The 115343-nt window shown below is 36.7% G+C and carries 122 protein-coding genes, 2 tRNA genes, 1 rRNA gene and 1 pseudogene (1 of these 126 running past the window's edge); 62 read left to right on the plus strand and 64 right to left on the minus strand.

The window, feature by feature from the left end; all coding sequences use genetic code 11:
- The 6 genes from J2T59_RS03790 to J2T59_RS03815 all read left to right on the plus strand — a co-directional run.
- On the plus strand, positions 1-219 hold a 219-nt coding region (locus J2T59_RS03790; RefSeq protein WP_259134103.1), incomplete at its 5' end, for a hypothetical protein.
- Positions 220-530: 311 nt separating this feature from the next.
- The gene (locus J2T59_RS03795) at positions 531-983 is read left to right on the plus strand and encodes a hypothetical protein (RefSeq protein ID WP_259134106.1); all 453 of its coding nucleotides are present in this window, start codon (positions 531-533) and stop codon (positions 981-983) included.
- A gap of 262 nt (positions 984-1245) precedes the next feature.
- Positions 1246-3822, plus strand: a complete 2577-nt coding sequence (locus tag J2T59_RS03800; RefSeq protein ID WP_259134109.1) for an oligosaccharyl transferase, archaeosortase A system-associated — start codon at positions 1246-1248, stop codon at positions 3820-3822.
- Positions 3823-3925: 103 nt separating this feature from the next.
- Positions 3926-4408: a homoaconitase small subunit gene (gene hacB, locus J2T59_RS03805; protein WP_310572652.1), complete on the plus strand. Its 483-nt coding sequence runs from the start codon at positions 3926-3928 to the stop codon at positions 4406-4408.
- Positions 4405-5241, plus strand: a complete 837-nt coding sequence (locus tag J2T59_RS03810) for a DUF7714 family protein (RefSeq protein WP_259134111.1) — start codon at positions 4405-4407, stop codon at positions 5239-5241. Before hacB ends, J2T59_RS03810 begins: the two co-directional genes overlap by 4 nt.
- Entirely contained in the window at positions 5238-6251 is a 1014-nt protein-coding gene (locus J2T59_RS03815) for an isocitrate/isopropylmalate dehydrogenase family protein (protein ID WP_259134114.1), read from the plus strand. Before J2T59_RS03810 ends, J2T59_RS03815 begins: the two co-directional genes overlap by 4 nt.
- Here the strand turns inward: J2T59_RS03815 and arlJ are convergent.
- Genes arlJ through J2T59_RS03840 form a run of 5 tightly spaced genes read right to left on the minus strand, consistent with a single transcriptional unit; the run spans position 6234 to position 13001 of the window.
- A complete protein-coding gene (gene arlJ / locus J2T59_RS03820) occupies positions 6234-7892 on the minus strand; it encodes an archaellar assembly protein ArlJ/FlaJ (RefSeq protein ID WP_259134117.1) in 1659 nt (552 codons plus the stop codon). The two genes, J2T59_RS03815 and arlJ, sit on opposite strands and share 18 nt — an antisense overlap.
- A 46-nt stretch (positions 7893-7938) precedes the next feature.
- On the minus strand, positions 7939-11319 hold the full coding sequence (locus J2T59_RS03825; protein WP_259134120.1) for a type II/IV secretion system ATPase subunit: 3381 nt from the start codon (positions 11317-11319) through the stop codon (positions 7939-7941).
- A gap of 19 nt (positions 11320-11338) precedes the next feature.
- A complete protein-coding gene (arlH, locus tag J2T59_RS03830) occupies positions 11339-12034 on the minus strand; it encodes an archaellum protein ArlH (RefSeq protein ID WP_259134123.1) in 696 nt (231 codons plus the stop codon).
- 11 nt (positions 12035-12045) lie between these two features.
- The gene (locus J2T59_RS03835) at positions 12046-12573 is read right to left on the minus strand and encodes an archaellin family protein (protein WP_259134126.1); all 528 of its coding nucleotides are present in this window, start codon (positions 12571-12573) and stop codon (positions 12046-12048) included.
- A gap of 11 nt (positions 12574-12584) precedes the next feature.
- On the minus strand, positions 12585-13001 hold the full coding sequence (locus tag J2T59_RS03840) for a hypothetical protein (RefSeq protein WP_259134128.1): 417 nt from the start codon (positions 12999-13001) through the stop codon (positions 12585-12587).
- Positions 13002-13225: 224 nt separating this feature from the next.
- Here J2T59_RS03840 and J2T59_RS03845 point away from each other — a divergent pair, with 224 nt between their 5' ends.
- On the plus strand, positions 13226-14266 hold the full coding sequence (locus J2T59_RS03845; protein ID WP_259134130.1) for a methyltransferase domain-containing protein: 1041 nt from the start codon (positions 13226-13228) through the stop codon (positions 14264-14266).
- A gap of 32 nt (positions 14267-14298) precedes the next feature.
- Here J2T59_RS03845 and alaS read toward each other — a convergent pair whose 3' ends face one another.
- Complete coding sequence (gene alaS / locus J2T59_RS03850) at positions 14299-17088, minus strand: alanine--tRNA ligase (RefSeq protein ID WP_259134132.1); 2790 nt, start codon at positions 17086-17088, stop codon at positions 14299-14301.
- A gap of 222 nt (positions 17089-17310) precedes the next feature.
- On the opposite strand from alaS, the gene surE reads away from it, so the two are divergent.
- The gene (gene surE, locus J2T59_RS03855; RefSeq protein WP_259134134.1) at positions 17311-18102 is read left to right on the plus strand and encodes a 5'/3'-nucleotidase SurE; all 792 of its coding nucleotides are present in this window, start codon (positions 17311-17313) and stop codon (positions 18100-18102) included.
- Between the two features lie 41 nt (positions 18103-18143).
- Here surE and J2T59_RS03860 read toward each other — a convergent pair whose 3' ends face one another.
- Both J2T59_RS03860 and moaA read right to left on the minus strand, forming a co-directional pair.
- On the minus strand, positions 18144-18299 hold the full coding sequence (locus tag J2T59_RS03860) for a hypothetical protein (protein ID WP_259134371.1): 156 nt from the start codon (positions 18297-18299) through the stop codon (positions 18144-18146).
- A gap of 52 nt (positions 18300-18351) precedes the next feature.
- Complete coding sequence (gene moaA / locus J2T59_RS03865; RefSeq protein WP_259134136.1) at positions 18352-19284, minus strand: GTP 3',8-cyclase MoaA; 933 nt, start codon at positions 19282-19284, stop codon at positions 18352-18354.
- A gap of 85 nt (positions 19285-19369) precedes the next feature.
- Here moaA and J2T59_RS03870 point away from each other — a divergent pair, with 85 nt between their 5' ends.
- Positions 19370-20689: a cobyrinic acid a,c-diamide synthase CobB gene (locus tag J2T59_RS03870; protein WP_259134138.1), complete on the plus strand. Its 1320-nt coding sequence runs from the start codon at positions 19370-19372 to the stop codon at positions 20687-20689.
- A 19-nt stretch (positions 20690-20708) separates the two neighbouring features.
- Here the strand turns inward: J2T59_RS03870 and priL are convergent, their stop codons facing one another.
- From priL to J2T59_RS03890, 4 genes are all read right to left on the minus strand, one after another.
- On the minus strand, positions 20709-21794 hold the full coding sequence (gene priL / locus J2T59_RS03875; protein ID WP_259134140.1) for a DNA primase regulatory subunit PriL: 1086 nt from the start codon (positions 21792-21794) through the stop codon (positions 20709-20711).
- A gap of 16 nt (positions 21795-21810) precedes the next feature.
- Positions 21811-22548 carry a proliferating cell nuclear antigen (pcna) gene (gene pcn, locus J2T59_RS03880; protein WP_259134142.1) on the minus strand — a complete coding sequence of 246 codons (738 nt, stop codon included), beginning with the start codon at positions 22546-22548 and terminating at the stop codon, positions 21811-21813.
- A gap of 94 nt (positions 22549-22642) precedes the next feature.
- Positions 22643-22957: a transcription factor S gene (locus J2T59_RS03885; RefSeq protein ID WP_259134144.1), complete on the minus strand. Its 315-nt coding sequence runs from the start codon at positions 22955-22957 to the stop codon at positions 22643-22645.
- The gene (locus J2T59_RS03890; RefSeq protein ID WP_259134145.1) at positions 22935-23351 is read right to left on the minus strand and encodes an NUDIX domain-containing protein; all 417 of its coding nucleotides are present in this window, start codon (positions 23349-23351) and stop codon (positions 22935-22937) included. The genes J2T59_RS03885 and J2T59_RS03890 overlap by 23 nt, the downstream gene beginning before the upstream one ends.
- Positions 23352-23413: 62 nt before the next feature.
- Between J2T59_RS03890 and artA the strand changes: the two genes are divergently transcribed.
- Genes artA through J2T59_RS03915 form a run of 5 tightly spaced genes read left to right on the plus strand, consistent with a single transcriptional unit; the run spans position 23414 to position 26732 of the window.
- Entirely contained in the window at positions 23414-24241 is an 828-nt protein-coding gene (gene artA / locus J2T59_RS03895) for an archaeosortase A (protein WP_259134147.1), read from the plus strand.
- A gap of 6 nt (positions 24242-24247) precedes the next feature.
- On the plus strand, positions 24248-24868 hold the full coding sequence (locus J2T59_RS03900; protein ID WP_259134149.1) for a phosphatidylserine decarboxylase: 621 nt from the start codon (positions 24248-24250) through the stop codon (positions 24866-24868).
- Between the two features lie 21 nt (positions 24869-24889).
- Positions 24890-25573 carry an archaetidylserine synthase gene (locus tag J2T59_RS03905; RefSeq protein ID WP_259134151.1) on the plus strand — a complete coding sequence of 228 codons (684 nt, stop codon included), beginning with the start codon at positions 24890-24892 and terminating at the stop codon, positions 25571-25573.
- A gap of 16 nt (positions 25574-25589) precedes the next feature.
- On the plus strand, positions 25590-26324 hold the full coding sequence (locus J2T59_RS03910) for a HesA/MoeB/ThiF family protein (protein ID WP_259134152.1): 735 nt from the start codon (positions 25590-25592) through the stop codon (positions 26322-26324).
- Positions 26325-26372: 48 nt separating this feature from the next.
- Positions 26373-26732 carry a dihydroneopterin aldolase family protein gene (locus tag J2T59_RS03915; protein ID WP_259134154.1) on the plus strand — a complete coding sequence of 120 codons (360 nt, stop codon included), beginning with the start codon at positions 26373-26375 and terminating at the stop codon, positions 26730-26732.
- Positions 26733-26755: 23 nt separating this feature from the next.
- Here the strand turns inward: J2T59_RS03915 and hisC are convergent, their stop codons facing one another.
- The 8 genes from hisC to J2T59_RS03955 all read right to left on the minus strand — a co-directional run bounded on the left by hisC (position 26756) and on the right by J2T59_RS03955 (position 34102).
- Positions 26756-27856 (minus strand): histidinol-phosphate transaminase, encoded by a 1101-nt coding sequence (gene hisC, locus J2T59_RS03920; protein WP_374761076.1) that lies wholly within the window; start codon positions 27854-27856, stop codon positions 26756-26758.
- Entirely contained in the window at positions 27837-28943 is a 1107-nt protein-coding gene (locus tag J2T59_RS03925) for an acetylornithine transaminase (protein ID WP_259134339.1), read from the minus strand. The genes hisC and J2T59_RS03925 overlap by 20 nt, the downstream gene beginning before the upstream one ends.
- Positions 28944-29050: 107 nt before the next feature.
- Positions 29051-29953: a polymer-forming cytoskeletal protein gene (locus tag J2T59_RS03930; RefSeq protein WP_310572653.1), complete on the minus strand. Its 903-nt coding sequence runs from the start codon at positions 29951-29953 to the stop codon at positions 29051-29053.
- 73 nt (positions 29954-30026) lie between these two features.
- Positions 30027-30455, minus strand: coding sequence for a PUA domain-containing protein (locus tag J2T59_RS03935; protein WP_374761072.1), 429 nt, complete (start codon positions 30453-30455; stop codon positions 30027-30029).
- A 310-nt stretch (positions 30456-30765) separates the two neighbouring features.
- The gene (locus J2T59_RS03940) at positions 30766-32235 is read right to left on the minus strand and encodes an RtcB family protein (protein WP_310572654.1); all 1470 of its coding nucleotides are present in this window, start codon (positions 32233-32235) and stop codon (positions 30766-30768) included.
- A 108-nt stretch (positions 32236-32343) separates the two neighbouring features.
- On the minus strand, positions 32344-32793 hold the full coding sequence (locus J2T59_RS03945) for an archease (protein ID WP_374761073.1): 450 nt from the start codon (positions 32791-32793) through the stop codon (positions 32344-32346).
- 46 nt (positions 32794-32839) lie between these two features.
- Positions 32840-33448 carry an archaetidylinositol phosphate synthase gene (pgsA, locus tag J2T59_RS03950; protein ID WP_259134158.1) on the minus strand — a complete coding sequence of 203 codons (609 nt, stop codon included), beginning with the start codon at positions 33446-33448 and terminating at the stop codon, positions 32840-32842.
- A gap of 102 nt (positions 33449-33550) precedes the next feature.
- The gene (locus J2T59_RS03955; protein WP_259134160.1) at positions 33551-34102 is read right to left on the minus strand and encodes an aldolase; all 552 of its coding nucleotides are present in this window, start codon (positions 34100-34102) and stop codon (positions 33551-33553) included.
- A 76-nt stretch (positions 34103-34178) separates the two neighbouring features.
- Between J2T59_RS03955 and J2T59_RS03960 the strand changes: the two genes are divergently transcribed.
- Together J2T59_RS03960 and J2T59_RS03965 are read left to right on the plus strand one after the other, a co-directional pair.
- A tRNA-Thr gene (locus tag J2T59_RS03960) sits at positions 34179-34252 on the plus strand.
- A 400-nt stretch (positions 34253-34652) separates the two neighbouring features.
- On the plus strand, positions 34653-35609 hold the full coding sequence (locus J2T59_RS03965) for an alpha/beta hydrolase (RefSeq protein ID WP_259134162.1): 957 nt from the start codon (positions 34653-34655) through the stop codon (positions 35607-35609).
- 269 nt (positions 35610-35878) lie between these two features.
- On the opposite strand, the pseudogene J2T59_RS03970 reads toward J2T59_RS03965, so the two are convergent.
- The 3 genes and pseudogenes from J2T59_RS03970 to J2T59_RS03980 form a co-directional block, all read right to left on the minus strand.
- A pseudogene (locus tag J2T59_RS03970) lies at positions 35879-36223 on the minus strand (IS1634 family transposase); the annotation flags it as partial.
- A 360-nt stretch (positions 36224-36583) separates the two neighbouring features.
- Positions 36584-37486, minus strand: a complete 903-nt coding sequence (locus tag J2T59_RS03975) for a sensor histidine kinase (RefSeq protein WP_310572658.1) — start codon at positions 37484-37486, stop codon at positions 36584-36586.
- Positions 37483-37977: a PAS domain-containing protein gene (locus tag J2T59_RS03980; RefSeq protein WP_259134164.1), complete on the minus strand. Its 495-nt coding sequence runs from the start codon at positions 37975-37977 to the stop codon at positions 37483-37485. The genes J2T59_RS03975 and J2T59_RS03980 overlap by 4 nt, the downstream gene beginning before the upstream one ends.
- Positions 37978-38139: 162 nt before the next feature.
- Between J2T59_RS03980 and J2T59_RS03985 the strand changes: the two genes are divergently transcribed.
- The 3 genes from J2T59_RS03985 (at position 38140) to J2T59_RS03995 (ending at position 39226) form a co-directional block, all read left to right on the plus strand.
- Positions 38140-38367 carry a PLDc N-terminal domain-containing protein gene (locus J2T59_RS03985; protein WP_259134166.1) on the plus strand — a complete coding sequence of 76 codons (228 nt, stop codon included), beginning with the start codon at positions 38140-38142 and terminating at the stop codon, positions 38365-38367.
- Positions 38357-38848 (plus strand): hypothetical protein, encoded by a 492-nt coding sequence (locus J2T59_RS03990; protein WP_259134169.1) that lies wholly within the window; start codon positions 38357-38359, stop codon positions 38846-38848. Before J2T59_RS03985 ends, J2T59_RS03990 begins: the two co-directional genes overlap by 11 nt.
- A 75-nt stretch (positions 38849-38923) precedes the next feature.
- Positions 38924-39226 (plus strand): hypothetical protein, encoded by a 303-nt coding sequence (locus tag J2T59_RS03995; protein WP_259134171.1) that lies wholly within the window; start codon positions 38924-38926, stop codon positions 39224-39226.
- Positions 39227-39287: 61 nt separating this feature from the next.
- On the opposite strand, the gene J2T59_RS04000 is transcribed toward J2T59_RS03995, so the two are convergent.
- Entirely contained in the window at positions 39288-40709 is a 1422-nt protein-coding gene (locus J2T59_RS04000; protein ID WP_259134173.1) for an ethylbenzene dehydrogenase-related protein, read from the minus strand.
- Between the two features lie 283 nt (positions 40710-40992).
- On the opposite strand from J2T59_RS04000, the gene J2T59_RS04005 reads away from it, so the two are divergent.
- The 3 genes from J2T59_RS04005 (at position 40993) to J2T59_RS04015 (ending at position 43365) form a co-directional block, all read left to right on the plus strand.
- Positions 40993-42033, plus strand: coding sequence for a permease (locus J2T59_RS04005; RefSeq protein WP_310572655.1), 1041 nt, complete (start codon positions 40993-40995; stop codon positions 42031-42033).
- A 107-nt stretch (positions 42034-42140) separates the two neighbouring features.
- The gene (locus tag J2T59_RS04010; RefSeq protein WP_259134177.1) at positions 42141-42374 is read left to right on the plus strand and encodes a thioredoxin family protein; all 234 of its coding nucleotides are present in this window, start codon (positions 42141-42143) and stop codon (positions 42372-42374) included.
- A gap of 184 nt (positions 42375-42558) precedes the next feature.
- Positions 42559-43365: a TspO-related membrane protein gene (locus J2T59_RS04015; RefSeq protein WP_259134180.1), complete on the plus strand. Its 807-nt coding sequence runs from the start codon at positions 42559-42561 to the stop codon at positions 43363-43365.
- A 114-nt stretch (positions 43366-43479) separates the two neighbouring features.
- Here the strand turns inward: J2T59_RS04015 and J2T59_RS04020 are convergent, their stop codons facing one another.
- From J2T59_RS04020 to J2T59_RS04035, 4 genes are all read right to left on the minus strand, one after another.
- Positions 43480-44895 (minus strand): sodium/glutamate symporter, encoded by a 1416-nt coding sequence (locus tag J2T59_RS04020; protein WP_259134182.1) that lies wholly within the window; start codon positions 44893-44895, stop codon positions 43480-43482.
- A gap of 68 nt (positions 44896-44963) precedes the next feature.
- Complete coding sequence (locus J2T59_RS04025; RefSeq protein WP_259134184.1) at positions 44964-45734, minus strand: anaerobic ribonucleoside-triphosphate reductase activating protein; 771 nt, start codon at positions 45732-45734, stop codon at positions 44964-44966.
- Positions 45735-45742: 8 nt separating this feature from the next.
- A complete protein-coding gene (nrdD, locus tag J2T59_RS04030; protein WP_374761077.1) occupies positions 45743-48010 on the minus strand; it encodes an anaerobic ribonucleoside-triphosphate reductase in 2268 nt (755 codons plus the stop codon).
- Positions 48011-48148: 138 nt separating this feature from the next.
- Positions 48149-48406, minus strand: coding sequence for a glutaredoxin family protein (locus J2T59_RS04035; RefSeq protein ID WP_259134186.1), 258 nt, complete (start codon positions 48404-48406; stop codon positions 48149-48151).
- 407 nt (positions 48407-48813) lie between these two features.
- On the opposite strand from J2T59_RS04035, the gene radB reads away from it, so the two are divergent.
- On the plus strand, positions 48814-49482 hold the full coding sequence (radB, locus tag J2T59_RS04040; protein ID WP_259134352.1) for a DNA repair and recombination protein RadB: 669 nt from the start codon (positions 48814-48816) through the stop codon (positions 49480-49482).
- Between the two features lie 280 nt (positions 49483-49762).
- Here the strand turns inward: radB and J2T59_RS04045 are convergent, their stop codons facing one another.
- Both J2T59_RS04045 and J2T59_RS04050 read right to left on the minus strand, forming a co-directional pair.
- A complete protein-coding gene (locus tag J2T59_RS04045; RefSeq protein ID WP_259134188.1) occupies positions 49763-50518 on the minus strand; it encodes a tRNA (adenine-N1)-methyltransferase in 756 nt (251 codons plus the stop codon).
- 8 nt (positions 50519-50526) lie between these two features.
- Positions 50527-52356 carry an HD domain-containing protein gene (locus tag J2T59_RS04050; protein ID WP_259134189.1) on the minus strand — a complete coding sequence of 610 codons (1830 nt, stop codon included), beginning with the start codon at positions 52354-52356 and terminating at the stop codon, positions 50527-50529.
- Between the two features lie 96 nt (positions 52357-52452).
- Here J2T59_RS04050 and J2T59_RS04055 point away from each other — a divergent pair, with 96 nt between their 5' ends.
- Together J2T59_RS04055 and J2T59_RS04060 are read left to right on the plus strand one after the other, a co-directional pair.
- The gene (locus J2T59_RS04055) at positions 52453-53472 is read left to right on the plus strand and encodes an S-methyl-5-thioribose-1-phosphate isomerase (RefSeq protein WP_259134191.1); all 1020 of its coding nucleotides are present in this window, start codon (positions 52453-52455) and stop codon (positions 53470-53472) included.
- An 80-nt stretch (positions 53473-53552) separates the two neighbouring features.
- Positions 53553-53726, plus strand: coding sequence for a preprotein translocase subunit Sec61beta (locus J2T59_RS04060; RefSeq protein WP_259134194.1), 174 nt, complete (start codon positions 53553-53555; stop codon positions 53724-53726).
- A 368-nt stretch (positions 53727-54094) separates the two neighbouring features.
- Here the strand turns inward: J2T59_RS04060 and J2T59_RS04065 are convergent, their stop codons facing one another.
- The 5 genes from J2T59_RS04065 to J2T59_RS04085 all read right to left on the minus strand — a co-directional run bounded on the left by J2T59_RS04065 (position 54095) and on the right by J2T59_RS04085 (position 57861).
- Positions 54095-54970: a glycine betaine ABC transporter substrate-binding protein gene (locus J2T59_RS04065; RefSeq protein WP_259134196.1), complete on the minus strand. Its 876-nt coding sequence runs from the start codon at positions 54968-54970 to the stop codon at positions 54095-54097.
- A 130-nt stretch (positions 54971-55100) separates the two neighbouring features.
- Positions 55101-55946: an ABC transporter permease gene (locus tag J2T59_RS04070; RefSeq protein ID WP_259134199.1), complete on the minus strand. Its 846-nt coding sequence runs from the start codon at positions 55944-55946 to the stop codon at positions 55101-55103.
- Positions 55947-55948: 2 nt separating this feature from the next.
- On the minus strand, positions 55949-57133 hold the full coding sequence (locus J2T59_RS04075; RefSeq protein WP_259134200.1) for a quaternary amine ABC transporter ATP-binding protein: 1185 nt from the start codon (positions 57131-57133) through the stop codon (positions 55949-55951).
- Positions 57134-57306: 173 nt separating this feature from the next.
- Positions 57307-57519, minus strand: coding sequence for a heavy-metal-associated domain-containing protein (locus J2T59_RS04080; protein WP_259134202.1), 213 nt, complete (start codon positions 57517-57519; stop codon positions 57307-57309).
- A gap of 51 nt (positions 57520-57570) precedes the next feature.
- Positions 57571-57861 carry a signal recognition particle protein Srp19 gene (locus J2T59_RS04085; protein WP_259134205.1) on the minus strand — a complete coding sequence of 97 codons (291 nt, stop codon included), beginning with the start codon at positions 57859-57861 and terminating at the stop codon, positions 57571-57573.
- A 105-nt stretch (positions 57862-57966) separates the two neighbouring features.
- Between J2T59_RS04085 and J2T59_RS04090 the strand changes: the two genes are divergently transcribed.
- Positions 57967-58215 carry a hypothetical protein gene (locus J2T59_RS04090; RefSeq protein WP_259134208.1) on the plus strand — a complete coding sequence of 83 codons (249 nt, stop codon included), beginning with the start codon at positions 57967-57969 and terminating at the stop codon, positions 58213-58215.
- Positions 58216-58224: 9 nt separating this feature from the next.
- Here the strand turns inward: J2T59_RS04090 and J2T59_RS04095 are convergent, their stop codons facing one another.
- Positions 58225-58701 carry a DUF5806 family protein gene (locus J2T59_RS04095; RefSeq protein ID WP_259134210.1) on the minus strand — a complete coding sequence of 159 codons (477 nt, stop codon included), beginning with the start codon at positions 58699-58701 and terminating at the stop codon, positions 58225-58227.
- Positions 58702-59056: 355 nt separating this feature from the next.
- On the opposite strand from J2T59_RS04095, the gene mtrE reads away from it, so the two are divergent.
- From mtrE to J2T59_RS04140, 9 genes are all read left to right on the plus strand, one after another.
- Entirely contained in the window at positions 59057-59968 is a 912-nt protein-coding gene (gene mtrE / locus J2T59_RS04100) for a tetrahydromethanopterin S-methyltransferase subunit E (protein WP_259134213.1), read from the plus strand.
- Positions 59965-60684 carry a tetrahydromethanopterin S-methyltransferase subunit D gene (mtrD, locus tag J2T59_RS04105; protein ID WP_259134216.1) on the plus strand — a complete coding sequence of 240 codons (720 nt, stop codon included), beginning with the start codon at positions 59965-59967 and terminating at the stop codon, positions 60682-60684. Before mtrE ends, mtrD begins: the two co-directional genes overlap by 4 nt.
- Before the next feature lies 1 nt (position 60685).
- Complete coding sequence (gene mtrC, locus J2T59_RS04110) at positions 60686-61498, plus strand: tetrahydromethanopterin S-methyltransferase subunit MtrC (protein ID WP_259134218.1); 813 nt, start codon at positions 60686-60688, stop codon at positions 61496-61498.
- A gap of 2 nt (positions 61499-61500) precedes the next feature.
- Positions 61501-61821 carry a tetrahydromethanopterin S-methyltransferase subunit B gene (locus J2T59_RS04115; protein ID WP_374761074.1) on the plus strand — a complete coding sequence of 107 codons (321 nt, stop codon included), beginning with the start codon at positions 61501-61503 and terminating at the stop codon, positions 61819-61821.
- A 1-nt stretch (position 61822) separates the two neighbouring features.
- Positions 61823-62545, plus strand: coding sequence for a tetrahydromethanopterin S-methyltransferase subunit A (gene mtrA / locus J2T59_RS04120; RefSeq protein ID WP_259134222.1), 723 nt, complete (start codon positions 61823-61825; stop codon positions 62543-62545).
- Positions 62546-62550: 5 nt separating this feature from the next.
- Positions 62551-62778, plus strand: a complete 228-nt coding sequence (locus J2T59_RS04125) for a tetrahydromethanopterin S-methyltransferase subunit F (RefSeq protein ID WP_259134223.1) — start codon at positions 62551-62553, stop codon at positions 62776-62778.
- A gap of 1 nt (position 62779) precedes the next feature.
- Positions 62780-63007, plus strand: coding sequence for a tetrahydromethanopterin S-methyltransferase subunit MtrG (gene mtrG, locus J2T59_RS04130; RefSeq protein ID WP_259134224.1), 228 nt, complete (start codon positions 62780-62782; stop codon positions 63005-63007).
- 13 nt (positions 63008-63020) lie between these two features.
- Positions 63021-63977 carry a tetrahydromethanopterin S-methyltransferase subunit H gene (gene mtrH / locus J2T59_RS04135; protein WP_259134225.1) on the plus strand — a complete coding sequence of 319 codons (957 nt, stop codon included), beginning with the start codon at positions 63021-63023 and terminating at the stop codon, positions 63975-63977.
- A gap of 96 nt (positions 63978-64073) precedes the next feature.
- Positions 64074-64649, plus strand: a complete 576-nt coding sequence (locus tag J2T59_RS04140; RefSeq protein ID WP_259134227.1) for a hypothetical protein — start codon at positions 64074-64076, stop codon at positions 64647-64649.
- An 18-nt stretch (positions 64650-64667) separates the two neighbouring features.
- Here J2T59_RS04140 and J2T59_RS04145 read toward each other — a convergent pair whose 3' ends face one another.
- The 4 genes from J2T59_RS04145 to J2T59_RS04160 all read right to left on the minus strand — a co-directional run bounded on the left by J2T59_RS04145 (position 64668) and on the right by J2T59_RS04160 (position 68799).
- Positions 64668-64961, minus strand: a complete 294-nt coding sequence (locus J2T59_RS04145; RefSeq protein WP_259134229.1) for a DUF1894 domain-containing protein — start codon at positions 64959-64961, stop codon at positions 64668-64670.
- Positions 64962-65008: 47 nt separating this feature from the next.
- Complete coding sequence (purM, locus tag J2T59_RS04150) at positions 65009-66010, minus strand: phosphoribosylformylglycinamidine cyclo-ligase (protein ID WP_259134232.1); 1002 nt, start codon at positions 66008-66010, stop codon at positions 65009-65011.
- Complete coding sequence (locus J2T59_RS04155) at positions 66007-67419, minus strand: aspartate kinase (protein ID WP_259134233.1); 1413 nt, start codon at positions 67417-67419, stop codon at positions 66007-66009. The genes purM and J2T59_RS04155 overlap by 4 nt, the downstream gene beginning before the upstream one ends.
- Before the next feature lie 123 nt (positions 67420-67542).
- Positions 67543-68799, minus strand: coding sequence for an S-layer protein domain-containing protein (locus J2T59_RS04160; RefSeq protein WP_259134236.1), 1257 nt, complete (start codon positions 68797-68799; stop codon positions 67543-67545).
- Between the two features lie 115 nt (positions 68800-68914).
- Between J2T59_RS04160 and J2T59_RS04165 the strand changes: the two genes are divergently transcribed.
- A complete protein-coding gene (locus tag J2T59_RS04165) occupies positions 68915-70117 on the plus strand; it encodes a cofactor-independent phosphoglycerate mutase (RefSeq protein WP_259134239.1) in 1203 nt (400 codons plus the stop codon).
- Between the two features lie 119 nt (positions 70118-70236).
- The gene (locus tag J2T59_RS04170) at positions 70237-70701 is read left to right on the plus strand and encodes an Hsp20/alpha crystallin family protein (RefSeq protein WP_259134242.1); all 465 of its coding nucleotides are present in this window, start codon (positions 70237-70239) and stop codon (positions 70699-70701) included.
- A gap of 188 nt (positions 70702-70889) precedes the next feature.
- On the opposite strand, the gene tnpA (J2T59_RS04175) is transcribed toward J2T59_RS04170, so the two are convergent.
- Positions 70890-71306, minus strand: a complete 417-nt coding sequence (gene tnpA, locus J2T59_RS04175; RefSeq protein ID WP_259134245.1) for an IS200/IS605 family transposase — start codon at positions 71304-71306, stop codon at positions 70890-70892.
- A gap of 53 nt (positions 71307-71359) precedes the next feature.
- Here tnpA (J2T59_RS04175) and J2T59_RS04180 point away from each other — a divergent pair, with 53 nt between their 5' ends.
- From J2T59_RS04180 to J2T59_RS04190, 3 genes are all read left to right on the plus strand, one after another.
- The gene (locus tag J2T59_RS04180; protein WP_259134248.1) at positions 71360-72508 is read left to right on the plus strand and encodes an RNA-guided endonuclease InsQ/TnpB family protein; all 1149 of its coding nucleotides are present in this window, start codon (positions 71360-71362) and stop codon (positions 72506-72508) included.
- 65 nt (positions 72509-72573) lie between these two features.
- On the plus strand, positions 72574-73083 hold the full coding sequence (locus J2T59_RS04185; protein ID WP_259134355.1) for a deoxyuridine 5'-triphosphate nucleotidohydrolase: 510 nt from the start codon (positions 72574-72576) through the stop codon (positions 73081-73083).
- 44 nt (positions 73084-73127) lie between these two features.
- A complete protein-coding gene (locus tag J2T59_RS04190; protein ID WP_374761075.1) occupies positions 73128-73892 on the plus strand; it encodes a coenzyme F420-0:L-glutamate ligase in 765 nt (254 codons plus the stop codon).
- 24 nt (positions 73893-73916) lie between these two features.
- Here J2T59_RS04190 and J2T59_RS04195 read toward each other — a convergent pair whose 3' ends face one another.
- Entirely contained in the window at positions 73917-74375 is a 459-nt protein-coding gene (locus J2T59_RS04195; protein ID WP_259134251.1) for a deoxycytidylate deaminase, read from the minus strand.
- Positions 74376-74611: 236 nt separating this feature from the next.
- Between J2T59_RS04195 and J2T59_RS04200 the strand changes: the two genes are divergently transcribed.
- From J2T59_RS04200 to J2T59_RS04225, 6 genes are all read left to right on the plus strand, one after another.
- Entirely contained in the window at positions 74612-75511 is a 900-nt protein-coding gene (locus J2T59_RS04200; protein ID WP_259134254.1) for a protein translocase subunit SecF, read from the plus strand.
- Entirely contained in the window at positions 75508-77226 is a 1719-nt protein-coding gene (locus J2T59_RS04205) for a preprotein translocase subunit SecD (protein ID WP_259134256.1), read from the plus strand. Before J2T59_RS04200 ends, J2T59_RS04205 begins: the two co-directional genes overlap by 4 nt.
- 24 nt (positions 77227-77250) lie before the next feature.
- Positions 77251-78285, plus strand: coding sequence for a DNA polymerase III delta subunit-related protein (locus tag J2T59_RS04210; RefSeq protein WP_259134258.1), 1035 nt, complete (start codon positions 77251-77253; stop codon positions 78283-78285).
- 40 nt (positions 78286-78325) lie between these two features.
- On the plus strand, positions 78326-79972 hold the full coding sequence (locus J2T59_RS04215) for a tRNA uridine(34) 5-carboxymethylaminomethyl modification radical SAM/GNAT enzyme Elp3 (RefSeq protein WP_259134261.1): 1647 nt from the start codon (positions 78326-78328) through the stop codon (positions 79970-79972).
- An 88-nt stretch (positions 79973-80060) separates the two neighbouring features.
- Positions 80061-80423 carry a helix-turn-helix domain-containing protein gene (locus J2T59_RS04220; protein ID WP_259134262.1) on the plus strand — a complete coding sequence of 121 codons (363 nt, stop codon included), beginning with the start codon at positions 80061-80063 and terminating at the stop codon, positions 80421-80423.
- Positions 80424-80531: 108 nt separating this feature from the next.
- Positions 80532-81296 (plus strand): ParA family protein, encoded by a 765-nt coding sequence (locus J2T59_RS04225; RefSeq protein WP_259134263.1) that lies wholly within the window; start codon positions 80532-80534, stop codon positions 81294-81296.
- Between the two features lie 2 nt (positions 81297-81298).
- On the opposite strand, the gene J2T59_RS04230 is transcribed toward J2T59_RS04225, so the two are convergent.
- Positions 81299-82117, minus strand: coding sequence for a hypothetical protein (locus J2T59_RS04230; RefSeq protein ID WP_259134265.1), 819 nt, complete (start codon positions 82115-82117; stop codon positions 81299-81301).
- A gap of 224 nt (positions 82118-82341) precedes the next feature.
- Between J2T59_RS04230 and J2T59_RS04235 the strand changes: the two genes are divergently transcribed.
- Entirely contained in the window at positions 82342-82740 is a 399-nt protein-coding gene (locus J2T59_RS04235; RefSeq protein WP_259134268.1) for a DUF1699 family protein, read from the plus strand.
- A gap of 68 nt (positions 82741-82808) precedes the next feature.
- Here J2T59_RS04235 and tnpA (J2T59_RS04240) read toward each other — a convergent pair whose 3' ends face one another.
- Positions 82809-83225, minus strand: coding sequence for an IS200/IS605 family transposase (tnpA, locus tag J2T59_RS04240; protein WP_259134269.1), 417 nt, complete (start codon positions 83223-83225; stop codon positions 82809-82811).
- Positions 83226-83278: 53 nt separating this feature from the next.
- Between tnpA (J2T59_RS04240) and J2T59_RS04245 the strand changes: the two genes are divergently transcribed.
- Both J2T59_RS04245 and J2T59_RS04250 read left to right on the plus strand, forming a co-directional pair.
- A complete protein-coding gene (locus tag J2T59_RS04245) occupies positions 83279-83548 on the plus strand; it encodes a helix-turn-helix domain-containing protein (protein ID WP_259134271.1) in 270 nt (89 codons plus the stop codon).
- Positions 83526-84428 carry an RNA-guided endonuclease InsQ/TnpB family protein gene (locus tag J2T59_RS04250; RefSeq protein ID WP_259134273.1) on the plus strand — a complete coding sequence of 301 codons (903 nt, stop codon included), beginning with the start codon at positions 83526-83528 and terminating at the stop codon, positions 84426-84428. Before J2T59_RS04245 ends, J2T59_RS04250 begins: the two co-directional genes overlap by 23 nt.
- Here J2T59_RS04250 and J2T59_RS04255 read toward each other — a convergent pair.
- Both J2T59_RS04255 and J2T59_RS04260 read right to left on the minus strand, forming a co-directional pair.
- Positions 84359-84619, minus strand: coding sequence for a YjbQ family protein (locus J2T59_RS04255; protein ID WP_259134275.1), 261 nt, complete (start codon positions 84617-84619; stop codon positions 84359-84361). The two genes, J2T59_RS04250 and J2T59_RS04255, sit on opposite strands and share 70 nt — an antisense overlap.
- 12 nt (positions 84620-84631) lie before the next feature.
- Complete coding sequence (locus J2T59_RS04260) at positions 84632-84814, minus strand: hypothetical protein (protein ID WP_259134278.1); 183 nt, start codon at positions 84812-84814, stop codon at positions 84632-84634.
- Between the two features lie 164 nt (positions 84815-84978).
- On the opposite strand from J2T59_RS04260, the gene J2T59_RS04265 reads away from it, so the two are divergent.
- The gene (locus J2T59_RS04265; RefSeq protein WP_259134281.1) at positions 84979-85479 is read left to right on the plus strand and encodes a hypothetical protein; all 501 of its coding nucleotides are present in this window, start codon (positions 84979-84981) and stop codon (positions 85477-85479) included.
- 52 nt (positions 85480-85531) lie between these two features.
- On the plus strand, positions 85532-86899 hold the full coding sequence (gene recJ / locus J2T59_RS04270) for a RecJ family nuclease (RefSeq protein ID WP_259134361.1): 1368 nt from the start codon (positions 85532-85534) through the stop codon (positions 86897-86899).
- A 76-nt stretch (positions 86900-86975) separates the two neighbouring features.
- On the opposite strand, the gene J2T59_RS04275 is transcribed toward recJ, so the two are convergent.
- The 5 genes from J2T59_RS04275 to J2T59_RS04295 form a co-directional block, all read right to left on the minus strand.
- Positions 86976-87737 (minus strand): DUF128 domain-containing protein, encoded by a 762-nt coding sequence (locus J2T59_RS04275; RefSeq protein WP_310572656.1) that lies wholly within the window; start codon positions 87735-87737, stop codon positions 86976-86978.
- Positions 87738-87843: 106 nt separating this feature from the next.
- On the minus strand, positions 87844-88584 hold the full coding sequence (locus J2T59_RS04280; RefSeq protein WP_310572657.1) for a glucose-6-phosphate isomerase family protein: 741 nt from the start codon (positions 88582-88584) through the stop codon (positions 87844-87846).
- Positions 88585-88698: 114 nt separating this feature from the next.
- Positions 88699-90510 (minus strand): excinuclease ABC subunit UvrC, encoded by a 1812-nt coding sequence (gene uvrC, locus J2T59_RS04285; protein ID WP_259134285.1) that lies wholly within the window; start codon positions 90508-90510, stop codon positions 88699-88701.
- Positions 90511-90522: 12 nt separating this feature from the next.
- Entirely contained in the window at positions 90523-91284 is a 762-nt protein-coding gene (locus J2T59_RS04290) for a ribonuclease H-like domain-containing protein (RefSeq protein WP_259134287.1), read from the minus strand.
- A 108-nt stretch (positions 91285-91392) separates the two neighbouring features.
- Positions 91393-92019, minus strand: a complete 627-nt coding sequence (locus tag J2T59_RS04295) for a GNAT family N-acetyltransferase (protein ID WP_259134290.1) — start codon at positions 92017-92019, stop codon at positions 91393-91395.
- A gap of 109 nt (positions 92020-92128) precedes the next feature.
- Between J2T59_RS04295 and J2T59_RS04300 the strand changes: the two genes are divergently transcribed.
- Positions 92129-93304, plus strand: a complete 1176-nt coding sequence (locus J2T59_RS04300) for an AAA family ATPase (RefSeq protein WP_259134292.1) — start codon at positions 92129-92131, stop codon at positions 93302-93304.
- Between the two features lie 16 nt (positions 93305-93320).
- Here J2T59_RS04300 and J2T59_RS04305 read toward each other — a convergent pair whose 3' ends face one another.
- Together J2T59_RS04305 and J2T59_RS04310 are read right to left on the minus strand one after the other, a co-directional pair.
- The gene (locus J2T59_RS04305) at positions 93321-94754 is read right to left on the minus strand and encodes a ribulose-bisphosphate carboxylase (RefSeq protein WP_259134293.1); all 1434 of its coding nucleotides are present in this window, start codon (positions 94752-94754) and stop codon (positions 93321-93323) included.
- A gap of 183 nt (positions 94755-94937) precedes the next feature.
- Positions 94938-95528 (minus strand): YkgJ family cysteine cluster protein, encoded by a 591-nt coding sequence (locus tag J2T59_RS04310; protein ID WP_259134295.1) that lies wholly within the window; start codon positions 95526-95528, stop codon positions 94938-94940.
- Positions 95529-95647: 119 nt separating this feature from the next.
- Between J2T59_RS04310 and J2T59_RS04315 the strand changes: the two genes are divergently transcribed.
- The gene (locus tag J2T59_RS04315) at positions 95648-96439 is read left to right on the plus strand and encodes a 2-amino-3,7-dideoxy-D-threo-hept-6-ulosonate synthase (RefSeq protein ID WP_259134367.1); all 792 of its coding nucleotides are present in this window, start codon (positions 95648-95650) and stop codon (positions 96437-96439) included.
- Between the two features lie 78 nt (positions 96440-96517).
- On the opposite strand, the gene J2T59_RS04320 is transcribed toward J2T59_RS04315, so the two are convergent.
- A complete protein-coding gene (locus tag J2T59_RS04320) occupies positions 96518-96847 on the minus strand; it encodes a hypothetical protein (RefSeq protein WP_259134298.1) in 330 nt (109 codons plus the stop codon).
- Between the two features lie 187 nt (positions 96848-97034).
- Here J2T59_RS04320 and glyS point away from each other — a divergent pair, with 187 nt between their 5' ends.
- Together glyS and J2T59_RS04330 are read left to right on the plus strand one after the other, a co-directional pair.
- Complete coding sequence (glyS, locus tag J2T59_RS04325; protein ID WP_259134301.1) at positions 97035-98792, plus strand: glycine--tRNA ligase; 1758 nt, start codon at positions 97035-97037, stop codon at positions 98790-98792.
- 101 nt (positions 98793-98893) lie between these two features.
- On the plus strand, positions 98894-101173 hold the full coding sequence (locus J2T59_RS04330; RefSeq protein WP_259134303.1) for a DEAD/DEAH box helicase: 2280 nt from the start codon (positions 98894-98896) through the stop codon (positions 101171-101173).
- A gap of 38 nt (positions 101174-101211) precedes the next feature.
- Here J2T59_RS04330 and J2T59_RS04335 read toward each other — a convergent pair whose 3' ends face one another.
- A complete protein-coding gene (locus J2T59_RS04335; RefSeq protein ID WP_259134304.1) occupies positions 101212-101688 on the minus strand; it encodes an Sjogren's syndrome/scleroderma autoantigen 1 family protein in 477 nt (158 codons plus the stop codon).
- A gap of 126 nt (positions 101689-101814) precedes the next feature.
- On the opposite strand from J2T59_RS04335, the gene J2T59_RS04340 reads away from it, so the two are divergent.
- The 4 genes from J2T59_RS04340 (at position 101815) to J2T59_RS04355 (ending at position 105219) form a co-directional block, all read left to right on the plus strand.
- Entirely contained in the window at positions 101815-102087 is a 273-nt protein-coding gene (locus tag J2T59_RS04340; RefSeq protein WP_259134306.1) for a stationary phase-response protein, read from the plus strand.
- A 159-nt stretch (positions 102088-102246) separates the two neighbouring features.
- On the plus strand, positions 102247-102897 hold the full coding sequence (locus J2T59_RS04345) for a translin family protein (protein WP_259134308.1): 651 nt from the start codon (positions 102247-102249) through the stop codon (positions 102895-102897).
- Positions 102894-104519: an O-phosphoserine--tRNA ligase gene (sepS, locus tag J2T59_RS04350; protein ID WP_259134310.1), complete on the plus strand. Its 1626-nt coding sequence runs from the start codon at positions 102894-102896 to the stop codon at positions 104517-104519. Before J2T59_RS04345 ends, sepS begins: the two co-directional genes overlap by 4 nt.
- Positions 104520-104574: 55 nt before the next feature.
- Entirely contained in the window at positions 104575-105219 is a 645-nt protein-coding gene (locus tag J2T59_RS04355; protein WP_259134312.1) for a DUF169 domain-containing protein, read from the plus strand.
- A gap of 23 nt (positions 105220-105242) precedes the next feature.
- Here the strand turns inward: J2T59_RS04355 and J2T59_RS04360 are convergent, their stop codons facing one another.
- Positions 105243-105632, minus strand: coding sequence for a DUF473 domain-containing protein (locus tag J2T59_RS04360; protein WP_259134313.1), 390 nt, complete (start codon positions 105630-105632; stop codon positions 105243-105245).
- Positions 105633-105636: 4 nt separating this feature from the next.
- A complete protein-coding gene (locus tag J2T59_RS04365; RefSeq protein WP_259134316.1) occupies positions 105637-106380 on the minus strand; it encodes a proteasome assembly chaperone family protein in 744 nt (247 codons plus the stop codon).
- Positions 106381-106633: 253 nt separating this feature from the next.
- Between J2T59_RS04365 and J2T59_RS04370 the strand changes: the two genes are divergently transcribed.
- Positions 106634-107230, plus strand: coding sequence for a pyruvate kinase alpha/beta domain-containing protein (locus J2T59_RS04370; protein ID WP_259134319.1), 597 nt, complete (start codon positions 106634-106636; stop codon positions 107228-107230).
- Between the two features lie 23 nt (positions 107231-107253).
- Here the strand turns inward: J2T59_RS04370 and J2T59_RS04375 are convergent, their stop codons facing one another.
- Entirely contained in the window at positions 107254-108090 is an 837-nt protein-coding gene (locus tag J2T59_RS04375; protein ID WP_259134321.1) for a F420-dependent methylenetetrahydromethanopterin dehydrogenase, read from the minus strand.
- 379 nt (positions 108091-108469) lie between these two features.
- Between J2T59_RS04375 and serB the strand changes: the two genes are divergently transcribed.
- Together serB and J2T59_RS04385 are read left to right on the plus strand one after the other, a co-directional pair.
- On the plus strand, positions 108470-109108 hold the full coding sequence (gene serB, locus J2T59_RS04380) for a phosphoserine phosphatase SerB (protein ID WP_259134324.1): 639 nt from the start codon (positions 108470-108472) through the stop codon (positions 109106-109108).
- 51 nt (positions 109109-109159) lie between these two features.
- On the plus strand, positions 109160-110017 hold the full coding sequence (locus J2T59_RS04385; protein WP_259134326.1) for a coiled-coil protein: 858 nt from the start codon (positions 109160-109162) through the stop codon (positions 110015-110017).
- A 96-nt stretch (positions 110018-110113) separates the two neighbouring features.
- Here J2T59_RS04385 and J2T59_RS04390 read toward each other — a convergent pair whose 3' ends face one another.
- The 6 genes from J2T59_RS04390 to J2T59_RS04415 all read right to left on the minus strand — a co-directional run.
- Positions 110114-111268 carry a radical SAM/SPASM domain-containing protein gene (locus J2T59_RS04390; RefSeq protein WP_259134328.1) on the minus strand — a complete coding sequence of 385 codons (1155 nt, stop codon included), beginning with the start codon at positions 111266-111268 and terminating at the stop codon, positions 110114-110116.
- A gap of 38 nt (positions 111269-111306) precedes the next feature.
- Entirely contained in the window at positions 111307-112476 is a 1170-nt protein-coding gene (locus tag J2T59_RS04395) for an NAD(P)/FAD-dependent oxidoreductase (RefSeq protein ID WP_259134330.1), read from the minus strand.
- 36 nt (positions 112477-112512) lie between these two features.
- Entirely contained in the window at positions 112513-113454 is a 942-nt protein-coding gene (locus J2T59_RS04400) for a UbiA family prenyltransferase (RefSeq protein WP_259134333.1), read from the minus strand.
- 60 nt (positions 113455-113514) lie between these two features.
- A complete protein-coding gene (gene tgtA / locus J2T59_RS04405) occupies positions 113515-114990 on the minus strand; it encodes a tRNA guanosine(15) transglycosylase TgtA (protein ID WP_259134335.1) in 1476 nt (491 codons plus the stop codon).
- Between the two features lie 135 nt (positions 114991-115125).
- Positions 115126-115247: ribosomal RNA gene (gene rrf, locus J2T59_RS04410) — 5S ribosomal RNA — on the minus strand.
- Positions 115248-115293: 46 nt separating this feature from the next.
- Positions 115294-115343: transfer RNA gene (locus J2T59_RS04415), tRNA-Cys, on the minus strand (it continues 22 nt past the right edge of the window).

The raw sequence follows: 115343 nt of genomic DNA on the forward strand, positions 1-115343 counted from the left end.
TATGATTTTTCACAAAACCATATTCACTTTAATAATATATATTTATTGTTATTAATTAGCTCAGGCTTTGCAACCCCAAAGTTTTTGACAGCCCCCACAAAACAGTTCCCAAAAGATTGGAGTACATCTCAGCAACACCTTGTGCTCTTCTTGGTATGCAAGTTTAATCGACCACATAATAAACATTGCTGTAATGTAATGCATTTTTTTGTTTATTGAGAATGTTGATCGAAATCTTATAATGACAAATAGGAGTTCTAAAGAGCACGGGTTTAGAAACTTTTATTATTTATGGATTCTAACATCCACTACAAATGCTAAGTAGCTATATATATAGAATAATGCGACTATATCGAGTATATGTTCCCTTTAGTTTAAAGAAAAAGTTAGGAACTATACTACGGAATAAAAAATTTAAACTGTTAACTAGTTTGAATTATAGCACTTTATCTATCAAATACACAGCAATAAGTAATCCTTATAAAATAATCTGGGTATACACTAATGATATTAAATATATTCACACAAAAATGAACAAGCAGTATATTGGAAAAATTATAGATTCTGACTTCGATGAAACAAGTAATTTAGTCGAATTTGATGACAATATCAGAGTTAAAGGGTTAAAAGAGCATTTCTATAAAGACATTAATTGGCTTGATACTACATACTTTAAACATGTTAAATCTAAAATAAACAAAAATGGAGAATATGATGGATATAAAGACATAAGCACTTTTTTACGTATCCGATGTGCTTATTTAGATGATTTATTTTTTTCTATGAAAAAAAATGGTTATGTTAAAAACAAAATCATAGGTAATAATGTGCCAAGCCAAGATGGAAGGTTCAATCGGTATGATAGTAGCTTAGAACCTTTAGTTATAATAGGCAGTAATGGACACATTTTTTTAAAGACGGGTGTGCATAGAGTAACAATAGCAAAGATTATTGGGATAAAAAAGATTCCCGTAAATGTATAAGGAAGGTACAAAAAATGGCAACTACTGCGAGAAGAAATAGCTAACTCGCAAAATATGGCCCAATTACCAAAAGAATATCAAAATCTTCTTAATCATCCTGATTTACAAGATATAATTAATTAGGTTCTGGAAAATTCTTTTTATAGAATAAAGCTATTTATAATCATATTTGTTTAGTAAAAAGTAAAATAATATACATCAAATATGGGCTTGGAAATAATAAAATCTAAGTCAATTACAACCTCTTATCAAGGTGAAATACGTGACCAATTCGGATACAAACACTACTAGTCTTACAGCAATCAGTAACAATAATGATAAAATCACCAAATTTAACAAACACTTAAAGAGTAGTTTGCCATACATAATAGGAATAGTTGTTTCATTCATTATTGCTTTTTATATTAGAATAATTCCTGCTGACAGTGTATTTATAGGTGATTTTGTAAGATTTGGAGGATGTCCTGACCCTTGGTACTATATTCGCTTAGTTGAAGTTATAATTCATAATTATCCTCAATTTCTATGGTATGAAACTTATACTTATTACCCATATGCCATGAGCCAAACTTGGGCGCCCGGATATGCTATGATACTAGCAACTATTATAATGATACTTGGACTTGGAGATCCAAGCACTGAACTAATTCATACCGTATCAGCATACTATCCAGCATTCCTTGGAGCACTAGTGGTAATACCAGTTTATTTTGCTGCAAAGTGGATCTTTAATGACAGAAGAGTTGGAGTATTCGCTGCATTCTTGATTGCAATCGCTCCAGGACAATTTCTTTCAAGATCAATGATAGGGTTCAATGATCACCATGTAGCTGAAGTACTTTTCAGTACAATGGTAGCAATGTTCATGGTAATGGCCTTAATTAAGTCAAGAGAATATAATATAACTTTTGATAAAATAAAATCATTTGATTTAGCTAGCTTAAAAACACCACTCATCTACTTCGCACTAGCAGGTTTCATGATAGGGGTCTATTCCATATCTTGGAAGGGGGCACTGTTCTTTACATTTATGATAGGCTTCTATATCGCTATTCAGCACATAATAGATCATATGCACAACAGAGATACATCATATCTTGGTGTAGGTGGTCTGGTCGCATTTATTATAGCGTTAATAATGGTCTCCTTGACACCAGAAATTGGTGGTGACAAATCAAAACACCTGATCGGTTTAGCTATAGGAATACTAGCATTTCCAGTCCTTACTGCAATATCCCTTGAATTTAATCGGCGTGGACTCAATAAATACTATTATCCTTTAGCCGCAATAGTCCTTGCAGCAGTCACATACATATCTGCACGACTCTTCATCCCTGAACTTTATTCACTAATTGGTGAGATTGGAACTTATTTCTTAAGAGAAGCTGGTGGACTCACAATCGCAGAAGCTTCTCCTCTACTAATAAGAGGCGGCGAATTCACACTTGCACCACTATGGTACACCTTTGGTGCAGGTGCAATAGTCTCATTCCTTGTCTTGGCATACTTACTATTCATCTCTATAACTCAAAAGAACACCCAGGAAAAGACTTTTCTTATAGTATGGTCAGTGATTATAATCTGGGCAATGTTACAACAAAACAGGTTCACATACTACTATGCAGTAAATGTTGCAATCCTTTGTTCATTTGCCGGCATCATGGTACTAGACAAAGCTGGATGGCCACAACTTATCAACAGTTTAAAAAATAAATTGAGCAATAATGGTACCGAGTCCATTGAACCTAAAAAGAAAAAGAAGAAAAGTAAAACCAAATCAAAAAATATCAGCGATAATCAAAAGCCTACTATCTGGCACATTGTAAGTGTCTTGATAATAGTCCTTGTTTTGGTATATCCAGCTGCATCATTATCTGTAGAGCAAGCTTCAAGAGATATTGGTGGCCTTAATGGGCCATGGATAGATTCAATGCATTGGCTCAAATACAATACCCCTGATAACGGTGTGGATTATCTTGAGATCTATGAACCACCACCTGAAGATGCTGAATATTACCCTTATCCAGAAGAAGCTTATGGTGTGATGTCATGGTGGGACTACGGTCATTGGATCATGGCTATAGGTGAAAGAATACCACATGCGAACCCATTCCAACGTGGTGCTCGAACTGCAGGTGCTTTCTTTACAGCACCTTCCGAATCAGATGCTACTGATAAACTTTATGAGATTCATCCAAACCCCGATAAAGCTGCTGCAAGGTACATAATTTCAGATATCGAAATGGCTACAGGCAAATTCCATGCAATGGCTGCGTGGGCAGAAGAAATTGATGCATGGGGTGCAAGTAGTTCAAATTATTTCATGCCAGTACAGACTGATATGGGCACTCAAATAGTACCTAGTGAGAAATACTACAATACAATGGAAGCAAGGTTACATATCTTTGACGGTGACGGTATGCAACAATACAGAATGGTATACGAGTCACCACAAGGTAGATCACAAGAAATAGCATACAAGAACATCTATAACCAACTGTTTGGTGGAGATGTACCGGAAGTTGATTCTGGATATGTTAAAATATTCGAGTTTGTTGAAGGTGCATTGATTGAAGGTGAAGCACCTGAAGGTACTGAAATTACATTAAGTAACGAAATAATAACTAATCAAGGTAGGACATTCAGTTACACTCAAACCACAGAATCCAATGGAACTTTCACATTCAGAGTACCCTATTCAACCACAGGACCAATTGAAGGCGAAACTAACTTTGAAACTATGCCTGTAGGTCCGTACATGATCAGTTTTGATGATACTGAACTAGAAGTTGATGTCGATGAACAGGATGTCCTTGATGGTAACACAATAACTCTTTGATCTCTGAATCGGAGATCACTGTTTTTTATTTCAATATTGTAAGAAAAAGAACATGTTCGTCATTTAAATATACTTAAAACTATAACTCAACTCAGGTGAAATCATGAATAACATTAAAGGTCGTGCCTGGAAATATGGGAATAATATTGATACTGACGTAATAATCCCTGGGAAATATTTGAGAACCACTGATATGCAGGTCTTTGCAGACCATGCAATGGAAGGAATTGATCCCGAATTCTCAAATAAGGTTCAAAAAGGTGATGTTTTAGTAGCAGGCCATAATTTCGGATGCGGGTCATCAAGGGAACAGGCACCTTTGGCACTAAAACATGCAGGTATTTCATGTGTTATTGCAAGGTCATTTGCACGTATCTTTTTCAGGAACTCGATCAATGTCGGATTACCTGTAGTGGAATCGGATATCGAATGTGATGAAGGTGATATAATAGAAGTAAATCTGCATGAAGGTTGGGTGAAAACACCTAAAGGTACCTATAATTCAAACGCAATACCTGAATTCCTATTAGATATCTTAAATGATGGTGGACTGGTGGCACACCGTAAAAAGAAGGTTAGAGAATGATGATCTTTCCTGAAGAATATAAGAATATAGGAATTTGTCACGAAAATGACGATATTTCATCCAAAATATATTTTCTCTCCGAGTACCTTTTAAAACAAGAAGATGGTCAATGGAACCTTTATCAGGTGAACAGCACCAAAAAACCAATCCTTACAACCGTAGAATCACTTGAACTCATTGCTACCAGTGACCAGATATTATGGTACGATAAAAAACTTAACATTAAAGACCGTACACTTCTAATAGAAACTGCAAACAAGTTCTGTACTGAAAAGATCAATACCGTGATATTCACTGGAATTGATGAACATGTAACGTTCGTACACCAGCCCGACATAACATCCATAAACATAATAGAAGTACTTGATATAGAACCGCCATTACCATGGCTTGCAGACTGTGTTCAACGCCTTGAGAGAAGTGGTATATTCTCTGATCTTCAGATAAGATTCGAGTACAACATAACAAACTTAAAACAATTCGAGGATAAGAACACAGTATTCCCATGTTGCTGTTCAGGATTAAAGGGTCAGTTCTTAGATTCTAGTAAGATCGAGGGTACTGATCTGATAGTTATAGGTTGTGAAATATCTGACACTATCTTGAAAACAAAGTACCCTACCTTGAAATATGAGAGGTACAGTTTCTGCCCGTTCAGTTCAAACCTGGTGAAACCCAACAAAATGTTCATTGCCAGATGTTGCAGGAAAGAAATGTGTGGACCCACTACAATAAACGGGCATAAGGGTACAGTTGTGCATTGGGGTGCAACAGAACACGATATTGCAGTTGCAGTACGAAACCTTGTTCGTAATGGAGTTTTAGAATCATGAAAAAGATCGCAGTAATTGAAGGTGACGGGATTGGGCGTGAAGTTATCCCACAAGCATTGAAAGTATTGAATGCATTAGAGTTCGAGTTTGAGAAAATTGAGCTTAATGTGGGGTATAGTCGTTGGGAAACAACTGGTGAAGCTATCTCGAACGATGATATCAATACATTAAAAGAATGTGACTGTATACTTTTTGGCGCGATCACTACTCCAAATGACCCTGATTATAAGAGTGTTTTGTTAAGGATACGAAAAGAACTCGAACTCTACGCAAATGTACGTCCAATTCGACCCATTGCCGCAATTACGGGTGCTGTAGGTCACAAGAACTTCGATCTTGTTATTGTGAGAGAGAATACCGAATGTCTTTATGCAGGTCTTGAGGAGATATATGAAGACCGTGCATACACTACCCGGGTCATAACAAGAAATGGATCTGAACGTGTAGCTAAATATGCATGTAAACTAGCTAATGCACGAAGAAAACATCTAACAATTGTGCATAAATCCAATGTCATCAAATCAGATAAACTGTTCCTTGAAACGTGTCAAGAAATAGCTGATAAGGAAAAGATCAATTTCGATGATAGATTAGTTGATTCAATGGCGTTCAGTCTGATAACAGAGCCGTGGAAATATGATGTTGTAGTGACCACTAACATGTTCGGTGATATTCTAAGTGACCTCTCGGGTGCTCTTGTTGGGAGTCTTGGGTTGTTACCAAGTGCAAATATCGGGTTGAATCAAGCGTTCTTTGAACCTGTGCACGGTAGTGCGCCTGATATTGCTGGTGAGAATAAAGCTAATCCTATTGCAGCGATCCTATCAACAAAAATGATGCTTGAATGGTGTCAGGAGTTTGAGAAAGCGTCTATGATAGAAGAGGCTATTAACCAGACATTGTGTCGTAATATAAGAACACCTGATATTGGTGGGCATAGTACTACTGACGCTTTCGGGGATGCTGTTGCCGAATATATTAAAGATACAATATCATCCAATTCCAAGTAATGACGATACTGCTTCCTGTGTCACAACTGCACTGATTGCAGCGATCCATACCATAATAACAAAGTTTGTAACCGCGATCAGCATATGACCACCGTCAACAACTTTCAGTAATATGGCTGATAAAAGAGAATGTACGATCATTATTAACAGTACAAGTAATGAAAGTGTCCCCATATCCCCAATATCCGTATAGATCACCATACCCATAGACATTCCTGGCGGCATATCTATTGTCATGAACATGTCTTGCATTAGTTCAACCACGCTTAATGAGATATAAAGTGTGAATCCAATACCTGCAGTTAATCCATAAAGTGATCCCACTAAACTATTAGCAGACTGTACTCTTTTTTTCCTAAGCGCTAATATACGATGAAAGTTTGTTGCTATCATGTTACCAACCACTTCGGGTTTACCCCCAAGATGTGTGGCTTCAACAAAGGTTACACTGAATCGTTTGATCAAATGGCTCCCTGTATTATCAGCAAACATTTCCCACGATTTCACCTTATCAACACGTGTATTGATCCTTCGATATAATCCATTCACATCGTTTGTAAGTGGCCCGAAATCGTGTATTCTTAACGCTCTTAGTGCTTCATCGATAAGACCACCTCGTGCACCTGCCGAACTTCCAAGTGATCTTATAAAAGCGGGAAAATTATTATCTCGTCTCCTGATACTCTTCTCTATATTGCTAGCAACCCTACCCGTGTATACCAGTGGTGTGAGACATAATGCAACCGCTATCGGTGTCTCGAGGTCACCATGTAAAATCACAAGGATCGTGACTATGAGACATCCGCCTAGTGATATGGGGATCGATCGATATAATTTCAATCTATAATCAGTAACATACCTGCCAGGAGCTTGCCATACGGGGTCTGTAGGCACTTTATTCTTAGTATACATCAGTATCATGAGATCAGTCACTACAAATGTAGCTAATACTATCAGGAGCAGAGTAACTGCATCCATACCAGTGATCACTGGCATGATAACAGCAAATGATGCCAGGAATATGAGTGACATTATAAGTGAGATGAACATCTCTTTAATAACCTCAATATTATACATGGCACCGTTATACATCGATTCATATTCGTTCATGACAACGTTCTGTTCAGATGATAGGAAATCCTTAATATCCTCACCCGACTTGAGACCGTGTGCCAGTCTGTCAAGAAAATCCTGGAATATGACCGATGGTGTACGTTTAGCTATGAACCTACATCCATCCTCCAAACTCTTGTTCCAAATAGTTACAAGTTCAAATATTTTCTTTGTCTCTTCCGCGAGATACCCATACTCCTCATTCTCAGATACTATCCGAACAATATCTACACGAGGTGTTTGTGCTGTAGCAACTGCACCCATCTGAGAAATATAATAATGCATCTGGTTATCTATCTCTGACCCTTTTCCTTCAGCTGCAGAGATTGGGTAAAGGACGGCGAACAGTATACAAATAACAGGAATCAGGGCAGGAATGACATTCGCGGGACCGCTAAACAGGTCTGGTAAGAATAAGTAGAATATACCAGCGAACAGAAACCCGAACAGGACTGCGGGTATAGCGAACCGTTTCATGTAAGATACGGGATCCATATCAATTACATGAAACGCTCTCTTATAATCCATTAGAACACACAACCTGTTTTCACATTAAAAATAAACTAAAATCAAATTAAACCATGAACGGTAATCCATCCACACCATGTTTATAAAACTCTACAAGAATGTCATGTACTTCATGATAATCTTCAATACCGTGGTTATGCATCTCTTCCAATATCTTTGCACGTAGGAAAAGATCATCATATATCTTCCTCTTATCCTCATAACCAAGGATTGTAGCGATCTTATCTTCAAGAATGAAACTGTTGTTCAATCCTCTAAACTTATGAGTATCAGTTTCGGGATCCCATTGGAACACTGCACGTGTTACTACACCCCCAGCTTCCTCGTAATATCCCTCGATCTCTTCGATCGAGATACATCTACGCAAAAATTTGCCGTTACGGTACACTGCCTGTAATATCATGGCCACGTTCAAGTTATCAACAAAGGTCACAGGAACATTTATGGGTTCACCAGTTAATCTCTGTATCATCTTCTTGACAGCAGATGCGTGAAATGTGGCTACTACAGGGTGACCCGTATCATAGACATAACTCGTCATTACATTCCCACCGATATAATAACTGCCATCATTCATCGAAATATCGTACGTGTGATCCCTGACACTTTCCTCCACATGAACTATCCGAGCAGTGTCCAGTTGCTTGAATGTGAAATACTTTTCAGTGTACCAACCATTATCTTCACTTACAAGAGTATACCCGAATATCCTGGCAAGCATTGATAGATCAGGTAATATTTCTTTATGCACAGAACAAGTATAGGTCTCGATCTCAAATGTATCATTTTCATTTAAGTTTGGTACAATACCCATAAAGGTGCGCAATACATCGACCTTATCTCTAGAATGCATGTAAGGTATGACAGATTCCATCCATCTATTCCATACATCCTGTTTAGTATTAGATGAAAAGTTGATAGTTACTGAAAGTGAACCAAACCCGCTTTGAACCTCTTTTACTACATCATACCCTTTATCTGTACAATACTTTGAAATACTTGAAACAAAATCTGTATATTCCTCAATATATTCAACCAGTATCCTATCAATTTGTGGTACCATATCATGTTCAAGTGATGTCAAGATGTTCAGTTTATCAAGTAGTTCTTTCTTATCATCATGATGATTTAATCCAAACTCCATTGTCACATTGAATGAATTAGTACCACAATATAAAATGTCTGTTATATCACTATCAAGTAAACCTGCTATGTATCCATTAAGGTTCTTTATACAGTCCAGAGATGGTACACGTACATTACATGAACATTCATCTTCTTTTATTAGAATAAATCCAGATTTAGTTAACCAGTCAATGAATGAGCGATCAATATATTTCAAGTCAAGGTACAGCTTATCAGTATCTTCATCGATATGTTCGTGTACTGTACCCGAAGTGTTGGGTATGGTCTCCAGAATATCACGTTTCAGTTCTTCTTTACTCGATCCATGATCCTCATTACATCCAACACGCCATACAATATCATTATCAATGTACTGTATGGAATCAGTGCTATTGAGTCTGCCAATATAATACCAAATCCTATCAGATACTGATATGGTTGAAGTTTGGGTCAGTTCTTGGAGTTCTCTCAATATTATTTCGAGTTGGGAGTAGCCAAAGTTCCAGAATGGTTTAGGGACATGAGTCTTATCAAAACCCATTATATCCTCAATAAGTACCATATCTTTCTCAGATATATTTTCACGAATACCTAGAATATAATGAGCAATTGATCTTAATGCAGACTCTGAGATATTAACAGGTAAATTAACTAAGTTACCTCTATCATCCTTGACATTTACAACCATTTTATCAACTGATTCTATATCTATATCATTACTTTCAACTAAATCTAAAACTGTTATTTGATCATTGTTCGACCAATTGATGGGTGGTGGTAATATGGCTGTAGGATAGTTATTTGAATTGAGAAGCTCTTTTGCTTCGATCTCTGTACCCCCTTCTAGCAAGAACCTATGATTCGGAGTAACTTCGAGCCGTTCACCTGTATCAAACCTGATATCCAGTAAATCCTGCATGTCCATCTTGTAAACGTTAGTTATTGTGGATAACATGATTTTACCGTCAGGTCCTGAAGTGTAGACCGGGATTTCCTGACCAATTAGATCGATCACATATTTACCGTCATTTCTTTGTGCAGTACTGGAATTAGATTCGTACAAGTCCCTGATATTCACTGGACCTTGATCTGGTACTGCTATGTATCCGTTGCGTACACATTGCATTGCCTGGAATGCAACTGCACCTTCAGCGCCACGAATTTCACCTACAATGATATAATTTGGTCTTGATCTGAGTGCTGCTTTTAGTAATGTGAAAGTGTCCACACGAGAATCCGGGGGACCATCTTCACGAGTGATCAGTTGTTGCCAGACGGGTTGGGGTGGTTGGACTTCCGCAGTATCCTCAGCTGAATAGACCTTGGATTTAGGGTTCACGAAACAGAGACAGGCGTTCAGCATAGTGGTCTTACCACTCGCAGTTTCACCACTAAAGAAAATACTCATACCGTTCTCAAGACACATCCACATATATGCGCCCATCTCGTAATTGATAGCACCCCAACTTATGAGCTGGATTATACTGATAGGTACTTCACTGAATTTACGCATAGTAAAACTACTACCACGCCGGCTAATATCGGGACTGTAAATGATATTGATACGTGAACCGTCAGGTAATGCGCCATCTGCGATTGGTTTTGAGTCACTTACGGGTCTACCTATACGTTCACTCATACTGCGTAACCAGTTATCTAACCTAACCTCGTCACCAAATGAGATATTTGTTTTTAGCATATCCAGGATCTTGTGTACAATGAATACATTATTCACTCCAATACTGTGAATATCTTCGAGGTAAGGGTCCCTGATAACGGGTTCAATTGGACCTGAACCTATAATGTTACGTTCAATATGATACAATAGCTGGTTATATTCAGTATCATTTACTGGTACTTTATTTTGGGGTGGGAACAGTTTCTCGATAATGGGTCTGAGTTTATTATCCTCTTTCTCAACCTCGAAACCGCCGATTTCGGTGGAATCGTTGAAGAGTTTCATGATAAGTTCTTTGAGTTCGGCTTCGGATTCGGGTAATGTTTCTTTAGCTGCTTTCTCAAGAATGAGGTCCATGATAATATCGTATTTCTTCTCTTCCGCCTTGCTCAGCTGAGGTTCAACTGCCCGGTATTCGACCTCACCCATCTCAGGTGTACCGTAGAGGTGAATGAATACGGGATCTCCTACTGGTATAAGAATATTGACATCTTCTCTATCAATATCTTTGGGGATAGTTACCACGAATTCGGGTAGAGTTCCAGTTTCACGGTTGAACTTGACCAAATATTCCTTTAAGTGAGGGTTTCTTTGCATTGCTTTTTGAAACTCTGGGTCAACCATTTAGAAAACACATCCTTTATTATCCAACTGCAGCTATCTCTACCACGAGTCCGACCCTAGGTTCTATCCTGAACCCGATCATTTGACCTACGGGTCCTTTTGCGCCAGTGAACTTATTGACAACAATTGTACGTTTAACTTCATTTGACATTGGTTTTACTTTGAGTGAACAGTAAATGTCACAGGAAGACCTGAACATTGAAGCTATCTCTTCATTGAGTTGACTGGGTTCTATCGTGAGTATGATGATCTTACCCATACCGTTAAGTTTTTTGAAAAATGAGATGAGTTCAAGACTCTTTTCAGTATTCACGCTATACTTGATGAGTGAGGATATCGTGTCAACAATAATAATATCGTTCTCGAACAGTTCCTGTGCCGACATGAGGCGTTCAATAAAATCTATTCTCGATTTAGCTGCTCTTACAAGAGGTATCACGGGGATGTAAAGAAAAGTTCCGTTAAGTAGACTTGAAGCTATAGGATAGTCTATAGAATACATCTGATGAATGAAACCTTTGGTTGTCTGCTGAGTTGAAATGTAGGTTACAGTACCCTTGTTCTGTAGGAGACCGTAAGTTAACCGTTGTGATATGGTGCTTTTACCTGCACCACTTCCACCTTCGATCAATACAAAAGAACCTTTAGGAAACCCACCGCCTAGCTTACGGTTAAGGTCATCTCGCTGAATCTCGAACGAATAAATGTTACCCAATCTAAAATACCTCAATTATTTTTTAACTTGAAATTCATAGTAGCCGTCTTACCGTTCTCTGTAGATATGAGTACTCTGTTAAGTCTTTCATCATCAACTAAATTATCAGAGATTTCCAGTACAATTACATCTCCAGGTTGTGCCATGATGTGTTCAGTATCACCATTAATAGATGGCCGAATATCATTTGAGGATACCATTGCACCGTTCAGAACGATCGTCATATATTGAGCATTTATCTCGGAACTTCCTGTGTTCTTGATATAGAAAGTGATATTATTATCTTCATCTCTTATAACCATCTCGGGATCGTTTATTATTGTAATATCTGTTCTGAGCTGATCAGCTAATGTCTGACTCCCTGCAGTTGTGGCACCGGTAATGTTCTGGACATTAACTGTGACAATTGCTACAATACTCATCGCAATGATAACTGCAGCTATGAAGAAAATGAGGTGTGACATTGCGATATCCGCATTCTCGTCTTCTAATAGATTGTACCTGAACCGATTAGTATTCGTAGTTGATGTTTTGTTCATGGCTCTTTTTCTCAAGTAGATATATTATAATAAGCTGAAATACCGTTATGTGTGACTATTTTTATTCTATCTCCATCAGGGATCTCAGAGATGGTTCTTTTTTCCCTTGGCGTCCATACCTGTGAATTGTCAGGAGAATAATCTGGGACTAATTCGCCATCTACAAGGACAGTTAATCTATCAATATAAAGAGGTTCATTACCAGTGTTCTTCATATGAACCTTGTTATTTTCAGAATCAGTTGAATTGAGTGTAATACTTGTAATTTCAAGATTTGTATGTAACTTTGATAATCTCAGGTCGTAATTTGACTGGGTCGCTTCTTCTATGACAGCATTTGATATACTCATTGACGAATAGACAGATGTACCCAATATGAGTGCAGCTACAAAGAATATAGCAATTACAACAGATGTCTCAAAACCCATACAATTCCTCTTATCCTCTAATTGAAAATATCAAACATTGGTCCACAAATTCTCATTCTTGTTATTTAATTGATGAACTAAAATTCTAATCTTTATTTCTTATCACATTTCAATGAATTATAAAGATTTTGTATGGGAGATACTCGATATCTTGGATTTGTTTAGATCAATGTAACTAAACCAAGACATTTAATACCTGAATTTTCAATCTATGTATCATATTCATGCCACGAAAGAAGAAGTTTGAGAAACAGATGTATACTGCAAAGGACGGAGTTAGGTTCGCTACACCAGTAGAGGTCGCACAATATCGAGCTGAGAGACTTCAGTGTAATACTTTGGCTGAGATCGGGTGTGGTATTGGTGGTCAAACAATACATTTTGCTCGAATGTGTGAGAAAGTGTATGCTGTTGAGATCGATCGATCTAAACTTAATAGTGCAAAAAAGAATTGTCGTGAACACGGTCTTGATAATGTTGTATTCGTGTTAGGTGACGCATTGTCACGTGATGTGATCGATAAAATACCTGAAATAGATATCCTTTTCTCAGATCCACGAAGACCTGCAATGGAATCTCAACGAAAAGTTACCAGTCTGGAACCAGGTTTATCTGATATGATGAAAGCATATTCTTCAAAGACAACAAATTTCGTTTTCGAGGCACCACCGAAACTGACACCTGAACGTGTTCAGTTTAATTGTGAGAAAGAGTATATTTCACTGGACGGTCAACTTAACCGGCTCACATTATATTTTGGTGATATGAAACAAGCAGAAGTATCTGCACTGAAATTGCCTGAAAATATTCGATTAAACTGTGATAGCCAAAAACGTGAACCTGAAATCCAAATTACGTCTGATATTCTAGCATATGCAAGTGAGCCTGATCCTTCAGTCGTTCAAGCCGGATTAATGCCGGAACTTTTCCATGACCTGAGTTTAAGTACGGGTACTGAACCAAAACTTGTCAATATCGATAAAAAAAGAATGCTAATCACTTCAAATACCCCTTTAAATCATCCTATGATGAAGAACAAGTATAAGGTTATTTATAAAGATAAACTTGACCTTGATCATGTGAACATGTACCTTCGAGATATGGGGGTAAAGCAAGTGGTTTTACGAGCGGGTATTGCACCTGAACAATATTGGGATGTACGAAACAGGTTAGAGGAAGGGTTGAGTGACACTAAAAATAATGGTGAAAAGGTAGTACACCTTTTCGTAATGGATGATATTGGAATCATTTGCGAGAAAATATAATATAATATTCCAGTTTACCCTCGTTTTAATTTTCAGCTTGATGCTTTAAGTTGTTGTTTTAATGTATCCATTCCTGCATTAATAGCATCTTTTAATTTACTGAGGTCATTACCGCCACCTTGTGCGATAGTGGGTTTACCACCTCCACCTCCACCAGCCGCCTTTGATGCTGCTTTTACGATACTGCCACAGTTCGCACCTTTCTTGACAACGTCCGAACTCGCTGCAGCTACTATCTTCATACCACCAGAATCACCGACCAGTATTACTACCATATCATCGTTTTCAGTGAGTTCACCAGCGATCTTCATCAGTTCTCCCGTATCTGCACCTTCGATCAGCGTAGCTATCACGTGTACACCTTCCACGTTCTCACAGTCCTGCATGAGCTGTTGTACACGAGAAGATGCGAGATCGGACCTTAATTTATCGTTCTCTTTCTTCAACTCTTTCCATTCACTGAAAAAGCGTTCTATGGTTGGAGGGAGTTGTTCTGGGCGAACACGTAACGCATCAGCTGACTGGGTTAAGAGTGAACTCAGTTCTTGCATGGATCGAACTGCGGCTTCACCTGCAGCATACTCTAACCTTTCAATACCGTCCTGGATACGTTCAGTTTTCAGGATCTTAATGGGACCTACATTGCCCGTGGATTTTAGGTGAGTACCTGCACAGGCTTCAACATCATCACCTACTTTCAGTACACGTATCTTTTTACCGGGTGGTACACCGCCCTGGTAGAGCTTGAACCCGTACAGTTTCTCTGCTTCTATACGGTCCATCCATTCAGCAACAACCTTGGTGTTCTTCATCACTATCTGGTTAGCTACGAGTTCTATTTCGTTGAGTTCGTTTTGTGTGATCCTTTTATAGTGAGATACGTCAAGTCTTGCTCTATCTTCGGATTTCTGGGCACCCATTTGCCAGATATGGTCACCTAATACCTTTCGTGCAGCATCGATCACTACATGTGTTGCTGTATGGTGTGATGCATGGTACATCCTTCTCTTCTCATCTATATGAACTGTAACAAAATCGCCTTTCCTGACATGCAGCTCATTCTCGATATTACCTGCAATATGTATCACAATATCGTTGATCTGTTGTACATCCACGATATCGATCTGGTGATCGTTTATTGTCATTGTACCATGATCTGCAGGTTGACCTCCGCCTTCGGGATACATCAGAGTACTGTCAAGCACGATCTTGTTCTCGAACGTGTCAAGGACAACTGCTTCGAATTCCATTCTGTGTGGATCGTCATAGAACAGTTTTTTGGTTGATGGTAAATTAACTAACCTGTCAACAAACTCGATATCTTTTTCTTCAACAACCTTTTCTTCAGCACTGCTATGCTTGGAAGCTACAAGGGAATAGAAATTGTCTGGTAATGATACTGATACACCCTCTTCAGATGCAACTTCACGCGTGATCTCGGGTGGAATTCCGTGCGTATCGTACATGTCAATGAGTGTTTCGAGTGGGATATCTTCATTCTTTTTCTTGTAATGTTGTGCTGATTTCTGGATCATGCGTTTACCTCTATCCAGTGTTTCAGCGAATTTATCCTCTTCATGATGAAGTATATCAGCGATTGTATCAAATCTTTCCTCGAACTCGGGATATTCTGGCAAGTTCTTGATATGCATGCTCACAAGTTCTGATAATGGGATCTTGATATCAAGGTCACGCATCATCCTAAGTGTTCTTCGAAGTACAAGACGGGCAAGGTATCCTGCCTTTACATTAGATGGAACAATACCGTCACCTAACATGAAAGTGAGACACCTTGTATGGTCAGTGATAGAATACACGGATTCCACGGGTTCCATTATGGACGTGAGTTTTTCCACGGATATGCCTATATTCGAAGCTACTTGTTTACGCAGCTCGAAAAGATTAGCTTTTTCACTGATATCTATCATGCCAGCAAGACGTGCATTTTGTGCAAGGATATTGGAATATTCAGTGTCTTCGAGTTGATGTTCAATTCCTGCAAGGTCCATTATTTCACTGACGATCGTAGGGAATATAGCGTCATAGATCGTGGGTGAACCTTTAGAGGCCCAAACGAACCGTTCAAGACCGTATCCAGTATCCACGATATAATTATCTTCCATCTTGGAATACATGTCACCATTAAGTTCAATAGTGCCTTCCCTTGACTTTTGCAAGTTCATGAAGACCAGTGTGGCTACTTCAAGACCGCCTACGAGTGCTTCAAGGCATGGACCCGCATTCCCTCCACCTGCCCATGGTTCTTCCTTGTATGTGACTGCGAGTGGGTCAGTACCAAGTGATGTCAGTAATTCGTCACATAACCTTACAGTATCATCTTTCCAGTATATCTCCTTGGTCTTCGTGTTGAATGTATGGTGTGCCATCATCTCAAATGTAGTAAGGTGTCGACCACTTCTTCCTACAGCATCGAGGTCGGATAGCCTGATACATGGTTGAGAGATAGTTAAAGGATTAGCTGGTGGTGGTACTTGTCCCGACGTGACAAATGGTTGAAAATCTGCGATTGACGCGATAGTTAAATAAATATCGTCACGCCACCTGGCTACTACTGGGTAGCGATCCATTCGTTCATGATCTCTAGTTTCAAAAAAGTCTAGATAATATTCTCTCATTTCTGAGAGTTCGAGTTGTTTCTTGAAAACAGGTGCACCTATGAAAGTATAAGGGTCACACGGTGCATCCCCACATGTTTGTCTCTCAATGTCCCGTGTCCAGTAAAACTTACCACAACTTGTACACTGTTTTCTCGTGAAACCATTATCTGAAAAGAATTGAAGTTGATATTCTTCTTCAAGCATGATTATTCCAACTATAACTGAATTGTAAATATATTGAATTAAACTAAATTGAATTTAATTGACTTGACTTGACTTGACTTGACTTGACTTGACTTGACTTGTATAGTCCTATGAGCTATATTTCCAATATTTAAAAACATTGCTTCATTGACTGTACGAAAAAGAAAATGTATCTGTCTAGTTCCATAAAGATTAAACGTATGGAAATGAATTGAGCATAACATGGATAATAAGATTTTGGTCACTAACGATGACGGTGTGTATGCAGCAGGAATACGGGCAGCTTATAGGAGTGTAGAGACATTAGGTGATGTTACCGTAGTAGCACCTGCTGTTCAGCAGAGTGGTGTTGGTCGTGCAATATCCATATTCGAACCGTTACGGATCGATAAAGCTAAAGTCGATGGAATGAACGCTTATGCCGTTGGTGGTACTCCCACAGATTCAGTAATACTCGCATTATTTACTGTAATGGAGAAAATGCCTGACCTTATTCTTTCAGGATTCAATATCGGTGAAAATATCAGTACTGATACGATAACTACCTCGGGAACCATCGGTGCTGCACTTGAAGGCGCGAGTTACGGTATTCCCGCAATAGCTGCATCTATCCAGGCTGTGGATGAAAGTATGAAATTCGATGATCTAAGAGATTACGATCACGATTTCGAAGTGAGTATAAATGTAGTTAACAGAATCGCAAAGAATGTGATCAAGTACGGATTACCAGAAAATGTTGATCTCTTAAACGTGAACATCCCTCATAATGCAACAGATGATTGTGAGATCAAAGTCACAAGGCTTGCCAGAAAGGTGTTCAGGACAGAAGTTGAGGAACGAAAGGATCCCAGAGGTAGATCATATTACTGGATCGCTGGTGACCTGATACAAGACGAGAGTGAGGGAACTGATGTGAACACTGTCATGAAAGAAGGTAATATCTCAATCACGCCCATTACCCTTGACGCAACTGCACCTGTTGAGTTCAATGAAATAAAAAAATATTATGAATGATAAAATATTATGAATGATAATTAGTGAAAAAATCGTTATATTCATTTAATTATCTTTATATTGATCTCTTTCCAATCATCATCAACACCGTGCAATTGTTCCACGGCACCCGCAATAGTACCGCTGAGAATACTTTGTACAAATTCGTTCATTGCAATATATTCACCGTCAACCTTGAGTTCGATCTCCATTGTCATTTTTATCAGTCCTCCAAATATTTTTTTATGATATTTGATGATATTCAAGGGTTCATCTACAAAAAGGTATTCTTCTACTAACAGCTAACTCTAACATCTCGTGCATTGCATCAATGTCAAGTTCATTAACGTCGACGAGATTATCATTTACTAGAAGACACGGTTTTAATTGACCTTGTGGTGTTACACGTAACCTGTTGCAACCGGCACAGAACTTAGAATTGTCGATAGGTCGTACGAACTCCACAATTGAGCCATTAATAGAATAACGGTTCCTCCGATGCATTGTACGTGTAGTGATATTATCTGAGATCGATTTGAGATATTCTTCGATCTTATCCGCATCAATACTATAAGACTCAATGCCATTTGAACTAAAGTCCATGAGTTCGATTAATTGTAATACTACATCGGGCCCGAATTGACGCGTGAATTCCATCATGGGTTCGATCTCAGTATCGTTCATGCCGTTTAGTAAAACCATATTGATCTTTACAGGTAATAGTCCAGCATCAACTGCAGTATACACTCCATCTATAGCTCGGTCAAGGTTTTTTGGGCCTTTACCTGAAATCACTTTATACTTTTCTGGATCTAGTGTATCCAGGCTAATATTGATCCGGTCAAGTCCACTCTCTTTAAGTTCATGTGCACGGCCGGATAGGAGTGTGCCGTTTGTAGTCACTGAAATATTCTTCATTTCAGGTAAGTTTGTGAGAATATCTTCAAAATCATTACGTAAAAGTGGTTCACCCCCCGAAAACTTGAGCTTTGTCACTCCGTGCGACTGTGCGGCAGTGACAATGTTCTGGATTGTTTGGATTGAGATCTCTTTTGGAACCGTGCCATTATCACAAGTATTACCTTCATGGTGACAATAGATACAGTTCAGATTACATCTATCTGTAATAGATATACGAAGACTTGAGATGCTGCGACCAAACGAATCTTTGAGTGGGGATGTGTTAGATGTAAGATTTTTCATCTGATATCAGCTATATCTTAATTTACTGTTTGATACGAATTGTGATTGAACAATAATATATATAAAATCAACCCAATTATTAGTCATGACCAGAGCACTACTTATCGCAGGTACTCATAGCGGTGTTGGGAAAACAACTGTTGCTATGGGGATAATGGCAGCTTTTACTAAACGTGTGAATAAAGTGAAACCTTATAAGGTGGGACCCGATTATATCGATCCTACACATCATAGTGTAATATGTGGTCAACCATCCCATAACCTTGATACTTATATGATGGGAGTGGATGGTGTCCAGGATACATTTAACCGAACTTCACAAGGTGCTGACATCTCTGTTGTGGAGGGTGTTATGGGTCTATATGACGGCATGGACTCTACCGAGATCGCTAGTTCTGCACATGTAGCAAAGTCATTAGGATTACCAGTACTGCTTGTACTGAACGTGCACGGAATGTCAAGGAGTGCAGCTGCACTTGCACAGGGTTATATCAATTACGATTCAGACGTGAACGTTGCAGGTATTATTTTGAACAAGGTGGGTAGTCCACGCCATGCACAGATGATCAAGGATGTAATACAAGATGTACCTATAGTAGGAACATTACCTCGTAACAAGGACCTAACCGTACCTTCACGTCACTTAGGGCTACATATGGCATCCGAGCAGGAACATGATATTGAAGGGTTGGCACAGTTTATTGAAGAGAATGTTGATATGGACAACATTACAGAGATCGCAGAAAGTGCACCCGAAACGAATCATGGTGAGAATATACAAGAAGTGCCAGAACCCGACGTTACTATCGGAGTTGCTATGGATAGTGCTTTTTGTTTTTATTACCAGGACATGTTCGATATGTTCAGGCACTATGGTGCTGAAATTAAATTTTTCAGTCCATTAAATGGAGAAGTACCTGATGTTGACGGAATGTATTTTGGTGGTGGGTACCCAGAACTCAATTTAGCTGAACTTGAAAAGTCAAATACAACTTCAAAACTGGCAGATCTGGCATCTGACGGATTACCCTTATACGGAGAATGTGGTGGTCTTTTATACTTATCCAAATCGTATGAGAACGATGACGGAAAGTACATGATGGCTAACGTATTCCCTACAGAGGTTCGATTGACCAAAAGATTGCAAGCTCTTGGGTACACTAAAGCAAAAGCTAACGGTGGATATTTGAATTCTATAATAAAAGGACATGAGTTCCATTATTCAGTGACTGAATGTGATAAAGATTGTAGACTCATCTACGAAATGATCAGGGGTAAAGGTATACAGGACGGATGGGATGGTGTAATGGAACATAGTTCGCTTGCAAGTTATATGCACGCACATCCACTTACATTCCCTGTAAAGAGTTTTGTTGATGAGTGTAGAAGATATAATCGTAGTTGAGAATATTAATTAACAACGATTATTCTTTTATTCCATCATCAGAGTCTTCATTTCCACTTTCATCTTTAGTTTCTGATTGATTAGAATCTTGTTTTGAGGTTAACCATTGCTTGCGTTTATAGTAAGTCAATGGATGACTGAGTTTAGTACAAAGTTTATCTTCACCAAAACAGTTCCCATAAGTCTTCATGGTATTGCATGAGGGTGGTTTGTAAGTATTACCAGTTGCACCTGCAATATGTTCTATCTGGTACCGTGTCTTCTCCTCATCAAAGTCTGGTGATATATTGAACATGTTTACTACCTCATCCACTGACATCCCGATATTGAGCAGGAACGATGTCATGGCAAACCGCATTGAATGTGGAAGATTTGAACCCGACTTTACCTGAGATATAGCGTACTTTACACATGGCGGAAATGAATCAGTATCAACTTCACTGGTATCAATTCGTTCAAAGTTCTTTTTACGTTCTTCCAACTTAGCTTTGATCTCTTTCAGGTAAGGTTCAAGCTGTTCACAGAGTTCTGATGATAATTCTAGGGGTAATGAATCCTGTATTTTGAACTTGATGGCTTCCTGGAGTAAACGTGCAAGGTCTCGTTGAGATAATGATACATTACCATAATCCATTTTTCGGTTCACAAGTTTCCATTCGAGTTCTTTCATGTTACTTGAGAGGTGAAGATAATCTGTGAAATGTAAAAGGAATAGAGTTGAAGTTACCGGTTTAATATTTATACCGAACTCGGTACTGAACTCGATCAGGAACTGTGAATCTGATTGTGAGAGCAGAGTACTCGAAGATTCGGCTTCCTTTAATGCATATCTGCGTGTAAGATAATTATCATCTATACATGATAATAATATACGAGAAAAAGGATATGAGAGAAGTTCGATCATGAAAGAAGTTTCATCTAGGGTTTCAGGGTAAGGTTTAGTAAGAGTACCTTCAAGTGCTTCAATGATACGTTCTTTCCCACGAATTCGTGCAGATTCGAATGCTCTGGATTCGAGTAACCTGTCAACTGATATGCCCAGTCCCTTTACATGTTCTGATGCCTGGGGAATGAATGGATACAGTGCCAGGTATGTCTGGTCCATAAATTGAACATCTCAATTATTCTGCTTCTATTCTTGGTGCTAAGAGATAGTTCACAATACCTTTACCGTTTGCAACCTCAAAATTGATCTTTATCGGGAAATCTTTACCTATGTTCAGTTCAACTTCGTTAGATTTTGATGCGGGTTTCACAATGTCAGATAAGTAGTCGAGTGAGAACATTGAACGTGCATCACCAGCTTTCATATCGATCAACTGGTCACGTGTCATCTCGAGCCTTACTTTATCAGTATCACCTTCAGCTTCCATGTAAAATATCTCGTCCTCGATACCTAACATGATATGGTCACTGATCTTCTCTGCAGCCTTTATTGCCTTTCTCATTTCGGAACCGTTCAGGATAACCTGACCTGCGAGATCGAGTTGTGGTATACGTGGTTCTGAACGGATGGTCGATGGATCTATCAGAGATAAAGTGTAAGAAAAACCTCCAATATGTATTTCCATTTTCTGAGTTTCCTCTTTCAGCTCCAGAACAATATTATCGTTCTTTTCAGCTACACCCATAATATCGTTTATCTTGGTAAGGTCCATCCCGATCTCGGTATCATCGCCTTCGAACTCCTCAAAGGCCTCGGATTCTAGATTAAAACTCACCATTGCTACATTAGCCGGATCTACTGCTTTTACTGAAAGCCCCTCTTTAGATATCTTAAACCTTGCTTCATCCACGAGCACTGAGAGTATTTCAATAGAATCTTTCAGAAGAGATGCTTCAATTGTTGCCTTGAACATACCGATTCTCCATTAAAATTAAATGATCATTAAGTAATACCACTTAGTATTTATTCCAATATATAAAGTTCTTTATATGAGTCAACGAGATATTTCAGTCATATTCTCTCCATGTCTTCTGGCACTTGGTACATTTGAAGAACCGAGTTTCGGATTCGTCAGCTGACCTGAGTTGTCGTAACCACCAATAAGCTAAATTATGCCCGCATTCTGGACATCGCGCATTGGTTGTAGGTAATCCTATATCAGTATCTTCTTCAAGGACAGTTACGTCACTATTATCACGAGATGTCTTGGATACAAGTTCAGTCTTATCAGTTTCACTTATTTTCACATAACCGCATTTTTTGCAGCTCATTTCGCCTTCTTTTGGGTACATTAAACTTTTACATTTTGGACAGAATTCCATAGATATCATCCTTTGCGTCTTCTATTATTCTTGAATGGTCAAATGCCATTTCAGGTAATTCATCGATATCGAACAGTTCAAGTGATACAGCGTCCGATCCCGCTCTGGGAACGTCGTCTGATATTGCAAGGTAGGTCACTGAGACCGTATGACCGCGGGGGTCACGGGAAGGTTCTGAATATACTCCAACCAATTTAATTATTCTGATATGAAGTCCAGTCTCTTCCAAGGATTCACGTATTACAGCATTTTCAACCGTTTCCCCGATATCAACAAAACCGCCAGGTAATGCGAACTGGCCCTTAAACGGCGGGTTTCTTCTTTTAATGAGAACGAGTTTACCTTTAGATATTATCACGGCATCTACTGTCAGTTTAGGTGTTTGAGGTTCCATATTACAATATTTAGTACAATGGCTATATTTATTAATAAGTATTAATGATAATGTAGTCAAGAATGTTAGATAATTTGTTATGGATTGCCGTTGCGTTAATGCTTATTTCAATATTGATTCCAAAGAATGCACGTACCGGTAAACTACTTGGTGGAATTGGTTGGACCTTTTTTGGATTTCATTGGTTAAACCAACCTGTGTATTATATTAGTATCAATGACTATTTCAATGCAGTGCTAACTGTGTTCATAGCACTCTTCTGTTTATTCCTTGCCTACATTATGGTTTTCCAGGAATTCAAGAACTCAATCGAACTCAACCCTGACCTCAAGATCGATGTGACACATATGGCTACCGCAGCTACCGCGATCGGGTCACTGATGTATTTCCCGTTCGCTACGGTTCAGTCAATGGAGATGTGGTTAGTATCAATTGTGACCACGCATACGGTCTGGATGTTAAATGTGCTTGGATACCCTGCGTTATTAACTGCATGGGACGTTATTACACTTAATGAGTACAGTGTAAGAATAATTCTTGCATGTACGGCTATTGAGAGTATTGCGTTATTCACTGGCCTTATTTTAGCAGTTAAAGCACCGGTTAAAAGACTGGTAACCGCATTCATGGTATCTATACCTGTGATATATGGACTTAACATTGTAAGGAACACTTTTGTTACAGTAGCGTTTGCAGGACAGTGGTTTGGTCCTAACAGTTTTGAAATTGCACATCATTTCATTGCAAAGGCGGGATCAATAGTAGCATTATTGGTAATTGCGTATCTCGTGTTAAGAATATTACCAGAACTTATTGACCTGATCGATGGGTTAAGGATAATCGGAACTGATCATGTCCAGGTCATATTCAACAAAATATCAAGGAAATGATGATATATGGTTGCCAAAGGTTCTTCTTGTTGGATAGTGACTGCATTTGTTGTAACTGTTATGATAGGAATTATTGCATATATTACTCAGTTCAAGTTAGCATTATATGCAACTGCGAGTTCAATGTCAATAGCTCTCTTTTTTATTTGGTTCTTCAGGGACCCTGAAAGGAACATCCAGTATTGTGATCAGAGCATAGTAGCACCGGCTGATGGTCGTGTCATTGATATCAGAGGTACTAAAGTTTGTACGTTCATGAACATACATAATGTGCATGTGAACAGAGTACCGCTATCAGGTACTGTGAAAAATATTGAGTATAGCAAAGGTGGATACTTACCAGCATTTTGTAAAGATTCTGACCGTAACGAAAGGGCTGAGATTACCTTGGATACAAAATATGGTGATATTGTAGTAACACAAATTGCAGGTGCACTTGTTAGAAGGATCGTATCTTATGTGAATGTGGGTGACAAAATTGAGCAGGGCGATAAAATTGGTATGATACGGTTTGGGTCAAGGGTCGATGTGACCATCCCAGAATCGTTCAAAATAACGTGTAAAAAAGGAGATAAAGTTATTGCCGGTGAAACAATACTTGCAACATGCATGAATGAACTTAATTGATTAATAGAGGATGAACCATCCATGAACGTGTTTCGAATTATCAGAATACCGGACCTAGCAACACTTACAAACGCTATTCTAGGCGTTTCTGCAATGTTCATGGCAGTTATGGGATATTTTCAAGTAGCTATTCTATTAATACTGGTCGCATGTATTGCTGACGGTCTTGATGGGTTCCTGGCAATACATTTAGAGAACAGTCCAATTGGAAAATATCTTGATTCTTTGGCGGATGCGATATCTTTTGGAGTGGCGCCCATAGTAATAATATTCACTATGTATGGTTTAGAGTATACTTACATGATAATACCTATACTCTTATTCTATGTCATATGTGGGATACTTCGACTCGCACGGTTCGATAACAAGGAATCGGAAATATTGGACTTTGAAGGTGTGCCTATAACAGCGTCTGCTGTAATGTTATCTACATACCTACTCATGAACCCTAAATACATTCATCCTTACGTGCTCATGTTCATTTTATTATTACTTTCAATACTCATGATAACCACTTATCCTTACCCCAAGTTTAGAAATATTAAAGTGTTAGTACCCATTTTCATCCTATTCGTTTCATTGATAGTAACTACAATATTATTCCAAGAGTTAGGGTACATTTTAGCTACCATCTTGTTCATTTTAATGGTATTATACTTGGAATCACCTATAATGAAAATACCTCGACAATATTATCGGGATTGAGGTGAGGATACATAATATGTTTAACAGTACCGAACTTGAGAGATATAACAGACAAATTATGTTGTTTGGAGAAGAAGGTCAGTCCAAATTAAAACAGGCTACTGTGTTAGTTGCGGGTTTGGGTGGACTGGGATCACCTATAGCTATTTACCTGGCTGCTGCAGGAATTGGGAAATTGAAAATAGTGGATTTCGATAATGTAGATATCACAAACCTAAATCGTCAAGTACTCCATTACGAAAAAGACATTACCAGGATGAAAGTAGTTTCTGGACAAGAAAAGTTACAGCAGCTTAACCCTAATATCGAAATTGAACGAGTAGTTACAAGAATAGATGAGAATAATATTAAGAGTATTACTGAAGGCATTGATGTTATAGTAGATGCAATGGATAATTACGATACAAGGTTCGTGCTCAACTCCGCTACAGTTTCAAAAAGAATACCGCTAATTCATGGTGCTGTAAGTGGACTCGATGGTCAGGTAACTACAATAATCCCTGGTAAGTCACCATGTCTCAAATGCCTGTTCACATCAACACCACCAAAAGAAGTATTCCCAATATTGGGTACTACTGCAGGTATTATTGGAACAATACAGGCAAATGAAGTAATCAAGTATATCACGGGGAAAGGTGAATTGTTGGTAGGACAATTGCTGTTATGGGACGGGTCAAGTAATGGTTTTGAAAAAATTAGTATCATGCCAAACACCAACTGTGATGTTTGTGGACATTTACATGAAGAATAATTATAATAGATTTTGTTCCAATTCCAGATATGAGGAGATAATAAAGGTATGACAGGTATAATTACATCAAGAGATAATGCATTGTTTGAAGCTGGTATCAAGTTAGGTGCATTGTATCATCAGTTCACGGGTTCACCGATTAACCTTGATACTGTACAGAGTATGGAAGTAGCGATATCTAGAAGTATTTCAGTACAACCTTTCGTAGAAACCATTACAGTAAATATTGATCGCGATATGATCAGATCAAGGCTTAACCAGGAGTTCGGGTACTGTGAACTTGAAGGTAGAATGTTGGACGTGCAATTGAAAGTTGTTTTTGAGGACTGTACTGCAGTGGTTGCACTAGAATATGATCAAGTTCTAGAATATCCTTTAATGAAAATAAAACATGTCCGTCAAAAATGACATGAAAGAACCTTTTACTTTTTTTAGTTACCTAAGAATGATCTGAATGTGGTAACAAGTTTCTTATTTTGTTCATTTGTACCTACAGTGACTCTGATCAGAGAATCACCTGCGTCCCTGAACGAAGTACAGTCCCTCACAATAATACCGTGATTCAATAAATGTTCTGAGACCTCTGAGGCTGTATATGGATACACGTCAACTAACACGAAATTGGCCTGGGAGTCATAGACCTTGAACGGTAATTCGTGTTGTAAGAACTTTCTGCCAGTTTGAACCATTTCCTGGCTGCGGTTCAAATGAGACTTGTCATTTAGTGCAGCTATACCCCCAGCAATAGCAACAGAGCTTACATTAAACGGTGTTGATACTTTCATATATTCCGACTTGAGCCATGGAGGCATTAAACCATATCCAATCCTAAGCCCAGCAAGACCAAAGGCTTTAGAGAACGTTCGCCCAATAACAAGATTGTCATAGTCTTTTAATAGATGTGAAACGTCACGGTCAGCAAATTCAATATAAGCTTCGTCTACAAAAACTAAACTTTCAGTTGATTCTAATATTATCTTAATGTCATCTTCTGGTATGGTATTACCTGAAGGATTGTTTGGTGAGCATAAGAAGATGAATTTGGTTTTATCTGAGATAGATGATCGTATTTCATTAATATCAATATTGAAGTTAGAATCCCTTTTAACAAATATAGGTATTGCGCCATTTGCTCGTGATGCTATTTCATAATATGAAAATGTAGGTGTAGTGATAATAACATTATCGCCGGGTTCAAGGACAAGTCGTAACAGACCATCAATTAATCCGTCCATCCCCGGGCCTGATGCAACAATGGAATCAGTATCAATACCAGTATAAGAAGAAAGTGCAGTTACGAGTTCAATAGCGTCAGCTGATGGGTAAATGTACATATCCCCCAATTGCGACATGACTGCCTCAACTGCTTTTTTGGACGGTCCTAACGGGTTCTCGTTAGATCCAAGTTTGATTATAGTTGAAGGGTCCAGACCTCTATCAAGTGCAATCTCATCAATAGATCTTCCAGGAACATAGGATTTGATATCAGTTATACCTCGTTTAAGAATATTATCATGCTTGTTCAAGTATATTCACCACAGTATCGATCTGGTCTTTAGTTATAACTAACGGGGGTACTAATCTTAACACAGATTCAGATGTGTTGTTGAGTAGCAGTCCATGTTCTCTTGCATAACCCACAATATCAGCACAGTTTGAGCTGAGTTCAAGTGCGATCATTAGACCACTACCACGTACATCAACTATATCAGAACGGTTCATACCCTCCAATTTTTGTTTGAAGTAAGTGCCGAGTTCACTGGTTCGTTCAATCATATTCTCTTCTTCAATAGCTTCGATCGTGGCAAGGGATGCCGCACAAGCTAAAGGCGAACCGCCGAAGGTAGATGCATGTTCACTTTTACTAAATGAAATACCGTCCCTAGCAACAATTGCACCCATTGGGAACCCGCCACCTATGGCTTTTGCCATGGTCATGATATCTGGTATTACTGAACTATGGTCTTTACAGAACCATTTACCGGTTCTTCCAAACCCAGTTTGCACTTCATCGAAGATCAAAAGGGTATTAGTTTCATCACATATTTTTCTAACATTGCTCAAATAGTCTGGGGATGGTATTATTACACCAGCTTCGCCCTGTATGGGTTCGAGTATGACTGCAGCCGTGTTTTCATTGATGTTTTCTGATATAGAATCAATGTCATCATAAGGTACAAAAGTTGTAGCTTCAACCAAGGGTTCAAAAGGTTTCCTGAACATGTTCTTATGAGTTAGGCTCAGAGATCCAAACGTTCTACCATGAAATGCACCACTGGCAGCAATGAAATTATGTTTACCTGTACTCACCCGTGCAAGTTTCATAGCTGCTTCCACGGCTTCAGCACCAGAATTACAGAAAAAGGCTTTCGACATACCCGTGAGTGATACCAGTTTTTCTGCAAGTTTTAATTGTGGGATGTTGTAATAGAGGTTGGATACATGGATAAGTGATTCTACCTGGGATTTAATCGCTGAAACGACCTTAGGGTGACAGTGTCCCACATTATTCACAGCTATACCTGCAACACAGTCAATATATTCCATACCCTCAATATCATAAACTTTAGCACCTTCACCTTTTACAAGAGCAATTGGTTGTCTTGTATATGTAGGCATAACATAACTGGAATCTATACTTGTAACAGTTTCAAAATTAAGGTTCTCATAATCATAACTAAATGGTTCATTGAAATGCAAAAAAACACCTTCCCATAAAAAAAGGATCAAACTTCAAGATCCTTTAATTCGCTATCACTTAAAACATCTTCATTTTCACGTTCGAATATGGTACCTTTTTGGGATCGAAGTACACCATCAACGCGTGCATGTTCGTGTATCTTTATGTATCTCGCATTGATCTCACCCAATACATGTGTACCCTGGGCTACATAGACATCGCCACGTGATACGATATTACCATGGATGATGTTATTCTCACCAATAACAGCATCTCCAAGTGTCCTTATACTTCCATAGAGTGTATTCTCTGTACCTACATCGATCGAAGTAGCACGGATATTCCCTACTAATCGACATTTATCGCCAATGATTGCACCGGAAGGAACACGGATCGCATCCATTGATATCTTAGAACCGTTCGGTACGATCATTGCATTAGTTTCATCGACTGTATCGATGTCTTCCTCGAAAAGTTCTTCTAAGGCTTTCTCGACCTCTTCATCTTTACCCAATCTTAACATTTCACTAAGATACATGAAAAGATATGCTATCACTGGTATGGGGTTACGGATAACTATCCACCCTTTAGCCTCGAACCCGCCATTGATCTTTACATCATTTCCAATATCCAGGTCACCTTTGACCACGAGTTTACCGTCAATGGTAACAAATTCACCTATATATGCATCCGAATGCGTCTTCACATTACCTCCAATGCGAGACCACATATCTATCCTGACATCTGAGGTAGTGATCAAATTACCTGAGACATTAACACGTTCACCAAGTATTGCGGTGTTAGCTATTAGACCATAACGTATATCCGAATGGTTCCCAATGATCACATCGCCATCTACCACAATGGTATGTTCTTCCATTGAAGTATTGTCAGGTATAATAAAGGTCTTTAAGAGATCATCATGGTCAGTAATGTGCTCACACTCCAATTAGAGGTATATAATAAAACTATGCAATAAATCAAGTTATGGTACAATTATGTATAAACATCATATATAATATCTATTTTATTCCTAGCCTAACATCTACAGCAGGTCCTCTATCAATCCCAAGAATCTCATTAGGGTTCATCATGAGCTGACCAGTTGCAAGAAGATTATCTTCACTATCAACAACTAATACCTCTTCACCCACTCTCAACTGTGGATCAATATCAATCACATGTTTAGCAAATGCCGTTTTTCCAGTAGAAACGAAGGGCTTTGCCTCTGGATGGATCACTACTCTCATGTTAGGCCATGGGAGATGAGAGTGCAGACGTGTAGCGCCTTTTATACTCAGAGTGAATATTCCGTCCTTAGCTCTCACAGTAGCAATACGGTCACCGTTATGCACTATTTGTCGTACTCTTTTTGTTTTGGAGTACTGGAACGAAACATCGTCATCGAACAAGGCAGTACCGCTTCCTTTCCCGAATTGATAATCTGCCATGATTCTGACCTTTTTTAGATTTTTATCTGTTTGCATAACTAGGTAGTAGATTAAACATTCTGATTAAAACTTTATCGGTTAGACCTAAGCTTTAGATTATTCCAATTTTTGCTTAAATTAGCCAAACACCTTAAATACCATGATAATCTATAATAGTTTATAGAGGAAACGGGTACGAGTGTTTGTTGAAATGAATACTTTTTTCAAAGTGACTGTAATCATCTAACAAACCGTTCATCCCCTCAGATCTACACCGTTTCCTCGTTTATTCTCATAAAATAATAGCTGAAGATAAAAAAGATAAGTTAAGTTAACCTTTAGCTACACCCATAGGAACCATGCGGACCACTTTTTGTGCTATCCCAGAGTCATGGACTACATTTACTACATCACTGCTCTTTTTATATACTTCAGGTGCTTCCTCTGCAATAACAGCAGGATTCATGGCTTCAACATGGATACCCATGGCTGCAAGGTTTCTTTTAACATCTTCACCTTTATATGCACCTTTAGCCTTTTTACGGCTCATTGCCCGACCTGATCCATGGCATGCACTTCCAAAGGTTGTATCCATTCCTTGTTGTGTACCATGAAGAACAAATGAAGGTGTACCCATACTTCCTGGTAAGAGTACGGGTTGACCAATGGCACGATATTGTTGGGGTACTTCACTATGACCTGGTGGGAATGCTCTAGTTGCACCTTTTCTATGAACGTACAGTTTTTTCTTAGTACCGTCAACTATGTGTTCTTCTAGTTTGGCTATATTATGAGCAACGTCATATACTAGATCCATCTCTAAACTGTCAATATCGGTTTTAAATGTTTTAGCAAACACTTCACGAGTCCAATGCATTATTATCTGTCTGTTAGCCCACGCATAGTTTGCTGCACATGCCATTGCTTTAAAGTAATTCTGGGCTTCAGGTGATGTTGTGGGAGCGCATGCTAACTGTTTATCCGGTAATTGAATGCCGTATTTGTTCACTGATTGGGATAATGTACGAAGATGGTCAGTGCATATTTGATGACCGGCACCACGTGACCCGCAGTGGACCATGAACGTGACCTGGCCTTCCTCGAGACCGTAGGCTTGTGCTGCCTTTTCATCATAAACATTATCTATATACTGTATTTCAAGAAAATGATTTCCACTACCTAGAGTACCCAGTTGAGGTTTACCTCTCTTCCGGGCTTTTGAGCTGACCTGGGAAGGATCGGCACCTTCGATCATACCATTACCTTCACAGTGTTCCACATCAGATTCAACACCGTATCCCTGTTCAACTGCCCAACGAGCACCTTGTAAGAATACGTTATCCAGTTCATTATCATTTACTCTTATTCTACTCTTGGACCCGAGCCCTGATGGTATCTCCTGGAATATGTTCTTGATAAGTTCACTGATAACTGGCCTAACTTCATCAACATGAAGATTTGTACGTATTAATCTAACACCACAGTTTATGTCAAACCCTACACCACCGGGACTAATGACACCTTCCTCACTATCAAATGCAGCTACGCCGCCGATAGGAAATCCATATCCCAGATGGGCATCCGGCATTGCTAATGAGTGTTTTTGAATGCCAGGTAAGGCTGAAACATTAGCTACCTGGTCAATAGTCTCTCTTTCCATTGACCTCAGCATATTCTCAGAAACAAATATTTTGCCTGGTACCCTCATGAACGGTTTATATTCCTTAGGTACCTCCCACGTATTATCGTCAATCTTTTTGACAATATCGAAAATATCATTGTTGTTATTCTCCTGCTCCATTTTGAACACCCCTGTTATCCTTTGATGATAAGATTTTTCTCAATAATTGAGTTCTAGAAAATGATATGGTCTATTAGATAAGATAAGGCAAGACAATATAAGATAATATCATGTATCTATAGTAACTTGAAGGACCCAGTATGAATTTTCTTTTGTTACTTGAAGGCCATTATAAGTAACTGCTTTTGCGTGCGTATTGAACTTGTGAGTCGATGGGTCGATGGGTTCACCTGCAACTTCACCTACGATCTTATATTTATTATCTTCCTGTTGTGATACTGACTCTACTTTAAAATTTCCAAACACAATCTCTTCTACTTCGAATAGGAACAATATCTCTGATAACCAATCTACAACTAGATCATCTAAACTCGATGATTCTAACTCTACATGTTTTGTGATAAGGCCTTTTATTGGAGTGGTATCTATCATAACATTCATTGTAGCCATGGCAACATTCTCGAATGCTTCTTCAAGAGTGGTACCATAAGCCTTGAATTTAGCGTCAGCTGTATGTTCTAAGAACTCGAACTTTGTTGGAATAGTATCAGATACCATAATTTAGCACATACTTTTTTTGATACATTAAGCTTATCCATCAAAGTCAAAGGTTATTCCAAATATGATGGATGCGTTGAAGTGCAGTTATATGACTTCCTATAGCTATCAACAGAATAGACCAGCCAGGTGCCGTAAGTCCCCAGACATTGTATGGATATAGGTAATACACAATCGATGCCGCCATTATAAGTACTAACCTGTCAGCACGGCCCATTATACCTCCATAGAACCTGCCAAGACCCAACGCCTGTGCCTGAGTACCTAAATAACTAGTTATAAGAACACCAATTATTGCTATAGTACCGAGTGCCCATGAAATAAAACCTCCTGCCACTATCCCCAATATTATAAACGCGTCAGCATACCTGTCAATGACATGGTCAAGAAAATCTCCTTTTGGTCCTTCTTTGTTCATATATCTTGCAATCGATCCGTCAAGTGCATCAAGGAACGAATTCAAAGCAACAAAAATACCACCAAGTAACATCAGACGCGGATCTGCTAGAGAGTAATAGAAAGTTATACCTGCAAGTACTGCAAAAATAAGTGATATTCCGGATATAAGGTTTGGTGATATCCCCCATTCTGCAACTGTCTTTGCAAAAGGTTCAATAAACTTTGTAAAAACTGGTCTAAGATCGTTGAAGGTCATGATATCATATACTCATGAAAGTTCCAATAGCTAACTTTAGTGTTCTAAGTGATGTATAGTTTTAACTAATATTATTTATTATGACATGCTAATTACTTAACATTATTTCTTTGCCAGGTCATACCAATATTTAATGCGGCATGAATGTTCTATTTGAGTGGTGATTATGTACGCTTCCCTGAGATCAGCGCCCGTTGCAAACGTACCATGACCACGCACAATAGCTGCATTATGATCCATTAATGCATTAGATGCATTTTTTGCAAGTTCAATAGAACCAATTTGACCTGAGATGAGTGGGATGGATTTTAGGAACAGTTTGCCTTCACTGTCAAGAGGTGAAATGTTGTTTTCTTCAACTAACAATGATTCTACAACTGAAAATGGGCAATGTGCATGAATTATTGCTTTACAGTTAGAATTTTGGTAAATTAATCTGTGTACAATGGTTTCGGATGATGCGATCTCATCGTTCTCGCAAATAGAGTTCAGTCCTACCTCAATAACATTATCTTCTTTAATTTCGTCAAGTGCACAGCCTTTTGCTGTAATGAAAATACTTTCATTTGATCTTACACTTATATTACCAAAATGAGATTCTACTAAACCTTCATTAACCAACTTATTTCCAAACTTTGAGATTTGTTCCCACATAATAGACTAAATAATGTATTTTCATCCATAAAATTTATTTGCTATTATGATATCTAAGGTGTGGTTACTAAATTGTGCCTCGATGGCTCAGTCTGGCAGAGCGAGTGATTTGTAATCACTAGGTCGCGTGTTCAAATCACGCTCGAGGCTTTTTTTTTTTAAAAAAAAAATAAGGTAAATGAAACTAGTTCTGATATTAAAAGAATTTATCAAATCCTGGTTCACTTTATACTGTTCTGATCAAAATTTTAAAAGTTAGTCTTGTAAAATACTTTATAGCAATTGTCTATAATTTATTTATAGCCACATATTGACCATAATTAAGAACAAAACCAATATATTTTATCTGAAACGATATCGTCACTAAAGAAGGGTACTTTATGAGGAATTCGTTAGAAACTTTTGCAGATTATATTTCCTATTCACTTGCTTTACTATTTATAATAGTAATTTTGTTTATTATATATAACAGAATATTTGGATAGACACTGAAATAAAGATCCAATTTACATATTAGAGAGTTTTTCAGGTAATGAACGAGTAGATTATTATGAGATACAAAAAGAAACTTAAACTAATTGTTATTGCAGCAATAGTTCTGTTAATTCTAAGTGTCTCAATTATAGTTGGGAGTAGTTACCTGAACCATCAATATTTAATGGATAAGGAAAAAGAAAACTATCCTGCTCCAGGAAATCTAGTTGATGTAAATAATGATGGAAATAAGGTGCATGTTTATGCACAAGGTGAAGGAAACAAAACACTTGTTTTCATGTCAGGACTTGGAACTAGTTCCCCATTATATGATTTTAAGGTCCTTTACAAAAATTTAGCACAAGATAATAGAATCATAGTAGTAGAACGTGCTGGGTACGGTTGGAGTGATATCACTTCTACACCAAGGGATATTGATACTATACTGGAAGAAACCCGTAAGTCACTGATACTTTCTGAAGAAGAGCCACCATACATTTTAGTTCCACATTCTATTGCTGGTTTGGAAGCATTATATTGGGCTACACTTTACCCTGAAGAGGTTGAGACCATTATAGGATTAGATCCTTTAGTTCCAGGTTATTATCAACAAACAAAAGAAAAACCCTCATTTTCATATATCATAACTATACTAGCACGTACAGGCCTCATGAGAGAACAACCAGATGTTTTTAGTGAAAATTTTCCTGCTATGAAAAAAGGTCATTTGACAGAATATGATGCCAAAGTCGCTAAAACGATATTTTATCGACGTGTCCATACGGAGAATATGAGGGAAGAAGGAGCTATGCTACCAGTTAATTCTCATATAGTTAAAGAGCAAGGAATACCTGAAATACCATTCCATGCATTTATTTCCAGTGAAAATGAAAATATTTATTGGGAAAAAACCATAACTTCTTATGTAAATGCTACTGGAGGTGAATATTTCATTTTAGATGCTGGCCATTACATTCACCTTGATGAACCCGATCTTATACCAGAAAAAGTCAGGACATTGATTAAGACATGAAATGAGATACAACGCCAATCAGTCCAAAGCTAAATAGCTACTCGTTTCATTCATCTATCTTTAGTTCCTACATAGATTTAAAACTGAGTATAGTTTTTGATAATTTAGTTTTTAGTTAGCATGAAATATCAGTAGCTAATTCAGATTAACTATTCACTTCTCAATAATCGTTTAATCCTAAGTTTGCCAGTTTAAACTATTTTTGATTAAATATTACTAATTTTTGTCGGAAAATGAGTTTGCCAGTTCAGCTAATTTTGTTGATTTTACTATGATTTTAGCCACTTTGGACTCAATATTAGTGTATTTATTGCATCAAAATTAGAATAAATGAACTTTTTTACCTTCTTTTTAGCAAAATCTACGGTAACTGTCAAATTCAATAAGCTTTTTTTTATGAATTTTGTTGATGTAGATTTGAGTTCTTTGAACTCAAACCGCATCAACGAGATAAATAACTGTGCTATGAACCCAATGATAATAGCTCCATAGATGCTAGCATCCGACCATACTCGTAATGGTTTTATTTCCATCTCTTTCTTGAGCGAATGAATGATTTTTTCCACGGGATCTTTTTTGCGCTCGATTTGAAGAGCATCTTTTGCTATCAAATTCTTGCTTAATCCACTTATGAGCTTTGTTTATACTGAAATTATACTTGTTGCTATCTATTCCATTCTTCTCATGCTTTCCAAAAACAGTAGAAAAATCAAGTGATTCATAGAAGTAATCAACTGCTAAAATGGTTCCAATAGGAAATGATATATTTTCATTTGGCTTAATTGTGTTTGTTCTTAGTTTTTGGTGCATTTTTATCGAATAATACAAAGCCAAGAACACTTTTATTATTTATGACTGGCAAACTTAGGTTTCATTGATTGTGCCTGATATTAGAAAATATCATGTCTGTTTTTGCTTAAAAAATAATATGATAGAAATCCTATAAGCCTCCTCAATCATATCAATATTGCAATTTATACATACTCTTTCTCGAACTCAATCGTATAAACAGTGCCTTGAGACCCATTTATTTGCAAATTTCCGTTTAATTGTAAAACTAACATGTCTACTAAGTTTAATCCTAAAGAATCAGTATTATTAGAATCAAATTTTTCTTGAGACATTCCTATACCGTCATCACTGACAGTTAATTTATAATTAGTTCCACAATCTTTAAAAATTATTGAAATCGAGCCTTCCGATCTGTTAGGAAATGCATGTTTTAATGAATTTGTAACTAGTTCATTTAAAATCAGTGATAATGGAACAGTTTCGTCCATGCTAAGTTCAATCTCGTCAATATCCAGGTCAAGATTGATCTTCATATCCTGTGCCTTATATGCATCGATAATATCTTTAACAAGAGCACTAATATAATCAGACATTTCAATACTACCGAGATGATGAGATTCATATAATTTTTTATGGGCTAGTAACATTGCTTTAACACGTGCTTGACTCTCTCTGAATGAATTCTTTACATCTTCATCTTCAAATTTCCTAGCCTGCATATTAAGTAAGCTCATAATAACTTGCAGATTGTTCTTTACACGGTGATGTACTTCTTTAAACAGTAGTTTTTTCTTTTCAAGTTCTTCTAATCGTTTTCTTTCAGTTATATCTATCATGAATCCGCGTAGCTTTGATGGTGTGCCATTATCCATCTCTACATTAACTACATCATGTATCCATACAGTTGACCCATCTTTTTTTAGGAACCTGTACTCAAATTTATGTGCTTCCCCTTTACCTGTACATTCATTACAATAGTTCACAGCCCAGTCTCTATCGTCGGGATGGATATGTTCAGCCCAAAAATCCAAACCTGACCATTCATCTGGTGTATAACCTAGAATTGTTTCTACTTGAGGTGCTATATATGTCCATTCATCCGCTGAACATCATATTCCCATAAAATAGCGTCAGTAGATTCTGCAAGTTTCCTATACTTCTCTTTACTTGACCTTAATTCTAGCTGTGCTAATTTTTTCTCTGTTATGTTTTCGTGATATATCACGATATTATCCTGACCTTTACATCTACTAGCATGCATCAAAAACCATCTTTTTTCTTCCGGGGAGTGACATGGATACTCCAACTCAAATCTGTCACGATTACCTTCTATAAGATCCAAGAGGCCATTATACGCTAAATTTGCAGTATCATCTTCGTCCTCAAAAATTGCCCTTTTAGTTACTTCTAGATAATTTGAACCTATCTCACTATTGATAAGGTCAGGATTCCCGTTATCAACTGCAAAGTCTATCCATTTATTGTTATAGTTCAAAATATTACCAGAATTATCTAACAGTACAATGTTCAGGTCAAAGTTATCAAGTATAGTTCTACTGAAATTAGCTGGGTCCATATTATCCTTAAAGCTGTACTTTATATAATGAATTCAAAAATTATAGAGAAAATATTTTAAACTGAAAGTATGTTAATTTAGGTTATATAATTCCAAATATTTAGTTCTTCTTTAATAAGCAAACTATAATAACTACTTAATCCCTATACAATCATTATGTTCATGAGTGAATTTGTTGCAGTACCAAACTTTATATTCCTATTCTTTGGGATATTCATTGTTGGAACCCTGTTTTGGTTATGGATGCTTATAGATTGTGCTGTAAATGAGACAACTCAAGGTAACGAGAAAGTGGTTTGGATCATAATAATAGTATTCACACATTTATTAGGTGCTATTGTTTATTACTTGGTACGCAGACCTAAACGCAAGCAAACGCTTGGCAACTAAAGTTGAACAGGTTGTCAATAAAATGAATTCAAGAAATTTATTCATTGCTATAATGCTAATAATAATTACTATATTAGCAGTCTTACTTATAATCTCTATTGGAGGGTATTTAAGTTACACCCACGAACCACAACCACATCATCACGAGACATACATTCATATTTTTCCAGAAACTCATGTTTATGGTACTGATAATGTCACTTTCATGTATACACCAAATATTGGTAGAACATTAATAGTTACATATACAGTAACTGAAATAGAATCCGATAATGTCCACAACATAATTGAAACGGTTGAAAGGCAGGAACATGAGCTAGATCCTCTAAATCCATTAAAAATAGAAGTGGAGCCAAGAGAAATAGGACACAAATACCAAGTTGAAATGACAGTTGAAGATATGAACAATAATATTATACACAGATCAACAATGTCTGCAAGGATTCCAGATGAACAAGACAATTTTATTTCTAATCCTTAGAGTTCTTGATAACCTCTGCCTATTGAGTAAAAAATAAATAAAATTAAACTGCATATTTCACTTGGTGTACTAAAAATGAAAAAATCCACTATCAATTTTATAGTTGCATCTTTAATGTTTCTAGTTCTTATGGGGTTAATTGGCTCAGGACTTTCCCTGTGGCTGGTAATGCATGTGTATGAAACCATCCATTTATTCTTGGGATCTGTGATGGTTATTCTTGTTTTGATTCATTTGTACCTACACAAAACACAGATTGTAAAAATGTATGAAAGACTCATACCTGATCCGAATAAAAGAAAAGTGATTGCTTTAGGGTATACAGTGATATGTTTAATACTTCTATCAATATTCATTATTACACTCAATGGATATTGAGTTTAAGTCTCTGAAAAAATTGAATGAAGAAGGAATATATTTATCCTTCCTTTACTTCATATTATTTTGATCTTTTATACAAATAGATAGTTGTTGCTACCAAACCAAATAATGCAAATAATACTCCAAATCCGGGTATAGATTCTGGTTCTGGCTCCGGTTCAGGTTCAACGTCTACCGGCTCTGTAAAGCTTCTTTCAAGATCAAGACCAAACTGCCCCATAACCTCGGGAGAATGTGGTGACGACGTACCTCCTGCACGAGTACATGCAGCACCACCCAAGGTATGAGATTCTTCATCCAAAAGGAAATCATAGCTAACCACACTTGGATAAAACAGAGTTATAGTTGTACTTGGCACTTCATTCCAGTCAGGTGTACCTGTAAAACTTACAGCTTCAATATCAGCTTCAGTTCCAATTCCAAGAGAATAGCCCCATGTGACATAATGGTCACGACCTGAAGTATCGCCAATATGTACAGCTGGTGCTATGTAATAGATCTCACCTTCTTCAAATTTTACATCTTCTAATGCATAGCCAGTATCCAATTTTCTTACAAGTTCTACTGTCCATAAGCCATCTTCCCATGTACCATCAGCAGTAATCTGACCACGACTTTCAGTTGGTTCTGTTAGTATTCTGCGAGGTATTGTATCGCCATCTTCCCATTCATGTTCGGGATCAAATGGAACTGCGATATCTTCTGATAGGTAATAATAATCATTTATACCAATCTCCTTATTTTCAATGCTAGACCAGCTAAGTGCAGCAAAACCAGTTATGTCAGAGTTGAACATGTATGCTGGTTGTTCATTTTCATCGTCCCAATTTGTGTAATATGGGGATTGACCAGTATCACTGTGGCGATACTCCAAAACATATTGAGAATCTGAATATCCAATTGGATTACTTCTATGTGCTCTCCAATGTATCAGATCCAAAAAGACATTTTCTTCTCGTAACTGATCAAGTTCTTCCTGAGATACTACATTATCCCATGTAACTTCCTCACCTCTACTTTCTGGTATATATTTTCTAATATCACTAGCACCAAGAACTCCACCAAAATATTCGTGGTCACTCACCTCATCTGATGAAGGTGCATCTGGCATGAACCTGAAATCATCATGACATGCAACATAACACCCAAGTGTATCAAAGGAATTTACATGGTGGTCTCCCATTAACATTGTCATCCTATCTTCACTATATCCATCACGAACCCATTCCCCATTTTCGTATCTATAATAATCATGGAATATACCAGGATAGGCCATATCCTCAGACTCGAATTCGAATAAGAAATAGATATTTTCGTTATCATATGCTGCCTTGATCGTCAAATCAACCGTAGGTTCCTCTACAGGAACTTCGGCTGCAGCTAATGAAGTTAGTAACATCAACACCATAGTAACTAGCAACAGCTTAAAAGTTAAATTACATACCTTGTTATCTAAAAATAAAGCATTAATTTGTTTCATTCATTCACCTCTCTAATTAAAAAAACAAGAATTAATAGCAAAAAGTAGTGGATTGCCCACTTTACTTTTACCTACTTATAAAATTTATTTTTACTGATATATAATGTTTCGTTTTGAGGCAAATTGGGTCTTGATTCCTTTTCACAGTGATATTGTAAATATACATACACTGAAGTGACTTTAAAATAGAAAATTCTTAAATTATTTTTATTTCACATCAATTTGAAATAAGTATTTATATATATTGTTATTACGCATTCAAATTAACTCTAAAAATGGTGGTATGTTGGTAATAGAATACATTTCCTATTTAGCAGCAATTGGTTATGAATCTCTACAGGAATATCTTGCAGCACATGTATTATTGTGTCTAATTCCTGCATTTTTCCTAGCTGGCGCAATTGCAGCATTATTTTCAAAGGAAACTATACTAAAGTTCTTTGGAAGAGATACACCAAAATATATTTCTTATTCCGTTGCTTCGGTTTCAGGGACGGTGCTCGCGGTCTGCAGCTGTACCGTACTTCCATTGTTTGCAGGTATTAATCGAATTGGAGCAGGAATTGGGCCGGCATCTGCATTTCTATATTCAGCACCAGCGATCAACATTCTAGCAATTGTTTATACTGCCCAAATACTTGGATTCGATCTTGGATTAGCTAGGGCTTTGTTAGCCATTCTGTTTGCGATAGTTATTGGGCTCACTATGGCCATGATATTTGAAAGAGAGAAGAGTGAAGAGACACAAATGCATTTAGAAGATAGTGGAATTGATATGAAGAGTGTTAAACTTTTCATGTTACTGCTTGCAATAATGATATTACCAAATTTCTTTGATTCATTAGCAATAAGTTTGGTTGTAATCTCACCTCTTGTAGCCGTTACCGTATATTATTCATTCATGTGGTTTAGTAAAGATGAACTTCGTTCCTGGATGAATGAAGTATGGTTCCTTGTAAAACAAATAGTACCTCTATTGCTTGTTGGTATTTTCTTTGCAGGAATAATTGTGGAACTGTTACCCGCCGAATATGTTGTGAGGTATGTAGGAGAGAATACCTTAGTTTCAAATCTTACAGCTGCTGTTGCTGCAGGTTTAATGTATTTCTCGACTTTAACTGAAGTACCTATCGTGGGTTCGTTAATATATCTTGGAATGGGGAACGGACCAGCACTTACCATGTTATTAGCTGGCCCTGCAGTAAGTTTACCTAACATGATAGTGATCACACGTATAATAGGTCTCAAAAAGGGATTGACATACGTCCTATTAGTTACATTAATTTCGGCATTTGCAGGACTTATTTTTGGGTTCCTGGTATGAATTGTGATTGTGATCTAACTTCAAACATGAGAATAGAATAGCTACCATGATTGTCAGCGATTCTTATTTAAATATGAAAATACACAAATGATAATAGGAGTGATTGGATGAAAATAGAAATACTTGGAACCGGTTGTGCAAAATGCAAAATGGTACTTGAAAATGTAGAGAAGGCCGTGAATAGTGTAGGAGTTGATGCTGATATCAAGAAGATTGAAGATATAAATGATATTATGGGGTATGGAGTAATGGTCACTCCTGCGGTTGTCATTGATGGTGAAGTTAAGGTCTCCGGTAAAGTACCAAGCGAAGATGAGATTAAATCATGGCTAACAGTGTAAGTATAAGAGTACACTAAATACAGTAAAAAAACAGATTTATTTTTCCTTTATTTCTTTAATTTGGTGTTCTTAGTTCTATTTATAGTGACATATTTAATTATCTTGAGGGATATCCTATAATATAAGAATTATAGATAATTTTTTAGTAACTGCAAGTATAAAGTATAGGGAGAAGATTAGATACATGAACCGTACACAATTGATCCGAATTGTTACATTACTAGCTTTTTTGTTAATGGTTAGTGTCAATATACTAGCCAATACTTTACCAATAAACGAAGTAACAACTGGTCAAGTATCTGACTCATATCCAAACCTTTTTGCGCCTGCAGGATTCACATTCGCAATTTGGGGTCTCATCTACCTCTTATTAGCAGGATACACAGTTTACCAGCTAGGATATTTCAAAAAGAGTACAGCTGATGAGAACACTGAACTATTGAACAATGTTGGCATTCTATTCTCCATATCTTCTGTTGCAAATGCTGCATGGATATTTGCATGGCATTACCAGCAAATATTCTTAGCCTTGTTATTGATAGTTGTGATCTTGGTTTGCTTGATACTAATAAATCAAAATACAAGAAATGATATGTTTTCTTTGAATGAGAGACTTTTTATCGCTATTCCTTTTAGCGTTTATTTTGGTTGGATCACCGTAGCTACGATTGCAAATGTTACTACATTGCTTGTAAGTATCAACTGGGATGGATTCGGAATTGCTGAACCCACATGGACCGTGATCATAATCTTTATCGGATTTCTCATTGGAGCTACAACCATGTTGAAAAATCTCGATCTTGCCTATGGCCTAGTGATTATCTGGGCATATTCTGGAATATTATATAGACATATATCATCAGAAGGGTTTGATGGCGAATATACTTCAATCATCGCCATTACATTACTTTGTATTATTTTACTGTTAATCTCAATAATCTATATTATATATCGAAGAAGAAATAGTAATAGTGCTTATAACCAACTTTGATTGGCTTTGTACCCATTCTTTATTACTGACAATCAATACAACTTATCCTTAAGATTGTTTGTTTCTCTGTAATTAGTAATTAGCTAACTATACAATTCTAACCTTTGTGGTATTTCACTTTCTTCCAAAGTGGAATAGACCAAGCCACATCCAGAAAGCCAATAAAACAATCGCAAGGATGAGAACTGGCACGGGACCGAATTGGAATATGAGGGGAACTGATGCTGCTGTAAAAATTCCACCACCAACAATAGGTTCAAACAAGAGCTGTTTGTATCCGAAACTCTCGAGTGCAGGTGATTTGTTTTCAGGATCTGCTATTTTCATTAGCAATAGACCACTGGCAGTCATACCCATGGATTGACCAAAATTACCAATACCTCTTTCAAACCAATAAGAAGGTATCATCCTTGGTGCTAAATAGAGATATGCTACAATGTTCCAAACAATACCTACTAGAGCTAAAATCAAGAACGGTGCAAGGTTCTCACCAATAACTGTTAGTGATAAGGTCGCAATTGCACTTACAATTAGAATGTCGAGTGAAAGACCTTGAATTCGCATCATAATATTTCGATCAAGTGTTTGGTGGACATCGAACTTATCAAGGAATAGTTGTAGAAGAATACCTCCTATCATAGCCAGAGGGAACAGTGGAATATATTTCAATAGATAGATATCCATTGATTGACCCCACATCAATTCTTCTATCAAGATAAGTATTTCAAGTAAAATGTAACCTATACCAATAGCAACACCAACGTAAGCTAAATGTAATGATAGTGGTTCAATTGATTCAGGTCTTGTGGTGATAGATCCTGCTGATTCCCTTGCATCAAAGTCAACAATACCTGCTTGCTGCAACTTATCCATTTTAATCTCACTTGAATCCTTTAAAACTGATGAATCACCACGCCGAATACCATAATTCAATAAAATTATCCCGAAAACAACACCTACCAAAATACCAATTGTTGCCAAACCTAATGCAAGATCTGCACCTTCTTCAAAACCCAGTTCTTCAAATGTGCCGGCCATTCCTGCCGCTGTTCCATGTCCACCTTCAAACCCTATCTCAATAAGTGCACCTGCCATTGGATTTACTGCAAAGAAAGGTGTCAGGATAAGTAATGTTACTAAGATACCAAAGACATATTGGCCCCATGCCATAGATTGACCATGTGCTACTTGAGGCCCGGCGATGAGCCATATCTTCTTGAGATTAGGTATCTTTTTACCAAGGAAAAGTGTTGCAAATATTATGTTGATGAAAAGGCCAGGTAGAACTGCCCATGAATCCAGAATATTTTCAGGAAATAGACCGTCAGCTAAAAATGTATTATCATAACCAAGCCATGTTACTATATAACCAAGAACGTCAGGACCAAGAAATAATGCAAGAAATCCACCTATCAATGAACTTGGAATGAAGAGTCTTTGTAAAGGCGGGGACATTAAACGAATCCATTTACCTAATAATAAAATAATACCAAGTAAAAGAAAACTCATTCCTACCATTGAAGCTGACATTGATCTTACATCCCTACACTATCACTTTTTTTCTACTTAGCTGTTATTATAATGATAATATTTTAAAGTTAAACCTTTTCATTACCTTGTTCTCTTGAACGTATCCAGACATTATAAAGATAGCTCTTTGCATCATCCCCAAGATCAAGAAGTTCATCTCTACTGAATTGTTCAAACCGATTTAATCCTGTGTCCAATGTATTTTGATTATTTCCTTGTTGGATCACAAAGGGAACTTTCGGATCAAGATTTGAAGCAATCCAGTTAGAGATATCAAGTATCTGAGCGGGTGTACCGACCAATCCTTTCATAACCGTTGTACGTATCTCTAACTCTATATTAGAACTATGAATATATTTAAGAGACTTCTTTACCCGATCAATCACTTGAATAGGATTTAAATTAGTACTATATTTCGAGTCAAGACCACATACTTTTGAATATAAGTAAATGTCACTAAAAGGTGCTTTTAGATCAATAAAAAACCTGTCAACCATATTTTGAGATATTAAGTACTTGATAGACTCATCAAAAAAGCCGTTAGTTTCAACCCCTACCAATAACCCTTTTTCTTTAGCAAAAGATGCTAACTCCAATAGGCCATTCATATGTAACAAAGGTTCACCTCCTGAGAAAACAACAGCGCTCACAAAAGGAATTGATTTAATTATATCCTGTTTAGGTACAGAAATATCTATAAGTTCATTTTTCTCCAAAAGTTCATGGTTCTGACAGTAGGGGCATCTAAACGGACATTGATTAAAAAAAAGAACGGTTGATGCTCTGCCATACCAATCAACCGTTGATACTGAAACTGAACTCGAATAGTTCACTTCCATAATTATTCTTAGACCATGTCGGATGAGTTATATCTCATACGATCTTTCAATTCTTGCTTTTTCGCTGCGTTCCATCCACCTACTGCTTGAACATACCCAGTGACCCTTGATAAATGTTCAACATTATCCGAATTACAGTTTGTACACATGTCTTTCAGGCCAGAATCCACATGGAAATCGTTCATACATACAGTCATATCTTTAGTAAAAGCAAAATAACCAACCTGTGTATTCTTGGCTATATTCATAGCAAAGTCTTTAAGACCTTTAGGATCGGGATGACCTTCTCCCATCCATACATGCAAGATATTCCCACCATCAACTATTGGGAAGAACACATGTTCGACATTGATTCGATCTGTTATAGATACATTTGCGCCTGGGGGTACATGTGTACCATTGGTATAATAGATCGGGAGATCCCTTGTATCTTTGATCTGAGCCCTGGTACTTTCAATATCACCTTTAATGACATTCTCTGCATAGCTAGAGAATTCTTCGTGGAGCAGATCAGAGACTGCAAAACGCTGACATGTTGTTTCTGCAGGAGTTCGAGCTAACGCAATTTCCATAGAATATTTAGAACTAAGCTGTTTTGAATAGAGTTCCATTTCTGTCATGCACCTTATAGCAAACTTGAAAGCATCCTTTGATTCATGCATTTGGTATCCTGTGTGATGCTGGACAAGTTCATTAAGACCTATTACGCCTATAGTATATACTAATGAATCTATATCTACTGCAATAGCTCCTTTCTTTCCGGTTACTGGGTCTTTGGGCTGTTGAGTTGCAAACGGCATTCTACCATTATTGATAATATAATCCATCCACCGCCTCTTTACCTTGAACACCTCAACTGCTTGATCCATTAATCTCCTGAGTTCCTTGAATAAGGATTCATCAGTACCGTTTGCCCTATATGCAGCCCTGGGACAGTTCAAGGATACAACCTGCCATGCACCCATTGAAAAGTGCATTCCATCCTTGAAATACAACTTATCCTCGAAATAGGAATCTGCATCAGCAGTTGCTGAGAACTGGTATGCGCAACACTGGTAACAGGATATACCCTCACCTGCTCCCCTATAAGAAGGCAATTGATTATCAAAATAAGGTGTCCCAAACTTAGAAGCAAGTTCAAACGACATTGTATACAGTTCATCGTATGTTGGAAGTTCTGGGTTCAGACGATTGAACTCTTCATCCTCTTCCATAAAATCAGGCTCAATCGATATCTCAGGTTTGGGGAAATTGAACGGTTTACCCCAATAGTCCCCTTGTAACATGACATTCATTAAAGCCTTAAACCCGAGTCTTACTTCACGTTCGAATTCTCCATATGTCCTAAGAGGCACGTCTTGACCATTCCATACACGGCCTTTTGCAACAATTGGTTTATCTCTCCACAGTTTAGGTACGCCTGGGGATAGTTGTACCGATGAGAATACTAGTTGCCCGCCTCTAGCAACCATCATTTGTGTCATTTCATACACGAACATTTGCATTAATTGTTCGATCTCCTGATATTCCATCCCTTCAAAATAAGGAGCTATGAAAGTAAGGAAGTTATAGAAGCCTTGTCCACCTGCAAAGTTGGTCTGGGCACTACCAAGAGCCTTAACTGCATGGAGTATAGCAACCTCTGCATTTTTTGACGGACCTGCGACACTGGCCTTTGTACCAGAACCGTCTGGCATTAGACCATAATAGAAAAAGTATCTTAAATCCCAGTCCTGGCAGAATGCTCTAGTACCCAAATATTCTAAATCATGTATATGAATATCACCGTTTAAATGAAGGTCTGCAACCTTTGGCGGTAGTAAAAGAAGGTACTGTTCCTTTGAGATCTTATCAGCTTTCTTTTTATGAGAAGTTTCTGCATTCTCTTGAAGGTTTGCATTATCTTTAGCCTCAAATCCGGTACCGATATCTATCTTATAAGCGTCATAAACTGGTGTACCTACCCTCGTAGATATGTTCCTCCACTCAACATGTCCTCGTTCAATAAGAACAATATTGACAAGTTCCCGTACAAGTGGACTTGACAAGAACTTTAAGTTCATACCACGGATCCTCTTCTCCGTTTCTTTTGCGATCTCTTTAGCCTCTTCCAATGTCACTGCGGGCTTATCATAGAACTGTTCACATAGCTGTGTTTCTTTAAGCAGCTGATTGACAACAACATTGCGGTCCCAATCAACAATATGTCCGTCAGTGGTTCGCACCTTTGGCATAGCTGGTACTACTCTACCTTCCAAAGTTTGTTGTTTTGGCATGTTCTCTAAGTGGGTTTCGCCTTGTTTCATATCCATACCAGCCTCTTTCTTATTCAATTCACTTCTCTTTAATTCGTTAATTTTATTATCTTCGGTTAAAGTACCAGTTTCACAACCATGCATTCTCACACCTCTTAATTATAACTCGGCTAATTCATCGATGATTTCTTTTTTCACTGCATTCCCATGGAACAGTTCTTCATGGGTATAGAACTTATTATCAACTTGTAACACTGGAGCAGTGACACTGAACACGCCATTTACACGAAGTTCTGTCAGAGCATCGGGTGATGTCATGTCACTCTCTTGGTATTCTATATTATGTGTTTTCAAAATTTCCTTTAACTTGTTACATTTCGGGCATACTTGAGTCGTATATACGATGATTTGCGTCATTTCATTCACAACCGCTTATTGATGTTACATGATACTGATATTAAATTCAAGACTTGATATACAAATAACATAGACTCCGTGTTGATCGTATGGACAATTTATCCAAAACACACAGCCCACCACCACTTCCTGATACCAAGTCCAATTATGTTGGAATTATTTTATTGGTACTTTACTTAGACAACTTTGAGCTTAATAATAATTTTCCATGCCATCTTTGCATCAAAAAATAATTTGTTATGTACCATATTTGATAACAAACTTGATTACAGACATGGTAACAAAGAATTATAAAGATATTGATATAAGTATCTTGACATTAAGAAGATGTAAAAAAATATACTTTTCCATAAAACGTATATTGTATATAGTCATTCTACAACTAAAACCTAACCGAGGTGTAGTAAATAAGTAAATATGTATCTTCTGGTTGTGAACCGCTCGATAAGCTTCTTGGCGGTGGATTTGAAGCGGGTGTTGTCACACAATTGTTTGGAGAAGCGGGTAGTGGTAAGACCAATCTATGTATTCAAACAGCAATAGAATGTGTCAAGAGTGGAAAGAAGGCTGTTTTCATTGATACTGAGGCATTGTCTCCAGATAGGTTTGAACAGATTGCGGGTGAGAATTCGAGAAAAATAGCCGCAGATATAATCATCTATGAACCTAAAACTTTTGAAGAACAATATTCTGCAATAATAGATATCAATAAAGTAATTGAAGAGAATATAGGACTGATTATAGTAGATTCTGCTACATCTTTTTATAGATATGAGCTTGATGACGAAAATGTTGGAGTTCAAAATAGAAGGGAATTATCTAACCAATTGGGCGTTCTACACGGTTTTGCAAGAAAATATAAAATACCTGTGATCATTACCAACCAAGTATATACTGATATAGTTTCTGGAAGTTACAAACCCATTGGAGGTAGTGGGATTGAGCACATATCTAAAACAATAGTACAGTTAGAAAAGACAGGTATTGGTACAAGAAAAGCAAAACTATGGAAACATAGGTCACAGCCAGAGGGTGAATATTGTAACTTCACCATAACTGCAACTGGCGTGAAGTGAACTACTCCTGAGCTAAAGACTCAGGTGCTTCCTTCTACCGATTCCTTGAGGAATCTGATATCACAGCTCATACCCAACTGGAAAGGCAACGAACTATGGGAACCCTTTACGAAGACCCCTATCCCATGGGTGTCCAATTTAAATTCCTTTTGGCTTGGTTCTCGCCATCGGTTAATTAAATACATATTGAGACTTATTTAGAATATAGTTGACGCTTACATCCACTATGCTAAAGACATAGTGGTTTTACGCTTTAATTATAAAAAAGGAATAACAATAATCATTTCCTTGCTATTGTAATAAAACCTGTATGTCCCACTCTTGAAGTTGATGGTCTGGTACCACGTTCTGAAAAGGAGATGGAGCGTTCCATACATTCAATGGTGTTTACATCTTCAAATCCTGCCAGAGTTAGTGATGAACGAATTTCTTTTGTTTGCTCAATAAAAGGGGAATAAGTGGCTATATATCCACCATCTCTAAGAACTTGAGATGTATGTGGGATTACATGCATGGTATTTAACGAATCTAGTGTAATTACATCGAAAGTGTCAGTGATATCCCTGATCGCTTCAACGATATCTCCACACCGTACCTCCACTGTATTTTCAAGGCCGGCATTAACTATGTTTTTTCTGGCCACAGTAACAAACTCTTCCTTGATTTCATAAGAGATAACCTTTTTTGCAATAGATCCAAGATATATAGATAGAATACCTGACCCAGTACCAGAATCTAGTACAGTGTCGTTCTTATTCAAACCGGTATAGGCGATGATAAGCCCAATATCTTTTGGCATCATAGGTGCACCGGTCCTCTTCGCGTGTTTAAAGAAATCTGGTGTTCGTGGCGAATTTATCTTGAATGTATGACCGTTGTGCGACTGTACCGTATCACCTATATCCTTATCATACAGTTGATTCATATCAATTATACCAAGGTCTGTATGTAATGCTTCATCTGAAACTCGTGTGATGAATTCTCGATGTTTATTACGATGGACTGTTCTAAGAAGTATAATATCATCTTTTTTCACTTAAACACCTATTTATATCTGCTTTTAGGTAAACTTAACATATCTCTGGGTATCTGATGCTGTGTTCTTTTAATGAAATTCAAAATTTCTTCAAGTTCCCTTTTGTAAGAGTCAACCAACTTCCTGCAATACAGCACACCTTCGTTGGTCAAAACATATTCATACCTCTGCTTGATACGTCCATGTTTCTCATAGTATCTAAGGTCTTCATCTACCATCCCCATTGCAACCAGAAGCTGCACATGTTCATAGACTTTCTCACTATAAGGAAATCCAAATTTTTCATGAAACTTGTAATCGAACAAGTACTTCAATACTTCATTATTACTAAACTCTTTTATTGTTCTGTATAACCAAGTAATGTTCCTTATACGTGGAATGGATATTTTATTCTCATGTAACTCTTCAAACGTACTGTGGACACTATAGAATAGTAAGAGTATGCCTTCAATAGCGAGATATTGATCTTCACGAACGAACCTAAGTAGCTTAGGAGATAACTTATTCACAATATCCAACATCTTAGTTTCTAATATACTCATATCTTCCAAATCAGATACATCAGTTTCATTTTGTACAAAACATGTTAGTGAAATATTACGAGATATTGCACGTACAAGCCCGTTCGCAAGAGCAGATTCATCGTATAGAAAACTTTCAAACTCACCTGACAAGAACCTCATTGTCTTAGGTAGGCCTGTAGCTACATTCAAGTCAATAAGTATATTCTCCATATCAAGTAATTTTATGAACTCAGATTCAAACATCTTGCACGCTATACCATGTCTTGCAATGGTAGAAAGTGACATCTTTGTGGATGAAGGCAGTCTTTTTTGATTGAATCTGACCTTTGGTGTGTAGAGATTTCCTCTAATAATTCTTGATACCAATTCTTTAGATCTACCTGACCCATATTTGTTAATAAAATTTAAAAGGTCGTTATCATTATATAACGTGAAAAAATCCTTGACCTTGTTAGTTGCTATGTTCTTACCATTAATCTTTTCATATGAATATATCGCATCTTCAAGCGCATAAAGTAGCATGGATCTTGCTGCCTGTGTCCTTGGATGATGGATAATAGCAGTATAATGATGAGAACGTGCAATTAGCATCGATTCGGCAGCTGTAATGACGAGGTCTTCATTATAGCTTGATTCTGAGATAGCACCGAGTACTAGTCGATTATCTTTGATGGTTAAACTCTGTACAATTTGATCAACATCAATTAATCCAAGAGAAATGCCTGTATGATACGAATCTCTTAATAGAAAATCAATTCTATCAGCATCAATATCGCTTGAGATGATTTGTGATAGGTAAGGTTTGGCCACATTTTCTGTATCTCCGATAGCAATATTTCCTATCTCTTTTAGAAAATAGACCGGGTCAACACCGTTCATTTTCTCGATCAGGTTACATATTTGATCTGAGTTTATGAGTTGAGTTTGAATCAGAAACCGTGTGAATGATTCATGACTGGAACATTTTTTGTTATTCAGGACAGGTTGAAGGTCAGGATTTCTTAACAAAACGTTTTCAACAGCATGTGAAAATGCAGCATGACCTACATCATGTAGAAGACCAGCAAGTCTTATTTTCTCAATATCTTCCTGGCATAGGTTTAATGAATTACCTATAATGGAAGCTGTTTGCATTGTACCAATACTATGCTCGAACCTCGTGTGATTAGCTCCGGGATAGACAGTATCAGCTAAACCAAGTTGCTGTATTTTACGTAATCTTTGTAAACAGTGGTCATTTATCAGAAGTTGTTCTAGCTCATTCAGTACAACTGTACTATGTACTGGATCATGAACCATAAATGGTTTTGTCATCAATAACACCTATAATCATCAGAATATATATACCAACTGGAAACGTGAACTGTACCAATACCTATATTTCAAAAAAAATAATTGGATGATTTTCATATGAGAACAATCGATTGGGATAAAGAAACAAAAACAATAAAGTTGATAGATCAAACATTATTGCCTGTAGAGTATAAGGTCATAGAATGTAGCAACCTTAGTTCACTATGTGAAGCCATTAGTTCCTTACGTGTACGAGGAGCACCCGCCTTAGGTGCAGCAGGTGGTTTTGGACTAGCTTTAACTGCCACTTTAAGTAGTGCAAGGACAATGGATTCATTATTAAATGATCTTGAAAAGGCAGGAAATGTGATAAAATCAACTCGGCCAACTGCTATAAATCTTTCATGGGCAATAGATAGAGTACTTCAAGCAACTTCAGATGCATATGACGTTGAAGGTATGCGTGACATTGTGATAGATGAAGCTTTAAGGATCGCTGAAGAGGATGTTGATACAAACAAGAAGATAGGTAAAAATGGTGCTGAGTTGCTCGAAGATGGAGATGTTGTCATGACACACTGTAATGCGGGTAGGCTTGCTTGTGTTGACTGGGGAACTGCACTTGGAGTTGTAAGGTCAGCTGTTGAAGATGGGAAAGATATAAAAGTAGTTGCTTGTGAAACAAGACCTTTAAACCAAGGAAGCCGATTGACCACTTGGGAATTAATGCAAGATAACATCCCAGTAACATTAATAACCGATTCAATGTCAGGTCATGTCATGAGAAAAGGACTGATTGATAAGATCATTGTAGGGGCAGATAGAATCACAGAAGATGTAGTATTCAATAAGATAGGGACTTATACTCATTCAGTATTAGCAGCTGAACATGAGATTCCGTTCTTTGTAGCTGCACCAACCTCAAGTTTCGATTTTGAGGGTTGGGAGGGTAGTGTCAAGATAGAAAAAAGAGACCCTGATGAACTCAGGTTTATTGGAGGCGTACAGTACGCACCCTCTGAAGTAAAAGTCTATAATCCCGCCTTTGACGCAACACCTATGGAAAATATTTCAGCAATAATCACAGAAAATGACGTATTCTATCCACCCTTCATTATTGATGAAATAAGAATGTGAGCAATAACATTTTAATAGATAAAATCGTATTAAGAACCATAATAGTGTACATACAAGTTAAAATATTAAGGGGATAAAATATGGCTAAAAAGAAATCTCAAGGTAGCGGACTGATGTCTTCGGCCGGTCTTATGCGTTATTATGACGCAGATAAAAGATCACCACACCTTAATCCAAAAGGTGTCTTGATTGTCGGCTTATTGGTAGGAATATTGGTCCTTTATGTTAATGCAATGTTTGGAATGTGGCCCTGAATGACCAATTCAATTCAGGTACATTTCACATTTAATTAATACCTTTTTTTATTCATAAATTGGAACAAGCTATTTATACTGATTTTAAAATAAGATTATTTTGGGAGGTTTATTATGATAGGAAGATGGATTAAGCGAATGATAATGGTATTCATAAAAGCTAAGATCATTCTTTGGTTAAAACGATTGATCCTTAGAAGATTTAGAAGATAAAAAAGTGTTTTTTTAAAACAAATTATATTATATTTATTCTATTTTTAGTTATATTCAAATAAACGGAAATTATTCTTCATTAAGAATAATATACTTTTTTTCAAGAAAATATTACAAAAAAAAAGAATGTATTGTATAAGGGATAAATAGTACCCTTATTCACCAATCCATTCATTTACTGTATCTTGATTCTCTTCTACCCATAGGGCAGCAGCGTCTTCTGGAGACATTCCATCTTCAATATTCATCATTACTTCTTGAATATCATCTTGTTCCCAGTAGAATCTTGAGATTATGTCATAAAGTTCTGGTTTATCTTCTTGAAGTCCGGCACGTGCAAGTGTTGCAACATATTCTGCATCACCGTATGAACCTTCAGGGTCATCAAGATACTTGAGGTCCCATCTGTCAAATTTCCAGTGTGGACTCCATCCAGTGACAACGATCCATTCTTCATTCTGTACAGCTGTCCTGAGCTCAGCTGCCATACCAGCACTACTGCTTGCCACAAGTTCATAGTCAAGATCATATGCATCGATCGCACCTTCACCTTCGGTAGAACTTTCGGTAGACTTCATAATACCAGCACCAGGTTCAATACCAATTATCTGGCCATCGAATTGATCTTTATGATCGTTCAGTTCTTCAATTGAATCAATTTCAACATACTGAGGTACTACGAGTCCTATTTTACATCCTTCAAGGTTAGTAGATACTTCTTCAAAATCATCACCGTACTGTTCCATATAATGACCATGGGTGTGTGGTAACCATGCGGATGTTGTGAAATCGAACTGACCTTGTGCAAGTCCCTGATATAGAGGTCCTGCATCTACTGCAATAATCTCAACATCATATCCTGCTTGTTCAAGCACTTGTTTCATTACATTTGTACTTGCAACTTCTCCGTCCCAAGTAACATAGCCTATTGATGCGGTCATTTCATCATCAATAGCATCTAGACATCCTACGCCTACGATACCAATAATGAAAATTGCGCTAATTGCCAATACTTTCATTTTATCATTCATGTACATCACATCTTATTCATATTTTTTAAAGAATATATTTATATATATACAATCAACCACTTTATTTCTTTTTCAATACTTATAAGCTTTCGGGTTTTTTTACTAAAAAATAAAAGGAAGTAGTTTTCACTTATTTTTCTGGGGTGAGACTTTGTGTCAATCTATCAAGTATGATAGCGATTATCACAATACCAAGACCAGCTTCAAATCCTGATCCGATATCTATTCTCTGAATCGCAGCGAGTACCTGATAACCTAGGCCAGGTGCACCTATCATTGCAGCAATAACTACCATCGATAGTGAAAGCATGATACATTGGTTCACTCCTGCCATAATTGAAGGGAGAGCAGATGGCAATTCTATCTTGATCAGTTTCTGCATAGGTGTGGAGCCAAATGCATCCCCTACCTCTTTAAGTTCTTTAGGGACATGTTTAATGCCTAAAACTGTTAGTCTAATTGGTGGTGGCATTGCGAAAACTGTGGTTGCAACAAGTCCTGGTACATTACCCAAACCAAAGAAAATGACCGCAGGTATCAGATATACAAAGGAAGGCATTGTTTGCATGAAATCAAGCATCGGCCGAATTATCTGATACAAGGTCTCACTTTTAGCGGCTAGTATCCCTATCGGAATAGCTATAACAAGTGCAACCAAAGCTGCTGCAAGCACGAGTGAAAGTGTTTGCATTGTAAGTGCCCATAACCTCATACTTTCAATAAGTGTCAATGCTACAGCCACACCCACAGCTAACTTCAAGTCACGTCGACTTATCAAGTAAGAAATAGCTGCAACAACTATGATAAATAAGACTGGTGGTAAAAAGAACAGAACATCCCTAATACCACTTATCAAGATATTCATTATTGTGGTGAATATATCAAGCAAAAAACCGAGATTCTGCTCAATCAATTCTACAACTTTCTCTGCACCATCACCAAGTGGTATCTTTGGAATTTCTAAAGCTTGTGCCATGATTATTCCTCCATTGCTAGTGCTCCTAGCACACTTCCTCTAACAACTACACCCAATAGTTTCTTTCTCTCATCAACCACAGCAACTGGAGATGTAGATTCTATAATAGGAATTAGTTCGTTCAGTGGTGTATCAGGAGATGTGGTCTCACTATCCTTTTTCATCACATCATCAATTGTCTTGCCAGCTTTCATACCCTCAATTGCTTCATCTATAGTCACAAAACCTTTTAGTATCTTGTTTCGATCAACAACATAAATCGATGATATACCATGTTTCCTCATTAGCTGAACTGCAACTTTTAATGTAGAATTGATAGATATTACCGGATCTGGTCGTTTCATTACAGCTTCTGCAACCAGCACTTTAGATCTATCTACACCGGCAACGAATTTAGCAACGTAATCATCTGCAGGTTCTGTTAAGATTTCTTCTGCAGTTCCTATCTGTACAGCTTTTCCTTCATTCATCAATAAAATCCTATCACCCAGTTTGAGTGCTTCATCAAGATCATGTGATACGAAGACAATGGTTTTTTGCATCCTGTCCTGGAGTGCTAAGAGTTCGTCTTGCATCTCACTCCTAATAAGGGGGTCAAGTGCACTGAAAGCTTCGTCCATTAAAAGAATATCTGGGTCGGTTGCAAGAGCACGTGCTAGTCCAACACGTTGCTGCATACCACCACTTAGTTCAGAGATACTACTATTCTCATGACCCTTCAAACCAACGTTCTCGATGGCTTCAATTGCTTTTTTGTACCTTTCCTCTTTATCAATACCACGAACCTCTAATCCATAAGCCACATTATCAAGAACACTTCTATGTGGGATTAGTCCAAAGTTTTGGAATACCATCCCTAATTTATTTCGTCGTAGTTCTCGAAGTGTTTCTGACTTCATTTTCACTACATCTGATCCATCGATCAATATCTCTCCAACTGTAGGTTCTATTAATCTATTAATACATCTAAGAAGTGTTGATTTTCCTGAGCCTGATAGACCCATTATCACAAATATCTCCCCATCTTTGATCTCAAAATTAAGTTTATAGAGACCTACATTGTTACCCGTCTTCTCTAAAATATCAGCTTTAGATAACCCCTCTTCCAACAAACCTAAAGCTTTTTTCGGATTTTTACCAAAAACCTTGGAAACATCCTTGATTTCTATTTTCGTCTTTTCTTCCACGTTTTAATCTCCAATTTAACAATTAAACCTTGTTTTTATCTCGGATATACGTATAAAATAATAATTTTTGGATAATATATAATTTATCCGTAATTGTATATAAATAATCATGTTAGACTTTGTGCATAGTTGCTAAACTAAAACCTAAAACCATGACATATCAGGTCTATTTTTCAGTTCTCACTGACATTGTAACCTGCTTTAATAACAGTATTTTTAATAGTGTTTGAATCAGTCATTTTCTCATCGTATTCGACTATTGCAGTACCTTCATCAAGGTTTACCTCAGCAACCAAGATACCATTAAGTGAAGATAATGAGCTTTCAACTGCTGACTTACAATGTTGACATGACATACCTTCAATATCAAACTTAACCTTCTTCAACTTTTTGCCTCCATGTGTAAATAAAGTGTATATCAGGTTATACGAAAATATTCAGGCAGTATTCCTTTTCTTCTTTATACTATCTGCTATAAGTCTGGCTATCTTAGTTTTTGGTTCAGTATTATCTACAAGAATCCTACCACTTCTCTCCCACCATGATCTCGGGTATTTTTTATCAGCTTCTACTTCAGGATTTAATCCCAACTCTGTAGCTGCTACTTCAATTTCGGACAGGTGTGGTTCCTTGACTGATTTCTTTCTTGAGATTATACGACCTTGATTTCTTGTTTTGGTCTTGTCTATATAGGCAGGCCAGATAACCAGTTTACCTCTCTCTTTCATCAGCATGTGTTGAATATGAAACGTTCATTGAATTTAAATCTGATGAATACTATCAAAAAATATGAAGCTAACTTTTATCTATTAGGACATTTATTTGTATAAATCATGGCAACAAATGAGAGTTCAATCACTGTATCACCTGAACTTAAAGAATATATTCAAAAAAAACAAAAAGATTATCGAGTGAATACCACATGTGCTGGACCTCTGATACTCCCTCTAGAAATGAAAGACAATAAACCAACTGATATAGTGATCAATGTAGGTGATCAAAAACTCTACATCTCGGCAGTTCAGGCAAGGTTTGTCAAACATGTTGATCTATCCATGCTCTGTAAATGTGTAATGGAATGAATTAATTTTTTAGTCCACCATTTCTTCATTTATGTTCCTGAAAACTTCTGCAATGATCTTTTGAACCTCGATATCATGGGCTTCAGAAACTTCATTGTTCTCGGCCCGAGTAAGAGTCGCGAGGTCTGAAATTATTGAATGTATCATATCAAGCATTTCATCTTTTGATATGAGACCTGCATAGTATGCATAAAAAAAAGTTGTCCCTGACCTTCTTACTTTTTTTTTGAACGTAGAATAGGAATTTGAAACTTCATGTCTTGAATAAGGTTCTTCAGCGAATGGAACCAATTGTGGCAAATTCTCGCCAATCCATGTCATTTGTGATCGATTCAGTGTATCTTTAAAGTCAGAACAAAGATGAGCAATCATCCATTCGCGTGCTGTAAGATGTGTGGTCTTTTTCAGATATCTAGTAACATCTCCGTAGCTCTTACCGTTCATTTTTTGAAACTTTTGATAGCGAAATGCTTTTTTGTCCTCCAAGTTACCACCTTTAAAAGGAAAAATAGCTATATGGATTTAGTATTGCAACCAATATAATATTGGCGTATGTGGTCCTATTATATAAAAATACCTAATAACTTCAAACATATTGATGTCTAATTTGAATTTAACTTGAAAAATAGTATACTCAAAAAATGAAAAGTAGCGCCTATCAGTGAATTCGAAAAGTTTATGAAGGATTCAATGTATTCAAATACAGTTGACATTAGTCTATATCATGTCTTGAGATATAGAATAATCGATATGCAACAGAGTGCTATACGTGGCACATAAGCTACTCAATTAATTAAAATCTAAAATATAAAAAAATAAAGACAAAATAGGAGGAAAATGAATGGACCCACTCATAGGTATGGGTGTATTAGCATTAATGGGTGCTGCTGCAGTTATTGCCGGCATTTCCGAGGATTCGGAATCAAATGTCGGTTCTCAAAGTAACCCTAACTCTCAGGTACAGTTAGCACCACAAATGATGTATCCGCATAGAATATTCAACAAAGCTATTTCCGGAGAACCACCCTCAAATGCACTAATGTGTGCTATAGGTGGTACTACAGCAGCCATATTGATGGATGCACTTGGAATGTCTGCTTTATTCTCAATAACAATTGGTGCATTTGTCGCAGCTCTTGCACATGGATCGTATTCGACTATGTCTTTTTTTGGAAGACCCACAAGTCAGAGCAGGTTCAAGCAGCCAGTGTATATGGACATTCTAAGAGGACATATATCACCAATTATGGCTTATGCGTTTGTTACAACTTTTTCGATCGTAATTATATCTTACATAATGATTTCAGTTCTAAACCATCCGTTCCCGCTCGCACTGCTTGCGTTCATATGGGGAACTGCAGTTGGTGCAATTGGATCTTCAACTGGAGATGTTCATTACGGAGCTGAAAGACAATACCAGAACACTGAGTACGGATCTGGAGTCAATGCTGCCCAGTCTGGAAACATTGTAAGGAACGGTGAAGCTGGACTTCGTAACGGAATTGATAATTCATGGTTCTGCATTAAGTTCGGTGGACCTGCAACGGGTCTCGCATTCGGAATGACTGTATTCCTGTCAGGTTGGATCACTATGGTGTTCGACCCGTCTATTAGTCAAATGATTGCATGGGCATCAGTCATAGCAGGCCTATTAATTGTATTAGTATTGATTATTTTCAACAGGATGATAGAAGTTTCCTCACGGAAAAGTTATGGACCTTATAAAGCTGACAATGACGAGGTGACCGCATGATAGATTATGTAGGTCTTATGGCTGATAACTTATTATATCTATTACTGATAGTTGTTGGCGGATTGTTAGTAGCAATTGGTGTACACTTCGTTCCTGTCGGAGGAGCACCTGCGGCAATGGGACAAGCTACTGGTGTAGGTACTGGTACTGTACAGCTTGCTGCAGGAGCTGGATTGACTGGACTTGTAACAGCTGCTGCTGTAATGAGAGTTGCAGATGATATGTTGTTGGTTATCGCCTCGGGTATGGTCGGTGCGATGATCATGATCGGAAGTACAATGCTTGTAGGTAATTTCATGTACATTTATGGAGTTGGAGTTACACCTGCTTCTGGTAAAGTGAAATATGACCCTATCACCAAAGATAGACAGGACCTATATTTGTCACAAGGTACTGAAGGACACGGAGTACCAACATCATGTTATATCAGTGGTATTATTGGTGGAGGACTTGGTGGACTTGGTGGTGCAATGGTCTATTTCGCACTCCTAAGTGTAACTAATGCTACAACTGCTCTAAACGTGATAGGGCTTGCAAGTATACTTGCTGTAGCGATATTCTTCATCAATGCAGTCATTGCTTCCTATAACATTGGAGGTACAACTGAAGGGTTCATTGACCCTAAGTTCAAGAGAGTTCCAAAAGCTATTGTTGCATCAATAGTAGTAACATTCTTGAGTGCTATCATGAGTATAATCATAATAGGAGGGATTTAATATGGCAGCAGGTGGAGAACCCAAAAAAGTGAAATCCGCTATACCTCCAAAGACAATGATCGCCTTTGGACTAATTGGTGGATTGATTGGAGTGTATGCAGGCCATTTCCTATCAGACATGTTTGGACCCGTACTATCGTTCTTCGGTGCACTTGGTGCAATCTGTGCAATCGTATGGGGTGCTGATACTGTAAGACGTGTATGTAGTTATGGTATCGGAACTGGTGTACCTTCAATTGGAATGTTAGCAATAGGTATCGGAATTGTTGCGGCACTGTTTGGTCTAGCAGTTGGAGGAATTGCAGGACCTATTATTGCAGTAATTGTTGCAACAATATTAGGATTGATTATAGGACTCCTTGGAAACAGGTTAATGAAAATGGGAGTCCCAATTATGGAAACTGCAACTGCTGAGATTGCTGCTGCAGGTACTATTACTATAATAGGTATAAGTACAGCTATGGCAGGTACGTTCGAGATTACAGGTATAATTGATAATGTGATAGCAAACGGATTTATTGCAGTAGTGTTCATAGTAGGTGCAATTGCGATATTACATCCATTTAACGCAAATCTAGGTCCTGACGAAAAGCAAGACCGTACATTATCGGTCGCTTTCATTGATGGTTCAATCGCGATGATTTTAGCAGGTATTGTAGTTGCCGGTGTTAGCTTGGCTTCAGCTGTACCCGCAATATTGATTGGGTTGGCTATATGGCTTTTCGCGTTTGCTAAATACTTAGGTTATGTTAAACGTGATGCATATAAGGTAGTTGGTACCGGATTATTGCCTACAGAGGAGGAATTGAGTTGAGTATGGTACATATAGCACCGGAAGCACATCTTGTGCTAGATCCTGAGACTTCATTATTGGCTGAAGAGAGGCCTGATGTGATTAGTTACTCAATGGATCCTATGATGGTGCAAGTTGATAAACTGGACCTAATCGCAGATGATCTGATCAGTTCATTGACACCTGACCAAAACCTAGCTTCATCGTATCCAAATAGAGGTCGTGCATCGTATCATGCAGGTCTTGTTAGCAGTGCTGCTTATGGAATACTAGCAGGTTTTGTATTTACAGGAATACTGGCACTCATTCTGTACATAATGGCCCTTTTTGGAGGAGTGATCTAACATGGTAGATAAAAGAGAACCTGCACCTGATTGGCCAATCCTAAAAGGAGAATATGATGTAGGAAATGTAGAAAACTGTGTAGCAGTAATTACACTTGGATCACATTTACCTGCTCAGCCTTTACTGGATGCTGGTGCATCAATTACGGGTCCCTGTAAAACAGAGAATCTTGGCCTTGAGAAGGTTGTTGCACACATCAATTCAAATCCAAATATTAGATATCTGCTAATAACAGGATCTGAGGTCAAAGGTCATATTACTGGAGATGCATTCCTAAAAATACATCAAAACGGTGTGAAAGAGAATCGAATTGTAGGTGCTATAGGTGCAATACCTTATGTAGAGAACCTCACTCCAGAAGCCATTGAAAGGTTCCAGCAACAGGTAGAATGTGTCGAGCTGATAGGTACTGAAGATATATCCGAGATCTCAGCCAAAATAAAAGAACTTGCTGACAAGGATCCAGGTGCTTTTGATGCTGATCCTATGGTTATCAAAGTTGGAGAAGATGGTGGAGATGAGGATGCAGCTACTGGAATTAAACCAATGGCATCTGAGGTCGCGGTCATTCAATCCAGGATCAAGGATATTGATAGAGACATGATCCAAGCCGGTATTATGAATAAATACCATTCAGGTATTCATGCCGGTAAGATCGAAGGTATAATGATAGGGCTAATTACATCATTGACATTGCTTGGCCTTTTATTGTTCGGGATGTGATTTGAATGAGTGAAGAAAACCAAGGAAGTGGAGTTCCAACTGTTGTTAAGCCACAAATGGGAACAATAGATAACACTATGAAAAGTATTGAATATCGTGCACAATTGATAGCACGAAACCAAAAACTAGATTCAGGCGTGGCAGCTGCTGGTATGAAAGGATTTGCAATTGGATTCGTACTTACAGTCTTGTTCGTGCTCATACTTCCAATGATAATATGGCAGGTGTTATAATATGAGTGATGACGAGAATGTAATTCCAATCTCAGTAGTTGACACTGATGATTATGAGCAAGTAATGAAAAAACTTGACCTGATTGATCAGAAGGTCGAGTTCTTCAATAGTGAAGTCGCACAACGTATAGGTAAGAAAATAGGAAGAGATATAGGAATATTGTATGGATTAACTATTGGTATCTTAATATTCCTTTTATATATCTCACTGTCATCGATTGTTTATTAACCGAGGTGTTTTAATGTTTAAGTTTGACAAGAAACAAGAAGTTTATGAAGTTGGAGGGATCAATTTTGGAGGTCAGCCTGGCCAGTATCCTACTGTATTAGTAGGAACTATGTTCTATGCTAGGCACAAAATAGTTTCTGATGAAGATAAAGGTGTCTTCGATAAAGAGGCTGCAGAATCTCTCTGGAAAGCACAGGAAGAAATGGGTGACGTTACAGGAAACCCATATGTGAACCAGATTGTAGGTGAGACTACAGAAGCAATGAAAAACTACATAGACTGGTTCGTTGAGATCGATGACAAGACACCATTCCTAATAGATTCTTCTGCAGGAGATGTACGAGCATTCGCTGCAGAGTATGCAACTGAGATAGGTGTTGCTGACAGGGCAATATATAATTCAGTAAATGCAAGTATCCAGGAAGAAGAAACATTAGCTATCACAAAAAGTGATGTTGAAGCTGCCATAGTTCTAGCATTCAATGCAACCGATCCAACTGTAAAAGGTAAGATCGATATTCTTGAGACCGGCGGTTCCGGGCAAGATAAGGGAATGTTAGAGGTTGCAAAGGAATGTGGTATCACCAAACCACTGGTAGATGTAGCTGCAACTCCACTTGGTGCAGGAGCAGGTGCAACTATGAGAAGTATCATCGCCATTAAAGGTAGGCTTGGACTCCCTGTTGGTGGTGGATACCACAACATGGCATCAGCATGGGACTGGATGAAAGCATACAAAAAATCATTTGAGACCAAGGAAGAGAGAAGAGAAGTCTATTTACCAACAGACATAGGAACTAATCTTGTTGCACAGATATTGAGTTCTAATTTCCAACTCTACGGTCCTATTGAGAATGCAAAAACAGTATTCCCTGCAACTGCTATGGTTGACATAATGCTTGCAGAAACAGCAAAAGAACTTAATCTAGAGATATTGGATGAAGGACATCCAATAAATAAACTGGTTTGATTTTACAATACCAGTTCTCTTTTTTCTTTTTTTTTCATCCAAATAAATAACTAGTTCTGGAAAAATTAATATTAATGCCATACATTACCCTATCATATGACCGATTTTATAATGATATGGGATTCACCAATACTTTTTGAAAAGCTTTTCCAAGAACATGATATGACATGTGATAGAGTAAATTCAAGTAGTATCAATACACCATTCTTACCCGCATGTAAAGGTATCATCATACCCACAGGTTTTGCTAACCCTGCATACTCAAAAGTATATTCAAACATTGAAAAATGTGCTGATAGACTTGAGAAGTTTGTTAAAAATGGCGGTACTCTTGTCGTATATGGACCTACAATAAATGAATATGATTATTGCTGGTTACCATACAATTTTAGGTATATCCAGGATCATAAGAGTACATTGTTAGGCAGAGATCTTACTGATGATCAGTTTTCTAAATTGATAATAGAAGAATCAGATGAACACATAGAATGTGACGGGTATTTTCACAAATCTGACGAATTTGAAGAATGTATCTATAATAATAACGATGAATGTATACTAATAGCTAAAAAACATGGTAAAGGTACTATCATTTTGACTTCGATCCATGAATTTCCATCACCTAATTTCTTGAAGTGGATAAAAGATACTTCCAGCAAAGTTAAACTTTGAAAAATTGAATGATTAGATTCACTTTTTTCTAATATTCTCTTTATTATTCCTTAACTTTTCTATCTCATCAAGAGCATCTTTTATCTCAAGAACAAAAAGACCAGTACAGGGTTTTATGAACCTAAATACTATAGAATTGTTTCTGATACCTGCCGGTATTTGTTCACTTCCTACCAGAGCAATGTCTCTTATCTTGTACCCTGCTTTTACATAATAGACCTCATCACAAATATCCATGATAAGATCTTCACATTCTTTCGGTGTTGCATCTTTTAGAAGTATATCATATTTGATATCATTTAAACAAACCATTTTTATTAACACTACCTTTATTTATTGATAAGAAAGCGAGTATCAACTCATTCAAGAGCAAGACCATTTACCATAATTCCTTTTTCACATATATGGCCAACAACTTTTCCATCAACGCTCGCTGCAACCTCCTCTGCAAACTGAGGAGATGTTATCAGGACAAAGCCCATGCCCATATTAAATGTTTTATACATTTCATGGTCATCAATATTTCCCTCTTTTTGGAGGAATTTAAATATATCACAAGGTTCTATCGGGTCAGAAATATCAAAGCCTAACTCTGTTATTCTTCTAAGTTTTAATAGGCCACTACCTGTAATGTGTGCAAGTCCGTGTATATCAAAGTCCCTTATCGAATTGAGCACTTCCATATAGATTCTTGTAGGTTCTAACAGAACCTCTCCAATCGTTTTAGATGTATCGTATGGAAATTTATCATGATATGAATGCTTTGATTCCTCCATTATCTTTCGAACAAGAGTATACCCATTACTATGAACACCGCTTGAAGGAATACCTATAATAGAATCACCTATCTCGATGGCATCTCCAGTAATAATATCTTCTTTTTTGACCATTCCAAGACATGCACCTGCAAGATCAAAACCTTTAATTAGTTCTGGTAAAGTCGCAGTTTCTCCGCCCACAATCGATACTCTGGAAATGTTGGCACCTTTAACCAATCCCTCACCAATTTGTTTAGCAAAGTTATCGTCGTGTGCTTCGACTGCCAAATAGTCAACGAAAGCTAGAGGCTCTGCACCAATCGCAAGCAGGTCATTCACATTCATAGCTATACAATCAATACCAACAGTATCCCATTTTTTCATTTCATTAGCAATAAGGACCTTCGAGCCAACGCCATCTGTAGTCATAGCCAGTGCATAATCACCAAAATCAATAAGACCAGCATAATGTCCTACATCCATCATAGCAGAGCCAAGTCCATCCTTTCGATAGACGAATTTGCTTGTCAATGCCTTTATAGTAGACTCTTCTTGCCCAAAATCAACGCCTGATCCTGCATAAGTTAATTTCTTTCTAGTCAAGTTTCTTTCCTCTCGAATTCAGAATCGAGCTCAAATTCTCGATGAAGAGCTCTTACAGTTCTTATAGAATCACGTTCATGTATCACAAAAGAAATATTGTGCTGTGAAGAGCCCTGACTGATCATTATCACATTAATGTTCTCGCATCCTAATGAATTAAAGACTCTGCCAGCAACTCCCGGAATTCCAGCCATTCCTGCACCAACCACGGCTACAACACTAATATCCTTATCTGACGCAACTCGTACAAAGTCACGTCCAAATTCTTCTTTAATTACTCTAACAGCCACGTCATGATGTGCTTCATCTACAACAATAGACATGTTAGCTTCTGATGACCCTTGACTGATCATAATTATATTTACGCACGCATTTGCAAGGGCAGTGAAAACTCTTGAAGCAGTTCCTATAGCACCGACCATCTCAGCTCCTGAAATATTCACCAATGCAACCCTGTCTATAAGTGTTACAGCCTTTACTACATCCTCTATCTGCATTTCATCTGCTACAATGATTGTTCCAACAAATTCAGGATCGAATGTGTTCTTTACACGTACCGGTATACCACGCCCTATAGCTGGTTCTATTGCACGTGGATGGAGTACTTTAGCCCCAAAATAAGATAATTCCATTGCTTCTTTATAAGATATTTGGGAAATCGTACGGGCTTCGGGTACTATCTTAGGGTCACTGGTCATAATACCTGCAACTTCTTTCCATAACCATATCTCATCTGCATTTATTGAAGCAGCTATGATTGAAGCTGTGAAATCAGAACCTCCTCTGCCAAGAGTAGTGATAATACCTTCTTCACTCTCAGCAATAAAACCTGTTACTATTGGAATATAAGAACATATAGTTGGATTGAGTTTATCATATACCCTATCATATGTGTTTTCTATAGGTTTTGCATTACCATATACATCATCTGTAATGATACCAATATCCCCACCGGTAAAGTTCATAGAATTAATACCTTTGGAACAAACGGCCCCACTGACAATCGGTGCAGCTAATCTTTCCCCATAAGAAGAAATATAGTCGATAGATCTTAAAGTCAACTCACCTAAATAGCAAATACCAATAAGAGCCTTTTCAAGTTCATCTATTCTATCATTAAGTTCTTTTAGAATAGAATCCAGTATTTCATTATCATTGATAGCTGTAGTAGCTACTGTATAATGTTTTTCTCTTAAGTATGATATCAGTTCATTGACTTGAAGGGTTTTTCCATTATATGCAACCGCAGATGCAGTTTCTAACAGTGCATCGGTAACACCTCCTAACGCAGATGTAACTGCAACAACCTCATGACCTTCATCGTGATATTTTTTTAATAGGTCTGCAACATGCAGTATCTTTTCACCATCAGCTATTGAGGTACCACCAAATTTCATTACCAGTCTCATATTAATCTCACATTGCTTAACTTGTGTTAAATATTACTACTCTGATTCTAATGATAATATCTTAAAGAAAATAATTAATATAAATATTTTGAAATTAGTGATACCTGTTACAATTTAGACTAATTAACTGATTCTGAACACATATACTATAAGAGCAGCTATTCCTCCGAATACTAACAGTACTCCAAGAAGTATTAAAGCAAACGGTGGTGTATCTGAAAGGTCGTACCCCTCATCCTCTATTTCATCACCATTACCAGTATCCCCAGAATCTGAACTCCAGAATTTCAAGTTATCAAATATAGAGCTGGTATTCTCAGGTATAATCTCATCATCTAAACTTGGTTCACCTATATCAACTGTCGAATCTACTACAGTTATACTTATTTCTTTAAATGATCGCGTACCATCTGATGCAACTACTTCCAGCTCTATCTCATGTTCACCTAAATCTAGATCCTCTAATAAGACAGAGTAAGTACCTTGTTGTGGGCTGTTACGTCTATCTATAATATCATTATTCAACGATACTATAGCTTCCTGTACATCATCATCTCCAATATAATATCTTACTACTGTGATCTCGTCTTGCTTAACTGCACTTTTATCTTGATCACTTAAGAACAGGTCAATATCCTTATCACCCACCAAATATTCTCTTTGAGAGATTTGTTCAAAGAAAACAACTTCTGAATGGGTACTAACAAAAGAATTCACGGGTCGTGCAGTGAAAATTGTCATTGGTTGACCATCTATTTCTCTATTATAGTAGAAAATATCTCCAATCTCAATCTCATCATCAATGAGAGAAAAATCGTTCCTCATCAATCTCAAACTAACTTTATCCTTTGAATTGCGATCAATATCAAGTACTTCAAGTGCATATCCTTCCTCCAATTCTAGAGATTCTCCAACTCTTACACTTTTGGATTCGTCTACCAATAAGAACTCATCAATGTCATACCTCACATCAAGATATTGTTCAATTTTGAATTTGACTCGGTTAGAATCACTTCGTTCTATATATTCAAGAGGTGTGATACTTAAAAGTAAGTAATCAGTTTCATTATCCTCATCATCATCGTCTTCTATCGTGATAATGTATTCAATAGGCGAGTCATTTCGTGCAATATTGTCATCTAGATCATCAACCTCATGATCATCATGATAAATTTCAATAAATGATGATGGTCCACTTTTGCCTATATCAACAATTTTGATAGAGTATCCCTGTTCTAAATGGACAGTTTGTCCAGCTTCAATCTCACTCTCAGAATAATGAACCAGAGCATTTTTTTCATATCCTGCAGCTGTACAAGATACTGAAAAGATAAATACCAAGCATAAGACAAGTAGAATTAACAGTTTAGAGTTTTTCATAGGACCACTTTTTGAGTATTTTAGAGAAAGTTTTTTCATACGTTACAAGTTTTAATATGTTGTTATATTATTTTACTTGTGTTTAATTGATCATATTTGATTTAAAGGTGACCTCATGAAATATCTTATGCTAATTGGAGATGGAATGGCAGATATTCCTATAGAAGAACTAGGAAATAAAACCATTCTTCAGCATGCTAACACACCATATATGGACTACATGGCAAAAAATGGAATCAATGGGTTAGCAAAGACCGTGCCTGATAATATGCCTCCTGGAAGTGATGTTGCAAACATGTCATTACTGGGATACGATCCAAAGAAATACTATTCTGGAAGGGCACCATTAGAAGCTGCGAGCATGGGCGTTGAACTTGCTGAAAATGATATTGCTTTCCGGTGTAACCTTGTAACACTGAAAAACAATTTATTGCAAGATTATAGCGCAGACCATATTTCCACAGAACATGCAACACAACTAATAAATCATCTTAATTCTGCCTTCTGTGACGATTCTTCGTTCCAAATGTATCCTGGTATGAGTTACAAGCACCTCTTAATAGCCAAAGAAGGTTTAGGGACAGATACATTGTGCAAACCACCACATGATATAATGGGCCAATTTTGGAAAGATAATCTTCCTACAGGAAAAGACAGTGAATCTATCTCAGAAATTATTACAAAATCTTATAGTATACTTGAGCATCATCCATTAAACCTTGAAAAGGTCAAAAATAAACAATCTCCTGCCAACTCAATATGGCTTTGGGGACAAGGAAAAGCCCCGGAGTTCCCAGCATTCAATGATATGTATGGAATAAAGGGATCTGTTATCTCTGCAGTAGATCTCATCAAGGGAATTGGAATATACTCTAAGCTTGATGTCATAGAGGTTCCAGGGGCAACTGGCTATTTTGATACAGATTATAAAGCAAAAGCAGAATATGCGATTAATGCATTGACCGAACAGGATCAGGATATAGTTTTCGTGCATGTAGAAGCTCCGGATGAAGCTGGTCATATAGGTAGCATCAAAGAAAAGGTAAGAGCAGTTGAGAATTTTGATGAGAAGGTCGTGGGTACTATTCTCTCTCACATCAAAGACAATAAAGAGAATTATCGAGTCTTGATTACACCAGACCACCCTACACCTATTAAGTTCAGGACACATACAGCCGATCCAGTACCTTTCACCATATATTCAAACAATCCAATACAAAGTGATTACGTGGAATCATACGACGAAAATGCTGCCATTCAAGGATCTCTCGGACAGGTAATGGGTTACGATCTTATCAATACAATGATGAACTTATAATCTTGCACCTAGTACTCTCTTTTGACAATGACAACTTTGTAAAATATAGTTAAATTTATATAGAATAACAAACAATCATAATACTGTATTTTGAATAAAAAATACGTGGGGTGATTATAATGAAGAAAGTTGGCTTTCCAAGAAGAAGAGGTTTATTAGGTCCATGGGACCCATTCGAAGAGATTAGAAGAACACAAGACAGATTAAATGAGCTTTTTGATGAGATAAGCCCAGGTACAGAACTATCTACAGATAATGTAATGGCACCATTAATAGATGTAGAGGAAAATGAGAATAATGTGGTAGTAACTGCAGATATCCCCGGGATAAATAAAGAGGATATCGATATCAGTATAAATGATGATATGTTACAGATCACAGGTAAGTGCCAAACTGAATCTGAAGAAAAGAACGAAAACTACATTCATCGTGAAAGGGCATATAGTATGTTCTCACGGGCAGTGAAATTACCAGCTTCGGTTCAAGAAGATGGAGCAACTGCAAAGTTAGAGAACGGCGTGTTAAAGGTTACACTTCCTAAATCTCAAATTGAAGATAAGGAAAAGAAAATCCTTATTGAATAAATAATCCCCTCTTTTTTAGTAGCTGGTCTGCACAAGACCAGCCTCTTAAAATCATAAGTGCGGCATCAGTTCTAATTTTTCATCATTTTAGTGCTCAGTCGGGGTAACTATCATCATCGCCGCTCATTATTGAACTTTATTGTCTTAGTACATTATTTTATCACGCTGAAGTAAGAAGACCACCGTGTTTAAACAGTGGATGAATTACGTCCCCTATTTGAACTTCCGTCAATGTATTTCTTAATTGTTTCAGCAGATACTTGACCATGTGAACCAATATAATAACTTGGTGACCAAAGATGATTACCCAAAAATTCTTTTTTTCGTAGTTCAGGGAATTTCTGGAATGTTCTCTTTGCAGTGACACCTTTAATTATCTTAACGATATCAGTAGGTGCTATGAACGGTGGTGCAGATATGAAGAGATGTATATGTGCGGGCATGACTTCAAGTTCAAGTATTTCCCATTCCTTAGAATCGGCAATAGTTCTTATCTGGTCATCGAGAAATTGTTTTAATTCATCATTCATAACTTGTTTTCGATATTTAGTACACCATACGATGTGATAATTGATTTCATATACAGCAGAGCTTGAATAAGACATATTCTCCTATAGGCACGAAAGATATTTAAATGTTTTTGACCTATAGATATTTAATGCAGAAATCTTATAAGTTCAGATTGTATCCTACAAAAAAACAGGAAGTGACTTTGAATAAGACACTTGATGTGTGTAGACATATCTATAACGAATTTCTTGCAGACCGTAGAAAAGCATACGAAAGGTGTAATCAAGGATTGTCTACTATGGAACAGTTGTATCAGGTTCAGTATCTTGAATTTGATACAGAAGTACATTCTCAGGTAAAGCAGGATGTAATTAGAAGATTAGGAAAATCCTTTGATGCTTTTTTCAGACGATGTAAGAATGGAGAAGCGAAAGTAGGTTATCCTCGTTTCAAAGGGAAGAAACGATATAACAGTTTTACCTATCCCCAATCTGGTTTTAGTATTTCTGGGAAGAAGTTGAAGCTATCAAAGATTGGAAAAATAAGGATAGTTCAGCATCGGGAAATTGAAGGTAAAATCAAAACCTGTACTATCCGAAAAGATGGGAAACAATGGTATGTCACATTCTCTGTGGTCATTGAGAATAATGTTGAACCTGTTGAACCTGTTACCTTTGTAGGTATTGACGTTGGACTCAATTCTCTGGTAACATTGAGTGATGGTACTCAGATAGATTCTCCAAAATATTATCGCAATACAGAGGCTGAATTAAAGAAACAACAACGTAATCTTAGCAAAAAAAGGAAGTTTTCTAATAATTGGAAGAAACAATGTGACAAGGTAAACAGATTGCATCGGAAAATTCGCAATCAGAAAAATGATTTTAACCATAAACTAAGCAGGGAACTCATCAATACCTATGATTTCATAGCTTTTGAAGACCTGAATGTAAAGAATATGGTTAAAAATTCAAGACTTTCAAAATCAATACATGATGCATCATGGAGTAATCTAATTCAGATTACAAAATACAAAGCGGGAGAAGCTGGTAAGTTTGTAGAATTAGTCAATCCATATAATACATCACAACTTTGTAGCAAATGTGGTCAGAAAGTCGAGAAAACACTTGCATTAAGGGTACATAATTGTCCATACTGTGGATTAGTTCTTGACCGTGACCATAATGCAGCTATCAATATTCTCAATCGTGCTGTAGGAACTACAGTTCAAGCCTGTGGAATTGAGTCGTTGGATTCGATGATGAAGCAGGAAGCCACCATATTCATAGGGTGGTAGTTCACTTTTGGTGGCTTTAACTAATTTCAACAATGTTTAATATTTCTTGTGCATTAGTTGAAAGTATGTCGTTATTATCTGAAAAGTCACTAAAAGATTTGCTGAACAATGAACCACCTTTAGTTGAAGGATTAATTGACAGTGAGTTACAAGTACAGCCAAATGGTATTGAGATGACACTCAAGGATGTTTATGTCTTGGAGGAAGCTGGCAAAGTTGATTATGATAATTCATCCAGATCAATCCCAAATACAACAAAACTTGAATTTGATAATGGTTGGATATATCTTCAAAAAGGATATTACAAGATAACTTTCAATGAAATAGTCAATATCCCAAAGAACATGGCAGCTATAGCAAGAGCTAGGTCCAGCTTAATTAGGTGTGGTGTAACACTTGAAACTGCTGTATGGGATGCTGGGTATAGAGGACGTAGTGAATGTTTGCTTCTAGTTCATAACAAAGAAGGTTTTCATGTTGAAAAGAATGCAAGGGTTATGCAATTACTTTTCTATGTATTAGATTCAGCTGTTGAGCATGGCTATGCGGGTATGTATCAAAATGAGAATATATAACTTAAACAAATAGATTTCAAGTTATAAACAAAGAGGTCATCATATTGAGCGTTGAAATGATTCCCTTAAATGATATTCCTATAATAGAAGAAGGAGATGATATTGCAGATATTGTTTGTAAAAGTATTTCTATCAGAGATGAGGATATAATCATTATTGCATCTACAATCATCGCAAAGTCTGAAGGTGAATTCTTTTCGCTCGAAAATATCAAGCCAGGGAATAAAGCTATAAAAATAGCTAATAGATGTAATATGAAACCTGAACTCGTTCAGGCGATCTTAGATAGGTCTAACGAATGTCTAATAGAGGCTCCATTCATTTTAGTTGAACATAAAAATGGAAGTATTTGTGTCAATGCGGGAGTAGATGATTCGAACGTAGAATCTGGTTTGTATCTCGACCTACCCAAGGATTCTGATAGGAGTGCCAGAGAAATATCAGGAAGAATCACCGAATTGACTAGTCATAACGTATCTGTAATTATTACTGACACTAATGGCAGAGCTTTTAGGAATGGACAAATTGCAGTTGCTGTTGGTATAGCAAACATTGAACCAATAAGAGACTGGGTTGGCGAAAAAGACTTGTTTGGAAATGAACTGCAAATCACACAGGAGGCTATTGCGGATGAATTAGCTGCAGCTGCAAACCTTTTGATGGGTGAAGGTAATGGTGGAACACCAGTTATAATTATTAGAGGTATGAACCTATTTTCTAATAAAAAGTGTTCAGTCAAAGAGTTGTATCGTGATAATGAACAAGATATTATTAGAAAAGGATTAAATGCGCTAAAAAATAATTCTTGATTTGATATATTTATCGCATTTCACCTATTTTTCAAGTTGGCTAAATCTTAGTATTTCTACATCTGCATCTGAGAAAAACTGAAGTGAGTCATTATCAGGGTATTCTGCAAGATAAACTACTTTTTTTATATTGGCATTAATTATCATTTTTGTACATAATATACAGGGTTGGTGAGTACAGTATATAGTAGCGCCTGCTGTAGATACGCCATGTATTGCTGCTTGTATAATAGCGTTCTGTTCTGCATGGACTGCACGACATTTTTCGTGTCTAGTTCCAGATTCTATGTTCTGCAGCTCCCTAATACAACCAATATCAAAGCAATGTTCCATATTACTAGGTGCCCCATTATAGCCTGTAGATAATATACGTTTATCTCTAGCAATAACAGAACCTACCTTATTCCTAAGGCACGTAGATCTTTTTGCCACAACTGATGCTATCTCCAAGAAATATTCGTCAATTAAAGGTCTTTCGATCATCAATGCACATAATGGATAAATAATATAAATAATTATATAGTTTCACAGATCATGTTAGGTTCAGATTTTAGATCACAAATTTCCTTCCTTAAAATAAAACGAGTCAAATAACGGAAATACTTTTATATTTTCTATAATAGAGAAATAGCAAATTCGAGAAGTAGTTAATAATTATATCTCCACGTAGGTTCGTATTTCTTATACTACTAAATCAATATTCGGAGCAGATTTAATAAATGGATTTTAGTTTGTACAAACATATGGACTCTTTTGTTAAACGAAAGAGTAACAAAGAGATCATTGCAATCCCTCTAGCTGTGTTTGCAATTGCTCTTATAATAATTTTGTTCACTTTCGCGAGTACAGGTTCACCTGTGCATCTTGGTATGGAGTTTCAGGGTGGTACACAGATAACAATTGAAACCGATCAAACGTCACGTGAATTAGAAGAGAAGTATTCCGAATATCCGATCACTAGTGTAAGAATAACTGGTGATAGAGCGATTATGCAGTTTGGACCTATGGACAGAGATGTCTATGAAACGCTTGAAAGCGATATTAGAGGCGATCATACATCTATTGACATTAAGCAAATAGGTGCCGTATATGGTCAAGATCTGCAAGTTCAAGCCCTTATGGCTCTGATCATTTCTTTTATCGGTATGGCCCTTATAGTTTTCTTGATATTCAGGACATCTATCCCCTCACTTGTAGTGATTCTTTCAGCCACTTCCGATATTGCTATTGCTTTAGCTTTCATGAACCTAGTTGGTATAGAGCTTACATTAGGTACAGTTGCAGCACTATTGATGATAATAGGTTATTCTGTGGACAGTGACATTTTGCTCAATACAAGGATATTGAAGCGAAGAGGAAGCACAGAAGAGAAGGTCTCTAGGGCAATGGATACAGGGATTACTATGACCACAACAACATTAGCAGCACTTGTTGTTATGTATCTAGTTTCAACATATCCTCATATGCTCATTCCAGCACTTACTCCAATAGGTTTACTATCCGAGATCTCAATTGTACTAATATTCGGTCTTGCAGCTGATATCATGAATACCTGGATGCTTAATACAGGAATATTGAGATGGTATGTGGATAAGCCGGGCAGGAGGCTGAAAATATGAATTATAGGGATGAGGAGCCTCCAAGTTTATTAAAGGACTGGAGAGTACGTATATTTATTGTTATTCTCTTATTGGCAGTAGTTGCTATACAACCATGGTATTCTTCTGATGAAGGATTCACATCTAATCTTCAGTTTGGTTTAGACCTTGAAGGTGGATCATGGCTTCAGCTAAAGTTAGCTGGAGGGTTAGCTCAGCTTGACGCCGATAGTGGTGAAATTGTTAAATACCTAGTTGAATCCATCACTGATGAAGAAGTTAATATCCAGGAAGTGGATACGACCTTAGATCCGGATATAGAAGGGCGTGAAGAAGTATTCATCAAATTCACAACATCAGCCGAACTGATGGAATTCGAGCTCGAAAGGTTTGGAATGACAGATGTTGAGATAGATAGAGCTGACGGTGTTACTACCGTAGAAGCTACAGCTACCAAAGAAAGATTGATCATTGCATACCTTTCACATACACTTGACACAGAAGTTGTATCAGTTCAACAACCTGATGGAACATACTACGAAATCAGGTCAGAAATAAAGTATGAAGAACTGGAAGATCTAATGAATCAGGTAGATGGCTCTGTATTAACTGATGCGGATGGTAATCCAATCTTCCATGAAGGTGTTACTCGAGAAACACGTGACCTTACCCAAAAAATTCTTAGTGACAAGATGGATGCAATGGGATTAAAGGACATCCCTGTAAGGTCCGTTGGTGATGATTATATATTAATAGACTTTGCTGGAATCGATCTTCCAACTGCTCGTGAAATTACTGAGCAGCCTGGTAGGTTTGAGATGAGAATGCAGGTCGATGAAGAAACTACAAGACATGTATTGTATGGAGATGATGTTGTAAGTGTTGGTATGCCAGCGTTCCAGAATGAACAGTGGCATACACCATTCAGATTGAATGAAGAGGGCGCTCGTAAACTCCAGCAAATGGCAATTGAAGTAGGTGCAGTGGATAATCCTGGTGACCATCACCTGATAATGTACCTTGATGACGAAGAGATCTATAGTGCACCACTTAGTTTCTCTGCTGCTCAAAGTTTGAGAGATGCACCTATATACTCATGGCAAGCTTCAACTGGAAGTGATGAAGATAGCCAAGCACAAGCAGAACAGCTACAAATACACCTTCGTGCAGGAGCATTACCAGTTAATGTAGAGATAATTGGTGCAGGTGAAGTAGATCCTACACTTGGAGAACAGTTCAAAAACCAATCTGTATTCATTGGACTGATAGCTCTTTTCGCAGTAGCCACTGCAGTGTTCATAAAATATAGACGAAAAGAGATCCTTGTTCCAATGGTCGGTATCTCAGTTGCTGAAGTTATAATGATACTTGGATTCGCAGCAGCTATCGGTTGGCAACTCGATCTTCCAAGCATTGCAGCTATCATAGCAGTGATTGGTACAGGAATAGATCACCTTATCATTATTACAGATGAAGTGTTGTATGAAGGAAAATTGCCACCTACTAAGGTTTATTTAGCACGTATAACTAAAGCATTCGCTATAATAATGGGAGCTGCAGCAACAACAACTATAGCAATGGCACCTCTAGTATTCCTTGGATTTGGTGCATTGCAGGGATTTGCATTGACTACCATTGTTGGTGTGATGTTAGGTGTGTTCGTGGCAAGACCAGTATATGGAAAAGTCATAAAGAAAGTACTTGAGGATTCTGAGAGTAAAGTTGCTGCAGATTAAAGTCTCAAAGTGCGGTTGGTTGGGATGCAACACAAAAGTAACGATATATGGACTGTGAAATATAGGCCTCGTAGTTTAGCTGAAATGGTTGGGAATGAAAGAACAATTGACTTGCTAACTCGATTAGTCAATTCTAATAATCTCCCACATTTCATTTTCCATGGTCCTGTTGGTTCCGGTAAATCTTCAGCTGCATTTTGTCTTGCAAATGATCTTTACGGTGATAATTATACTAGAAACTTTACATATTTTAACGCTTCAGATTTCTTTACTATGGGTAAAAGGTACATTGTTAGAGATAAAAGGTTTAAGAGGATTATAGGTACTGATGACCCTAAAAAAGTTCGTGAAAGTGTAATATCCATATTCAAACGGATATTGAATGAATACTCTAGTATGTCCCCTATTGACCATGATTATAAGCTCATTTTCATAGACAGTGCAGAATCTTTTGATTCTAGTTCACAGCATGCACTTAGAAGAATCATGGAGAAATATACAGCTACAACTCGATTTATTCTATCTACTACACAGCCTTCAAAGCTGATATCTCCTTTACGATCAAGAGGATTACAGGTATATTTCACATATGTTGCACAAAATGAATTTATTGATTATATGCAACAAATTGTTAATCATGAGGAACTAGTTACTGAAGAAGATGCATTAGATGCTCTGTACTACGATAGTAAAGGAAACATAGAAAAGGGATTGTACACATTGCAACTGGCTATTACTCTAACTAACAGTAACAAGGTAACCTCTGAATCAATTTATGAAGCTATTGTGAGCCAAATACATGAGGGTATAATACCACTTTTTGAATCAGCGATTGATGGCGATATAGTTAATTCAAGAAAACTCATTGATAAGTTGATAATAGAGGATGGGATGTCGGGTGTTGAGATTATTGAACTACTCCATAAAGCTATCATTGAATCAAATGAACCTGAGAGTAAAGTGATCCATTTAATCAAGTTAATCGCAGAGATCGAGCACAAGATGTTACACTCAGCAAACGATCGTATACAGCTTGAACACATGGTTTCAAGATTTTAATTTAATTATAATAACCACTCTTTCCAGAAAAGGATAAAAAATGTCTTCTGACCCTAGTACAAAAGAAAAAGCATGTCGAGAGCTTCTAGACATGGTACTTAATGGGACACTCGCAGATCCTATTGAATTGAATAAAGCAAAAAAAAAAATTAGCCAAAAATATAAATTATCTACTCTCCCTAGCAACCCAGACATAATTAGGGTGGGAGACGAAAGAGAGCAAGATATAGTTAGAGAGATTCTTCGTAGAAAACCTGTCAGAACAATATCTGGTGTGGCAGTGATCGCAGCAATGACCTCGCCTGCGCCTTGTCCACATGGAGCCTGTGTACCTTGTCCTGGTGGACCCACATCCCAATTCAATTCACCACAGAGTTATATGGGACAAGAGCCAGCGACCATGCGTGCCATACATCACAATTATGATCCTTACAGTTCAGTTACATCAAGATTAAATCAGCTCCAGGAGATTGGACACGATATACATAAAGCAGAGCTCATAGTGATGGGGGGCACATTTACATCTCGGTCAATTGATTATCAAGAATGGTTCACAAAAAGATGTATTGAAGCACTAAATGATTATTACAGCACTAATTGGAGAGAAAATCCTAATAGGACCATAACAAGTGGATCATATGTCACCTTAGAAGACGTTCAAGTAGCTAATGAAAGAGCAGATATCAGAAATATTGGGATCACATTTGAAACTAGACCTGATTGGGCACGAATTGAACATATCGATCGTATGTTAAGCTTAGGAGCTACTAAGGTCGAGCTCGGGGTTCAAAGCATCTACAACTATGTTCTAAGCAGAATAAACAGAGGTCATACTGTTCAGGATACAATTGAAGCTAACAGATTGCTAAGAGATAACGGGCTGAAAGTAGGGTTCCATATGATGCCACATCTCCCGGGTATGGATTTTGAAACCGATTTACATAGTTTTAAAACGCTTTTTAATGATTCAAGATTCATGCCTGATTACCTTAAGATATATCCTACACTTGTGACAGAAGACACTGAACTATATGAGATGTGGAAAAGAGGTGATTACAAATCACCTGATGATATAGAAACCGCACATTTAATTGCAAATATAAAACGCCATTTACCAGAATGGGTACGATTACAGCGTATACAGCGAGACATACCTGCACATCAAATCTTTTCAGGGAATAGAAAAAGTAACATTCGCCAAATAGCTAAAGATATTCTGAAAAGAGAGGGGGGCGAATGCAGGTGTATCAGATGTAGGGAAGTGGGTCATAAAATCCTGCAAGGTAATGAGCCAAGCCCAGATAATGTAAGGCTTAAAGTCACTAGTTATGATGCATCTGAGGGTAAAGAAAAGTTTCTCGCTTATGAGGACAGTAGTGATGACCTATTAGTAGGTTTTCTTAGGTTAAGATATCCTGGTAATCCACATCGAAAGGAGTTACATAATGCTGCACTTGTTAGAGAATTACATGTATACGGCTCAATGGTACCCGTTGGCAAGAAAGCAGGGATAAAAGAGTGGCAACATAAAGGATATGGTACACATTTATTAGAACATGCAGAAACAATGGCTTCAAATGAAGGATTTAAAAAAATATCCATTATCAGTGGAATTGGGGTAAGAGATTATTATCGTAAACATGGATATGAACTTGATGGAGTTTATATGTCAAAATTTTTGACTTAAATGCGGTATCTCTAAAATTTTTCAATTGAAATATATTTATATTAACTTTTTCTTAAGTATACAAGCAAAGAGTTCTGTTAAGGTTACCATGTGCGATACTGCAAAGATTGAATTGATCCTAAAAAACTTAGATGAAATCAATGAAAAATTAGATAAGATCATTGAAAACAATAATCATAATCATAATCATAACAATAATGATATATCTGAAAAAGAAGATGATCACGGCCATACATTAGATGTGATGACACTTCTAACCTTGCCAGAACATCTACGAACAACTGCTACAGCTCTATTTGAGCTTGGCACCGCTACTGCAGATTCTGTTGCTGAAATCACAAAAAAAGAACGAGCTGTTGAAAGCAATTATTTAAACCAACTTGTTAGAATGGGCCATGTAAAAAAACAAAGGTTAGGAAGAAAAGTATATTTTTTAGTTGATGATAAATAAATATAGTTGAAGTCGTACTCATAAAAAAAGTAGTCATAAAAATTGAACGGGACATAATATTATTATTATTATTATTAAGGTCAATTATTAATTAATATCAGGGTTTTCATGAGTCGAACAATAGCGATACATTCTAGTAAAGGAGGAACTGGAAAAACAAGTCTTGCATTAAATCTTGCAGGATCTTACGTCAGTTCTGGAAAAAAGGTTTGTCTCATGGACATGGATTCGAAAGGGCCTTCTTTGCATTCATTTTTCAATGTCACACCAAATAATTATTTCAATGAATATTTGAGGGGCGCTATCTCTATCCATGAAACTTTGACAAATATTGATTTAGATCGTTCTGGACAAAAGGGTGAGCTTTATGTTGCTTTTTCTGATCCCGAGATAGGTGCAATCAGAGAATTCTCAACAATGGACCGTAAATGGCAAACTAAAATTCTAAAACGACTTATTAATGCTAAAAAGGATTTAGAAGGGCTCGGGATCGATATAATTATATTAGACACAAGTCCGGGTGTTGAATTCGGATCAGTAAATGCAGTAGCTGTCTCTGATTTCGTTCTCGTAACTGTGAAACCAAATAAAATATGTATTCAAAGTATAGAACAAGTGATTAACGGAATATACCGAATGCTTGGTAAAGAATGCGCCATTATCGAAAATATGTGTCCTGAGAGCAAGGATCATTATTGTTCTCTATCAAATACCAACTTAGAAGTTCCTATACTAGAATCAATTCTGTGCAGGTGTGACATTTCCACATTAGTATGTAAAGAGATAATTACACTTCAAAGACCTGAACATCCTTATTCAAAATCGGTTTTTAGAATAAGAGATAAACTAGATTCCCACTTGAACCTAGACTAGTTCTATTTCCTGCTCATTTCTTCTTCAAGCACTCTTTTTACATCATTACTAACATAATCCTTGATTGTCTTCTTTTTATCGGTTTCAACACTTCCTTCGATCATATTCATGTTATTCAATGTGTAATAAACTACCGAAACAATAAGATACATTATAAATGCAGCAGCAAATGCTAACAAAAAACGTTCAACTGGGTATAGAAAAATAACACCACTATAATAGTTTGCAGGTATTTCTTTAAGTAGCAGACTCATTATACTTCCAGTTAAATGATCTGAAAGGACACCCATCAATGAAATTAATAGAAGGGTTAAAAATGTGTATATTCCTATGCCATTAGATCTAGACCATAATTGTTTGAATATTAATATGAATATTAGAAGTATCAGGAGATGGAACCATACATAATAAAATACCTCTCTTCCCACATCAAACAAGTACCATCCAACAATCAAAAGAGAATAGATACAAATAACAATGTTTTCTTTTTGCCTAATGAGAAACCCAGCAATTATGGATGATAGAACTACAAATAGAGGTGAAATCAAAAAAAAGGTTGAGTATTCTAAGCGTTCAGGGCTTGTTATGAAATGAGCGGATATTCCAACAAATGTTATCATTCCGCCAAGATACGGGCCAAGAAGCATTCCATTTAGGGGACCAAATATTGCAGTTGAACTAATAATTGCATTTTCAATACCCATTACATTCTGGAAGTCAGGTAACCAGCTCCCAAAATATGTTAATAGTAATGCAATTGTTGCATAAACCACTTTAATGTTATTTGATTTGGTCAGTATATTATGGAATTTTATTGACACATTAATAATATAATGAAATCACAATATAAATATATAGCTTATAAAAATAAATTGACATTAATCTGTTCTGTTTCCATATTTTACAATATTAATTAGAATTATTTTTAATAGAATAATCTTTATATAGTATACTGTATATACAAATAAGATAGACATTAGTGAATTTTTTAATATAACTTCCCAAAAGTTATAAATTATTCCAAAATAAGTATAAAGTGATTACAATGAAAATAAGAGTTGTTAGTTCAAAAGACGAGATTGAAACACTCGGATCCGATGAGGAAATTGTGCATTTGGCATTCAGACCATCAAATACAGATATCTTTTCACTAGTCATGAAATGCCCTGATGTAAAGGCATTACACATTCCAAGTTCCTATAAAAAGACCTTATCCAGGTCAGCTGAAATGTATTTGGAAATGCAAGGTATCAAACTCCTTGAAGGAGATGTATGGGGTCATAGAAAAGATATTAATGAATATTCTGAAGTTTCAAGGAATGTATATGACCGTATAACAGAACTTAGAAATGAGGGACTTCCTGAAGAAGAGATTGCTGAGAAGATGTCAAAGGAAACAAGGTTAAGCCCAGATTTCATTGAGTTTCTCATGAAAGAAAAATAATTTTTATTGAGCTATAGATATAGCTCTATCCTTTTTTTTATCACGCTGAAGTAAGAAGACCACCGTTTTTAAACGGTGGATGAATTACGTCCCCTATTTGAACTTCCTTCAATGTATTTCTTAATTGTTTCAGCAGATACTTGACCATGTGAACCAATATAATAACTTGGTGACCAAAGATGATTACCCAAAAATTCTTTTTTTCGTAGTTCAGGGAATTTCTGGAATGTTCTCTTTGCAGTGACACCTTTCATTATCTTAACGATATCAGTAGGTGCTATGAACGGTGGTGCAGATATGAAGAGATGTATATGTGCGGGCATGACTTCAAGTTCAAGTATTTCCCATTCCTTAGAATCGGCAATAGTTCTTATCTGGTCATCGAGAAATTGTTTTAATTCATCATTCATAACTTCTTTTCGATATTTAGTACACCATACGATGTGATAATTGATTTCATATACAGCAGAGCTTGAATAAGACATATCCTCATATAGGTACAAAAGATATTTAAATGTTTTTGACCTATAGATATCTAATGCAAAAATCTTATAAGTTCAGATTGTATCCTACAAAAAAACAGGAAGTGACTTTGAATAAGACACTTGATGTGTGTAGACATATCTATAACGAATTTCTTGCAGACCGTAGAAAAGCATACGAACAGTGTAATCAAGGATTGTCTACTATGGAACAGTTGTATCAGGTTCAGTATCTTGAATTTGATACAGAAGTACATTCTCAGGTAAAGCAGGATGTAATTAGAAGAGTAGGGAAATCCTTTGATGCTTTTTTTCAGACGATGTAAGAACGGAGAAGCGAAAGTAGGTTATCCTCGTTTCAAAGGGAAGAAAAGATATAACAGTTTTACCTATCCCCAATCTGGTTTTAGTATTTATGGAAAGAAGTTGAAGCTATCAAAGATTGGAAAAATAAGGATAGTTCAGCATCGGGAAATTGAAGGTAAAATCAAAAATTGTACTATCCGCAAAGATGGGAAACAATGGTATGTCATATTCTCTGTAGTCATTGAGAATAATGTTGAACCTGTTGAACCTGTTACCTTTGTAGGTATTGACGTTGGACTCAATTCTCTGGTAACATTGAGTGATGGTACTCAGATAGATTCTCCAAAATATTATCGCAATACAGAGGCTGAATTAAAGAAACAACAACGTAATCTTAGCAAAAAAAGGAAGTTTTCTAATAATTGGAAGAAACAATGTGACAAGGTAAACAGATCGCATCGGAAAATTCGAAATCAGAAACATGATTTTAACCATAAACTAAGCAGGGAACTCATCAATACCTATGATTTCATAGCTTTTGAAGACCTGAATGTAAAGAATATGGTTAAAAATTCAAGACTTTCAAAATCAATACATGATGCATCATGGAGTAATCTAATTCAGATTACAAAATACAAAGCGGGAGAAGCTGGTAAGTTTGTAGAATTAGTCAAGCCATATAATACATCACAACTTTGTAGCAAATGTGGTCAGAAAGTCGAGAAAACACTTGCAGTAAGGGTACATAATTGTCCATACTGTGGATTAGTTCTTGACCGTGACCATAATGGCGCTATCAATATTCTCAATCGTGCTGTAGGAACTACAGTTCAAGCCTGTGGAATTGAGTCGTTGGATTCGATGATGAAGCAGGAAGCCACCCTATTCATAGGGTGGTAGTTCACATCTTCTATTAGTCCAGGTTCATATTCAATTGTTGTGATTGATACGGTAGATCTAGGAGAATACACTAATAAGATCCCATCTTGTATTCCAGCTTCTTCTACTATTTGAATCACATCAGGAGTAATATCAATAATATCAGTATTACCCTGAGTCTTATATGTAAGTGTTTTATCAAATACTGACATTGAACAATAGCCTCACTGCGGCATTTCTGCCAGTTTTATTCCAACAACTGTCGCCAGAATAACAAATACAAGCAATGATAGAACATGGCCTATACTTTCTTGTGGTGAGCTTATCAAGTTCACCATAACTAAAAGGAGACTGAAAACTAAAACCATACTTATAGATGACAGTATTTCAACATGTTGTTTCTTCATCGTACTATAGAATAGTTGATTTAGTACATCAATTTAACGCAAGTTTGGTATCTATTTAATTCAATAAACGTTTGGGAATCTATAAATAAAACTGTGAACATTTTTAGGCAAAATAATAATGATAATCTAATCTCAATCAAAAAAAACGTATAATGGAACTCAGTATGACAACATTTGAACGAGATCTTGTACAATCTTTTAATCATTTTTTTGAGAAAAGCAGTATTAAAGGAATTGCTTATAGAATGAAACAGCATAGGTTCACTCATCAATACCTGGATATACTTGTTGATTCCTTGAATCCTGATTACTATATAGGAATAGAATGTAAAAGTATTTCAGTTCAAAAGGGTGCTAATGCACTTTATTTCACTCAACACTTCACTAAAGATAAAAATGGTGTTCACCAAATCGAAAGAATTTCCAAGTTCTTGAAAATGTCGGGAAGAATGGGTTTTCTTGCAATTGAACTTAGGTTAGGAGCTGGAAAGAGCAGAAAGGCATATGCAATTCCATGGAACATTCTTGCTGAAAAGTTTAATTCAGATGATGTCATTAAACTCTCCGTTCCTGAGATTGAAGAGTTTCCTGTAATCAAAAGATGTGAAGGAAACTATATCATCGATCCTGTTGGGTGGAGAGAGAGTAAAAGGATACTTGAATGAATGAATCGATTCATAGTTTAGGGGTAATAACTTGTCTTCAGTCTACGAAAAGATGAAAATACGAGCTAAATATTGTGCAGATGAGATTAAAAAACATGATCATGTTCATGTCGTATCACATATCGATGCTGATGGTCTAACGTCTGCAGGTATTATCTGTAAGGCGCTTGGGAGATCTAACATTGATTATTCAATACAGTTCATAAAACAATTAGATGAGACCATCATCAAAGAAATTGGCAATAAAGATTATAATTTAGTGATTTTCACGGATCTAGGTAGTGGTATGTTAAGCAGTATTCAAGAGCATAACATAAACGCTATTGTATCTGACCACCACGTACCACGTGGTGATATTGATTTACATTTAAATCCACATTTGTTTGGTGCAAATGGATCAAGTGAATTGAGTGGGTCTGGAACTACCTACATCCTTGCAACACAACTAGGCAACAACACCGACCTTGCAGATTTAGCTATTGTAGGTGCAGTTGGAGATTTACAGCATTCAAAACACGGGAAACTTATAGGACTTAACCGGAAAATATTAGATGAAGGTATGGATCATCATGTGTTAGATTGTTACAAAGACATAACTTTTTTTGGGAAACAAACAAGGCCAGTGTTTAAATTACTCCAATTTGCAAGTGATCCATACCTCCCAGGATTAACTGGTAATGAAGATGCATGTATAGAGTTTTTAGCTTCAATGAACTTAAGATTTAGTGGAGATGAAAGGTGGAGAAGGTGGATTGATCTTACACAAGATGAAAAACAAACAATTGTATCTTCTTTGTTCCAATATTCTTTAAATAATGGAATCAGCAGCTATAAATTAAACCGTATTGTTGGGGAAGTTTATAATTTAATGAATGAGACTGAAGGTACAGAGATGAGGGATGCTTCAGAATACTCTACACTTCTAAATGCAACTGCACGTTATGACCATGCAGATATTGGATTGGCTGTTTGTATGGGTGACCGAGGTGAGGCATATGAAGCTGCACGAAGGTTATTGAACGAGCATCGTCAAAATCTTGTTAATGGACTTCAGTTCGTTAAGGAAAATGGTGTTACAATACTTGACAATTTACAATATTTCGATGCTGGAAAAAATATTAGGGAAACCATAGTCGGAATAATAGCCGGTATGAGTACTACAATAGTAGAGAACAGAGATTTACCAATAATAGCTTTTGCTGATACTGATAATGGAGTCAAGGTCTCTGCTCGGGCAACTCAAGACCTTTTACGTAAAGGTGTGAATCTCTCAAAAGCAATTTCTGATACATGTAATGAAATAGGTGGTAGTGGTGGTGGACACGATATTGCTGCTGGAGCTACTATTCCATCGGAATTAAGACACGAATTTATAACAAAATTAGATCAAGTAATAGGACATCAAATGAATCAGAAATAATCAAAATAAGGGTGAAAACGGTTTATCACGCTGAAGTAAGAAGACCACCGTTTTTAAACGGTGGATGAATTACAGGTTAAATAATATCATCTATTAATTGCATTTCATCAATATCCAAAAGGGTAGACATTGCATTAATACTGATAAAATATCCATTTTCTTGAACTACTGCCATTGGATTAGTACCACCGATTACAGCTATCCCAAAATGATCACGTTGAACATTAACATCAAGAACTCGTGAGTTGGGTTCACCTACCTCTAAAATACCACTTATACCAACATCAATCATATCAGCTAGAGTACTCTCAATATCATCTTTTGCAATCATGGGAGCCCCACGTAAACTGGCCAATATTTTCCCAGAACCCGTTCGAAGCATTCTGGAGACTGATGTTACTTCTTGTGACATCAGAACTTCAAGAGGGTCGATAGTAGTACTTTCATACCTTAATACATCAGTAAACCTTGTAGGAACTCCATCTTTTATCTGTACAAGTCCACCAAATTGTGGTTTTACCAATATACCCGACTTGAGTAGGATCCCATCAACTGTTATACTGCAAACAGTAGCAATACCTATCATGTTTTCTTCTATCGTATACCCAGATATAGTGTCGCCACTTTCAAGGAGTTTTACATATGAACTAACTGTGAGACCGCTAGACATTGTTTTATTAAAAATGTTCAGAATTGCTTCAGCATCTTCTTCTTTAAATACTGAAATATTTACTACAAGATCGCCTTCCTCTTTTTTCGGATCGAATGTAGTCCTGTACATCAAATCTTCGATCTTAGCTGAAGTAAATTGGAGTCTATAACCTTGAGATTGCATCATCGTACCTCATGAAATATACATTCTCCCGATAATAATAGTTGTTCATTTGAAATTAACATATATAGACTCAAGATAACAATAACAAATCTATAACGATGAGTTAGCTTCATTGCTTATACAAAGAAGAAAATAGTTCTGTATGATTTTGGGGTTTTGTTAGGAATTCCAGCTTATCAATATCATATACTAGCTCATACATGTCTTTACCAGGAATTAGTCCAAACTCTCTTAACTTACCTGGTTTTTCTGTTCTTAGTTCAGGTATTTGTTCATATTCATTATTCTTTACAATTCCATCAACTAAAAAATAATACGTTGCACCTCTACATCTTCGATATGGTTCATATATAGACGAAAATTGAGAACAAACCCAATTTGCCATCCTTAATGTTGTAGTTGACCTGTTCAAAGTGACATGCCCATATCCAGGTGGAACAATTACCACATCTCCCTGATGAGCATTTATCTGAATATTATCTTCTATGACCTTATCGAAATAGTCATCAACTCTTTTTTGTAAAATATAAGTTGCTTTACCTTCAAGTACTTGATATACTTCAGGATAAGTTATTTTAGTGTCCGGAACAGAAGGATGATAATGTCCTGCAGTCTTCACATATTCATTCCCCATAATATATGGAGGTATTACTGTTATATCATACCTCAATTGATTATTTTGAATGATGAGATGTTCTTCTTCATTATGATAGAGGTCACGATACATATAATATAATTCTTTATCTGGAGTTGATTTCAACCATTCCAAATCGTGAACTACATCTTTAATGTCATATAACATTCTGATATCAGGTTCGTTATCACCTATTAAATCAAATTTTATACTCATTCCCATATTTCCACTCTTTGTTGCCCACTTTTAGAAAATCTTAATATAAGAGATTGTTATTTTCCTTATTAAGTTTTACTGATAGGAGTGCTTGATAGTTGGCAGCAAATGAGTTCATTCTTTTAACTGCTCAATTATTTTCTGTGCAAGGTTCTTACTTATACCATTGATTTGACTTATTTCATCAGCTGAGGATTTTTCAATCATTTCAACTGATTTGAAATGCTCTAAAAGTGCTTTTTTTCTTGATTTCCCAATACCTGGAATGCTATCAAGTCTGGAATTTGTCAGTTTAGCTGCCCTCTTTCTTCGATGAGATGAGACTGCGAACCTGTGTGCTTCATCTCGTATTCTCATAAGTAGATTTAATGATGGAGAAGTCTTATCAAGAATGAGTGGCGGTATATCACCAGGGAACACTATAGTTTCAAATTTTTTAGCAAGACCAATGATTGGAATGTCTAAACCAATATCTTCCATTTCTTTTTCTGCGCTATTGACTTGTCCTTCACCCCCGTCAATTAGAACAAGGTCTGGTAATACTTTGTTTTCATGCATGAGTTTTGAATATCTTCTATGTACAACTTCCCCAATCATTGCAATGTCGTTTGGTCCTTTAACTTTTTTTATGTTATATTGACGATATTCCTGATTTACTGGTAATCCACCCTGAAAGACTACTACTGATCCTACGGGGTCAGTACCCGATATATTAGATATATCAATCCCTTCTATGTAAAACGGTTTTTTAGGAAGTTGGAGTTTTTGAGCAAGATCGTCAATAGCTTCATTGACACGTTTATCAGGTGTTGCCCTACTTATCTTTTCATGGTTCACATACATCTTAGCATTCTTCTCAGCTAGTTCAACTAGTTTCTTTTTCTCTCCTTTAACAGGTACATTTATTTTCACATCTTTTCGTGATTTTTGAGATAACCATTTTTGTATCAATTCATTGTCAGGGATTTCATGTGAGACCAAAATCTCGTTAGGTACAGGAGAATCCTGGTAATATTGTTTTATGAACTCGGCTAAAGTTTCTCCATCAAACTCATTATTTCCTGAAGATGTAAGGCCAAAATCTGCTTTACCTGCAATGATTCCATCACGTACATAAAATAATTGGATGTAAATATTCTCTGATTCTGCAACACCGGCAATAACATCTCTATCATCCCACCCACTTGTGCTCACATGCTGATGGGATATCTCTTCAATTGTCCTTATATCGTCCCTAATTGAAGCAGCAGCTTCATAGTTCAGTTCAGAAGCATATAAATTCATTTTTTCTTTAAGACGTGACACTAGTCCACTAGCATCACCTTTAAACAAGTTTATAACTTCTGAGACCATCTCATTGTACTTTATAGGATCGATATTTCCAGTACATGGCCCTAAACAGCGTTCAATATGATAATTCAAGCAAGGACGCGCATTCCATCCAAAACTAGTTACTTTCTTTTTACAACGCCTTATTCCAAAGGTTCTAGATAGAATATCTAGTGTTTTCCTGATAGGAAATACATTGGTATAGGGTCCAAAGTACAAAGACCCATCATTAAACTTACGACGTGTCAAATAAATACGGGGGTACTGTGTATTTGTTGTTATCTTTACAAAAGGGTACCTCTTATCATCCTTTAACCGCACATTATATTTTGGACGATGCTTTTTGATCAAATTAGCTTCAAGGATAAGAGCTTCAACTTCAGAAGACGTAACAATATATTCAATATCTGCAATGTTCTTTACAAGCACCTGAGTTTTGGGTGAATAGATGTGTTTTGACTGAAAATATTGTTTTACCCTTTTCTTAAGAGACAATGCCTTACCAACATAAATCACAACATCTTCCTTGTCCTTCATCAAGTATACGCCAGTCTCATCGGGTATTCCTTTAAGGATTTCTGTTATTTCTTGAGACAAACAAATCACGAATTATTTATTTAGGAGGTTAGTAGCAAGGTCAGGATATGTCAAATTTACTATAGATTCGAGGTTAATGATATCTTCTCGGTTATACTTAATCAATAAATCAAGTGCATCTTCGTTTCCACTTTTGTGCTCATACCAAAGCCTTACAGCATCGAATCCATCAATGCCTACGGTATCAGCTTCCCTAGAAATACCAAGCTCTTGTTCAATTTTTTTCAGTCCACCTTTTAAGCCGAGACGACGTAGAGGATAAAGCAAATCTAAGTGCAGCTGGTCAAATTCGAGTTCAGGAAATTCGGATTTTATGAAAGGTAGATCAAACCTTGAACCATTGAAAGTTACTAGATATTTGTATTTGTTAAGTTCAGTTACAATTTCTTCCAGGTTATCATCTTTTATAAAGAATTTTGTATCCTTCCCATTATACACTCCAATCACAGTAATATGGTTGCGATTCGGAGATAGACCTGTAGTTTCGATATCAACATAAGCTACAGAATCTGAGAAGTCATAGAATGCTCGCCAGTGCTCAGAGCGAGGTAAATTAGTTGAAAAGAAACGGTGATCCCCACAATCTAGACAATCCATGGATCTTTCAATTCCATTAAGTATTGTCTTTTTCTTGTTCAAAGAAAGTGGTACATCATCATATTGGTTAATAAACTCATTCCATGTGAAAATCCCAGTTGACCATATTTTCTTCTCAACTGTCTTTCCAATAGAGGGAATATGAACATAAGTACTTTGAAGAATGTTTTGGGGCATGATAAGCCTGGATAGTAATTTTTTTTTATTATTTATTAGTTAAATTGTTAGTTTAATTTAGTTTACCTCAGTGAACTAGTTCAATAGTAGATCAGCAATTAATTCAAATTAAACTTTGTTGAACATATGAAATGCCTTGAAAATGCTATTTTCTCTTTCTTCGACAACCTCAAATCCATATTTTGAATATATATTTCTATTTAAATAATCTCCGGTGAATAGATAAGTCCCTTTACATTCGGTTTTAGAGCTGCAATAAGAAATGGTTTCATTTATTAGAGATTTAGCAATTCCTTTACCCCTATACTCAGGTATAACACCGATTGCCTCCAGAAAAAGATACGGTTCATGGATGTGTTTTGATTTTTTACCAAGTTTTAAGAGTGGATATACTTTTTTGAAATGTACGTATCTTAGCACAAATAAAAAATTGTACACCATTTTAAATGATTCTAAAGGCGCAACTCTGATGTTTAAAGGAGCAGGGTTTACACTGGACATGGAAAACCCAACAACATTATTTTGGTCTAATGCTACAAAAATAGGTTGTTTTAGAGCTAAATACATAATCAATCTGGAATAAATAGATTTTTTCATTCTTTCTTTAGCATTAGTTGACCTGAGATCAAATGCATTTTTAAAAAAAGCTTCTTGTTCAAAGCATTTTATGAACGTATCTGCACATGCAGCAACATGTTCTTTTTTTAAAGGTACTATTGAAATATGTGATGCCATGGATTACATTATATGCTATTATAATATTTATTCATATGTAAAAAATAGTTTTGCGAATAAAGATAATTTTATTAGTAAGTAAATCAATCATTTTCTTATTGCTTATAATATGAAAACTTATGAGTTGAGATTGTTGTCAGGTATTTCAAGTATGAAAAACACAAATATCTTCAAACCAAAGTATGCCAATACAGATGAATGGTATACAATGGAGATAGACAGTATATTGTATAGAGAAGATCAAATAAATCAAGTTAAAGATGCACTTGAAAATAATATCAGTGGAAATAAGAATAGTGGTACTATAGTATTTGGTCCAGCTGGCACTGGAAAAACAACTGTAGTTAACTTGATAATTGAACAGTTATTACAAGACGAGCGTGTTCAAAATAATGATTTCAACTACTATTACTTGAACTGTAGTTCATTTGAGGATATTGTTCCCATTTTACAAGAATTGGTACACATAATTTTTTCTGAGAGCAAGTTAGAATGTGATAGGATTGATGACCTTGCATCTTTCCTTAACCAGAAATTAGAATGTTGCGAACAAACTTATATTTTAGTTTTCGATGATATAAAAAATCAATATATGATATCTAGTCTTATTGAGATATTCAAGGACAACAGTAACGTGAATGTTGTTGGTATATTAAATGATATCTACCTCAATGAAAGCCCAAATACAACTGTTATTCCATTCTTACCTTATGATCAAGATCAAATGTATAATATAATTTTTAGAGCCGCTACTGAATTGTTTTATCCTGGTTCCTATACTGAAAGGGAACTGATGGAAATTCTCAAGTACGATGATTTAGGTAAAAATATAGAACTTCTTCTAAATGCAGCCAGGGTTGCAGAGAGTATGAATAAACATCAGATTGATCTTGACTCGATTGTAACAGCGGAAAGATTAATTGAAGCTAGGCTTCTTTCACTCAAGCTTACTGCTTTATCTATGCACAGTAAGTTAGTCCTGATGTCATTATTATATTGTCAAAGACTCTATGATGAAATAAGGGTTAATGAACTCAATAATATCTATTACAGAATGTGTCTACAGACCAATGAGACATGTAAATCGTTAAGATATGTTAGTGAAGCGCTCTTAGAATTAGCTAACCTAGAATTTATCGAATTAAAAAAAATTGGCACTTGTAGGAATCAGAACATTCCCTATGATGTCTTTTTGATAAGAAATAGTGATGATGTATTGAACTCTATTTTCTCCGATGAAAAACTTGAGCCAATCGAGAAAATGTTCAAGTTAGAGTTCAATTGATGCATTAATTTAAAACTCAAATTCCTTCTTTTGCTTTTGAGAAATATTCTATTGACTTACTCAATTCAGGATGGTCTTTTGCATATTCTTCAATATCAATGTTCTGAAGATAAGCATCGCATGCTTGAACCAGGGCTTTAGCACCGGCTTGAGTCCCATCGGGGTGTGAATGTACTCCTGATCCCATTGTAGTGATAAAATCAACATTTCCCATTACATCAATAAAAGATTTCAGTCTTACAGGATTCAGACCTCCTGAAACTATAGGACAGCATTTCTTAATACCACGCCAGCTATCATCAACCAGTATCCTGTGATGTGATCTATCTTCGGTAATCAAGTCCTCTGTATCTTTATCAAATCCCATTATTTTAGTCCATGTTTGTTCAAAGAAATGGCCTTCTGACTTAAAGTAAAGAATACCATGTGCTGCTACTATATCGTCTTCTGGCGTTCCTTTCATTTTACCTACTCCTGCAGTCCCTGTATGAATACCGGAAACCCCTGCAAGCCTAGCAAACTTGGATAAAACCAATACTGAAAAGCCTATAGGATTTTCTGGTCTTGTGAAACTACCGTGTCCAGCTCGATGGAAATGTATGAACACGTCAGGATATTTTCTTCTAAGGGTTTGTACAGCCATCCAACCCGCAGTAATTCCATCTATAAGAAATGCATAACTGCCAGGTTCAAACCCGGCATTCCTGATAAGTTCACAGCGATATACCATTGTATCAAAGTCGGCAGCTGAAACATTAAATGAGTGTACCTTTTTCTTGCCAGTAACACTTACTGCTTTATCCATTGCTTCTTTAACATGTTCGACCATTTTTTCATATGGACAAAAGTCTTGGTTTGCTTGTGGTTCATCATTTTTTACAAAGTCTCCACCACCAACCCAAAAGTCATAGCATACCTCTGCATATTCTGCAGAAGTTAGGCCCATCTTAGGTTTCACTATAGTTCCCAGTATTGGACGGTCATATACATCAAGATATTCTCTCATATGGTCCAATGTATAGCTTGGTCCATCATATTGTTCAAGCATTGAGGGCGGGAACCATACATCAAGTAATTTTAATGCTGATACTTCTTTCATACCCAAAATATTCCCAACAATATATGTTAGGATATTCTGAATATTCCCACCTCTATCAAATAACCTCCAAGGATATGCGATCCAGACAAGATTTTGATCAAGATCAATTTTATACACCAATGCATTCATTGTCTGAGAAAATGGCGTTTCTGTATTAACCTTGAAATTAGTTCCAGTAGATGATTCGGCAGCAACTTCAGAAGCAGCTTGTAGAATATTGAGCTTATCTCCTGATACCAGATGGAAAACACATAACAGATATTCACCATTATGTGGATTGGGTAATTCTAAATTAACATAAGCTTGTTGTTTTGAATTCAGTGAGTTAATTAAATCATTTATTTGAACCATGCTTAATCTATGGACTGCAATCTATTTTAGCATTTTGGACATCTGTATTCCAGAGATTATGCCAGAATAATCAGGACTCGCATGCTTATTCAACTTTTATTGTTAAATTGTCCGTGTTTATGCGTAAAGTAGTTCATTTTATACCAGTATAGACTAAAACCGATTTTTAACAAAAATTAATATTTAAGTAGAACTACATCCCAACTTCTCATCCAGGTATATCGAAAAAAGTTCCAGATCATTTAACGGAATACTAATCTCACTTATAGAACTATTCGTGAAAAAATTGGTTAGTTCATTTGAATAAAGGTCCAGTTTTAATTCCCAGCTCTCTTTAATTTGTCTCTTTTTATCTAGCGGTACATCATCCATTTTAGCCAAACTTCCAACTACCCATTTACTGAAATCTTTAATTATACTGTAACCTATGGGACACGGCTGTAATCCAATATCATTTCTCGACTCAGATACTTTAAATGGATACAGACCACAGACTAGCGGCCTCTCAACATATACCTCACAACGATGTGAATCGTCAAGAAATACACAGGGAAAATCTATCGTGTACAGATAAGAAACATCTTTTTCTATAGCTATATGTCTCTTTTTATCTGGTCTAAGTCTTAAAAGTGATTCTTTTTCTTCTTCAAATAAGTGTACCTTACCGTTCTTACAACAGTGTGAATTACAACTAGCTGGACATTGATATTGTTTTAAAATCCTTTGGATTATATCATAATGAACTATTTTCCTAATAAATGATGTTTGAGACATAAAAACTACCACTTTTAAAAAGTAAAAACTATCAATACATTATAAACTTATCCTAAGTGCCTTGGATTATATAGACAGTGTCGTAAAGAATATGTAGCATCAAGCTATAAATGACATCCATGAGCACTATTGGTAAATCTGTAAGGATGGAACGAATTTTCAATAGAAATACTGGTAACACTATAGTCATTCCAATGGATCATGGAGTAGGCGCGGGTCCAATTAAAGGGTTAATAAACCTACCTGAAACCGTTAACAAGGTTGCTGAGGGAGGTGCAAACGCTGTCCTTGGTCACATGGGTCTCCCTAAACATGGTCACCGTGGATACGGAAGAGATATCGGGCTTATAATTCATTTATCGGGTTCTACATCTCTGGGCCCTGATCCTAATCACAAAGTTCTAGTAACAACCGTAGAAGAGGCTATCAAAATCGGTGCTGATGCAGTATCAGTCCATATAAATATTGGTGCAGACGATGAAGCTAAGATGTTACATGACCTGGGGCATGTAGCTCAGAAATGTGATGAATGGGGAATGCCTTTACTTGCAATGATGTATCCTCGTGGCCCTAAAATCATAGCTGAGCATGATGTTGATTATGTTAAACATGCTGCAAGAGTAGGTGCTGAATTGGGTGCAGATATCATTAAAACCAACTATACTGGAGATATTGATTCTTTCAAGGAAGTAGTTAGTGGATGTCCCGTACCAGTGGTTGTTGCAGGTGGACCACAAATGGAAACTGAATACCAATTAATGGAGATGGTTCAGGATTCATTGGAAGCCGGTGGCCGAGGTGTAGCAATTGGCAGAAATGTATTCCAGTCAGATAATCCTACTAAATTAATGTCAAATATTGCAAAAATAGTTCATGAAGGATATAGTGTAGAAGAAATTATGGACAAATAAGCTGATTAATATTTGAAAATTTAAATTGAAGATATATTGTACATAAATTGTTACAAGCAACATCAAAAAATGAATTGGTTACTCTTCGTTTAACATGTTGTAAAGTTCTTTCAGGTCACTAGCACGTGTATCTGAAATTTTTTCATCTACTACTTCGATTAACATATTAACATAATTAAGTTCAAGGCATCTTAGACATTCTTTACCTTCAAATATTAGTTCTATCAGGTACTCCAGATCTTCAATGTGAAGAGTTTCCACTCTTTTTTTAAATTCTTGTGGAGACTGTGAATAAAATTTAGATATTGGTGGTAATATTGAGCGATAAGGAATACTTTTCTTCTCTTTGATTTCTGGTGCAAGTGCATACAATATATTCATATCTTTATCAGATAGTTCTCTTGCCATAATTTACCTCATCTTACATTGGCAATAATATATATTAATTCTATTGATATTAGTTTAAAGTTATTTTCTGTCACGATAATATTAAATGGAATGAAAATATCGAATTATAAAACATTATAATAAGTTTGTCACAAATTACGTTATTCAACTGAAGTTATTGATTTATATTTATTGAGAGGATTTTTAAATGGACCGCTATGAACAGGTAATTGAGCTAGCTAAAAGAAGAGGTTTTTTATGGAACTCCTTTGAACTTTATGGAGGAGTTGCAGGTTTTTACGATTATGGACCTTTAGGATCTACCTTGAAACGTCGTATTGAGGATATTTGGCGCGATATTTATGTTATCAATGAAGGATTCTTTGAAATTGAATGTCCTACAATAGGGATAGAAGAGGTTTTTTTGGCTTCAGGCCATCTTGGTGGATTCTCAGATCCTTTATGTGAATGTAAAGAGTGTGGTGAAGCATATCGTGCAGATCATCTTGTTGAAGGTCATGTTGAATTTGCTGACGGGCTTAAGAACAAAGAATTAGATGGTCTTATAGAACAACATGATATTGTTTGTCCTGAATGTGGTGGGAAGTTTGGATGTACCTATGAGTTTAACCTTATGTTCAAAACAAGTATCGGTCCGGGGGAAGGTAGAAAAGGTTACATGAGACCAGAAACTGCGCAAGGAATCTTCATTGATTTCCAGAGATTGGCACGTTATTACCGAGAAAAATTGCCTTTTGGTGCCACACAAATAGGAAAATCTTTCAGAAACGAGATTTCACCTCGGCAAGGAGTTATAAGACTTCGTGAATTCACGCAAGCAGAAGCTGAGATATTTATTGATCCAAAAGATAAAAGTCACCCTTATTTCAAGGAAGTTGAAGCCACAAGTATTAGCTTATTTTCTTGTGAAGCACAAGAATCAGGGACAATTGAGAATACAACAATAAAAGATGCAGTCAGTAACGGTACTATTGCACATGAGTTTCTAGGGTATCAATTAGCTTTAACTCAGTCTTTCCTGTTACGTCTTGGAATAAAACCAGAATACCTGAGGTTTAGGCAACATAAAAAAGATGAAATGGCACATTATGCGATCGACTGTTGGGACGCTGAAATCAAGACTGACCGTTTCGGATGGATTGAGACCGTAGGTATTGCTGATAGGACGGATTATGACCTAAAAGCACATTCTAATGTGAGTAACCAAGAACTTTCCATATATGTAGAATATGATGAACCTATAACTACAAAAGAGATGGTAATAAAACCAAATATGGGTAAACTCGGCCCTATATTCAAAGGAAAAGCCAAAAAGGTTGCTGAAGCAATCAAGGGCCTATCACCAAAAGAACTTGATAAAAACGAGATTAGATTAGAAGTCGATGGTGAAGTTGTTGTAGTTTCTTCTGACTTGTTCACTTATTCTGAACAAACCGTTAAAGTAAGTGGAGAAAATATAATTCCTCATGTAATTGAGCCTTCTTTTGGTATTGATAGAATATTATATTGTACAATGGAACATGCATTTGAATCAGAATTATTAGAGGATAGTACTGATAATGATAGTCTTGAGGGCGATAGGAGAAATGTTTTGAAGTTTAAGCCAGAGGTTGCACCATTACAAGTTGCAGTGCTACCATTATTGACAAGAAATGAATTGATTCAACCTGCAAGAGAAATAATCGGCCTTCTTAGAAGAAGAGGGTTGATGGTAGACTATGATGTTTCAGGTACAATTGGTCGTAGGTATAGAAGAAACGATGAGATCGGGACTCCTTATTCTGTTACCATTGATTATCAAACACTTGAAGATAATACTGTAACAGTGCGTGATCGAGATAGTATGGATCAAATACGAGTTGATATCGTTGATCTATCAGAAACTTTGTACAAGCTCATAAAGGGAGATATTATTTTTAGTGAAGCAGGTGAGCTTGTAACATGAAATGGTTCTTATTGGAGTCGAGATTTTTTACTTTCACTCCACACACTATTCCCTTAAATACAGTTACTTTGTTAACTGCCTAATATACAAAGTGTATCTATATGATAGATTATATTGAACATCCATTAATAAAAAAGGATACTGTTGAAAAGCGGCTATATCAATTGAATATAGCTGGCGAAGCCTTGGAAAAATCTAGTCTTGTAGTGCTACCCACAGGTTTGGGGAAAACAATCATAGCACTTCTAGTGATGATAACCAGATTAAGTAAATATGGGGGAAGAGTTTTGTTGCTATCGCCAACAAAACCACTTGTTGAACAGCACGCTTTGTTTTTAAAGAAAGTTCTTGAAATGGATGAAAACGAAATATTGACATTTACAGGAAATCTTTCCCCGGAGAATAGAGTTAAGTTGTGGGATACTGGTACTGTAATTGTATCCACGCCACAAGTTATAGAAAACGATTTAATTGCACGAAGAGTAGATCTAACTGATTTTAGTCATATAACCTTTGATGAAGCACACCGTGCAGTTGGAAATTATGCTTATACCTATATTGCAGAAAAATATTTTGATACTGCAAAGAGCCCGCATATTCTTGCAATTACTGCAAGTCCTGGGAGTTCAAACGAAAAAGTATCTCAGGTATGCGAGTCACTGAGAATAGAGTCAGTTATAGTTAAAACAGAAATTGACCCTGACGTGGTACCTTACATTCATAAAAAGAACATAGAATGGATCAATGTAGACTTACCCGCCGATTTAAAAAGAATAAAAGATCAGTTAGAACGAATCTTAAATGATAGGGTCAACCGACTAAAAAGTGCGGGTTTTAACATTTCTAATCCAAAAAGGATCTCAAAAACCGAGTTACTTAATCTACAAAAAAAACTTCAATCACAACTTCGAGGATATCCTAATCCCCAAATATATACAGGTCTTTCACTCCTAGCTGAAATAATGAAAGTGAACCACGCAATCGAAGTGGCTGAAACACAAGGAATAGATTCACTAAAAAAGTACATTGAAAGGTTGGAAAATGAGGCTGGTTCTAAGAGCGGTAGTAAAGCCTCTAAAAGGTTATGTGATGACCTGTACATGAGGCAGGTATCTCACAGGCTAAAAGAATTCGATCAAGAACATCCAAAAATAGAAATAGTTAAAAATATCGTGAGTGACCAACTTTCCAAAAAACCGGAATCTAGAGTGATTGTTTTCACAAATTATCGTGACACTGCAGAAATGGTCACTTGTGCCCTTGAAGAGGTAGACAATATTTTACCAATACGATTTGTTGGTCAGGGATCAAAATACAAGGATAAAGGTTTAAGCCAAAAACAACAGGTTGATATTATTAAGAAGTTCAGAGATGGTTCATTCAATGTACTTGTGGCCACTTCCGTTGCAGAAGAAGGATTGGACATACCAGCTACTGACCTTGTTCTCTTCTACGAACCTGTACCTTCGGAGATCCGTAGTATTCAGAGAAAAGGAAGAACTGGTAGAAAACATGAAGGTAGAGTTGTAGTATTGGTGACAAAGGGTACCAGAGATGAAGGATATTATTGGAGTAGTAAAAATAAAGAACTTCGAATGCAATCTAACATGAAAACCTTGACACATGACTTAAAAAAAGGGAACAATGAGCATGCTTTAAACCTTAGTCCTGATCCGAATAAGGAACATCTCAGTGACTCACAATGCGAACTTGATGAATTCAATAATGAAAATGATGTCGTACGTATTATAGCCGATCAAAGGGAAGGAAGAAGTACGGTACTGCGTTCACTTGACATGATGAATATCGAACTTGAAGTCAAAACACTTGAAATTGGAGATTATATAATAAGTGACAGATGTGGAGTTGAAAGAAAAGATACTACTGATTTTGTAAATTCACTGCTCAACAAAACTCTATTTGAACAGATATCAAACTTATCCCGGGCTTACGAGAAGCCTATCTTGATAATTGAGGGGAATGACCTATTTACAGCCCGAAAAATACATCCTAGTGCAATCCACGGATCATTAGCTTCAATTTCATTCGATTTTAATGTATCTGTTTTCTCAACTCGAGATGCAGAAGATACTGCAACTTTACTCCACACTCTTGCAAGAAGAGAACAAGTCTCTTCAAATAGAAAAAATGTGTCAATGCATGGGAAAAAGTCATTCCGTACACTTACACAACAACAAGAATACATAGTTTCATCAATTCCCGAAATTGGCCCTAAAGCCGCTAGGAACCTCTTATTACATTTTGGCAGTATTGAGGGCATAGTCAATGCAACAAAAAAAGAACTTATGGATGTGAGTTTGATAGGGCCAAAAACCGCTCAACGAATCCGGGAACTATTTGAAAGCCAGTATAAAGCATAATATAATACTGATATTTCCGGAATTCATTTTAATATTTATCAGACCTGTTTCTTGATCCTTTCCACAAGATCGATTCCTTCATTGATTACCTCAAAAGTTTCTCTAATTCTTCTTATATCGTTTTCTTTTTGAATTGAGTGGCTAAGATCTAGAATCTTTGCTATAATAAGGTTCATAGATTGTTCCATCTCTTCTGTTAGTTCAACTTGTGTTCTGGTTACATGTTCATACGCAGAACTATCTGGGCTGTGATTCTTTGGGGGTATACTTTCTATATCTTGTTCACTCTCATTAAATCCTGATTGTGCGGATGAAAGGCTTTGACTCGGAGCCGGTTGTTCTGGTGTAGATGTATCTTGTTTCATTTCAACATCGCACACTGGGCATATGATCTGTCCACTATATCTAAAATGGGGTGCGCCGCAATCTTCACAATGTTGTGCAAGCATAGTTGCACCTAATTCTAATAATCTGGATATTTTCTTTACTTTTTCATCTTCATTATTTATTGACACTGTTTGTTCCTCCTAAGATCAAGTAAATTGAAAAGTTTAAACAAAAGTCTTTTTATATCATATACTTATTTAAACATGTTTTGAGTAATCTTATTTTTTAATCATAATTATTTTGAGGTGATTTGCATGGCAGATGATATTGAAGGAGTTATAAATCAATCTACACAGGTACTTGAGAGCATAGCAAACGATAATTCAGTTCCGCGCAACATTAGACGCTCGGCAACAGATGTTTTAAATATACTAAACAATGAAAATGAACCACTTTTCATGAGAGCAGCTACCAGTATATCTATTCTTGAAGATCTCAGTAATGACCCTAATATCCCGTTACACACAAGAACTCTAATTTGGAACGTAGCTAGCCAACTAGAGACTATACCTGTAGATGAAGATTAAGGTGATATTATTTGGAGCTAATCCTAATTATCAGCTCCAAATTTAAAAATTTCTAATTATAACTTCAAGTTGATTTTCTGGTAAGTTAGTTTTAAATTTCATTTTTTTTGACTTACTTTATAAACTAGTATACCTAATCTATCGTACTGGTCGATATATATGAATGAAGAAAGTTTAGCCAAGTTTCAATCAGTTTTTGACTTGAAAGAAACTGTACGTAACAATGCCATATCTTTATCTCGTGAGATTGTTCAGAAGTGTAGAAAGGCAGTTTACGCAATTCATCGAGGTGAGCCTAAGTTAGCCATGTCAATGATAAATGAAGGAAAGGAACTACTTTCTACTATCGATAGTGAGCTTGAGGAATTTCCTGATGTGTATTATGGAGGTTTTGTAGAACATTCTCAACAAGAACTCGTGGAAACTATAATACTTTACGAACTGATCTTTAACGGTTCTGACCTAAAAAAGATACCTACACCAGAATGCATCAACGTGAGTTATGTAGCTTATCTTAATGGTTTAGCAGACGTACCAGGGGAACTTAGGAGACATATACTCTCAGTAATTCGAGATAATAATGCAAACGAAGGCGAACATTACCTCAAACTAATGGAAGATATCTATTCTATCCTCATCATCTTCGATTATCCTGACGTTCTTTTAAAAGGACTTCGTCATAAAACTGACAGGATTCATTCTTTAATAGAGCGTACAGAAGGAGATCTTACTAATGCTATGATGCAACAACAACTTGAAAATTCAATGAAAAGATTTGATTCCACATTAACAGAGAAGAAGATAACATGAAGTTTGACCCAAGTGATATCAGAAAAAAAACATTTGAAGATTTCGATTCAACATGGATGGAAGGAAAAAAGCTTATTGAAAAGCCTAGTATCAACAACCAGTATCCTCGAATGAAACAAGTGAAATTCGGTAAACCTCATCCAATATATGATACTATCTCAAAGCTAAGAGAAGCTTATATGAGGATGGGTTTTGATGAGATGATGAACCCTTTAATAGTTGATGAAAAGGATGTTCAGAAACAGTTCAGTCATGAGGCACTGGCTGTGTTGGACAGATGTTTCTACCTTTCAGGATTACCTCGTCCTAATGTGGGGATCTCCGATTCTAAGATTGAGTCTATCAGAACAATCATAGGTGAAATTGATGAAAATGATATCGATTCGATAAGGAATGTGCTTCATAGCTATAAGAAAGGTGATATTGAAGGTGATGACTTAATATATGAAATATCAAGTCGACTTGATATATCTGACTCTAAAGTCGTTGAAATGATAGATGGAGTATTTCCTGAATTCAAGGAACTTAAACCTGAACCTTCCACAAAAACACTTCGAAGTCATATGACATCCGGATGGTTTATCTCACTTGGAGAAATGATATCTAGAGTTAAACCACCATTACAGCTTTTTTCAATTGACAGATGTTTCAGAAGAGAACAGCAAGAAGACCCTTCCCGGCTCATAACCTATCATTCTGCATCTTGTATAATCATGGATGAAAACTTAAATTTAGATATAGGTAAAGCTGTTGCTGAAGGCCTTCTTTCTCAATTCGGATTTGAAAAGTTCAAATTCAAACTCGATGAGAAAAGAAGTAAGTACTACATTCCTGATACACAGATAGAAGTTTTTGCATACCATCCAATATTAGAAAAAGGTGATAGTAAATATAACGATGGATGGATTGAAATAGCTACTTTTGGCATATATTCGCCTACTGCCCTATCTATGTATGACATACCCTACCCGGTCATGAACTTGGGGCTTGGAGTAGAGCGTCTTGCTATGATATTGCATGACTCAAAGGATGTACGAGCATTATCATACCCACAGGTACCAAAGTATTCTGACTGGGTCATGAAAGATAATGAAATCGCTAAATTAGTATCTGTTGATAAAATTCCAAACACATCTTCCGGCTTTGAGATAATGGATTCAATTATTGAGACGTGTGAAGAGAAAAGTAATACTGAGAGTCCATGTGAGTTTCTTGCATGGGAAGGAACCATTGATGATAAGCACGTGAGTGTTTGGGTGATCGAACCTGAAGAAAATACCAAACTATGTGGGCCAGCTGTATTTAATGAAGTAGTCGTATACAATAATGATATACTTGGACTTCCTCGTAATAAGAAATGGAGGAAAGCTTTTGATAATGATTCCGCATGCACTGGTATACGATTTATTGATTCCTTCGCTGCTAGATGTGCTTGGGATATAGAGCAAGCAGTTGTAGCAGGAGTCCAAGATGTTGAGTCCAGAGTACGTATAGTAAAAGTACCTTCTGAGATAAATATTGTCCTTGATCCTTTAATCAATAAATACATAACAAGCCATAAAAAGAAAATTGATCTTAGGGGTCCGGTTTTCACTACAGTAAGAGCTGTGATTGAATCCTAATCTTACTATATATGTTATAATTTGATGTACAACAATAAGGACGGAGACTTTTTGTTTGACCAGAAATACATTCACCAAAATTAAAGAACTTATCAATAAAGGCGAGCCAGTAGGTATCAAGTTCTTCGACGATCAAGATGAATCTGACATTATTGATTCTGATAAGCTATTTTGTGAACATATCATTAATGCAAGGTATGGTGAAAGTGTCAATATTAAAAGTCAAAGATGTTATGTTGGAGAATATATTTTAGGAAAAGATGTAGATGTACCTTATGATTATTATTTGAAGTCTGGGAGATATAAGAATAAAGACTTTGCTCTAAGCGCTGCATCTTCACTTCCAAGATTAGAAAGGCATTTCAGTTCTATACTTATAGCACCTATTTCCATGTTCGCTGATGGTTTGGATTTTGATGTAATGATACTCTACTTAACACCAGAAAAAGCAATGAAAGTTGTACAGGCCTATGCATACCATACTGGTCAAAGAAGTAAAATAGACACGATTGGTGCAGGCTCAATATGCTCTGATTGCACCATTATTCCACTCATAAGTGGTCTGGCTATTTCAATGGGATGTAAAGGCTCAAGAAAACACACAAAATATGATGAGCACGAACTTCCTGTAGGTATGTCTCTAGATGTCGCTAACATCGTGGAGTCTGGATTGGCTAAAATACCAGATACTCACGATTAAGGCTGGAAGCCAGCCATTTACGTTTAGCGTGCATCATAACATGTCAGTATCTCTGCTTCGACGTAAGTGGGTTGTTCTATACTATTATCATAAGGTTTATTCACTCTACCCAAACAATTAGGTTGTAACTGCAATCTTATAAGTGTTGTTTCTCTCTCCTCATAATACATATCATTGCTCTGAACCAATCTATGAGTTGAAACTTGGTGCTTTAGAACTTTACTGATCACCCCTAAGGTACCTTTCCTAACATCCTCTGAGCTAGTGGATGTCAGAAAAACACTTTCTCCAGGGTTTAGCTTTAAAGCAGAGAAGAAATTCTTGGGGTTACGTATCTCAATACTAAGTAGAACATTGTTACGCAACTCTTTTATTACGTTTTCCGATATTCCCGTAAGTGCAACATACTTCATTGTATCACCCATACATAGGGAACTCTTTTCTTGGTTTTTGATTTTCACTTGAGCTTACTTCTTCTGCGAGTCGTTGCATCTCAAGTTCTATTCTTTCTGCTTGTTCAAACAAACTATCTGTATTAATAGATAGATCATATAGTTTGTTAAGAACCTCTATCACGGCTGCTGCCGCCCTTGGATCCGGGTTTTGTGTCTGAGTTCCACCCAACAAACTCATAGCAGGTATTTTTCTGAGCATGCATTCGGTCATAACACTACCGGATATTCCCGAAATAGTACCCATTTGAAATATCTCGACCTTATCTTTTAGTTTAGACAACATATCTTCATTGGTTGCTGCACCAAAAACCTTGGTATTTTCTTCCATTGTAGCGATTCCAGCAATAGATATAATTTGGCTTACATTGATAGATACTGCCCAATCGATCAGTTTTTTACCTACATCATAAGATACTGTAGGATTTATTGGTATATCAGATACTACTAAAACTATATTGTTTTCCACACTCTCATATATCCTTACGGGCAAGTTTATGCGTCCTTCATATAATACCGCAAGTGGTGGAAATAACCTTGAATCAATTGAGCCAATGTAATCCATTTCAAGAGAGTCGATCATGTGTTGACTTGCAATATTACCAACAAGTCCAATTCCTGGAAAACCTTCTATTAATATAGGTTCTTTTGACCGTATATCTTCAGTAATTATATTAACATCATTTGTAAAATTAGTTTCTTGAGACAAATAACCACCCTTTCATTAATAGCCAGATTTTTTTAGTTGAACATACAAATACCAATCTATTTCATTGTTTGTTCTTAAGTACCCATACGTGCATCCATTGCTATTGAATTTATATTTGTTTGTGATTTATTTAAAGTTTCCTGATAAAATAATATCAGTTCATTTAAGCTCATAGTAATAAACCTTTAAAGCTATAAACTGTATAGATTGACTATTAACTTTTATTATAAGGAATCTTCATGGAGTGTGAATTATGAAAAAAGAAACCATATATTTTGAACAAGTAGGAGAAAGCAACACTGAAGATGTCATTAAAGCTTCATTAGATAGAGCAGAAGAACTTGGAACCAAGTATATTTTGGTGGCCAGTACTACTGGTAAAACCGCATTAAAGTTAGCAAAAATGGCTGAAGAAAAAGGGTTGTTGCCTAATTTAAAAATCATTGCTGTAAGCCATCAGTACGGACTTCGTGAAGAAGGTAAGTGGGAAATGGATGACAGTAATATGAAACAACTTGAGAGTATGGGTGTAGTTGTAACTACCCAGTCGCATATGTTCTCAGGTATCGAGAGGGCAATCTCAAATAAAGTAGGTGGTTCTAGCAGAATTGATGTTATATCAGATACTTTGCGAACAATATTTGGAAAAGGATTCAAGGTAGCGGTTGAGATTGCTGTAATGGCAGCTGACTCTGGCCATATTCCAGTCTCCGAAAATCTTGAAATTATATCAATTGGTGGAACAAGAACAGGGGCAGATGTATCTGTAGTCATGAGACCGGCCCATGGAAAAGACTTTTTTAAGAATCAGGTTAGAGAAATTATTGCAATGCCAAGAGAAAAAGAGTAAATTGTAAGTGCTTATATTAGCACTTACTGTGGTTTTTCATAGAGTTTGGTTTTTGATAAGACTTTTCCTTTCTTAGAGTGAGGTGTTCTTATTACACTATCGCTTGCTTTCTCTATCTCCCTTGCTTCAATTGCAAGATCTGCAGCTGCACGTATCATTTCGTGACCTGTTGCAGTAGTTAATGCAACTTGTTCAATTTCTTTCATCATAAAGCAAGCAGGGAAGTTTATTTGAGCCACTTTTTCTGCCATGAACAGGGATGCTAGAGCTTTTGCTTTTGCATAAGGGTTCGTGAATTCTGCTCTTTCAACACAAACTTCAGGTTTTCCTAGAATATGTGGAAGTTCCAGTTCTGAGCCAGATTTTCCGCTATCTACTTGTTCCGCAACATTATCAAGTTCCTCTTGTATCAACCTAACAACACCACATGTAGAAAGTACTTTCATCACATCAGCGTTAAATGATGCCATCTCTGAAGAGTCAAGGAACTCGGTCTTAGCACCTATTAAAGGATCTACTTTTAGTATAATGTAGCCAAAGCCAGCATCTTCTAAAGCTTGTCTATCTTCCTTTTTGGTTGGACCGTCTGATATAACAATGCAGGGTACATCTTTCCAAATTTCTCTTGCAGCCGTTGGTCCAGGTGCACTAGCATTTGGACTGATTAACACATAGAAATCTGCATCCCACTCCATGTCTTTGAACTGTGAAGTATCGCCAGCTTCGTCTTTACCCATTTTCGGTCCAGTTCCAAAGACACGTATACTTATATTTTCTCTTGCTGCAATTTCGTCCTGTACTAATTCAATAACTTGACTGATACCCAAGTTACCTAATTTGATAAATCCAATTTTTGCCATAATTAATCACATAACCCAATTATCTGATTCACATATATGCTTTTTGGAAATGTTGCTTATCAAGCTGACTTTGATTTTACATACCAAAACACACATACTTCAGACGTAAAAAATATATAACTGCAAAATATATCACAATTTAGTAACTCTTGGAGACATTATTTGAAAAACTTAAACGTGCTAATATAAGTCATTGTTAATCAAATGTCTACTTAATCAGGCGAAAAGGTTAAAAGTAATGTTGCCTATTGTTGCGACAAACCCAGAGAATCTTAATCTGATCATTATTACCAATTAGCATTTTCTAACATTCAGGTTTGATCGAGTGAATTACACTAATCAGTCTACAGATATACTAGCTAAATTAATTGTTTTTGATATGGACAGTACTCTTATAGACGCTGAAACCATTGATGAGCTTGCGAGTGTAGCTGGTGTGATGGAAGAAGTATCTGAAATCACAAAAAAAGCTATGGAGGGCAAGATAGATTATGCTGATGCATTGGTAGAAAGAGTCAAGTTACTAGAAGGACTCAATCTAAATGATGCTAAAAAAGCTATCAAGCAGATGCAACTGATGAAAGGTGCTCAGGATCTTATACGTCACGTTAAATCAGCGGGATACATTACAGCAATGATATCAGGTGGTTTCATGATAGCCGCTGAAGATATTGGAGAACGGCTTGGCATAGATTACGTTTTTGCTAATGAACTCATTGTAAAAAACGGAACTCTTACAGGTTCTGTTGAAGGGCCACTTACAGCAAAAGACTCAAAGGAAAAAATACTGGAAATAATAGCTTATGAAAACAACTTAGCTCCCGAAGATTGTGTTGTTGTTGGTGACGGAGCCAATGATATATGTATTTTCAAAAGAGCAAAATATGCTATTGCTTTCAACCCAAAACCAATACTTCGCCCCTATGCAGACGTAGTAATCACTAAAAAAGATTTAAGAGGTATCATTCCTATCATCAAAGCAATTGATGAGGGAATGGAACTTAGGATCGTGCATTAGAAATGCATGAATGCCAGCAATTTATTGCTGGACAAGGAGGTTAAATAAGATATGTTAAAGGAATTGAACGATAAGAGAAAAGAATTAAAAGAATTATCAGAAGAATATAAAGAAAAAAGAAATGACCTGAATACAAAAGCTAGTGAACTCGCAGCTAAGAGGAATGAACTGAACAAGAAAACAAAAGACCTAATAAATGAAGCTCAAGAGTACAAGAAATTACGTGATGAGCACAATGAAAACGTTCAGATCAATAAAACCAAACGTGACGAGATTAACGCAAAGGCAAATGAGCTGTTCGCGAAAGTAGACTCTATTCGAAGTGAAAACAATATTGGTGGTCCTTCGATGAAAGAGATTAGACGCGATATTGACAGGTTAGAGTTCGCACAGCAAACTGAGGTCCTAACTCCAAATAAAGAACGAGAGATTGTTAACAAGATCACCGAGCTTCAGAAACTTTACATCGAGAAAAAAGAACAACTTGAGAACAATAGTGAACTGAAAGAACTTTTAACTCAAGCACAGGCTATTAGAGATGAAGCTTCAGAGTATCATACTAAATTAACAGAACACGCCCAAAAAGCTCAAGAGTATCATGACAAGATGATTTCAACCTTTAAAGAAGCAGATAAAATAAGAGCAGAATCCGATTCAGCACACCGAGAATTCGTTAAGTTCCAGGAAACTGCTGATGAACAGCACAAGAAGTTCATCAATGCTCAAAAGGAAATCCGTGAGATTGAAAAAGAAGTTCGAAAACTTAAGAAATCTGATGATGTTGTAAAGAAAGAAGCTTCCAAGGAAGATATCAGAAGAGATGCAGAAGATATATTCCACAAGTTCAAGGAAGGAGAAAAACTTACAACTGAAAACTTGATGCTACTTCAAAAAGCGGGTATGTTATAAATATAGATCATAACATAATACAATTAAATCCAAATGTGAGCAGATTATCGGTATACAATTATCAGACCGTTAATCTCCTCAATATTAATTCTACATCTATTTTTTAGGCGTTAGAATACCTAGATAATTTTCTCTAAACTCAGTATTGCGCATATGACATGAGCTCGTCTTTGAAGCAAATGTTTTATCATTCCTCATCTGTTTCCATATCTTGTCCAAGGTTTTATCATGGATATTCCCAAATGAATATGGAATGCATGCACATGGAAATACTTCTCCTTCAGGAGTTACATGAATCCATTTACGGCCAGCAAAACACCCAGTTGACTTCATTGCATGTGGTATGGAGAATACTCTAGGTCCTTCTTTCCAGCGTACTCTTTCAAGAAACTCATCCAACTTATCGTGATCCTTATCACTGAGTATACTATCCATTCGGTCTTCCCATCTACCAGTTGGCACTATTTCATAAAAAGAGAGTTCATGTACACCCATACTATCGGCCAAGTCGTAGAAATCATCAAGTTCATCAATGTTATTAGATGATAATACAACATAAATGTTGACAAGTAGTCCTGCATCTAAAGAATTATTTATTGCAGAGATTGCTTCTTCATAAACTCCATCTCTGCCTCGCATCTGGTCATGTTTAGCAGGCTGAGCACTGTCCAAACTAACATTTACGGCATATAGGCCAGCATTTTTTAATTTTAATGCTTTATCTTTATTTAAGCCTGTACCAGAAGTAAATATAGTAGGTATTGCCCTATTATGATCTACATGTGAAATTAGAGATTCAAGACCATCATACACTAAGGGTTCCCCGCCATCAAAAATTATTAGTGTTGTCCCCATTTTAATTACTTGGTTTATAACATCAATTATCATATCAGGAGTCAGGGACTTCTTATTCTTCGTATCAGGTAAGGCACAATGCACACAACTGTTCGGGCAATCTTCAGTAATTGATATGGTTACCTGTTCTGGAACCATTTTTCCACGCATTGAACTTGTTTGACTTGAAACTAATCTACTAAACGCTGTGCTCGGGATCGGTGGCATCCATGTAGAAAATATCAAGTGTTCATCTTCAACTTTGGCCGGTTTAACGTTATCAAAGATATCTAACATTTCGCTTATTACCGGTTTCATAAGAGATGAACCAATTCCTTTGGTCTTAATTTTTACCAGTCCATCATGAATTTCTGCATAAACTTTGAAAAGTGGGCTTTTATACAAATAATATTTCATCTAAACACCAATCCAATAGATATAAAAAAATAAAATGGTTATTTATTTCTTAGTATAGCCAGCATAGAAAGCATTGATCTGGGATTGTTCTTTAACATAATACGTGCCATTTTGATACCTTTTTGTACCGGTGTACCTGCAATTGATGAAATGTCTTCATCAATAAACGTTTCCATGAGGTTATCAATCTCTTTATCACTCATTTTTCGAAGAGTTTCAAGAGCAACTCTACCCAAATAATATTCATACCTGAACTCATCGTTCCACATTTTTTTGTATTTTGATAAGAAGCCAGTCGATGTATCATTTCTAAGAATGGATTCTGCAGCAACATCTCCACATATCTGGCCGGCACGCATACCATAACCAATACCTGATTGACCCGCAGAACCCCCTGTTACCAAGACCCCATCACTCACTATTTGTGAAGGGATAGTAGCTATTGGGTCACCACCTACCTTTTTCTCACCAATAGTCATCGAATCTAGTCCTTTTTCCTTTTTGAACTTAGTGATCCAATTCTCAAAGAAAGATGAAACATCATCTCCATTTCTTCTAACATATACTCCAAGTGTAGCTTTATCACCACCACATGGTGAGTATGTTGACTTCCAGCCTGGAGCTATGCTTCCTACATGATACTCAAAATAATCATTTTCACCAATATTATTAGCAGTGACTTCAGCTTCCATTGCCCATGCGATATCATCTGGGTATTTTACAGGATTGAGACCTAGCAGACTAGCAAGTTTTGAGTTGATTCCATCTGATACAATTACTAGTTTGCTTGTAATAGGTCCAATTGATGTACTTACTGTAAAACGTCCATTAGAACGTATCACATTATATGCCTCTACACTCATCCTAATATCTACACCTTCATCCTTGATCCTTTGGGCATAAAGAATATCAAATTTTGATCGATCAATAAAATATCCAGGTGATTCTACAACAACATATTTTCCTGATGGTGCAAAGATTTTAGCACCTTTTAGTCTATGGATTATGTATGAATCATCAATTTCTTCACCCGCTACATCCATCATTGCTTTAAAAAAAGTATTTGAGGGATGTGATGGATTTCCAGGTTCATCTTTTTTATCGATGAGTATCACTTTCAATCCTTTTCTTGCAATGTTCCTTGCAGCCATTAGACCTGCTGGCGAAAATCCTATCACAAGAACATCAGTATTCTCTTTTGATTTCATTTATATCAAGTACATCCCATAACTTCAATTATCAGATCACCATAAAAGTCCAGTATAGCTTGCTATTGTTAACGATAATACAACATCGATTATGAGGGAAGCAAACATAGCACCCCTATAACGTGCACCTTGAATGAAAAGTTGGCTACCACGGTCAGGAATTGGGTTTTTGACAAAGTCCAATGCTTGTGCCAATATCCATATACCGCCTATAATGGCTCCTGCAAAAAACACTGGACCTAGTGAAGCAGTCCAGCCTATAAGCAGAGATGCGATTACTCCCACTGTCCAAAACACACTTACTAATTTTGATGTGAATGGAATACCATATGTCACAGGTAATGTAGGTGCATTATTAGCTCTATCACCTTCTACATCACGTGATACACCTGATAAAGTAAAACCCCAATCAGTAACACACATCATTATCCCAAAGAAAATTGCAGGCAGTGGTAGAATCGTATCAGAAGTGCCTTTTAAAATACCAGCTGGGTCGAATGCCAGCCAGATCCCAATAGGTACTAACCCGTAGGAAATACCTACCGGAACAAAACTTAATGGAGTGGTTCTTTTAACTATTTTAGAATAGATACTTATTGTCAGTACTGCAATTAATAATACAACAAATGATTCTGGATTCAAGTAAAATGCTGCCACTGAAGCAACTACGAAAAGGAGAAAAGAGTATTTTAAACCCTGTTCCCTTGTTATTCTTGAAGATGGGAGGGGTCTATTCGGTAAATTAGCTTTATCAATATCAATATCACAACAATCGTTATAGACATAAGAGCTGGTTATTGCAGCATATCCTCCGATTATAGCAATAATAAAAGGAACCAATTCAGGAAAGGATTGAATAGCTGTATAAGATGCAAGTAAAGCACTTGCTGCCGGGAGTGCAATATTCATATCAGCAATCTCAGGCCTTAACATGTCTAAATATGGATTTCTGGGTTTAGAGTCTTTTGAAGATACCACTTATACCACCGATATAAACCCTAGATTTCAGTATTATATATTAGTCTTGTTATAGTTCCATTATTTTCTTTTATCAGTATAATCAATGATACACGCCAAATCTTCAATTTGTTCCAATATTGGGTGTGACATGTCCTCTGTTTTTACAAAAGTGAATTCTGACTCTGGATTGTTCTCTATAATCTTTAATGTATTTTTTAATGCGCTAGTAAGTGCTTCATAGTCATAGTTCTCACTAAGTTCGGTGTTGAACGGGTACACTTCAGATAATTCAGTTGGATATGGTCCAAAAGGTGGTTTAAAATCAAATATATTATCATAACCTGAAGTTTTCAGGTTTAACCCTGGATTACGAATCAAAGTTTTGCCTACTATATTGAACCGGTTTAATCTAGTAGAGTACCTTAGTACCTCTGGTCTAGTTGCAGAGTCAGGGCCGCAATAGAAAAAAGTGGATTTTGATACTGGATCATACTGTTCAAGCCAAGAAGAGTATGAATAAAGTCTTTTCAGACCATCTAACAACCGAGGATGACTTCTGCATCTCATTTCAACTAGTTCTAGCAAATTACCTTCATGGATAGCTTGTTTGATGGTTCGGATCTCTTCAAAGGTAACATAAAGGTTATGTTCTGCTAGAAGTTTGGTTGAGTCATTATCGTTCTTCAATTCTTCAACAGTATGGTTTTGACATATTGGGCACGAGCATGGCAAGTATTTCAAATTGGTCAAATGATAGGTTCCATTGATCGTTATGTACCTGCCATCCTTTGCATAAAGTGCATATGCAGCTGAATCAAACAAGTCACAACCAAGTGCTACTGCGAGACTGAACATCATTGGGTGGCCTGCACCAAATAAGTGAACGGGGTAATTTGGGTTCATTCCCATTTTAGATGAAACTATTACATCAACTAAATCCGCGTACCTATAAGATTCCATTAAAGGAACAACTGCACCAATTGGATATACATCAAATCCTATTTTTGTAGCTTGGGTCGCTGCCTCCGATCGAAGGTCTGTATAAGTAGAACCTTGTATTGGTCCTGCAACTAACCTATTAGTTTTACTTAATACCTTTCTAGCTTCTTCCAATCTGTCAACTGTGATACCAAGTTCCTTCTCAGCTTGTTCTTTTAGTACATCTGGAGGTGTAGGAATATCAAGAGGAACAATTATATCTGAACCTATACGCTCCTGAAACTCTATTATCTCCCTATTATCAACTTCAACTTCGCCATAGACTGATAGTTGAAAAGAACCTGAATCCGTCATTATAGGGCCATCAAAACCTATAAGCGAATGGAGTCCATCATTTAGTGCTTTTGTAGCAAGCTTTTCTTTTCGGTATATGATATATGAGTTTGTGATTAAGATTTCTGCACCCATCTCCTTCATTTTAAATGGATCCACAAGTTGTATATTGGGATTGATTACAGGCATTACAGTCGGTGTTTCAACTGTACCATGTGGTGTACTCAGTTTTCCAATCCTGCCTGCAACATCTCTTTTCAATATCTCAAATGATTTTGTCATGAGCACAATTCATACTATTACAAGTATATAATATCTCTTGACGCAATAAAAAGAAACTTAGTTATCATTGCTAAAAAAAGGTTTAAATTAAATTAAATTAAAAATCAAATTAAAAGTTAATGTTAAAGTGATCGGACCTAGCAGCGATCCACTGTTCCCGGAGGCTCTCGCACCGCAGTACAGAGTGGAACGCTGGCAGTCTTATCTTCTGTGTTCGGCATGGGTACAGGAGTTTCCCTACCGCTCTGGCCGCCAGGTCCGCGTTCAAGTTCATATATTATATCACTTATGTTTGATATCTAGAGCCAAGGTCCGGATTCGAACCGGAATGGTATCGCTCTGCAGGCGATTGC

Origin of the sequence: Methanosalsum natronophilum (genome assembly GCF_024808815.1) — an archaeon.
Lineage (GTDB): Archaea > Halobacteriota > Methanosarcinia > Methanosarcinales > Methanosarcinaceae > Methanosalsum > Methanosalsum natronophilum.

Bases quoted from the DNA above. Each gene is read 5' to 3' on its own strand.
- J2T59_RS04060 (WP_259134194.1), top strand. From the start codon at position 53,553: ATGGCTAAAAAGAAATCTCAAGGTAGCGGACTGATGTCTTCGGCCGGT.
- J2T59_RS04145 (WP_259134229.1), bottom strand. From the start codon at position 64,961: ATGGTTTGTTTAAATGATATCAAATATGATATACTTCTAAAAGATGCA.
- moaA (WP_259134136.1), bottom strand. From the start codon at position 19,284: ATGAAAAATCTTACATCTAACACATCCCCACTCAAAGATTCGTTTGGT.
- J2T59_RS03965 (WP_259134162.1), top strand. From the start codon at position 34,653: ATGAGATACAAAAAGAAACTTAAACTAATTGTTATTGCAGCAATAGTT.
- J2T59_RS04290 (WP_259134287.1), bottom strand. From the start codon at position 91,284: ATGCCCCAAAACATTCTTCAAAGTACTTATGTTCATATTCCCTCTATT.
- J2T59_RS04275 (WP_310572656.1), bottom strand. From the start codon at position 87,737: ATGATGCAATCTCAAGGTTATAGACTCCAATTTACTTCAGCTAAGATC.
- J2T59_RS04125 (WP_259134223.1), top strand. From the start codon at position 62,551: ATGAGTGAAGAAAACCAAGGAAGTGGAGTTCCAACTGTTGTTAAGCCA.
- J2T59_RS03995 (WP_259134171.1), top strand. From the start codon at position 38,924: ATGAAAAAATCCACTATCAATTTTATAGTTGCATCTTTAATGTTTCTA.
- sepS (WP_259134310.1), top strand. From the start codon at position 102,894: ATGAAGTTTGACCCAAGTGATATCAGAAAAAAAACATTTGAAGATTTC.
- mtrA (WP_259134222.1), top strand. From the start codon at position 61,823: ATGGTAGATAAAAGAGAACCTGCACCTGATTGGCCAATCCTAAAAGGA.
- mtrH (WP_259134225.1), top strand. From the start codon at position 63,021: ATGTTTAAGTTTGACAAGAAACAAGAAGTTTATGAAGTTGGAGGGATC.
- J2T59_RS04070 (WP_259134199.1), bottom strand. From the start codon at position 55,946: ATGGCACAAGCTTTAGAAATTCCAAAGATACCACTTGGTGATGGTGCA.
- J2T59_RS03985 (WP_259134166.1), top strand. From the start codon at position 38,140: ATGAGTGAATTTGTTGCAGTACCAAACTTTATATTCCTATTCTTTGGG.
- pcn (WP_259134142.1), bottom strand. From the start codon at position 22,548: ATGTTCAAGGCAACAATTGAAGCATCTCTTCTGAAAGATTCTATTGAA.
- J2T59_RS04215 (WP_259134261.1), top strand. From the start codon at position 78,326: ATGTCTTCTGACCCTAGTACAAAAGAAAAAGCATGTCGAGAGCTTCTA.
- J2T59_RS03860 (WP_259134371.1), bottom strand. From the start codon at position 18,299: ATGACAATGGAGATCGAACTCAAGGTTGACGGTGAATATATTGCAATG.
- tnpA (WP_259134269.1), bottom strand. From the start codon at position 83,225: ATGTCTTATTCAAGCTCTGCTGTATATGAAATCAATTATCACATCGTA.
- J2T59_RS04310 (WP_259134295.1), bottom strand. From the start codon at position 95,528: ATGTCTCAAACATCATTTATTAGGAAAATAGTTCATTATGATATAATC.
- mtrC (WP_259134218.1), top strand. From the start codon at position 60,686: ATGGCAGCAGGTGGAGAACCCAAAAAAGTGAAATCCGCTATACCTCCA.
- J2T59_RS03940 (WP_310572654.1), bottom strand. From the start codon at position 32,235: ATGGAGCAGGAGAATAACAACAATGATATTTTCGATATTGTCAAAAAG.
- J2T59_RS04375 (WP_259134321.1), bottom strand. From the start codon at position 108,090: ATGGCAAAAATTGGATTTATCAAATTAGGTAACTTGGGTATCAGTCAA.
- pgsA (WP_259134158.1), bottom strand. From the start codon at position 33,448: ATGACCTTCAACGATCTTAGACCAGTTTTTACAAAGTTTATTGAACCT.
- J2T59_RS03945 (WP_374761073.1), bottom strand. From the start codon at position 32,793: ATGGTATCTGATACTATTCCAACAAAGTTCGAGTTCTTAGAACATACA.
- J2T59_RS03890 (WP_259134145.1), bottom strand. From the start codon at position 23,351: ATGGAACCTCAAACACCTAAACTGACAGTAGATGCCGTGATAATATCT.
- nrdD (WP_374761077.1), bottom strand. From the start codon at position 48,010: ATGCCAAAACAACAAACTTTGGAAGGTAGAGTAGTACCAGCTATGCCA.
- J2T59_RS04200 (WP_259134254.1), top strand. From the start codon at position 74,612: ATGGATTTTAGTTTGTACAAACATATGGACTCTTTTGTTAAACGAAAG.
- J2T59_RS03870 (WP_259134138.1), top strand. From the start codon at position 19,370: ATGACCAGAGCACTACTTATCGCAGGTACTCATAGCGGTGTTGGGAAA.
- J2T59_RS04345 (WP_259134308.1), top strand. From the start codon at position 102,247: ATGAATGAAGAAAGTTTAGCCAAGTTTCAATCAGTTTTTGACTTGAAA.
- J2T59_RS04000 (WP_259134173.1), bottom strand. From the start codon at position 40,709: ATGAAACAAATTAATGCTTTATTTTTAGATAACAAGGTATGTAATTTA.
- J2T59_RS03885 (WP_259134144.1), bottom strand. From the start codon at position 22,957: ATGGAATTCTGTCCAAAATGTAAAAGTTTAATGTACCCAAAAGAAGGC.
- J2T59_RS04055 (WP_259134191.1), top strand. From the start codon at position 52,453: ATGAGAACAATCGATTGGGATAAAGAAACAAAAACAATAAAGTTGATA.
- J2T59_RS03815 (WP_259134114.1), top strand. From the start codon at position 5,238: ATGAAAAAGATCGCAGTAATTGAAGGTGACGGGATTGGGCGTGAAGTT.
- surE (WP_259134134.1), top strand. From the start codon at position 17,311: ATGGATAATAAGATTTTGGTCACTAACGATGACGGTGTGTATGCAGCA.
- J2T59_RS04385 (WP_259134326.1), top strand. From the start codon at position 109,160: ATGTTAAAGGAATTGAACGATAAGAGAAAAGAATTAAAAGAATTATCA.
- J2T59_RS04185 (WP_259134355.1), top strand. From the start codon at position 72,574: ATGTCGTTATTATCTGAAAAGTCACTAAAAGATTTGCTGAACAATGAA.
- J2T59_RS04295 (WP_259134290.1), bottom strand. From the start codon at position 92,019: ATGGCATCACATATTTCAATAGTACCTTTAAAAAAAGAACATGTTGCT.
- J2T59_RS03915 (WP_259134154.1), top strand. From the start codon at position 26,373: ATGACAGGTATAATTACATCAAGAGATAATGCATTGTTTGAAGCTGGT.
- J2T59_RS04280 (WP_310572657.1), bottom strand. From the start codon at position 88,584: ATGAGTATAAAATTTGATTTAATAGGTGATAACGAACCTGATATCAGA.
- J2T59_RS04305 (WP_259134293.1), bottom strand. From the start codon at position 94,754: ATGGTTCAAATAAATGATTTAATTAACTCACTGAATTCAAAACAACAA.
- J2T59_RS04225 (WP_259134263.1), top strand. From the start codon at position 80,532: ATGAGTCGAACAATAGCGATACATTCTAGTAAAGGAGGAACTGGAAAA.
- J2T59_RS03910 (WP_259134152.1), top strand. From the start codon at position 25,590: ATGTTTAACAGTACCGAACTTGAGAGATATAACAGACAAATTATGTTG.
- J2T59_RS04035 (WP_259134186.1), bottom strand. From the start codon at position 48,406: ATGACGCAAATCATCGTATATACGACTCAAGTATGCCCGAAATGTAAC.
- J2T59_RS04265 (WP_259134281.1), top strand. From the start codon at position 84,979: ATGACAACATTTGAACGAGATCTTGTACAATCTTTTAATCATTTTTTT.
- alaS (WP_259134132.1), bottom strand. From the start codon at position 17,088: ATGCTTGAAGAAGAATATCAACTTCAATTCTTTTCAGATAATGGTTTC.
- J2T59_RS03835 (WP_259134126.1), bottom strand. From the start codon at position 12,573: ATGAACAAAACATCAACTACGAATACTAATCGGTTCAGGTACAATCTA.
- J2T59_RS04085 (WP_259134205.1), bottom strand. From the start codon at position 57,861: ATGAAAGAGAGAGGTAAACTGGTTATCTGGCCTGCCTATATAGACAAG.
- J2T59_RS04165 (WP_259134239.1), top strand. From the start codon at position 68,915: ATGAAATATCTTATGCTAATTGGAGATGGAATGGCAGATATTCCTATA.
- J2T59_RS03840 (WP_259134128.1), bottom strand. From the start codon at position 13,001: ATGGGTTTTGAGACATCTGTTGTAATTGCTATATTCTTTGTAGCTGCA.
- J2T59_RS04005 (WP_310572655.1), top strand. From the start codon at position 40,993: ATGTTGGTAATAGAATACATTTCCTATTTAGCAGCAATTGGTTATGAA.
- serB (WP_259134324.1), top strand. From the start codon at position 108,470: ATGGACAGTACTCTTATAGACGCTGAAACCATTGATGAGCTTGCGAGT.
- J2T59_RS04395 (WP_259134330.1), bottom strand. From the start codon at position 112,476: ATGAAATCAAAAGAGAATACTGATGTTCTTGTGATAGGATTTTCGCCA.
- J2T59_RS04320 (WP_259134298.1), bottom strand. From the start codon at position 96,847: ATGGCAAGAGAACTATCTGATAAAGATATGAATATATTGTATGCACTT.
- J2T59_RS04390 (WP_259134328.1), bottom strand. From the start codon at position 111,268: ATGAAATATTATTTGTATAAAAGCCCACTTTTCAAAGTTTATGCAGAA.
- tnpA (WP_259134245.1), bottom strand. From the start codon at position 71,306: ATGTCTTATTCAAGCTCTGCTGTATATGAAATCAATTATCACATCGTA.
- J2T59_RS04020 (WP_259134182.1), bottom strand. From the start codon at position 44,895: ATGTCAGCTTCAATGGTAGGAATGAGTTTTCTTTTACTTGGTATTATT.
- J2T59_RS04220 (WP_259134262.1), top strand. From the start codon at position 80,061: ATGTGCGATACTGCAAAGATTGAATTGATCCTAAAAAACTTAGATGAA.
- J2T59_RS04330 (WP_259134303.1), top strand. From the start codon at position 98,894: ATGATAGATTATATTGAACATCCATTAATAAAAAAGGATACTGTTGAA.
- J2T59_RS04065 (WP_259134196.1), bottom strand. From the start codon at position 54,970: ATGAATGATAAAATGAAAGTATTGGCAATTAGCGCAATTTTCATTATT.
- J2T59_RS04245 (WP_259134271.1), top strand. From the start codon at position 83,279: ATGCAAAAATCTTATAAGTTCAGATTGTATCCTACAAAAAAACAGGAA.
- J2T59_RS04025 (WP_259134184.1), bottom strand. From the start codon at position 45,734: ATGGAAGTGAACTATTCGAGTTCAGTTTCAGTATCAACGGTTGATTGG.
- J2T59_RS04160 (WP_259134236.1), bottom strand. From the start codon at position 68,799: ATGAAAAACTCTAAACTGTTAATTCTACTTGTCTTATGCTTGGTATTT.
- arlJ (WP_259134117.1), bottom strand. From the start codon at position 7,892: ATGGATTATAAGAGAGCGTTTCATGTAATTGATATGGATCCCGTATCT.
- J2T59_RS04340 (WP_259134306.1), top strand. From the start codon at position 101,815: ATGGCAGATGATATTGAAGGAGTTATAAATCAATCTACACAGGTACTT.
- J2T59_RS04050 (WP_259134189.1), bottom strand. From the start codon at position 52,356: ATGACAAAACCATTTATGGTTCATGATCCAGTACATAGTACAGTTGTA.
- J2T59_RS04300 (WP_259134292.1), top strand. From the start codon at position 92,129: ATGAAAACTTATGAGTTGAGATTGTTGTCAGGTATTTCAAGTATGAAA.
- hacB (WP_310572652.1), top strand. From the start codon at position 3,926: ATGAATAACATTAAAGGTCGTGCCTGGAAATATGGGAATAATATTGAT.
- J2T59_RS04205 (WP_259134256.1), top strand. From the start codon at position 75,508: ATGAATTATAGGGATGAGGAGCCTCCAAGTTTATTAAAGGACTGGAGA.
- J2T59_RS04255 (WP_259134275.1), bottom strand. From the start codon at position 84,619: ATGTCAGTATTTGATAAAACACTTACATATAAGACTCAGGGTAATACT.
- J2T59_RS03905 (WP_259134151.1), top strand. From the start codon at position 24,890: ATGAACGTGTTTCGAATTATCAGAATACCGGACCTAGCAACACTTACA.
- J2T59_RS04235 (WP_259134268.1), top strand. From the start codon at position 82,342: ATGAAAATAAGAGTTGTTAGTTCAAAAGACGAGATTGAAACACTCGGA.
- priL (WP_259134140.1), bottom strand. From the start codon at position 21,794: ATGGACCAGACATACCTGGCACTGTATCCATTCATTCCCCAGGCATCA.
- J2T59_RS04360 (WP_259134313.1), bottom strand. From the start codon at position 105,632: ATGAAGTATGTTGCACTTACGGGAATATCGGAAAACGTAATAAAAGAG.
- J2T59_RS04195 (WP_259134251.1), bottom strand. From the start codon at position 74,375: ATGATCGAAAGACCTTTAATTGACGAATATTTCTTGGAGATAGCATCA.
- J2T59_RS04170 (WP_259134242.1), top strand. From the start codon at position 70,237: ATGAAGAAAGTTGGCTTTCCAAGAAGAAGAGGTTTATTAGGTCCATGG.
- J2T59_RS03935 (WP_374761072.1), bottom strand. From the start codon at position 30,455: ATGGCAGATTATCAATTCGGGAAAGGAAGCGGTACTGCCTTGTTCGAT.
- J2T59_RS04180 (WP_259134248.1), top strand. From the start codon at position 71,360: ATGCAGAAATCTTATAAGTTCAGATTGTATCCTACAAAAAAACAGGAA.
- mtrE (WP_259134213.1), top strand. From the start codon at position 59,057: ATGGACCCACTCATAGGTATGGGTGTATTAGCATTAATGGGTGCTGCT.
- J2T59_RS04090 (WP_259134208.1), top strand. From the start codon at position 57,967: ATGGCAACAAATGAGAGTTCAATCACTGTATCACCTGAACTTAAAGAA.
- J2T59_RS03825 (WP_259134120.1), bottom strand. From the start codon at position 11,319: ATGGTTGACCCAGAGTTTCAAAAAGCAATGCAAAGAAACCCTCACTTA.
- artA (WP_259134147.1), top strand. From the start codon at position 23,414: ATGTTAGATAATTTGTTATGGATTGCCGTTGCGTTAATGCTTATTTCA.
- J2T59_RS03980 (WP_259134164.1), bottom strand. From the start codon at position 37,977: ATGGACCCAGCTAATTTCAGTAGAACTATACTTGATAACTTTGACCTG.
- mtrD (WP_259134216.1), top strand. From the start codon at position 59,965: ATGATAGATTATGTAGGTCTTATGGCTGATAACTTATTATATCTATTA.
- J2T59_RS03955 (WP_259134160.1), bottom strand. From the start codon at position 34,102: ATGTGGGAACAAATCTCAAAGTTTGGAAATAAGTTGGTTAATGAAGGT.
- J2T59_RS04370 (WP_259134319.1), top strand. From the start codon at position 106,634: ATGAAAAAAGAAACCATATATTTTGAACAAGTAGGAGAAAGCAACACT.
- glyS (WP_259134301.1), top strand. From the start codon at position 97,035: ATGGACCGCTATGAACAGGTAATTGAGCTAGCTAAAAGAAGAGGTTTT.
- J2T59_RS03845 (WP_259134130.1), top strand. From the start codon at position 13,226: ATGCCACGAAAGAAGAAGTTTGAGAAACAGATGTATACTGCAAAGGAC.
- mtrG (WP_259134224.1), top strand. From the start codon at position 62,780: ATGAGTGATGACGAGAATGTAATTCCAATCTCAGTAGTTGACACTGAT.
- J2T59_RS04010 (WP_259134177.1), top strand. From the start codon at position 42,141: ATGAAAATAGAAATACTTGGAACCGGTTGTGCAAAATGCAAAATGGTA.
- J2T59_RS04155 (WP_259134233.1), bottom strand. From the start codon at position 67,419: ATGAGACTGGTAATGAAATTTGGTGGTACCTCAATAGCTGATGGTGAA.
- tgtA (WP_259134335.1), bottom strand. From the start codon at position 114,990: ATGACAAAATCATTTGAGATATTGAAAAGAGATGTTGCAGGCAGGATT.
- J2T59_RS03795 (WP_259134106.1), top strand. From the start codon at position 531: ATGAACAAGCAGTATATTGGAAAAATTATAGATTCTGACTTCGATGAA.
- recJ (WP_259134361.1), top strand. From the start codon at position 85,532: ATGAAAATACGAGCTAAATATTGTGCAGATGAGATTAAAAAACATGAT.
- J2T59_RS04015 (WP_259134180.1), top strand. From the start codon at position 42,559: ATGAACCGTACACAATTGATCCGAATTGTTACATTACTAGCTTTTTTG.
- J2T59_RS04140 (WP_259134227.1), top strand. From the start codon at position 64,074: ATGACCGATTTTATAATGATATGGGATTCACCAATACTTTTTGAAAAG.
- J2T59_RS04260 (WP_259134278.1), bottom strand. From the start codon at position 84,814: ATGAAGAAACAACATGTTGAAATACTGTCATCTATAAGTATGGTTTTA.
- J2T59_RS03810 (WP_259134111.1), top strand. From the start codon at position 4,405: ATGATGATCTTTCCTGAAGAATATAAGAATATAGGAATTTGTCACGAA.
- J2T59_RS03900 (WP_259134149.1), top strand. From the start codon at position 24,248: ATGGTTGCCAAAGGTTCTTCTTGTTGGATAGTGACTGCATTTGTTGTA.
- J2T59_RS04315 (WP_259134367.1), top strand. From the start codon at position 95,648: ATGAGCACTATTGGTAAATCTGTAAGGATGGAACGAATTTTCAATAGA.
- J2T59_RS04115 (WP_374761074.1), top strand. From the start codon at position 61,501: ATGGTACATATAGCACCGGAAGCACATCTTGTGCTAGATCCTGAGACT.
- J2T59_RS04210 (WP_259134258.1), top strand. From the start codon at position 77,251: ATGCAACACAAAAGTAACGATATATGGACTGTGAAATATAGGCCTCGT.
- J2T59_RS04250 (WP_259134273.1), top strand. From the start codon at position 83,526: ATGCTTTTTTTCAGACGATGTAAGAACGGAGAAGCGAAAGTAGGTTAT.
- J2T59_RS03925 (WP_259134339.1), bottom strand. From the start codon at position 28,943: ATGCCTACATATACAAGACAACCAATTGCTCTTGTAAAAGGTGAAGGT.